Consider the following 113,947-nt stretch of genomic DNA (forward strand, 5'->3'; position numbering starts at 1 on the left):
TGTGTTTGCTCGCACGAACATCATCAATCAAATCGGCGTTCTTGTTTCTGTGTTTCCCGGGATTCCGTGAAGAACCAAACTTTTATCGGAGTTTTGCCTGGGGCGTGAACCACTCGTCAACGCTGACGAGTGGTCAAGAACGTGCCCGACCAGGACCGGTCGGGCGAGGGCGAATCAGTATTCCCAGAACATCCGTTGCAGTTCTTTGCTGTCGTTGGTCTTGGTCAGTGCAACCATGGCCAGGATGCGGGCTTTTTGCGGGTTCAAGTCGTGCGCAACCACCCAGTCGTATTTGTCGTCAGGCTGTTCGGCATTGCGCAGTACGAAACCGCCTGCGTTGACGTGGGACGAACGAATGATTTGCACGCCATCCTTGCGCAGGGCTTGCAAGGTCGGAACTACGCGCGAGGACACCGAGCCATTGCCGGTGCCGGCGTGGATGATCGCCTTGGCGCCGGACTGAGCCAGTGCCTTGTACGCCGTGTCGCTAACGTTGCCGTAGGAATAGGCGATTTCTACGTCAGGCAGGCTCTTGATGGTTTTGATGTCGAATTCCGAGTCCATGGTGTGGCGCTTGGCTGGCAGACGGAACCAGTAGGATTTACCTTCGACCACCATGCCCAGCGGGCCCCAGGCACTTTTAAACGCCTCGGTCTTGATGTTGATCATCTTGCTGACGTCGCGACCCGACTGGATCTCATCGTTCATGGTCACGAGGACGCCCTTGCCACGGGCTTCTTTGCTGCTGGCGACGGCGACGGCGTTGTACAGGTTGAGCATGCCGTCGGCTGACATCGCGGTGCCTGGGCGCATGGAACCGACAACGATGATCGGCTTGTCAGTCTTTTCCACCAGGTTCAGGAAGTAGGCGGTTTCTTCCAGGGTGTCGGTGCCGTGAGTGATTACGATGCCATCGACGTCTTTGCTGTCTGCCAGCTCGGCTACGCGACGGCCCAGCTGAAGCAGGTTGTCGTTGGTGATGCTTTCCGAGGCGATCTGCATGACCTGTTCGCCACGAACGTTAGCCAATTGGCTGAGTTCCGGAACGCCGGCAATCAATTGTTCGATGCCGACTTTTGCCGCTTGATACGTCGCGCTGTTGGCAGCGCTCGCACCCGCGCCGGCGATGGTGCCGCCGGTGGCCAGAATGACCACGTTCGCCAGTTTCTGTTGCGTTTCGACTTCTTTTGCCTGAAGGGCGGTAGGGAGTAGCAGCAGGAGGGCCAAAGCGCCCGGAATAAAAGTGTTGAAGGCAGATTTCATTATTTTCTCTCTAGTAGTCAGACGGTGCTGATGCAAGTTCATCTAGATACGCCCCCGGCAGATCTGAACGCCGGGGGTGTAGGTGAAGAGCAGGATCTGTACCAGCCAAACGTTGAATGAGAAAAACTTTTAACTATTTGATTTGTATCAATAATTTACTAGGCGTTGGTCGTGATTAAACATGAGGGTGTCCGGGTTTCCGAATAGGTTGAGCGTTTGCGTTCGGCTCTCCGAAAATGCCTACGACGTTTGTAGAGAAGGTCGTCTTGCCAAATCAAGAATCAATGCTAAAGAAACCCTCGCACAGGTCGATGCCTCGTTAAGGTTATTTTTCTTACAGGAGTTCCCATGTCGTTTTCTGTTGGTTTTCCAAATGCGGGCGCGGTCACCATTGGCGGCAAGTCCCCGTCGACGATCAATGCCTTGAGCGAAGCGACGGCCGACACCGCGACTCAAGTTTTTGGGAAGGAAGAGGGTAGCGACAACCAGGTTCGAACCGGTGGCGGTGCTCCGGATGAATCCAAGTCCAAGGGCGGCAGCACCCAAAGTATTGCGGTGCAGGTACTGCTCAAGCGCATGCAGGAATTGCAACAGCAGTTGCGCGAACAACAGCAACAATTGGCGGCCGCTCAGGCAGCTCCGTATCCGACTCCAGAAGCTAAAGCCACGGCGGTGATGTCGATCCAGGGGCAAATCGCCGACACCAACGGCGCGCTGTCACAAGTGGCGGGCAGTCTGGTGAAAGAACTGGCCAAGGACTCCAGCACCGGTGGCTTGATCAGCACCGTTGCATAACGTGGCGGGTCGGAGTTTGCCAACGGAGACACAAAACAGGCCGTTGACAAATAGCAGCAGGGTTCGCATAGTTCGGTCTACGCAAACGTTTGCGCGATCCTGTGGGTGGCTCGTTCCGTCGACGATCGGAGTGCAGGCATTACTCCAGCGCAAGCATTGCTCACAATAATCATAAGATCGGAGTGAACCCATGAAGCTGCCATTCGCTGGACGTCTTCTTGCTGTCGCTATGCTGGCTGTCGCATCCGCCGCGCTGCCCGTCTCATCGGCATTCGCCGAATCGCCTGAAAAACCCAAAGTCGCGCTGGTCATGAAATCCCTGGCCAATGAATTCTTCCTCACCATGGAAGACGGCGCCAAGGCTTATCAAAAAGACCACTCCGGCGAATTCGACCTGATCTCCAATGGCATCAAGGACGAAACGGACACGGCTGGCCAGACGCGCATCGTCGAGCAAATGATCCTCGCCAAGGTCAATGCCCTGGTCATCGCCCCGGCGGATTCCAAGGCCATGGTTCCGGTGATCAAGAAAGCCATCGATGCCGGCATCACCGTAATCAACATCGACAACCAACTGGACCCGACAGTCCTCAAAAGCAAGAATATGTCGGTGCCATTCGTAGGCCCGGATAACCGCAAGGGCGCGCGTCTGGTCGGCGAGTACCTGGCCAAGCAACTGAAGGCCGGTGACGAAGTCGGCATCATCGAAGGTGTGTCCACCACCACCAATGCCCAGGCCCGCACTGCGGGTTTCAAAGACGCAATGGAAGCGGCGCAGATCAAAGTCGTTTCGTTGCAGTCCGGTGATTGGGAGATCGACAAGGGCAACAAGGTTGCTGCCTCGATCCTCAGCGAATACCCGGATGTCAAAGCCCTGCTGGCCGGCAACGACAGCATGGCCGTCGGTGCCGTTTCCGCAGTGCGTGCAGCGGGCAAGGCCGGCAAGGTGCAAGTGGTCGGTTACGACAACATCAATGCGATCAAGCCGATGCTCAAGGATGGTCGCGTGCTGGCCACCGCCGACCAGTTTGCAGCCCGACAAGCCGTGTTCGGTATCGAGACTGCGCTGAAAATCATCAAGGGCGAGAAGGTCGACAGCGGCACCAACGGCGTGATCGAAACCCCGGTAGAACTGGTCACCAAGTAAGCCTTCTGGCGACACACTGGTGCTCGCCCGTCCGGGCGAGCACAGGGAGAGTTTTATGTCCGTTTGCGCTCCGAACGCTGTCCTCACGGTCAGTGGTATCGGTAAGACCTACGCCCAGCCGGTGCTGACCGGCATCGACCTGACGCTGATCCGCGGTGAAGTGTTGGCGCTGACCGGTGAGAATGGCGCCGGCAAAAGCACGCTGTCGAAGATCATCGGCGGGTTGGTCACGCCGACCACTGGCCAGATGCAATTCCAGGGTCAGGATTACCGTCCCGGCAGCCGGACCCAGGCCGAAGACCTGGGCATTCGCATGGTCATGCAAGAGCTTAATCTGTTGCCGACCCTGTCGGTGGCGGAAAATCTGTTTCTCGACAACTTGCCCAGCAACGGCGGCTGGATCAGTCGCAAGCAGTTGCGCAAAGCGGCGATCGAGGCCATGGCCCAGGTCGGTCTCGACGCGATTGACCCGGACACTCTGGTCGGTGACCTCGGTATTGGCCATCAGCAAATGGTCGAGATCGCCCGCAACCTTATTGGCGATTGCCATGTACTGATCCTCGATGAACCGACGGCCATGCTGACGGCTCGTGAAGTCGAGATGCTGTTCGAGCAGATCACCCGCCTGCAATCCCGCGGCGTGTCGATCATCTATATCTCTCACCGTCTCGAAGAACTGGCGCGGGTTGCCCAGCGCATTGCGGTGTTGCGCGACGGCAACCTGGTCTGCGTCGAACCGATGGCCAATTACAACAGCGAGCAACTGGTCACGTTGATGGTCGGTCGTGAGCTCGGTGAACACATGGACATGGGGCCGCGCAAGATTGGCGCTCCGGCGTTGACGGTCAAAGGCCTGACCCGTTCGGACAAGGTTCGCGATGTGTCCTTCGAAGTGCGTGCCGGCGAAATCTACGGGATCTCCGGATTGATCGGGGCAGGGCGCACCGAGTTGCTGCGCCTGATCTTCGGTGCCGACATTCCGGACAGTGGCACGGTCGCGCTCGGGTCTCCGGCTCAGGTGGTGAGTATCCGCTCGCCGGCCGATGCAGTGGGTCACGGCATCGCCCTGATCACGGAAGACCGCAAGGGCGAAGGCTTGCTGCTGACCCAGTCGATCAGCGCCAACATTGCGTTGGGCAACATGCCGGTGATTTCCAGTGGCGGATTCGTCAACAACGGCGACGAGATGTCCCTGGCCCAGCGTCAGATCGACGCTATGCGCATCCGCAGTTCGAGCCCGACACAATTGGTCTCCGAACTGTCCGGCGGCAACCAGCAAAAGGTCGTGATCGGCCGCTGGCTCGAGCGTGATTGCTCGGTGATGTTGTTTGACGAGCCCACCCGCGGCATCGATGTCGGTGCCAAATTCGACATTTATGCGTTACTCGGCGAGCTGACCCGACAGGGCAAGGCGCTGGTGGTGGTGTCCAGTGATCTGCGCGAGCTGATGCTGATCTGCGACCGGATCGGCGTGCTGTCGGCGGGACGCCTGATCGAGACGTTCGAGCGCGACAGCTGGACCCAGGATGACTTGCTTGCCGCCGCTTTTGCCGGCTACCAAAAACGTGATGCGTTGCTCAATGAAGCAGCGCCTAGGGACCTTCCATGAAAACTGCATCTTCTGCCGGCAAACGTAGTAGCAACTTCTACGGCCTGGGCACCTATCTGGGCCTGGCCGGTGCCTTGCTGGCGATGATTGCGCTGTTCTCGGTATTGAGCAGCCACTTTCTTTCTTATGACACGTTCAGCACCCTGGCCAACCAGATTCCCGATCTGATGGTGCTGGCGGTCGGCATGACGTTCGTGTTGATTATCGGCGGTATCGACCTCTCGGTCGGTTCGGTGTTGGCGCTGGCGGCATCAACGGTCAGCGTGGCGATTCTCGGCTGGGGCTGGAGCGTTCTGCCCGCCGCGTTGCTCGGCATGGCGGCGGCGGCATTGGCCGGGACCATCACCGGTTCGATCACCGTGGCCTGGCGGATTCCGTCGTTCATCGTGTCGCTGGGCGTGCTGGAAATGGCCCGTGGCGTGGCGTATCAGATGACCGGATCGCGCACCGCTTATATCGGTGATGCCTTCGCCTGGTTGTCCAACCCGATTGCCTTCGGCATCTCGCCTTCGTTCATCATTGCCTTGCTGATTATCATCATTGCCCAGGCCGTGCTGACCCGTACGGTGTTCGGTCGCTACCTGATCGGCATCGGCACCAATGAAGAAGCGGTGCGTCTGGCAGGGATCAATCCAAAGCCCTACAAGATTCTGGTGTTCAGCCTGATGGGGCTGCTGGCCGGTATTGCCGCGTTGTTTCAGATTTCCAGGCTCGAGGCTGCGGATCCGAATGCCGGCTCCGGGCTGGAGTTGCAGGTCATCGCCGCTGTCGTCATCGGTGGTACAAGCTTGATGGGTGGTCGTGGTTCGGTGATCAGCACCTTCTTCGGCGTCCTGATCATTTCCGTGTTGGCCGCGGGCCTCGCGCAGATTGGCGCGACCGAGCCCACCAAACGCATCATCACCGGCGCGGTGATCGTGGTGGCGGTGGTGCTTGATACTTATCGCAGTCAGCGCGCAAGCCGGCGGACCTGAATCATGGCAACGATCAAGGATGTAGCCGCACTCGCGGGCATTTCCTACACCACGGTGTCCCATGTGGTGAACAAGACCCGGCCGGTCAGTCAGGAGGTGCGGATCAAGGTCGAAGAGGCGATCAAGACCCTGGACTACGTGCCGAGCGCCGTAGCCCGTTCATTGAAAGCCAAAACCACCGCGACCATCGGATTGCTGGTGCCTAACAGCCTCAACCCGTACTTCGCCGAATTGGCCCGAGGCATCGAGGATTACTGCGAGCGCAAGGGGTATTGCGTCATTCTCTGCAACTCCGACGACAACCCGGACAAGCAGCGCAGCTATCTTCGCGTATTGCTCGAAAAACGCATCGACGGTTTGATCGTGGCATCGGCCGGCGGCGATGCGGGGCTGGCGGAAGGTCTGGCCGGTGTCCGCACACCGATGGTCATCGTCGACCGCGGGCTGGACGGCGTGAATGCCGATCTGGTACGCATCGATCACGAATACGGCGCCTATCTGGCCACTCGGCATCTGCTGGAACTGGGGCATCGGGACATCGCCATGATCGGCGGTCCGGCGGGTACCAGCGTGGCACAGATGCGTTTGGCCGGTTATTGCAGTGCCTTGCAAGAGGCGGGCGTCGAGGTGAATCGCGAGCGCATGCTGGAAAGCGACTTCACCAGCACCGGCGGTTATAGCGCGGCAGCGATTTTGCTGGAGCGCAATCCACCCAGTGCGATCTTTGCCGGTAACGACATGATCGGCATCGGCGTGTTGCGCGCAGCCGCTGAACGCAATGTTCGCGTACCGAGCGAGCTGTCGGTGATTGGTTTCGACGATATCCAGATGAGCCGTTATGTCTACCCGGCGCTGACCACGGTGGGGCAGTCGATCCTGCAGCTCGGTGAGATGGCGGCTGAAGTGCTTTTGCGCAGGATCGCCAAGCCGGACATGGCCACCGATCAGCGCATCGTGACGCCCAGCATTGTGCTGCGAGAGTCGACCGCGCCGCTCGCCGGCGTGTTCGCCCAGTTTCGTTGAAACACTGCGCCGCTAAACAAGAAGCACTGCAGACACAGAATTAATGAGTAGCAATGTATGCCAGCAAAAGTAGTGGTGATAGGCAGTCTGAACATGGACCTGGTAACCCGGGCCCCAAGGCTGCCGCGTGGCGGTGAAACGCTGATCGGACAGTCGTTTGCCACGGTATCCGGTGGCAAGGGCGCCAATCAGGCCGTCGCGGCAGCCCGTTTGGGTGCCGAGGTGTCGATGGTCGGTTGCGTGGGCAACGATGCGTATGGCGCCGAGCTGCGCGGGGCCTTGTTGGTCGAGGGCATCGATTGTCAGGCCGTCAGTACGGTTGAAGATTCCAGCGGTGTCGCATTGATCGTGGTCGATGACAACAGTCAGAACGCCATTGTCATTGTCGCGGGTGCCAACGGATCGCTGACGCCGCAAGTCATCGACCGTTTTGACGCCGTGGTGCAGGCGGCGGATGTGATTATTTGTCAGCTGGAAGTACCGGATGCAACGGTGGGCCATGCCCTCAAGCGGGGGCGTGAGCTGGGCAAGACCGTCATTCTCAACCCTGCGCCCGCCAGCCGCCCATTGCCGGCGGACTGGTTTGCCGCCATCGATTACCTGATCCCCAACGAAAGCGAAGCCTCAGCCCTGACGGGGTTGACGGTGGATTCCCTGGTGTCGGCAGAAACCGCCGCAACCCGATTGATCGCCCTGGGCGTGGGTAAAGTGATTATCACCTTGGGCGCCCAAGGCTCGCTGTTCGCCGACGGCTCGCGTCTGGAGCATTTCCCGGCACCGAAGGTCAAAGCCGTCGATACCACCGCCGCAGGGGACACCTTTGTCGGTGGCTTTGCCGCCGCATTAGCGTCTGGCAGCAGCGAAGCGGATGCGATCCGCTTCGGTCAGGTTGCCGCAGCCTTGTCGGTCACCCGGGCTGGCGCGCAACCCTCGATTCCCACCTTGTCCGACGTACAGGCGTTTAAAGCACCATGAAAAAAACACCGCTGCTTAATGTCGCGTTGTCGCGGCTGATTGCCTCGCTGGGTCATGGCGACCTGGTCGTGATCGGTGATGCCGGTCTGCCGGTACCGCCAGGTGTCGAACTGATTGATCTGGCGCTGACCCAGGGGATTCCGGACTTCATCAGTACCTTGAAAGTTGTGCTAAGCGAAATGCAGGTCGAAAGCCATGTGCTGGCCCGCGAGATTCTCGACAAGCAGCCGCCGGCATTGAGTGTTCTGGACGAGTTGAATGTTGACGGCGCTCTGGGTACGCGCGAGTTGCTCAGTCACGACCAGTTCAAGGTCCTGAGCCGGCAGGCGCGGGCGATTGTTCGTACCGGCGAATGTGCGCCGTACTGCAACATCGTGCTGGTGTCGGGGGTGACGTTCTAGCGCTGTATCCATTCGTTTTTCCCCACGCACAAGGAGTGCGATATGCCCCGCTATGCTATGAAGTTGCATCATCTGCTTCGGAGTCTGCTGCTTTTGTCCCTGATTACTGCAACGAGCGCCCACGCGGCGGAAAAGATCGACTTGATCATCGACACGGATCCGGGTACCGACGACGTGGTCGCCTTGCTGTTTGCCCTGGCATCGCCCGAAGAGCTGAACATTCGTGCGCTGACCACCGTGGCCGGCAACGTGCGTCTGGACAAGACATCGCGTAACGCGCGTCTGGCCCGTGAATGGGCGGGGCGTGAAGACGTACCGGTTTATGCCGGTGCGCCGAAGCCGCTGATGCGCACGCCGATCTATGCCGAGAACATTCATGGCAAGGAAGGGCTGTCAGGCGTCACCGTGCACGAGCCCAAGAAGGCGCTGGCTGAAGGCAGCGCGGTCAATTACCTGATCGACACCTTGAAAACGGCCAAACCCCACAGCATCACCATCGCCATGCTCGGCCCGCAAACCAACCTGGCCCTGGCATTGATCCAGGAACCTGAAATCGTTCAGGGCATCAAGGAAGTGGTGATCATGGGCGGTGCGCACTTCAACGGCGGCAACATTACGCCGGTCGCCGAGTTCAACTTGTTCGCCGATCCGCAGGCCGCCGAAGTAGTGTTGAAAAGTGGCGTTAAGCTGACTTATCTACCTCTGGACGTGACCCACAAGATCCTCACCAGCGAATCGCGCCTGAAACAGATCGCGGCGATCAACAACAACGCCAGCAAGCTGGTGGGCGATATTCTTAATGCATACATCAAGGATGACATGGAGCACTACGGCATTCCGGGTGGCCCGGTGCATGACGCCACCGTCATCGCCTACCTGCTCAAGCCTGAGCTGTTTAGCGGTCGCTCGGTCAACGTGGTCGTAGACAGCCGCGAAGGCCCGACCTTTGGTCAAACCATCGTTGACTGGTATGACGGCCTGAAAGCGCCAAAGAACGCTTTCTGGGTTGAGAGTGGCGATGCCCAGGGCTTCTTCGACTTGCTGACGCAGCGTCTGGCCCGTTTGAAGTAAGCCGCATGCCCGCAGGTGCCAGCCTGCGGGTTTTACACCCGTCCTGCCTCCAGTGCTGCTTTTTGGTCTGCCAGGTGTTTTTCGAAGATCTGCCCGATGAACGACTGGGCGGCCTCGGTCCCAAGGTCCCGGACCAATAGATCGATACCGATAATGGCAAGCTCTTCCGTACTGCTTGGGCTGTAAGAGCTGTGTCCGTCCTGCCATTTGGCTTTGATGTCGGCGTCGATGCTTACGGTGGTCATGATGGCGCTCGTGAAGTCGGGGAAGTCTGAGTATCGAGTTAACCATTTTGCGCGGCGTTTGGCACTCCGACTTAGGCATGGGAGGAGGGCTATGCGACACTTGGTCTTTGACGAATTTTCAAGGACCGCGCTGTGCAGATCGATTTGAACACTCCCGACGGTTTGACCCTTGAGGCAGTGCGCCAGCTGTTGGCCTCCGCCAGTGACGATGAACACACTCAGCTGCGGGTCACCCAAAGCGGCATTGCCTATATCTCCTCAGGGGTCGTAGGCGGCACTGACATCGGCGGGCTGCGTTTTCGGCTAGAGACGTGGGCCAAAGGCTCGGGCTATGTAGGATTGGTCGCTGCCAGCGACGAAGTCTGGGTCATGCAGATTTTCAACGCGCTGAAAGAGAACTGGCCGAACCCGCCGTACGACTACATCGACGTTTATTGAGCGCTGTTCATATTCAGTCACGATTGAGTGCTGAAGGGCAGGGCGATGCTCAGGCAAACTCTGCGCTTGTGCGGGTCGAGGGCAGGGTGAGGGCATTCACCTTGAAACCTAACGCCGAAATGGCGGTCGCACGATCTCTGCTTAATTATTGAAAAGGAGGCTTCATGCCTTGGAAGCTCGCGTCATTGGGTGCTGTGCTGGTCGTCACTCTGCTCGCAGGTTGCAGCAGCACGTCATCCGAGCCAGCAACTGACCCTGTAACGACGACTGACACGGGTCATAGCCGCTGCGAATCAAAGGCTGCGCAATTCACTGTTGGCAAAGCGGCTTCGCCCGAACTGCTGGAACAGGCGCGCACTCGCGCAGGCGCACAGAACGCACGGTTCCTGTCGCCCAACGACATGGTGACCCTGGAGTATCGCTCTGATCGCCTGAACCTGAACACCGATGCCAATCGGGTAGTCACTCGCGTCAACTGCGGCTGATCGCACCAGACTTTTGTTTCGCCCATAAAAAACCCCGTCACATGGACGGGGTTTTTTTAGTGCGGCTGAAAATTACTCAGCGCGGACTTGTGCAGCTTGCATACCCTTTTGGCCTTTCTCAGCCACGAAGGAAACGGTTTGGCCTTCTTTCAGGCTTTTGAAACCGTCGCTTTCGATAGCTTTGAAGTGTACGAACAGGTCGTCACCGCCACCTTGAGGAGTGATGAAGCCGAAGCCTTTTTCATCGTTGAACCATTTAACGGTGCCGGTTTGGCGATTAGACATGGTGTATCTCCAAGAAACATATATTTTCAGTAGTGCTGTGCTGCTCAGGCCAACTGGGCACACCGGAGTATCATAGTCGAAATGTTCGCTTTGGGAGCCCCCCGGACGTGCTGTTTGCCCTCATATAGCATGCTTTTCGTCGCGTCGAATGGCTGGAGGCCCCGGTTTAAGCGGCTTTGCGCTAAAAAACAGGGCAGTAAAAAAAGCCATAAAACCTGCGTAAATTATGTAAATCAGCCCTTTTTTGGCTGATTTTGACCTGCCAATGCTTCAAAATCCGAGCTATGCACCCTTATTTTTGAACTCGGCACACCGCGATTTCTTTCAGTGCGCGCTGGCTCAAATCGGCACCAGGTGGATTCTGTTTATCCATCAAAAGCGCGATCTCTTGGGTGGTGAATTTCTTCTCGAGTACGTCGGCACCACATGCACAGTGCTTCTGCGCTTCGGCCGGATTGACGCTTTGGCTGGCAGCTTTGGTGCAATCGCTCATGTACTGGGCTTTCACACCGGTTGGCCAGGCAGCGTGTGCGCTCAGTGGCAGCAGCAGGGCTAACGGGGCGGCGAAGGCAAAAAGACGGGTAAGACGCATGTCAGGAACTCCTTGGGGTCGATAATCTGTAGCGATTCTCAGCCTATTTGAGGTGGCCCGTACATCTCAAGTTCACTCTGCGCGGTAAAAGTGTGGAAATCTTCATTGTCTGGGTACGCAGGCGTCGACGACCGTTCATCTGTGCTAGCATGGCCCGCTCGGGCATTTGCAAGCTCCGGATGACCTTCAGTCCCGGTGGCGGCAATTGCGCGAATAACCCTGATTTGAATCCCAGTCACTCTGGTTCGGTTTTCCGGTTGGCCGCAAGGCTCCTGCCGCTGTAAGGCAGGCGTTCGTCATTGAATGGCCTGGATCGGATCTTGTACTGGCTCATCCCAACCCACGTGACCTTTGGTAGGGGTCACCACTAGGAGAGGAGGCGCCATGCCAACTATTACTCTTCCCGACGGCAGTCAACGTTCATTCGATCACCCGGTTTCCGTAGCCGAGGTCGCCGCATCCATTGGTGCTGGCTTGGCCAAAGCTACCGTGGCTGGCAAGGTCAATGGCAAGCTGGTCGACGCCAGCGACATCATCGACAGCGATTCCACGCTGCAAATCATTACGCCAAAGGATGAAGAGGGGCTGGAGATCATTCGCCACTCTTGCGCCCACCTGGTTGGCCACGCGGTCAAGCAGTTGTACCCGACCGCCAAAATGGTGATCGGGCCGGTCATTGACGAAGGCTTCTATTACGACATCGCCTTCGAGCGTCCTTTTACTCCGGACGACCTGGCCGCCATCGAACAGCGCATGCAACAGCTGATCGAAAAAGATTACGACGTGATCAAGAAAGTCACTCCGCGCGCCGAAGTGATCGAAGTGTTCAAGGCCCGCGGAGAAGACTACAAGCTGCGCCTGGTCGAGGACATGCCGAACGAACAGGCCATGGGCCTGTACTATCACGAAGAATACGTCGACATGTGCCGCGGCCCGCACGTGCCGAACACGCGTTTCCTGAAATCCTTCAAGCTGACCAAGTTGTCCGGCGCCTACTGGCGTGGCGATGCCAAGAACGAGCAATTGCAGCGCGTTTACGGCACTGCATGGGCAGACAAGAAGCAGCTGGCGGCTTACATCCAGCGCATCGAAGAAGCTGAAAAACGCGATCACCGCAAGATCGGCAAGCGCCTGGGCTTGTTCCACACCCAGGAAGAGTCGCCGGGCATGGTGTTCTGGCACCCGAACGGCTGGACTCTGTACCAGGTTCTCGAGCAGTACATGCGCAAGGTTCAGCGCGACAACGGCTACCTGGAGATCAAGACTCCTCAGGTCGTTGACCGCAGCCTGTGGGAGAAATCCGGGCACTGGGCCAACTACGCCGACAACATGTTCACCACTCAGTCGGAAAACCGCGACTACGCCATCAAGCCAATGAACTGCCCTTGCCACGTGCAAGTGTTCAATCAGGGCCTGAAAAGCTATCGCGAGTTGCCGATGCGTCTGGCCGAATTCGGTGCTTGCCACCGTAACGAGCCATCGGGTGCGCTGCACGGCATCATGCGTGTGCGTGCGTTCACTCAGGATGACGCCCACATCTTCTGCACTGAAGAGCAGATGCAGGCTGAATCCGCAGCGTTCATCAAGCTGACCATGGACGTTTATGCCGATTTCGGCTTCAAGGACGTCGAGATGAAGCTGTCCACTCGTCCGGAAAAACGCGTGGGTTCCGACGAATTGTGGGATCGCGCCGAAGCGGCATTGGCTGCAGCCCTTGATAGCGCGGGCCTGCCGTACGATCTGCAGCCGGGCGAAGGTGCGTTCTACGGTCCGAAGATCGAGTTCTCGCTGAAAGATTGCCTCGGTCGTGTCTGGCAGTGTGGTACCCTTCAGCTCGATTTTAACCTGCCTGTCCGTCTGGGAGCCGAATACGTCTCCGAAGACAACAGTCGCAAGCACCCGGTAATGTTGCACCGGGCGATCCTGGGCTCCTTCGAACGTTTCGTCGGAATCCTGATCGAGCACTACGAGGGTGCATTCCCTGCGTGGCTGGCTCCGACCCAGGCAGTGATTATGAATATCACTGATAAACAAGCCGATTTTGCTGCTGAAGTTGAAAAAACCCTCAACGAAAGCGGATTTCGTGCCAAGTCTGACTTGAGAAATGAAAAGATCGGCTTTAAAATCCGCGAGCATACTTTGCTCAAGGTTCCCTATCTCTTGGTTATCGGAGATCGGGAAGTCGAGATGCAGACTGTCGCTGTGCGTACTCGTGAAGGTGCTGACCTGGGCTCGATGCCCGTCGCCCAGTTCGCTGAGTTTCTCGCGCAAGCGGTTTCCCGGCGTGGTCGCCCAGATTCGGAGTAATTATTATTAAGCGTGAAATGAGACAAGATAAACGAGCTGCACCGAAGGCCCCGATCAACGAGAATATCTCGGCACGCGAGGTTCGGTTAATTGGGGCTGAAGGCGAGCAGCTTGGGATTGTGTCAATTGAAGACGCGCTTCTTAAGGCTGAAGAAGCCAAGCTCGATTTGGTGGAAATTTCCGCCGATGCAGTACCCCCTGTTTGCAAGCTGATGGACTACGGCAAGTCGATCTTCGAGAAGAAGAAGCAGATTGCTGCGGCCAAGAAAAACCAGAAGCAGATCCAGGTTAAAGAAATCAAGTTTCGTCCAGGGACGGAGGAAGGGGATTACCAGGTAAAACTGCGCAACCTGGTACGTTTCCTGAGTGATGGGGACAGGGCCAAGGTATCCTTGCGATTCCGCGGCCGTGAGATGGCCCACCAGGAGCTGGGGATGGAACTCCTCAAGCGAGTTGAAGGTGACTTGCTCGAGTACGGTTCGGTCGAACAGCATCCTAAGATGGAAGGACGCCAGCTGATCATGGTCATCGCCCCGAAAAAGAAGAAGTAATCAACAGGGCACGGCAGGCCTTCTGATTATGTTTATCAACTGAATGCGGAGTATCCGAACATGCCAAAAATGAAAACTAAAAGTGGTGCTGCTAAGCGGTTTCTGAAAACTGCTAACGGTATCAAGCACAAGCACGCTTTCAAGAGCCACATCCTGACTAAAATGTCGACCAAGCGTAAGCGTCAACTGCGCGGTAGCAGCTTGCTGGCACCGTGTGACGTGGCAAAAGTCGAGCGCATGCTGCGCCTTCGTTAATTTAGTCAAGAATAGAGGAAGTAACTCATGGCTCGTGTAAAGCGTGGCGTCATTGCCCGTAAACGTCACAAAAAAATTCTGAAACTTGCTAAAGGCTACTACGGCGCTCGCTCGCGCGTATTCCGTGTTGCCAAGCAAGCGGTAATCAAGGCAGGCCAATACGCCTACCGTGACCGTCGTCAGAAAAAACGTCAGTTCCGCGCTCTGTGGATCGCTCGTATCAACGCTGGTGCACGTATCAACGGTCTGTCCTACAGCCGTTTCATCGCCGGCCTGAAAAAAGCGTCCATCGAGATCGACCGTAAGGTTCTGGCTGATCTGGCAGTGAACGAAAAAGCGGCGTTTGCTGCGATTGTCGAGAAAGCTAAAGCCACCTTGGCTTAAGTACCCCCGACAGTCACCCGGCCTCACCTCTGTGGGGTCAGGTGTTAAACGTCATAAATAGGGGAAGAGCCTTCAAGCTCTTCCCCTATTTTGTATCTGGAGTCTGTACATGGAAAACCTGGACGCGCTCGTCTCTCAAGCACTAGAGGCTGTGCAAAGCGCTGAAGATATCAATGCCCTGGAGCAAATCCGGGTTCACTACCTTGGCAAAAAGGGTGAATTGACTCAGGTGATGAAGACCCTGGGGAATTTGCCGGCAGAAGAGCGGCCGCAAGTCGGCGCCCTGATCAACGTTGCCAAGGAGCGTGTCACAGAGGTTCTCAATGCCCGCAAGGCACTGTTTGAAGAGGCCGACCTGGCCGCCAAACTGTCTGCCGAGTCCATTGACGTGACCCTGCCTGGCCGCGGCCAGACCTCCGGTGGTCTGCATCCGGTTACCCGGACTCTGGAACGTATCGAACAGTTCTTCACTCACATCGGCTACGGCATTGCCGAAGGCCCTGAGGTCGAAGACGACTATCACAACTTCGAAGCGCTCAACATCCCAGGCCACCACCCGGCCCGGTCGATGCACGACACCTTCTATTTCAATGCCAACATGTTGCTACGCACCCATACCTCGCCGGTACAGGTCCGCACCATGGAGTCAAAACAGCCGCCGATCCGCATCGTCTGCCCAGGCCGTGTGTACCGTAGCGACTCGGATATCACCCACTCGCCGATGTTCCACCAGGTCGAAGGCCTGCTGGTCGATCGCGATATCAACTTCGCCGACCTGAAAGGGACCATCGAAGAATTCCTGCGCGTGTTCTTCGAAAAAGAACTGGCCGTGCGTTTCCGTCCTTCGTACTTCCCGTTCACCGAGCCATCCGCCGAAGTCGACATGGAATGCGTGATGTGCAGCGGTAAAGGCTGCCGCGTCTGCAAGCAGACGGGTTGGCTGGAAGTGATGGGCTGCGGCATGGTTCACCCGAACGTGTTGCGCATGTCCGGGATCGACCCGGAAGAGTTTTCGGGCTTTGCCTTCGGCATGGGCGTTGAACGTCTGGCCATGCTGCGTTACGGCGTGAACGACTTGCGTCTGTTCTTCGACAACGACTTGCGGTTCCTCGCGCAATTTCGCTAGTCGTAACGAATTCTTAGGAGAGCAGGATGAAATTCAGTGAACAATGGCTGCGTGGCTGGGTAAGCCCGCAGGTAAGTCGCGACGAGCTGGTTGCTCGTCTGTCGATGGCCGGTCTTGAGGTCGATAGCGTTACGCTGGCCGCCGGCGAATTCACCGGTGTGGTGGTGGGCGAGGTGCTGAGCACCGAGCAGCACCCGGACGCTGACAAGCTGCGTGTGTGCCAGGTCAGTAATGGCTCGGAGACTTTCCAGGTCGTCTGCGGCGCGCCAAACGTGCGCCCGGGCCTGAAGATCCCGTTCGCCATGATCGGTGCCGAGCTGCCGGGCGACTTCAAAATCAAGAAAGCCAAGCTGCGGGGCGTTGAGTCCAACGGCATGCTGTGCTCGCAAGCCGAGCTGCAAGTGGGCGAAGGCAACGATGGCCTGATGGAATTGCCGGTCGATGCACCGGTCGGTCAGGACATTCGTGAATACCTGAGCCTGGACGACGCCAGCATCGAGGTCGACCTGACCCCGAACCGCGGCGATTGCCTGTCCCTCGCTGGTCTGGCTCGTGAAGTCGGTGCGCTGTACGCCGCCACCGTCACCCGCCCGGTCGTTGCCACCGTTCCAGCCGTGCACGACGAAGTGCGTTCGGTTGAAGTGCTGGCGCCAGCCGCTTGCCCGCGTTACCTGGGTCGTGTGATCCGTAACGTCGACCTGTCCAAGCCTACGCCGCTGTGGATGGTTGAGCGTCTGCGTCGTTCCGAAGTGCGCAGCATCGACGCGGCTGTCGACATCACCAACTACGTGATGCTGGAGCTGGGTCAACCGCTGCACGCCTTCGATCTCGCCGAAATCAATGGCGGCATCCGCGTGCGCATGGCCGAAGAAGGCGAGAAGCTGGTGCTGCTCGACGGCCAGGAAGTCACCCTGCGTAGCGATACCCTGGTGATTGCCGACCACACCCGCGCCTTGGCTATCGCCGGCGTCATGGGTGGCGAGCACAGTGGTGTGAACACCGCGACCACTCGCGATATTTTCCTTGAAAGCGCGTTCTTCGATCAGATCGCCGTCGCTGGCAAGGCCCGTTCCTACGGCCTACACACCGACGCCTCGCACCGCTACGAGCGTGGCGTGGACTGGCAACTGGCCCGTGAAGCCATGGAGCGCGCCACTGGCCTGCTGCTGGAGATCACTGGCGGTGAAGCCGGTCCGATCATCGAAACCGTCAGCGAACAGCATCTGCCGAAGATTGCTCCAGTGACCTTGCGCGCACAGCGCATCACCCAAATGCTGGGCATGGAAATGGATTCGGTCGAAGTCGAGCGTCTGCTCAACGCTTTGGGCCTGACCGTTTCCGCCGATGGGGCAGGGCAGTGGCGCGTCGAAGTGCCAAGCCATCGCTTCGACATCAGCCTGGAAGTCGATCTGATCGAAGAGCTGGCCCGGCTGTACGGTTACAACCGTCTGCCGGTTCGCTACCCGCAAGCTCGCCTGGCGCCACAAGCCAAGGCCGAAGCGCGCAGCGAGCTGCCTGAGCTGCGTCGCCTGCTGGTCGCTCGTGGTTATCAGGAAGCGATCACCTACAGCTTCATCGATCCGAAACAATTCGAACTGTTTAATCCGGGTGTGGAACCGCTGCTGCTGGCCAACCCGATTTCGAACGACATGGCGGCCATGCGCTCGTCCTTGTGGCCAGGTCTGGTGAAGGCGCTTCAGCACAACCTGAACCGTCAACAGGATCGCGTCCGTCTGTTCGAAAGCGGCCTGCGTTTCGTCGGTCAACTCGAAGGCCTGAAGCAAGAGCCAATGCTGGCCGGTGTGGTCTGCGGTAGCCGTCTGCCGGAAGGCTGGGCACAGGGTCGCGATGTCGTGGACTTCTTCGACGTCAAGGCTGACGTGGAAGCGGTGCTGGGCTTTGCCGGTGCGTTGAACTCGTTCACTTTCGTGCCGGGCAAACACCCGGCGCTGCACCCGGGTCAAACCGCGCGCATCGAACGTGAAGGCCGTCTGGTAGGTTTTGTCGGCGCCATCCACCCTGAATTGTCGAAAACCCTCGGTCTCGACCGTCCGGTCTTCGTTTTCGAGCTGGTTCTGGCGGAAGTGGCGTTGGGCAAAATGCCTAAATTCCAGGAGTTATCGCGCTTTCCTGAAGTGCGTCGTGACCTTGCACTGATCGCCGAAAAAGACGTCGCAGCCAGCGCTGTACTGGACGTAATCCGTGAAAATGCAGGGGAATGGCTGACGGACCTCAGGCTATTTGACGTGTATCAGGGTAAAGGCATTGATCCTGATAGAAAAAGCCTCGCAGTCGGCTTGACCTGGCAGCATCCATCGCGCACTCTTAATGACGATGAGGTGAATACCACGACGCAAAATATCCTCACCTCGCTCGAACAAAGGTTGAACGCCACGTTAAGGAAGTGACGTATGGGGGCTCTGACGAAAGCTGAGATGGCGGAACGTCTGTATGAAGAGCTGGGCCTGAATAAACGGGAGGCCAAGGAATTGGTCGAACTGTTTTTTGAAGAAATCAGGCACGCTCTTGAAGACAACGAACAAGTCAAATTGTCCGGTTTCGGCAATTTCGACCTTCGGGACAAACGCCAGCGGCCTGGCCGCAATCCGAAAACGGGGGAAGAAATCCCGATCACGGCTCGCCGTGTGGTCACCTTTCGTCCAGGGCAGAAGTTGAAGGCCCGAGTTGAGGCTTATGCTGGAACCAAGTCATAACGACGAGCTCCCCGTCATCCCAGGCAAACGCTACTTCACCATTGGTGAAGTCAGCGAGCTGTGTGCGGTAAAACCGCACGTGCTGCGCTATTGGGAGCAGGAGTTTCCTCAACTCAACCCCGTCAAACGCCGCGGGAACCGCCGGTATTATCAGCGACAAGATGTGCTGATGATCCGGCAGATCCGTGCGCTCCTTTACGACCAAGGGTTCACCATCGGCGGCGCACGCTTGCGCTTGTCCGGCGATGAAGCCAAAGACGACACTACCCAATACAAACAAATGATTCGGCAGATGATTGCCGAGCTGGAAGATGTGTTGGTGGTTCTCAAGAAATAATTTCCTGCGTTTGAATACTTCCAGTTTTCAAAAGCTTGCGATATATTCTTGAGCGTCCTTCGAGAAGAGGGGCGAGTTTCACGCCTAGTCGGGGCGTAGCGCAGTCCGGTAGCGCACTAGCATGGGGTGCTAGGGGTCGAGTGTTCGAATCACTCCGTCCCGACCATATTTTTCAATGACTTAGCCCAATCTGAAAAGATTGGGCTTTTTCATTTATGGCTTAGGGAAAAACAACAGGATAAACATGCGCCCCCTTGCTGGGCGAAGCGCGCAGATGTTCGCTTTGTCTGCTGAGGAAGTAGTTCGGCTATTAAGTGGCATGCGCAGTGTTCAGTGAACTTACGTACGCCGCGCACTCAAGAGCTAGCCTGGCGAAGCTCCTCAATAATCCGGCGCGCCCGATTCGCACCAACATCAACATGTATATCAATCATCGGCCGCATGCCGAACCGGCACATATTCTTGTATTGAGCTTCAATAATCACCTTGTCTTCATCAAACGTCATAACCGTTTGCTCAACAACCTTGGCCTTGATGGCTTCAGGATCGCTCTCAGGGTTGGTGGCAATGGTCCAGAAGTAGTGACTGCTGGTTTCGGTTTCCGGCGTTACCCCATGGAATCCGCGCATATGGAAGCCACCGCGATCGGGGTCGTCCAGGGCATCGGTTCCGGCATCTACTGCACCGGTCCAGATACGCAGATGACTGACGTGAAATTCGATTTCCTGCCAACGGTCCACGGTGCCTTTGAAAGGGTAGGCGGCCGTGTAGGTGGGAGGTGGAACCGAACCCGGCATGTGGCGCACGACCCGCACTACGTTGCCTTCACTCTCCACACTCATCCGCGCATTCATATGGATGCTGGCGTTACCACCGATGGTGCGCAGGTGGACATAACCCAGATGACTCAGGTCCATGAGGTTGTCGTGGATTAGCTGATAAGGCGCGTCGTAGTGGTACACGTCGCCGTCGAACAAGTACTTGCCATTGCTGTGAACTGGGTAGGTCGGTGGCTCGCAGTTCGGCTCCGGTTGAGCCTCGCTGCCAAACCAGATCCAGACAATCTGGTCCTGCTCACGTACGTGATACGCGGGCACTTTGGCTTTGCTCGGTATCTTGTCCTGGCCCGGGATTTCGACACATTTTCCGCGTTCATCGAACAGCAGGCCGTGGTAGCCGCAACGTATGCCAGTGGCTTCGAGCGTGCCGTTCGACAGTGGCAGCGCTCTATGGCAGCAGCGGTCTTCCAGCGCGGCGACCTCGCCGTTGGCTCTGCGAAACAGTACGACAGGCTTGTTGAGCAGTGTGCGGCCGACGGGTTTGTCCTTCAACTCCCATCCCAGGGCTGCGACGTACCACTGGTTGAGGGGAAAGCGGGGTAAGGCCGGCGCCGGAATTTCTTCGGCAAGCGTTTGGAGAGTGGATGTGTTCATGGTGTTCTCCGTGTTGATGGTGTTGATGGTGTTGTTTGAGTTCACAGATCAAGAACGAGGCGTGATGATTTGGCGCGCGAACAGCAGGGGGTAAAGCGGTCGTTTTTGGCGTGTTCGGCCACGGTCAGGAACTGGTCCCGATGTTCCGGGATGCCTTCTAGTACACGGGTTACGCAGGTGCCGCAGACGCCTTGCTCGCAGGATGACTCGATTGCGATGCCGGCCTCGTCGAGCACTTCGAATACGGTGCGTTCGGCCGGAATCTGAAACACCTGTCCAGTGCTTGCCAGCTCAACTTCGAAGGGCGCATTGGTGCTTTGATCGATAGGGGCTGCGGCGAAGAACTCTTTGTGTACCTGGTGCTGCGACCAGCCAGCGTTCTGCGCCGAATCGAGGATGTAATTCATGAAACCGGCCGGCCCGCAGACATAGAGATGGGTTCCAGCGTCTGGGGTTGCCAGCAAGGCCGACGCATCCAGCTTCTGGCGTTGTGCGCCGCTGTCGTCATGAAACTTGATGCGTCCGGCGAACGGTGTTTGCGCAAGCATCGCCACGAACGCTGCGCGTTCACTGGAACGGAAGCAGTAGTGCAACTCGAAGTCGGCCCCTTGATGTGAAAGCTCATAGGCCATGGCCAGCATGGGCGTGATGCCGATACCACCGCCGAACAGCAGGTGGCGGTTGGCTGAGCGATCGAGCGGGAAAAGGTTGCGCGGTGTGCTGATGATGAGCGTTTGTCCTGACCGTACCTGCTCGTGCATGGCTTTAGAGCCGCCACGGGAGCTCGGGTCCTTGAGCACGCTGATCAAGTAGCGATGGCGCTCCTTGGGATCGTTGCACAAGGAGTATTGCCGAGTGAGGCCCTCGGCAATGTGGATGTCGATGTGGGCGCCTGCCTCGAACGCCGGTAGCGCACTGCCGTCCGCTGCACATAGTTCGAAACTGCAGATGCCTTCGGCTTCATCTGCTTTGCGGGTGACGTTGACTTGAAGCATGACCTGTCCCTCCACACTGAAGTGGCTGCTGAAAAAAAAATGAGTTGGCGCGTTAGCTGAGGACGGGTCAGCCGGTCGCTGGCACGTGGGGGACAACCCTGTGCTTGAGCAAGGCGAAGGGAATGAAATTGAAAGTGTTCATGACCACGACCTGATAATTATTTTTATGCGGTAGGGCGACGGCCTATCATGCAGGCCATCACCCGTGACGTTCGGTAGAGAAATCCTCCGGTCATTTAGTTGCGGTGTCAACCAATATTCAACGACCCACCGATCCAAGGTGTTTGCTCAATGCCCGCAGAATCCCATCTGAATCTGACTCGTTACGTCCCGGCACTCCTGAATTTTTTGTCCAATAAACTCTCTGCCGGGGCCTCACAGTGCTATCGCAAGCATTTCGGCATAGGTGTCGTGGAGTGGCGAATGCTCTCGATGCTCGCCGTGGAAAACGACATCACCGCCAATCGAATTTGCCAGACGATCGGCCTCGACAAGAGCGCGGTCAGCCGTTCACTGCAGTCCCTGGAAGTGGCAGGGCACATTTGCAGCCAGGTTGATTCAAAGGATGCGCGGCGTTACACCGTCAGCCTGACTGACAGCGGAAAAGCCTTGCATGACCGAGTGTTGACGGTTGCGCTGGAACGAGAGCGGCGGCTGCTCAGCGGGCTCTCTGCCAAGGAAGTGGACACCCTTATCGAGTTGTTGGGGCGAATGCATGCCCAGGTCTCCAACGTGAACGATTACGATCCGGTAGACGCTTGACCCTGCGCTTGGCAAATTCTCGCCTACGTTTCAGATATCGCGATTGCCGATAGGTCGCATCCCGACAAGCGATTAGTCATCGCCCCCTGTCTCACGGCATCCTGTGCCCGTTGCTCTTTCAATCTGCAATGGACACTGCATGCGTTATCGACGTCTTGACCTGAACCTGCTGGTAGCCCTGGATGCCTTGTTGAGCGAATGCAGCGTCAGCAGGGCCGCCGAACGTTTGTGCCTGGGCCAGTCGGCAGCCAGTTCGGCGCTCGGGCGTTTGCGTGAGCATTTCAATGACCCGTTGCTGGTTCAGGTAGGACGACGCCTGGAACCCACGGCATTGGGTCTGGAGTTGCTGCCCAAAGTGCGTGTAGCGCTGGCACTGACACGGGAGATTGTCGATGCGCCGGTCAATTTTGAACCTGCCAATTGCACTCGGCATTTCACGTTGGTGGCCTCCGACTACGTAGCTGGCGTGCTGCTGCCGGCGGTCAGTCTTGAATTGGCCCGCACCGCGCCTGGCGTGCGTTTGAGCCTTCGGGACATGCCTGTACCGCGTGATGGTGATGTGGTCAGCGAAGCGCTCGATTATCGTCGCAGTGATTGCGTGATAGTGCCTCAACGACGGTTGAATCCGGCTTACCCTCATCTTCCGTTAATGAGTGACCAGCTCTGTTGCATCGTCTGCGCTCGGCAACCGCAGTTCGCCGGCGGTCTGAGCCTTGCCGATTATTGCGAGGCGGAGCACGTAGTCCGCGAGTTTGCCGATGGCCGAAACCTGGCGATGGATGCCGTGCACCTGCATGAACTGGGTGTTCAACGGCGAGTGGCGGTGGCCCTTGAAAGCTTCGTGCTGATGCCGGAATTTATCGTGGGTACTGCGCGGATCGCCACCATATTTCGTCGTCAGGCGCAGCGTTTCGCTCAGCATTATCCTCTGCGTATTCACCCGACACCGTTGGCTTTTCCCGAGGCTGTCCAAGTACTGCAATGGCATCCCTATCAGGACCATGACCCGGCCATGTTGTGGTTTCGCGGCCTCTTGCTGGAACAGGCCGCGTTGCTTGATCAGCCGGGCAACTGATCACCGTTATCCGCCACCAACCCAACCTGATCGATAGCCTGTAAAGCACAGCGTTCGTCATTGTCCGAGGTGTCGCCGCTGATGCCGATGGCCCCGAGAAGCAGCCCCTCGGCGTTGCGAATCAACACTCCGCCGGCGACGGGAATAACCTCGCCGCCGGTCAAGCTGTTGATGGCGTCGAAAAATGCCGGCATCGCTTGAGCGCGCCGGGCCAGTTCACGTCCACCAAAACCCATGCCGAGACAGCCTCGGGCCTTGCCGGTGGCGATTTGTGGTCGAAGAAAACTGGCCAGTTCATCGCGCAAGACGGCCAGCGGATGACCGGCGGCATCCAGCACGGCGACGGCCAAGGGTTTAACCGCCGTTTCTCGGGCAATGCGGATAGCGCTGCTGGCGATGTGGGTGGCGGTCAACAGGTCGAGTTGCTGCATGGCGTTGGTCCTCATTGAACCCACTTGCCCAATTGGGCAACGCGGTCGCGGGTGTAAAGGTCCGTCCATTTCAGCGAGTTGAAGTCAGACACCTGTTTTGGGTTGTAGGGGCTGCGCTCCATGGGCACGGGTCGGCCGGCCTTGTACACGGCTTTAAGGCGCGAGCGGTCTTGCAGAATCCGGATGTCGTGCAACGGTGAACCGTCGAGTAACAGGAAGTCCGCTTGCTTGCCCACTTCCAGGGAACCAAGGGTCTCGCCACGCGGCATGCAGCGTGCGCCGACTGCCGTGGCGGCATACAACGCTTCTGCCGGTGTGAAGCCCAGACGGGTGACCAACAGTTCCAACTCCCGAGCGTGCCACTCGCCGTAAGGCGTCACCGCAAAACCGCTGTCGCTGCCACAAGCGAAAGGCACGCCGGCGGCCTTGGCCCGTTTGAGCACGGCCGAACCCACGTCCAGGGTGCGGGCGCAGTAGCCGGCGTAACCGGTACTGATGGCCGGATCGTGGGGTTGGCAGAAGTCCACCGTGTTTTGAGGGAACGTCATGGTCGGCGCGAGGATGCTGCCGGCTTCGAGCAAGGCTTCGATGCACGCGTCGTCCATATAAAAGGCATGAAACACCAGATCAACACCGGCGCGCGCGGCGTACATCACGGCTTCGCGGCCATAGGCGTGAGTCGCCACTTTGCAGCCCAAGCGATGCGCTTCTTCGACCATTTCGTAGGTTTCTTCAGCGGTGAAGGCGGCGATGATTTCGCCATTCGGGCGCCGGTGGGTGCCGTCCATGGCGATCTTGATCAGGTCGACGCCATCCTTGGCCTGTTTGCGGATTTCCGCCAATGCTTCGCTGCGGCTGGTGACGAGGCGCGCGGTGAAATACTCCGGTGCGCCGACGCGGCTCGGGAACCAGTCATTGAGGCTCTGCCGATTAGTAATGACCCGACTGCTGGCGGCAATGCGCGGGCCCTCGAACAAACCGGCGCCGATTGCATTGCGCACAGCGATGCTGAGCTGGCCGCTATCCCCGGGGCAGACCATGCTGGTCACACCGGCGGCCAGCACATGTTGGGCGAAGAACATGCCACGCAACGCGCGGAACTCGTCACTGGTCCAGATATCGATGTCTTCTTCGCTCTGCGCGTTACCGAAGGCCAGATGGGTATGCACATCCACCAGACCCGGCATGACAAAGTTATCCCCGGCGTCCAGAACGGCGTCTCCCGGTTGCGGCAGCGGCGCCAGGGCGGTCGGGCCGACATACGACAGCAGGCCGTTTTCCACGACCAGGGTTTGCTGTTGACGGGTTTCCAGGCCAGTACCGTCGAACAAGGTCTGGCATTTCAGGTGCAGGGCGTTCATGGCGTTTTCACTTTGCTGATTGTTATGCAAAGCGAGGCTAGGGCGCGGCCATGGACACCACCAGCCACTTGCATCAATGCGCGCGTATTGATGGCGTCAATAGCGGCTGCACATCAACAGTGCCGGGGCTTTGCGGCGATGAGTGAGCTCAAGGGGCGAGTATCGAGAGTCACGATGGCTGGCATCGTGATCGGCGATTTTTTATCAGCCGGGTCGGGCGTCTATGGTGCGCGCTCGTCATCCACAGAGATCCCTTTATATGACCATCGCGACTGTAAAAACCCAACTCCTGGCACTTGAGCAAGAACGCCGTCGGGCCCTGGTTGAGGAAGATTATTCGCGCGTCGCCGAACTGTTCGCCGATGACCTTGTGTACGTGCACACCACCGGATTGGTGCAAGGCAAGGCGGACTATCTGGAGTACGCCAAAAGCGCCGTGCAGTATCTGGACATCGAGCGTGGCGAACTGTTGATTCGCTTCTACGGCGAGCGCCTGGCGGTCATGACCGGTACGCAGTGCAACACCTTGCGTAAACGCGGTGGTGACCAGTCGATTCGCGGTGAAGGTTTTGCCACGCAGGTCTGGGCACTCGGTGCCGAAGGCTGGCAGATCAGCTCGTTCCATGGCACGCGTGCGCCAAACTGAGTTCGTTTGTTAAACAATAAAAAACGCCGGAAACCCTAGGGTTGTCCGGCGTTTTTTATGCTTGGCGAAACCAGTTAAGCGGTGTGGCCACCCAGTGTTTCGGCAATCCAGTCAGCGATGTAGTGACCGGCGTTGATGCTGTTATCGAAGCTGGAATGCTGCACGCCACCTTCGCGTTCGGTGAAGATCTTCAGCTCGCGTTTAGGGCTGTTGACCAGTTGCTCGTAAGTGCGCTGTGCCCACTTGAGCGGGATTTGCGAGTCCTTTTCGCCGTGGGTCACCAGGAACGGCACCTTGATGCGATCGAGTACGCCATCCAGGTGCACGTTTTCGGCGATGGACATGAATTCATCCATGTCTTTTGCCCCCCACACCCAGCACACGTGCGCCCAATAGTGCGGTACGGGGAAGCTGCCTTCTTTTTCCAGTCGACGTTTTTGCACATCACGCCAGTCATGGTTCGCGCCCCACACCACGCCGCAGGCAAACCGTGGTTCAAACGCCACCGCACGCGGGCAGTAATAACCGCCGAGAGAGACGCCCTCCAGACCAATACGCTTGGCATCCACGTCGCTTCGGGTTTCCAGCCAGTCAACCACACGGCTGGCCCAATGTTCGCTGTCGAAACGCGCAATCAGGTTATGCAGGCGCAGCGCTTCACCTGTGCCGGGCTGATCGATGATCAACGATGAGATGCCGCGTTTTGCCAGCCACGCAGGCAGGCCGACGCGGTATTTCATTTCCTTGGTTGAATCCAGTCCGTTGACCTGCACCAGGATCGGTGCCGGACCGGTCACGCCTTCGGCGCGCACCAGCAAGCCGGAAATATGTTTACCCTCGTAGGGGATTTCTACGCGCTCACAGTTCTCGCGTGACAACTCGATGCCGCGTTTGAACGTCTGCAAAAAGCGTTGGTACAACTCAGTCCGGCCCGGCGCGCCATGGGCCTGCAAACGTTCGCAAGTGAGGTAATAAGTGGCGGCGCGGTTGTACTTTTCGCCTGCGGACAGCAGCCGGCCATTACCTTCATCTTCCTCAGCCAGGCCACACAGCTTGTCAGCCATCTTCGCCCAGGTTTCGCGGAACGCTTTGGTTCCCGCTGCGTCGGGCTGCTGGGCGGCTTCCTGCAATGGCGCGCACATCTCTTCGATTTCGCCCATGCGGGCGCCCATCTCGATGGCCAGGTCGACAGAAAGATTCCACACATAATTGGTTGGAAAGTAACGGAACATGATGGTTGTTGTCCTTGTGATTGTCTTGACGTTCACAAGGCACGTTAAGGACGCGCCGACTATTTGGCCAATCGTGCCTCGGGATGGGAGGTATCGCGACCGGCGATAGGAGGATTCTCCAGATACTGGATAAATTCGCTGATGCGTTCGCGCAGCCAGCGGTGCATGAGGTCGCCCTCGACGCTGCGATGCCAGAGCATGACCTCGCGCATGACAGGGATCTTCACCGGTGGATTGAGGATGCGCAGCGGCAGGTGCTCGGCGTACAACCGCGCCAGACGCTGGTGCATCGTGGCGATGCGCTGGGTGCCTACAACTAGTTGCGGCAGGGTGTTGAAGTCGTTGGTAATGACTTCGATACGGCGGTTGAAACCGTACTGGTTCATGAACCATTCTTCGATGCTCAAGTGCCGGCTGCGACCAAAACCGACGGACACATGGCCCATGTCCATGTACTGCTCAAGGGTCAGGCTGTCGCCGACCTGGGTATTGCCGTCCCACACCACGCAGACGTGTTCCTCCTCGAACAGCAGCTTGTGAGGATGGCCGTCGATGATGTAGCGCTCGGGCACGATCATCAGGTCAACCTCACCGCGAATCAACAACTCACCGGAATTGTCGCCGGGGCCAAGCATCTCGAAGGTGATGTTGGGCGCTTCCTGATGGATCTTTTGAATGACCTGGGCAAACAGCACGCTGATCAGGTAATCCGAGGTCACCAGGCGGAAGTGACGTTTGCTGGTGGTGGGGTCAAACACGGGCTTGGCAGTGATCGATGACTTGATCGTCAACAGCACCTCGCGGATGGGCGTGGCGAGCTCCCTGGCATAGGGCGTGAGTTGCATTTTTCGGCCGACCTGCACCAGCAGTTCGTCTTCGAAATAGGTACGCAGGCGTCCCAATACACCACTGGTGGCAGACTGCGTCATGTGCAGGCGTTCGGCGGCGCGGGTGATGTTCTGTTCTTCGAGCAGCACATCGAGTGCGACCAACAGGTTCAGATCCAGGTGGTTAAAACGCATCAGGCACGTCCGTTTTTTGTATTTATTTTGGCGATACATTCGGACGAATACATCAGCGCGTCAACCTCCCGCTGTTTCTTTTCCTCTCCGGCAAAGACTCGCGCATCGGGTTTTTCTGGTATCGCGTTTTCTGATAGGTCGCATCCCGACACACGATTAGTCAGTTGCCAAACCGCCCGGCAATCTTCGCGGCAGTCGGCGCCCTTGCCGACACCACCACCGGACGCCTTGCATCACTGATGGGCCTATCGAGCCTGCGGCCGCTTCGTCCGGATACTAATTTCAATGGAGTGGTAGCCATGAACATCCTTGGCCTTGATGCCCTGATCTTTGGCGTCGATGACATCCAAGCCTGTACCGATTGCCTGCGTGACTACGGCCTTGCCCCTGTCGCTGTCGACAGTAACGGCGGGCGTTTCGAAGCACTGGACGGTACCGCCGTGATCATTCGACGGTCGGACGATCCCGACTTGCCTGTCGCCATTGGCCCGGCACCCTCGATTCGCGAAACCGTTTATGGCGTCGCCAGCGCTGCTGATCTCGATGCCATCGCAGATGAGCTGGCGCGAGATCGTCAGGTCAGCCGTGACGGCAACGGCGTGTTGCACAGTGTCGACGACATGGGGTTTGCGATTGCCTTCCAGGTCACTGTCCGCAAGGCGTACAGCGCACCGGACGACCTGACCAACGCCGCCGGCCATGCGCCACAGCGTCCGCTTAATCAGCCCGGCATCACCCTCGAAATGAATGCCACGCCGCGCACCTTGTCGCACGTGGTGTATTTCGTCCCCGATGCGGCCAAGGCCGAAGCGTTCTATGCCGAACGCCTGGGCTTTCGAACCACAGACACCTTTATCGGCGCCGGGCCGTTCATGCGCCCGGCGGGTTCCGATGATCACCATTGCCTGTTCATGATCCAGACCCCACCGCACATGAAGGGCTGCGAACACTTCACCTTCCACATGGGCAGCGGCACCGAAGTGTTGTTGGCCGGTACGCGTTTCGAGCAAAAAGGCTGGACCAGTTTCTGGGGCCCAGGCCGCCACCTCTTTGGCTCCAACTGGTTCTGGTATTTCAACAGTCCGCTGGGCTGCCACATCGAATACGACGCCGACATGGACAAGCACGATGACGCCTGGGAGGCGCGCCGTGCGCCACTGTCGGCGGATAACTCGCAGCTGTTCCTGTTCAACTCGAAAGAAAAATGGGCACCGGGCGGCCCGCCGCCCAAGCACGGCTGAGTGCGGGTGTTGACCATGAGCCAGAGCGATTTTTTTCTGTGCCGGATGGACGAGTTGGCAGAAGGCCAGGCGCGCGGTTTCGACCCCTTGCAGCGTGGCAAGGACAGTGTTTTTGCCTTGGTGCACGAGGGGCGAGTGCGGATTTATCGCAACAGCTGCCCGCATCTGGACGTGCGTCTGGAGTACCGAAAAGACCGGTTTTTGTCGGCCGACGGCCAGTTGATCGTCTGTTACGCCCACGGTGCGCAGTTTCTCCCGAGCACCGGCGAATGCGTCTACGGCCCGTGTCTGGGCCAGCGTCTGGACGCGTTGCCATGGCGTTTGGAGGAGGGCTGGCTGGTGCTGGAAATGCCTGGATCTACCGCGCTGTCGGGGCCGGTTGAGGTATCGCGTTTGGCGATACATCGCATCCCTACTCGCGATTAGTCAAATCCCTGCTTTGACCGGAAGCTGGACCTAACGACGTAGCGCCCGGCGCTGCATCGAATCACAAGAATAAAAAGTGAGTAAACCATGAGTGCAGTGAACAAAGTTCTGATCGTGGGTGGTGGGATTGGTGGCTTGTGTGCGGCCATCGCACTGCGGCGCAAGGGCATTGAGGTCGACCTGATCGAGCTCAAGTCAGAGTGGACGGTTTACGGTGTCGGCATCATCCAGCAGAGCAATGTGGTTCGCGAGATGGCCAAGCTGGGCGTGCTCGATGGTTATCTCGATGCCGCGTATGCCTTTGAAGACGTCGCCATCTATGGCCCGGCCGGCCAGCAACTGGCGCGCATCCCGGGTCAGCGTCTGGCAGGGCCTGCCTATCCGGCGAACGTTGGCATCTCCCGTTTGGCGCTGCATAAAGTGCTCAGCGAAACCGCCCTCGAACTGGGCGCCAACGTACGCCTGGGACTTAGTGTCGAATCCCTGAAAGACCTTGGCGACAGCGTTGAAGTGCTGTTCACCGATGGCAGCCGCGGCGCTTACGACCTGGTGGTGGGTGCCGACGGTTTGTTCTCGAAAGTTCGCGACCTGCTGCTGGGCGATACGTACACACCCCGGTTCACCGGCCAATCGGTGTGGCGCTACAACTTTCCACGCGACCCGCACATCGATCACCTCGCCAACTACCAGAGCGCCGACGGCAACGCCGGGCTGGTGCCGTTGGCCGGTGACCTGATGTACCTGTTCCTCACCTCCCATGAACCGACCAATCCGTGGATGGACCCGGCCACCCTGGCCGAGCAAATGCGTCAGCGCTTGCAAGGGTTTACCGGCCTGATCGGCGAACTGCGTGAACAAATCACCGACAGCAGCCAGGTGGTTTACAAGCCGATGGAGGTGGTTTTCGTCGACGAGCCTTGGTATCGCGGCCGCGTTCTGTTGATCGGTGATGCGGCCCATGCCACCACGCCGCACCTCGGCCAGGGCGCCGGCATGGCGATCGAAGATGCCATCGTGCTCAGTGAGGAACTGACCGGTGAAGGCGATGTTGAGCAACAGCTCAAGCGCTTCATGGAGCGTCGTTTCGAGCGCTGCAAATACATCAGCGAAAGCTCGGTGTTGGCCGGCGACAAAGAGATGCAGCACGACCGCGACTTCGACCGCATCGGGCTGGTCAAGCAGATGCTCGCACGCACAGCCGAGCCTATCTGATTCAACGCATCCACAGCAGTTACCACTATAAAAACAAGAGGTTAACGCGATGGTCAATTCCACGACTGCGACGCTTGCGCGTCGCTCGGTCTGCACGTCTGCACCCTTTGGTTTCAGTTTGGCCGCGGCGTTGGTGCTGTGCAGCCAGGCGGCCCATGCCTTTCAAGTGGATACCGGCAATCCGGATTTCAACCTGCGTTGGGATAACACGGTCAAGTACAGCGCCGCGTGGCGCACCCAGAACCCCAGCAGCAAATTGACTGAAGGGCAGGTGGCGCTCAATCAGGACGACGGTGATCGGGCCTTCAAAAAGGGCCTGATCTCCAACCGCACGGACATCCTTTCCGAACTGGATATGTCCTTCAAAAACGTCGGCGCGCGCCTCAGTGGCGCCGCCTGGTACGACACCGAGTATCAGGAAGACAACGACAACACTGATCCGACACGCGCCAACGCCCGTTCCGTGGCCTATGACGAATTTACCGATGACACCCGCCACTTGCACGGCGGTGACGGCGAATTGCTTGATGCATTCGTGTACTGGAACGGCGAGCTGGCCGATCACGCCACGTCAGTGCGCGCCGGCCGCCACGGGTTGGTCTGGGGCGAGAGTCTGTTCTTCGGTGCCAACGGCATTGCCGGTGGCATGGGGCCGGTCGACGTGGTCAAAGCGCAGTCCGTTCCCAACACCCAGTTCAAGGAAATCACCCGTCCGGTCAATCAACTGTCGGGGACTTTTCAACTGACCGACGCCGTGTCGCTCGGCGCCTTCTACCAACTGGAATGGGAAGAGACGCGCCTGCCGGGTGCCGGCAGTTATTTCTCCACCAGCGACACCATCGGTGAAGGCAACGAACGCTTGATCGTCGGGGCACCGTTTCCGGCATTTCTCGGCGGTAATGCCAACAGCCCGGCGGCGTTCTTCCATGGCAAAGACAAGGACGCGAAAAGCTCAGGGCAGGGCGGCCTGCAGTTGAAATACAACGCGGAGACCGTCGAATACGGCCTTTACGCGATCCAGTACAACGACAAAACCCCCAAGCTGTATCTCAAACCTTCCGCGGGGGCGCCGAACTTCAGTACCGGACAAGTTGGTGAGTACTACTGGGTGTACCCGGAAGACATCCGCGCCCTGGGCGCGAGTTTTTCCACCACCGTGGATGAATACAGTTTCGCCGGTGAAGCGTCTATGCGCTGGAACATGCCGCTGGTTTCCAACGGTCAAACCGTGTTGCCCGGCGTAGACGCTGATAACGATAACAACCCGCTTTATGCCGTTGGCCGTACCGCCCACATCAACCTCAACGTCCTGGCTTCGTTCGGGCCGAACTTCATTGCCAATGAGTCGGGACTCGTTGCTGAGATGGCCTGGAATCGACTGCTGAGTGTCACAAAAAACCGTGCAGCGCTTGACCCCAATGCCACCGATGACGGTCTCGGTTTCAAGGTGGTGTACACCCCGACCTACCGCCAGTTTTTCTCGGGCGTCGATATCGGCATCCCGGTCGGCCTCAGCTACTTCCCCCTGGGCAAATCCGCGGTGGTCAGCTCGTTCGGCCCGGACAACGGTGGCGACATGAACATCGGCATTACCGCCACCTACCTGGACCGCGTGACCGCGGGCCTGACCTACACGCACTACTACGGCCCCGAGGACACCAACCTCAATGGCGCCAACGAGTTCAATTTCAAGCAATCGCTGAAGGACCGGGACTACCTGTCTTTCTCCGTCAAGACCACGTTTTAAGAGGACTTGCGCATGACCCACAACAAAAAGACCGGATCTTTCAAGCTCAAAGCCCTTTGCTTCGCGCTGCTCGGTAGCCTGGCTATTTGCAGTCAGATGACCGTGGCAGCGACGGCTGAAGACGCGGCGAAACTCTCGAAAAACCTGACGCCTTTCGGTGCCGAACGTGCCGGCAACGCTGACGGTTCGATTCCCGCCTGGGACGGTGGTTACACCAAGGTCGATCCCTCCTATAAGGAAGGCGGAAAACGCTACGATCCGTTTGCCGCGGACAAACCGCTGTTCAGCATCACCTCGAAAAATCTCGCGCAATACGCCGGCAAGCTCAGCGATGGCACCAAGGAAATGTTCAAGCGTTTCCCGGACACCTACCGCATCGATGTTTACCCGACCCGGCGCACGGCCGCCGCGCCGCAGTGGGTGTATGACAACACCCTGAAAAACGCTACTCGCGCCAAACTGGTCGACAGCAGCGCCGGTCCCGTGCCGCAAGGTGCGTTTGGCGGCATCCCGTTCCCGGTGCCAAGCAATGGCGCCGAAGCCATGTGGAACCACGTGCTGAACTGGCGCGGCACCTCGGTGGCGATGCATTTTCGCCACTACCTGATGACCGCCGATGGCAAACAGGTGATGACCACCGACGGCAAGGCCATTCAGGAAATGCCGTATTACTACCAGGATGGGTCGCCGGAGACGTTTGCCGGTGATTACTGGCTATTCCGTCTGCTCAACGTCGGGCCACCGTTGCGTGCCGGCGAGCAGATCATGGGCCGCACCAACATCAATGGCGACCTGTCCCAGGCGCATGTTTACCTGACCGGTCAACGCCGGGTGCGCAAGCTGCCGAATGCCTGCTGCGATACCCCGACACCCGCCACTGCCGGCGTGATGTCGTTCGACGAGTTGAGCGTTTTCCAGGGCCGCATGGACCGCTTCGACTGGAAACTGGTGGGCAAGCAGGAGATGTACATCCCCTACAACACCAACAAGGTGCAAACCGCCGCCAAACCTGAGGACCTGTTCCTCGCGCACCACATGAATCCGGATTACGTGCGTTGGGAATTGCACCGGGTCTGGGTCGTGGAGGCGGACTTGGCGCCGGGCAAACGCCACCAGTTGCCGAAGGGCCGCTACTACCTCGATGAAGACACCTGGCAAGCGATGCTGGGCGATCGCTGGGACGCCAACGGCCAACTGGCCAAGACCCTGTGGTCGTTGCCGGCAGTCATGCCGGACCTGCCGGCTCAAGCGCAATTGTCCTCGGGCTTTTATGACCTGACCTCCGGCGCCTGGTTTATCCAGAACGTCTACACCGGCCTGCCAGAGCAGTACGGCTTGGTCGATCGCTACAAGGCTTCGGAGTTTTCGCCTGCAGCGATGGCGGGTGCCGGGGTTCGTTGAGTCAGGCCGGATTGCGGCTTGCGGAGCGCGATCCGGTTTTTTACGGTTTTTCGAGGTCGGTAATGAACAGAATCTGTCAGGTGGTTGGTCGGCTGATGTGGCTTATGGCGATGCCTCTTGCGATGCCGTTGAGCCTGGCCCAAGCCGCAGCGGTGGGCGAAGTACTGAGCACCCCGGCGATGTTGGTGCCGCAAGCAACCTCCGCGGTGCTGCTGGATCTGGCCCGGGCGGGTTCACGCCTGGTGGCAGTAGGGGAGCGGGGCATCGTGCTGCTTTCCGATGACAACGGCGCAAGCTGGCGTCAGGTCGCCGTGCCGGTTTCGGTCAGCCTTACGGCGGTGCAGTTCGTCAACGCCAGCACGGGCTGGGCCGTGGGGCATGGCGGTGCAGTATTGGCCACTCACGACGGGGGCGAACACTGGATCGTGCAACTGGATGGCCTGCGAGCAGCGCAACTTGAGCTGGCGGCCGCCAGAGAGCAATTGCCTGCCGCCAACGACCAGGATGCAGCCGCCGCCCGTGTGCAAACAGCTGAACGCTATGTCGGGGAGGGCGCTGACAAGCCGTTTCTTGCCCTGCAGTTCGTGGATGACCAACACGGCGTGATTGTCGGGGCGTACGGCTTGGCCTTTCGCACCGATGATGGCGGTTCCACCTGGCAATCGATCATGGGGCAAATCGACAACCCGATGGGCGCGCACTTGTCGGCCATCGCTCAACAGGGAGAGCACTGGTTTTTGGCCGGCGAGCAGGGTTACCTCGCGCGCTCGGACGATGCCGGCCAGTCATTCACTCAACTGGAAAGCCCCTACGCGGGCAGCTTTTTCACCCTGCAATTGCGCAACGACGGCACCTTGTTGGTGGCCGGCCTGAAGGGCAATGCGTTTTCCTCCCGCGACCTGGGTGAGAGCTTCCAGCCTGCGCCCGTGTCGATGCCGGTGTCGTTCAGCGATGCGATCCGCACCGATGACGGTCAGTTGCTGCTGGTCAATCAAACCGGCGCCTTGTTTCGCACCAACAGCCAACCCGGCGCACTGCTCCAACCTTATGGCAAACCGCTCGGCAAGCCCGTTTCCAGTGTTGTTCAAGCCGCCGATGGCAGCCTGATACTGGCGGGTTTCACTGGGTTGACGCGCCTTTCGCCGTCAATCGTTACCGCTTCGGAGTGAGGTTATGAAGTCTTTCGACAACGCCAAGCAAAGCCTGGCGAATTTCGATCCACGCTCCGGTTCGGTGGTGGAACGCACGCTGTTCAATCACCGTCTGTGGGTGCTGCTGGTGTGTGTGCTGACAACCCTGGTATTGGGTTATCAAGCCACCCGCATTGAACTCAATGCCAGCTTCGAAAAAATGATCCCCACCCAACAGCCATACATTGCCAACTACCTTGAGCACCAGAAACAGCTCACCGGTCTGGGCAATGCCCTGCGCATTGTGGTGGCCAACCGGCAGGGCAGCATCTACGACGCCGAGTACCTGAAAACCCTGCAGGCCATGAGCGACCAACTCTACCTGCTGCCGGGTGTCGACCGGGCGTACATGAAGTCGTTATGGACACCCGCCACCCGTTGGGTCGCGGTGACCGAAGACGGCCTTGATGGCGGTCCGGTGATACCCGATGACTACAGCGGCACCGCCGCCAACCTCGATGCGCTGCGCCGCAATGTGCAACGCTCAAATGAACTCGGTCAGTTGGTGGCGTTCGATCAGACTTCCAGCATCATTTACGTGCCGTTATTGGCAAGCACCTCCGACGGCAAGGCGCTTGATTACGCGGTCCTGTCCGAACAGCTGGAGACGCTGCGCAGCACCCATCAAAGCGCAAAAATCGACATTCACATCACCGGCTTCGCGAAAAAAGTCGGAGACCTGATTGCCGGTCTGAAACAGATTCTGTTGTTCTTTGCCGTCGCGATCCTGATCACCACCGCGGTGCTGTTTTGGTACACCCGTTGCCTGCGCAGCACCGTGCTGGTGGTGTTGTGCTCGCTGGTCGCGGTGGTCTGGCAACTCGGTTTGCTGCCGTTGCTGGACTACCAACTGGACCCGTACTCCGTGCTGGTGCCGTTTCTGGTGTTTGCGATTGGCATGAGCCACGGCGCGCAGAAGATGAACGGCATCATGCAAGACATCGGTCGCGGCATGCATCGGGTCGTGGCTGCGCGCTTCACTTTTCGGCGTTTGTTCCTCGCCGGGCTGACGGCGCTGCTGTGTGATGCCGTGGGTTTTGCAGTGCTGATGTTGATCAAAATCCAGGTCATTCAAGACCTCGCGGTAATCGCCAGCATTGGCGTCGCGGTGCTGATCTTCACCAACCTGATCCTGCTGCCGGTGTTGCTCTCGTATGTCGGCGTTTCACCCCGTGCGGCACAACTGAGCCTGAAGAGCGAACAGGCCGAGCAATCCGGTCAGGCGCGCCATGGGTTCTGGCGCTTTCTGGACCTGTTCACCCATCGTCGTTGGGCCAGCCTGTGCATCGCCATCAGCCTTGCGTTGGCGGTTGTCGGTTTTCTGGTGGGCCTGCAATTGAAAATCGGCGACCTCGACGTCGGTGCGCCGGAGCTGCGTGCGGACTCGCGCTACAACCAGGATGATGCCTTTCTGACCCGTCACTACGGTGCCAGTAGTGACCTGTTTGCGGTGATGGTGAAAACGCCGGCCAGCAGTTGTGCGCGCTACGACATCCTCGCCAAGGTCGACGCCCTGGACTGGCAGTTGCGCGCTTTGCCGGGTGTGGATTCGACCAACTCACTGGCGTTGCTGAACCGTCGCATGCTGGTCGGGCTCAGTGAAGGCAACCCGAAGTGGTACGAGCTACAGAACAACCAGGCGATGCTCAACATGATCACCGCCAGTGCGCCGCGTGGGTTGTACAACGAAGACTGCAGCCTGTTGACCTTGTATGCCTACCTCACCGACCACAAGGCCGAGACGCTGACCCGCTTGGTCGACCACGTGGAAAAATTTGCCGCCGAGAACAACACCGACGAGGTGCAGTTCCTTCTGGCCGCCGGTAACGCCGGTATCGAAGCGGCGACCAATATCGTGGTCAAACAAGCCAACCGCGAGATGCTCGTCTGGGTCTACGGCGCGGTGATTGTGCTGTGCCTGATCACCTTCCGCTCCTGGCGCGCGACGCTGTGCGCGGTCATTCCGCTGATGCTGACGTCCATTCTCTGTGAAGCGTTGATGGTATGGCTGAACATGGGGGTGAAGGTCGCCACGCTGCCCGTCATCGCCTTGGGTGTCGGCATCGGTGTCGACTATGCGTTGTACGTGATGAGCATTCTGCTGGGACATTTGCGCCAGGGGGCGAGCCTGTCCGAAGCGTATTACCGCGCGCTGGTGTCCACCGGCAAGGTGGTGATGCTGACCGGGATTACCCTGGCCATCGGCGTGGCGACCTGGACGTTCTCACCCATCAAGTTCCAGGCCGACATGGGGGTGCTGCTGGCCTTCATGTTCATCTGGAACATGGTCGGTGCCTTGGTGTTGCTGCCGGCATTGGCGTACTTCCTGTTACCCGCACGCAGCGCTGCGGCTGGTGCGGTTGTAGCGGTGAATGGGATCAATGTGGCGGGTTCTGATCCGGCGGTTGTTGCGAACGTTCACTCACTGCGCATCAAGGATCACTGCCATGGTCGCTAATTCCTTCATAGACAACTCCACCAGACAAGCCGGGTTGCCGCAATCGTTGTTGCTGCTGCTGGGAAGCTGTTTGCCGGTGCTGGGCGCCGTATTGCTGGCCCCGGTATTGCCACGGATGCAGGCGCATTTTGCCGATGTCGCCGGCAGCGCCGTGCTGGTCCCCATCGTGTTGACCCTACCGGCATTGGTGATTGCGATGCTGGCGCCGTTCGCCGGGCTGATCGCCGATCGCCTGGGGCGCAAGCCATTGCTGCTCGCCAGTATGTTGCTGTACGTCCTCTGTGGCGTGCTGCCACTTTGGCTCGACTCGCTGCAGATGATCGTGCTCAGCCGCGCGGGCATCGGATTGGCCGAGGCGGGCATCATGACCTGCTGCACCACGCTGATGGGCGACTATTACAGCGGCGCCAAACGTGAACGTTTGTTCGCCTTGCAGATGGTCGCAACCTCGTTGTCCGCGGCGGTGTTTATCGCGCTGGGTGGCTTCCTCGGGCAAAACGACTGGCGCACGCCGTTCGCGCTGTACGCCGTGGGTTTGATTTTCTTGCCGCTGATGGCCTGGCAGTTGTGGGAACCGCAGGCTCGCCCACAGCCAGAGCAAGCCACGCAAGCGGTGCCCACAGGCAAGTTTCCATGGCGCGCGCTCACACCCATGTATGTGCTGGCGCTGTTGGCAGGTTTGAGCCTGTTTATCGTGCCGGTGCAGGCCGGTTACCTGCTCAATCTGCTGCAAGTGGACGCCCCGGAAAAAATCGGCCTGACCATGGGCGCCAATCAACTGGGGGTTCTGGTCGGCGCGCTGAGTTTTCGTTTGTTCAGCGGGATGCGCGGGCAGCACATGCTGCTGATCGCCTATGTGCTGGCGGGCATCGGCGGGTTGTTGATGGCTGATGCCTTGAGCCATGTGCAGGTCGTGGTCGCCGTACTGATCAACGGCCTGGGCATTGGCTTGATGCTGCCGACGCTGATCACCTGGATCATGGCGCAAGTCAATTTCCATCAGCGCGGGCGGGCGGCGGGGTGCTTTACCGCCGCCATCTTTGCCGGCGAATTTATCAGCCCCCTGGTCGTGCTGGGCATGACCCATGGCGCCACCAGGGCGCTACCGCAGGCGTTGGCCATTGTCGGTGGGCTGCAACTGTTAGTGGCGGTGTTGTGTCTGGCCGTGCCCCGGATCGCGGGACTGCTGGACGACGCGAACATTGTCGTCGGTGACACCACCATCGGCGACGGCAACTGAACGAGGATTTTCCATGCAAGCGCTTCCTGAATTCAAACGAGTGGTCACCGGTCACGATCAACAGGGTCAGGCCATCGTCGCCAGCAACGGACCGACGCCGAACGTGTTCCCGCTGCTGGCCGTGCCGGGCACGGTGTTTCATGAACTGTGGACCAGCAGCACCAGCCCGGCGTTGCTCGACAACGCCAGTGATCCGAGCAGCAAACCCCTGCAACTCAGCCCCGGGCCCCAAGGCAGCGTCATTCGGGTGGTGGACATTCCTCCGGACAGCGTTCAGAACCAGGTCAGCGATGAAAACGCCGCAGCGGTATTTGCTGAAATTGGCCAGGTCCACGCGGGCACCGGGCAGGGCAGCACCCGGCATAAATTGATGCACCGCACCGAAACCCTCGACTACGGCATCGTCACCGAGGGTGAAGTGTGGCTGGTGCTGGATGAGGAAGAAGTGCACCTCAAACGTGGTGACGTGGTGGTGCAACGCGGCACCAACCACGCCTGGAGCAACCGCACCGAAGCGATGGCACGCATGGTCTTCATCCTCCTCGACGGGCGCTTCGCTGACGAGTTGAACCGTGAACAAGGAGCCTGTGCATGAAACTCGCCACCCTGAAAAACGGCAGTCGCGATGGCAGGCTCGTGGTGGTTTCGCGGGATCTCGCGTGGGCAGTGGATGCCGGTTCCGTCGCGTCCACTTTGCAACAGGCGATAGAGAACTGGAGTAGCGTGGAGCCGCGTTTGCAGGCACTTGCCGGAAAACTGAACGCTGGCGAAGCGGCGGATGCCTTTGCCTTCGATTCCGCTCAGGCCATGGCGCCATTGCCGCGGGCTTACCAGTGGTGCGACGGCTCGGCATTCCTCAGCCATGGTGCGCTGATGCAGAAAGCGTTCAACCTCGACCCTATCGACGGCGTCGATCACACGCCGCTGATGTACCAGGGGGCCGGCGACGATTTCATGGGGGGGCGCGACGATATCGCGCTGCCAAGCGAAAGCCAGGGCATCGACTTCGAAGGCGAGTTTGTGGTGTTGGTGGATGACGTGCCCATGGGGTGCGCCGCCGAACAGGCGCTGCAACACATCAAGCTGATTCTGCAAATCAACGACGTCAGTTTGCGCGCCCTGGCCCCTCGGGAAATGCACACAGGCTTTGGATTTTTGCAGGCCAAACCCTCATCCAGCTTCGCCCCCGTGGCCATCACGCCGGACGAACTCGGTGATGCCTGGCGTGACGGGCGCGTGCATCTGCCCTTGCAGGTGCACTGGAATGGCCAATGGTTTGGTCATCCGCACGGCGGGCAGATGAATTTCAGTTTTGGCCAGTTGATCGCCCATGCCGCCCTGACTCGCCGGTTGGGCGCCGGCACGCTGATTGGCTCCGGCACGGTTTCCAATGCCGAACGTAGTGTGGGCTCCGCCTGCATCGCCGAGCGTCGAGCGATTGAAATGATCGAACAGGGTGCCGCGCAAACCGGCTTCATGCGCTTTGGTGATCGCGTGCACATGGATGTTCAGGGGAGCGACGGTCAGTCGTTGTTCGGTGCAATCGATCAACGTGTGGTTCAGGCTCAGGGCTGAGGAGCGGCACATGCGAGTATTGATTACCGGTGCCAACGGTTTTGTGGGGCGTGAATTGGTGCGTTGCCTGCTGGCGCGGGGCAGCTTGCGCGGTCGCGTCATCGACTCATTGTTGGTGCTGGATACCGACCTGCAAGGCGTGCCGGAAGACCCGCGGTTGCGCCGTCATTACGGCAGCATTACCGATGTGGCCTTGATGCGCCGGGTGTTGGCCGACGGCATCGATGTGGTGTTCCACCTGGTCAGCATCCCGGGTGGCGCCGCAGAAGAGCAGTATGAACTGGGTTATCAGGTCAACCTGTTGGCCAGCCTCGAGTTGCTTAACCAACTGCGCAATAAAGCGCTGCCACCGGTGCTGGTGTATGCCAGCAGCGTGGCGGTGTACGGCGCCCATTTGCCGGCCAAAATGAACGAGCAGGCTGAGCTGCGTCCGCAATTGTCTTATGGCACGCACAAAGCCATGGTCGAGAGCGCCATTATCGACCTCGGCCGGCGTGCGGAAGTGGACGGCCGCGTACTGCGCCTGCCGGGCATCGTTGCCCGTCCGCGTGAACCGAATGGCTTGCGCTCGGCATTCATGAGCGATTTGTTGCGCGCATTTGCCGAGGGCGATGCCTATCGTTGTCCTGTCTCTGCGCAAGCAACGGCATGGTGGATGTCGGCGCGTTGCTGTGTGAACAACCTGATTCATGCTGCCGAACTCGATAGCAACGAATGTGCGTCGCAACGGGTATGGCAGTTGCCGGTGCTGCATCTGTCCATTGCCCAGGTGGTGGACGCGTTGGCGGCGAGTTATGGGCAGGAACGTCGCAGCCTGATCAGCCATGACCCCGATACCCACCTGGAAGCGTTGTTCGGGCGCATGCCACCCCTGAAAACCCCGCAGGCGCGTGCCGCCGGTTTCAGCCATGACGGCAATGCTGCCACGCTGATTCGCAACGCCCTGAATCCCGCCACCCCACGCCACTTGTCGCTCACTGGAGACACGATTCATGTCGCAGCCAATCAAGCCTAAACGTCGTCTTGTCGATCTCTCGGTCACCCTCGACAACAACCCCTACACGGACCCACCTCCGTTGTTGCCAAAAATTGACTACATGGATCACCAGCAAGGCTGGCCCGAGATGGCGGCGATGTTCCCGGGGTTGCAACTCGATCAGATGCCCGGCAACGAATCCTGGGCGGCCGAGCGGCTGCACATCACCACTCACAGTGGAACGCACATGGATGCGCCGTGGCATTACGCCTCGACCACCAATGGCGGTGAGCCTGCGTTTGGCATCGACGAATTGCCGCTGGAGTGGTGCCTGCAACCGGGCGTGAAACTGGATTTCCGGCACATGGCGGACGGGCACGTGGTGACCGCCGATGAGATTGAAGCCGAACTGACGCGAATTGGCCATGCGTTGCAGCCGCTGGACATCGTACTGATCAACACCCGGGCCGGTGCGATATTTGGTCAACCGGGTTACCTCGATGCCGGCGTCGGAATTGGCCGTGAGGCCACCCTGTATCTGCTGGAGCGCGGTGTGCGTGTCGTCGGCACCGATGCCTGGAGTTGGGACGCTCCGTTCAAGTACACCCGCGAGCGTTTTGCCGCTGACGGTGATGCCTCGATTATTTGGGAGGGCCACAAAGCCGGGCGCGATATCGGTTATGGGCAAATGGAAAAGCTCGCCAACCTTGAAGCCCTGCCGGCCAGCGGGTTCGTGGTGTCGTGTTTCCCCTACAAGATCAAGCATGCGTCGGCGGGGTTTGTTCGCGCGGTGGCGATATTCGAAGAATAAGCACCGCACCGGGCTCGTAGCAGAATCCATGGTCTTCGATTGAACAGAATAAGAGAGAAAACATGCCTCTTTTGCGCATGCCCCTGACGTTACTGTTGGGTGCACTGACACTCAGTAGCAGCCTGGCCATGGCGGCCAGTGCTGATGTGAAGCAACCCAATATTTTGCTGATTCTGGCCGACGACCTGGGGTACTCCGACCTGGGTAGTTTTGGTGGAGAAATCAATACCCCCACGCTGGATGAACTCGCCCATCAAGGCTTGCAGCTCACCAGCATGTACGCGGCACCGACCTGTTCGATCACGCGCTCCATGCTGATGTCCGGCACCGACAACCACCTCGCCGGGCTTGGCACCATGGCGGAAGCCTTGCAGCCGTTTCAACGGGGTAAGCCGGGGTATGAGGGTTACCTGAATCAACGTTCCTACTCGATTGCCGAGTTGCTGAAGGAGGGCGGTTACAACACCCTCATGGTCGGTAAATGGCACCTGGGGCTGGAAGCGGATCAGGGGCCGGATCAACGCGGGTTCGAGCAGTCTTTTACCCTGCTGGAGGGCGGGGCTGCGCACTTCAAACCCTCGAGTATCGACCCGACAAAAATCGAACAGGTGCACTATCGCGAAAACGGCAAAGCGGTGGAGTTGCCGGAGAACTTCTACTCTACCGACTTCTACACCGACAAGCTGATCAGCTACCTGCAGAACAGCCAAAAGGACGGCAAGCCGTTTTTTGCCTACGCCGCTTTCACCTCGCCGCACTGGCCCTTGCAGGCACCCAAGGAATACCTCGATAAGTACAAAGGGCGGTTTGATCAGGGGTATGACAGCGTACGTCTGGCGCGTATCGAACGGATGAAAAGTCTTGGCCTTATGGCGAACGACGCCCAGCCTGCGAACCCGCTCCCGGTGAATCCGAAACTGCCAGGCTGGCAGCAACTGAGCCCGCAACAGCAACGTACTGAAGCGCGGAAGATGGAAATCTACGCGGCCATGGTCGATAACCTCGACCATAACATTGGCCGAGTGGTGGATTACCTGCGCCAGAGCGGCCAGTACGACAACACGTTGATTGTATTTATGTCGGACAACGGCGCGGCAGCAGAGAACCACGCCCAGTTCTATCCGCCAGGCCCGCGCACCGATAACAGTTACGCCAACCTCGGTCAGGCAGGGTCGCAAATCGACTACGGCCTGCGTTGGGCAGAGGTCAGCGCCGCACCGTTTCATTTGTTCAAAGGCACCACGGCCGAAGGCGGCATTAGCGTACCGGCAATCATCCAACTGCCCAAGACACTGCGTCGTCAGGGTGTGGAGCGCGGTATAGCGCGGGTTGATGACCTGGCGCCCACCTTCCTCGATGTGGCGGGTGTCGAGGCGCCAACCGAAGTGAGCAAACACCCGATCACAGGTCAATCACTGCGGCCAATGCTCGCTGGAGAGGGCAGCCCACACCGTCATGACAGCCTGGCCGGCGAACTGTTCGGCAATGCTTATTACCGGGAGGGAAACCTGAAACTGTTGGGCATCCGCCCGCAAACAGGGTTTGGCGGCGACGCGCAGCCTCCGCAATGGCAATTATTCGATGTGGCGCAGGATCGCGGCGAAACCACAGACCTGGCCGCCGCCCGACCAGAGACGGTGCAGCGGCTCAAGGACGCATGGTTGAAATATGCGAGGGAGGTCGGTGTGGTGTTTCCAACGAAATAATCAGCCTCCGCTTTAAATAGGCGTTCCGCTGGAATTACAGCAGCTGATAGAGGGTTCAAGTAAACCATCTGGTTTGCTTCTGAAGTGACAGCCATTCCAAGGAAAAATCGACAAATGCACGGGTGCGCAGAGGGACATGGCGGTGGCCTGGATAGACGATGTCCAGTACGAAACCGGGCATGATCCAGTCCGGGCAGAGTGGCTGTAATGTGTTGGCGTTCAGATCTTCATCCACCAGGTACAAGGGCAGTCGCGCCGCTCCGATGCCCAGCAGCGCCGCGCTGCGTACCGCCGAGTAACCGCCAAATCGGGAGCGTGCCGTGATGCTGACCTCGCACGAGTGTGCGCTGTTGGCGAATGACCATTGGTGAGCGTCGACTAAATGGTTATTCGTTACGCAAGGCACGCTGGCGAGTTCTGAGGGGTGGCCGATCCGACCATGGCGTGCAATGAAGTCCGTACTGGCGACAACAACTTGCTGCAACAGGCCTGCCCGGCGAGCCACCAGGTAACCATCGTGCTGTTGAACTGAGCGGAAACCGACGTCGAAACCATCAGCCAGAAGGTCCCTGGGTTGCAGGGTGAAATCCACGTCGAACTCAATTGCCGGGTGAACTTTTTGAAAGGCTTGAACCAGTGCAGGCATGACTCGATCAGCGAATGAGTTGGGCGCAGTGACACGCAAGCGTCCACTGACTTCAACGCGGGTAGCGCCGACGATTCGTTCGGCATTGGTCAGGACTTCGCGTAACTGCTGTGCATATTCCAGATAGTGGTTGCCCGCTTCGGTCAGCGTCAGGCGTCGAGTCGTTCGGAGCATGAGCTGAACGCCGAGCGCTTTCTCCAGTGCCATGACTTGCGCGCTGGCGTGGGCCTTCGAGCACCCCAGGCTATCGGCGGCCAGAGTGAAACTTCCGCAGCTCGCGACCGTTGCGAAAATGAGTGCCTGGTTGGGGCGTAGCAGGATTGTCTTCACGGTGAGACAGTCATTCCATGTAGCTCCATTTATCGTCTGAATTAGCCGGCTTACTCTAACAGTCGCTTTCCCTATGCCCCGTTTGTGTTTTGTCACAAGGGGTTAGGCTGCTGGTAAGTCCATCACTTCTGACATAAATGTTGATTCCTTCGAGGCATCTTTAATGAGTTTTCCAGCTCTCTCCATACTCCCGTGCGCGCTGTGTGCATTTGTGCTGATGCTCAGTGCGCCCGACGTAACGCAGGCCAAGACTGCGTTGAAAGACGCGGAGCCGCTGACCAGGGTATTGGTGGTGTTTCATACTGATAAAGGCGGCACCCTGAAAATGGCGCAGGCGATTGCCAAAGGCATCGAAAGCGTTCCTCGTGCTCAAGCGGTGTTACGCCGAGTGCCCGGATCCAGCGAGGTCGCGACATCCATTCCGGTCGTCAAGGTTGAAGAGATCAGCCAGTACGACGGAATTGCACTGGGTTCGCCTGTGCATTTTGCTGGCAGTACACCGCAGATGCGCAGTTTCATCGACTCCACGCTCGATCTTTGGTCGCGTCGGGCGTTGGAAGGCCTGCCGGCAACGGTATTTATGTCCGCTGGCAGCGGTGCAGGGCGGGAGGCGGCAGTTCAGTCGCTGTGGGGGGCTCTGGCCTCCCATGGGATGATTATTGTGACAACGGGCATTATGGGGAATGCCGAAGTCGACAAACGTATCCCTCAAGGCGTCAATCCTTTCGGTGCCGTAGCGCTGACTGGAATGCCAGGCGCATCACGTCCTTCGCCAGGTGAATTGCATGTGGCTGAGCTTCAAGGGCAGGCTTTGGCGCGTGCCGCTCGAGCAATGCAGCAGTTTGGGAATAGATCGCCCGTCGATCAAGCAAGCAGTTCCGGTAATGCCCCGGGGGCAAAAGTCAGCCCGATTGATCAGCGCATTGCCGCGCTGGGGCTGGATCTGAAGCTGCCGGCTCCGGCGGGCAGTTATCTTCCTTTCAAGCGTGTTGGCAATCTGGTGTTTATCAATCAGGTAGCCTTGCGTGATGGCAAGGTCCTGCATCCCGGTACCGTTGGCGCGAGGGTGTCCGAACCGCAGGCTCGTGAGGCAACCCGTTTAGCGATGATCAACGTATTAGCGGCGTTGCAGCAAGCGGCGGAGGGTGATCTCAGTCGGATCAAACAGGTGGTGCAACTGACCGGTTTCTTCCAGACAGACGCCCATTTCACCAGGCATGCGGACCTGATGAACGAAGCTTCCGCGCTGGCAATCGATGTATTCGGCGATGAAGTTGGGCGTCATACCCGTGGAACCGTGGGGGCGATCTCTTTGCCGCTGGATTCGGCGGTAGAGATTCAGGCAGTGTTCGAAATGCATCCCGAAGAATTCGGGTGAACCCGATGAGCTACCGCAAAGCTATACCCTCAACCCGACACCAACCCACATTGTTCTCAATTCGCAAACACTGAAGTCGCCGAGAATGGAATTGTTGGCGTAGTGGCTGGCTTGTAGCCTCCATTACGCCGAACACCACGATCCGCCAACGGTCGGGTGGAGCTCAAGCCAGGGCTCATCAAGACGTCATACCTTGCTTTCGGCCACATGCCCCTTCGGGGGATTGGCGCCTAATAAAAATAAGGAAGGCAGGTATGAGTATTCGTGCATGGGTTTGCGCAGCAACCCTGTTCGCTCCCGTTCTGGGGGCCGACGTTTTGTTTCCCTCTGTGGTCCTGGCGGCAGACGATCCCATGGGTTCGCTGGTGCGTAATGTCTTCGGCGACAGCCTTGAGCGTGAACACGGGATCAAGGTCTACGGCTGGGCTCAGGCCGGTGTGATCTACAACAATAACGGCACGGATGACGTCAGCAAGCAGAGCTTCTTCAACACCGACGAAGGCGTGAACCTCAACCAGTTCGCCCTCGCCGTGGAGAAGAAACCCAAGAGCAATGTGATCGGCCGTGTGGGTCCGTTTCCGGGTCCGATGCCGCAAGAGGCTGACTGGGGTTTCAACGTCACCACGGTGTACGGCAAAGATGCACGCTACTTCAAGACCTACGGCTGGGACGAAGACCTGAGCGCCAACCGCAGCAACAAGCCGGAAGATCCGGCGCTTACCTTCGCCCAGGCCTACGTCAATTTTTACTTCCCTGTACTCGGCGGTTCGGAGCTGATGGTCGGGATTTTCCACACGCCGCTGGAAAATGAAATCGGCTTCGCTTTGCCGTCACCCGCACCGACTGACTTCTACTCGCACACCTATTCCTTCATGCACGGCCCGGCCAAACATGCCGGGGCGCTGTACTCGTTCAAACTGCCGTCCGCGCCCGGCGAAAGCATGCTCGGCTTCGAACTGGGCGTGGTGCAGGGCTGGAACAACCTGCAGGACCCCAACCACGACCCGGATGTGATTGCCAACGTGCGCTGGCGCTCGGCGGACTTCAGCACCTGGATCGATTGGGAAAACATCTATGGCAACGGCGCTGGCGACAGTTTTGCCGAGTGCAGTTGCGGTTCGCCATTGCCCGCCGGGACCAAGGATGACGACTACAAACGCCTGGCGTCTTACCTGACCCTGTCGCAGGTGCTCGATCCGAACAATCGCGTAGCGTTGGAGTTGAACTACGGCAAGCAGGAGCAGGGCGCTTTCGCCGGGTTTGCCAACAAGAACGATGCCACCTGGTACGGCACGGACATCAACTGGTATCACAAACTCAGTGAAAACCTGATGTGGAACAGCCGCGCCGAGTGGTTCTACACCGACGCGCCGGTCCACGTGATGATGGCCAACATCGACCCGAACACCGGTATCCCGGACCCGACCTGGGGCAGTTTCTACGGCGTGACCACCAACGTGGCCTGGACGCCGACACCCAACGTGCGCCTGCGTCCGGAACTGCGCTACGACATTCATTCCGGTCCCGGTCGCGATGCCTACGCCGATGGGCAAAAAGACTCGCAGGTCGTGGCGTCCTTCGACGTCAGCTTCTTCTTTTAAACCGGCTTCTTCCGTTTACCCCTGATCCTGCGTGATGGCCCGGCCACACGTGGCGACCCCGTTCGTCCAGGCTTTTGGAGTACTGACATGACAGACAACAACGATAACAACCTGTTTGGCCGCAACTTCTCCCGCCGTGATTTCCTGCGCAGCACCGGCCTTGCTGCCGGTGGCGTGGCACTGGCGAGCATGCCGTTCACCTTTGCCATCGGCAGTGAGCGGGTGATCAAGCTCGGCTATGTCAGCCCGCAGACCGGGCCGTTGGCGCCGTTTGCGGCGGCCGACAACTACATCATCGAATCGCTCAAGCAAGTGCTGAAAAACACGATCAATGTCGGCGGCAAGGCCTATCGCCTGGAAGTCATCGTCAAGGACAGCCAATCCAATCCCAACCGCGCGGCGGAAGTGGCGAGCGAGCTGATTCTGTCGGATCAAGTCGACCTGATGCTGGTGTCGTCGACCCCGGAAACCACCAACCCGGTGTCCGACCAGTGCGAAATCAACGAGATTCCGTGCATTTCTACCGTCGCCCCGTGGCAGCCGTGGTTCTTCACCCGCGGCGGCAAGCCGGATCAAGGCTTTGAGTGGACTTACCACTTCTTCTGGGGCCTGGAAGATGTGATCGGCGCCTACAGCTCGATGTGGGGCGCGATGCCGTCGAACAAAGTGGTCGGTGGGCTCTTTCCCAATGATGGCGACGGCAATGCCTGGGGCGACCAGAAGCTCGGTTTCCCACCGGTCCTGGCGCAGAAGGGATTCCAGTTGGTCGACCCCGGTCGCTTTCAAAGCCTGACCGACGATTTCTCCGCGCAGATCGCTGCGTTCAAAAAGGCCGATGTCGAGATCGTCACCGGCGTGGTGATCCCACCGGACCTGAGCACGTTCTGGACCCAGGCTCGCCAACAGGGCTTCAAGCCCAAAGCGGTGTCGGTGGGCAAGGCGCTGCTGTTTCCCACCGCCGTCGAGGCGCTGGGCAAGGCCGGCAATAACCTGTCGACCGAAATCTGGTGGAGCCCGACACACCCGTTCAGCTCTTCATTGACCGGCGCCAGTGCCGGGCAACTGGCCCAGGGTTTCACCCAGGCCACCGGCAAACAATGGACGCAACCGCTGGGCTTCGTGCATGCCTTGTTCGAACTGGCGGTGGACATCCTCAAGCGCACCGAAGAAGTCGGTGATGCACACGCGGTTCGCGATGCCTTGCTCAAGACCAACCTCAACACGGTGGTCGGGCCGATCAACTGGAACGGCGGGCCGGTGAAGAACGTCGCCAAGACCCCGCTGGTCAGCGGTCAGTGGCGCCTGGGCAAGGACAACAAATACGACCTGATCGTGACCAGCAATGCCACCGCGCCAGCGATTCCGTTGGGCGGTGAGATGCAGGCCATTACGTATTGATCGCGCAACAGGACACGGGTGCACCATGCAACAACCACTTCTGCAAATGACTGATGTGCACAAAAGCTACGGCTCGGTGAAGGTCACGGATGCCATCGACCTGACCCTGCAACCGGGTGAAGCACTGGGCATCATCGGCCCCAACGGCGCGGGTAAAAGCACGCTGTTCAACCTGATCGCCGGTGGCGTGGCGGCGGACAAAGGCACGATTCATTTCGAGGGCCGCAATGTCACCCGTGAGCCGGTGTTCAAGCGCTGCCAGCAAGGTATCGGCCGCTCCCACCAGATACCGCACCCGTTCGTGAAAATGACCGTGTTCGAGAACCTGCTGGTGGGCGCGACCTTTGGTGCGCGGCTGCGGGACAAGGAGGCCAGCCAATGGTGTGCGCAGACGCTGGAACTCACCGGCCTGATGCACAAGGCCAACGTGCTGGCCGGTTCGCTGACCTTGCTCGACCGTAAACGCCTGGAAATGGCCCGGGCCTTGTCGACTCGACCGCGCTTGTTGTTGCTCGACGAAATCGCCGGTGGCCTGACGGAGCCGGAGTGCCTGGCGCTGGTGGAAACCATTCAGGGCATCCACAAGTCCGGTGTCGCGATTATCTGGATCGAACACATCGTGCACGCGTTGCTGGCGGTGGTCAGTCGCCTGACGGTGATCAACTTCGGCGCCAAACTCGCCGAAGGCGAGCCGCGCAGTGTCATGGCCGACCCTCGGGTCCAGGACATCTACATGGGCATCGGGAGCTGATCATGCTGACCATCGAAAAACTCTGCGCCGGCTACGGCGATTTTCAAGCGCTGTTCGACATCAGCCTGACCCTTGAGGCCGGTGAAACCGTGGCGATCATCGGCTCCAACGGCGCGGGCAAATCGACGTTCCTGCGTTCGCTGGCCGGGCTGATCAAGAACCAGCCCGGCGCCATTACGTTCAAGGGCCAGGCCATTGGCGACATGGCTGCCAATCAGGTGCTGGAGCGCGGCATCGCGTTGGTGCCGGAGGGCCGCAAGTTGTTTCCGTCACTGAGCGTCGAAGAAAACCTGCTGATCGGCGCCTACAGCAAACGCCCGGGACCGTGGACGCTGAAGCGCATCTATCAGCTGTTCCCGGTGCTGGAAAAACTGCGCAAGCGACCCGGCACGGCACTGTCCGGCGGCCAGCAGCAGATGGTTGCGATTGGCCGTGGCCTGATGGCCAACCCGCACCTGCTGTTGTGCGATGAAATCAGCCTGGGCCTGGCGCCGACGACGATCAAGGACATCTACGCCGCATTGCCCTCGATCAAGGCCGACGGCACCACGGTGATTCTCGTCGAGCAGGACATCAATCAGGCACTGAGTGTGTGCGACCGCTTCTATTGCTTCCAGGAAGGGCGCGTGTCCCTGACCGGGTGCCCTGGGGACGCGGACAAAGCGCAAATCAAAGCCGCGTATTTCGGGATCTAGTGATGGAATGGCTCAATACTTTGCTTCAAGGCGTGTTACTCGGTGGCCTGTACGCGATGTTCGCGGTGGGGCTGTCGCTGATGTTCGGCATCATGCGCCTGGTCAACATCGCCCACGGCGACTTCATCGTGCTGGCGTCGTACCTGGCGCTGATGGTGGTCAATCATCTGGGGTTCAGTCCGCTGGCCAGTTTGCTGATCGTGGTGCCGCTGATGTTCTGTTTCGGCTACCTGCTGCAACGGCTGCTGCTCAACCGCACGCTCGGCACGGACATCCTGCCGCCATTGCTGGTGACATTCGGCCTGTCGATCATCGTGCAAAACGTGCTGCTGGAATTTTTCAGTGCCGATAGCCAGAAGCTGTCCCAGGGCGATCTTGAGGTCGCCAGTGTCGGCATCGGCAGCCTGAGCGTCGGCGTGATGCCGCTGATCGTGTTTGGCAGCGCGTTGCTGATCATCGGCGGCCTGCAACTGCTGTTCTACAAAACTTCGCTGGGCCGGGCGTTTCGCGCCACTTCCGATGACCAGCACACCGCCCGGTTGATGGGCGTCAACAACGCACACATCTTCGGCCTGGCCATGGCGCTGGCGATGGCGGTGGTGTCGATTGCCGGCGTGTTCCTGGCGATCCGCACCAGTTTCGACCCCACCGTGGGACCTGCACGCCTGCTGTACGGTTTCGAAGCGGTGATCATCGGTGGCTTGGGCAGCCTGTGGGGCACGCTGGCGGGCGGGGTGATCCTGGGCGTTGCGCAAACACTGGGCGCCAAAATCGATCCCGGTTGGCAAATCCTCGCCGGGCATCTTGTGTTTCTGCTGATCCTGGTCGTGCGTCCGCGTGGCCTGTTTCCCCGGAGTGTCGACTGATGAATGCCTTGAACAATCCCGCGCCGGTTTACCGCGTACAACGCACCACCACCAGCAGCACCGTTGGCCTGGCCTTGCTCGGGCTCTGTGTGCTGGTGTTGTTCAGCGCGCCATGGTGGGCGGATCGCGCCAGCCTGCGGCTGGTGGTGGAATTCGCCTACTACCTGGCCCTGGCGCAAATGTGGAATTTGCTGGCGGGGTACGCCGGCATGGTGTCGGTGGGGCAGCAGGCGTTTGTCGGTCTCGGCGGGTATCTGTTGTTTATGCTGGCCACCCGGTTTGGCATTCCGCCGTTGTTCGCAGTCCTGCTCTCGGGCGTGCTGGTTGCACTGTTGGCGATTCCCACGGCGCTGATCGTCTTTCGCCTGCGTGGCGCCTATTTCGCCATCGGCACGTGGGTGGTCGCGGAGGTTTTCCGTTTAGGCCTGGCGCAGATGAGCAGCCTGGGCGGCGGATCGGGACAGAGTTTGCCGGCGGCGATCGTACGGCAAATCGGCAATGACCGTGACGGGCGCGAAACGTTGATTTACTTCACTGCCCTGGCGATTGCCATTGCCGCCGTGGCGGTGGTGTTCTTTTTGCTGCGCTCGCGGCAGGGGCTGGCCCTGGCGTCGATTCGTGATTCGGAACCGGCCTCTGGCAGCCTCGGTGTCGATACGTTCCGCACCAAACTGATGGTCTATGTACTGGCCGCCGGGTGGACGGGTGTGGTCGGGGCGTTGATCTTCCTGCAGAAGCTGCGGATTTCCCCGGACGCGGCGTTCAACCTGCAGGACTGGACCGCCGTGGTGATCTTCATCGTGATCATCGGTGGCATCGGCACACTGGAAGGCCCGTTGATCGGCACGCTGATCTACTTCGTGTTACGCGGCTGCCTGGCGCAGTACGGCGCCGTGTACATGATCATCCTCGGCGTGGTCGCGGTGGTGATGATGCTCAAGGCCCCGCAAGGGGTGTGGGGACTGATCAGCGAGCGCCTGGGCTGGCAGGTTTTCCCGATGCAGCGACGCTTGTCGATTCAGCCCCGGCCATGATCCACAGCATGGATCTGGAGTGCGAGGTGCCGACAGGCTAACCTCGCTGTTCCTATAAGAACAAAAACATCCAGAGAGCCTGCCCCATGGATCGTTTACTCAGTGTCGAAGCCTTTGTGCGGGTGGCCGAAACCGGCAACTTCGCCAAGGCTGCCCAGCAACTGGGCGTGACCCGCTCGGTGATCACCCACCGTATCCAGCAACTGGAACAGTTCATCAACGCGCCGCTGTTCCATCGCAGCACCCGGCATGTGCGGCTCTCCGACGTGGGCGAGACGTACTACAAGGAATGCGCCGACATGGTCGCGGGTTTCAACTCGCTGACCGAGCACATGCGTGAATTGCGGGCCAAACCCACGGGCAAACTTCGGGTGCAGATGCTGCCGGGGTTTGCCATTGGTCACTTCGGCCGGATGTTGGCCGAGTTCACCCGGCTGTACCCGGACATCGAAGTCGATGTGATCGTCAATGACCGCGTGGTGGACCCCATCGAAGAAGGCTTCGACGTGGCGTTCCAGATGTTCCCGCCGATGGCCGAGACGCTGATCGAGCGCAAGCTGTTCAGCGTGCGTCGCTTGTTCTGTATGTCACCCGACTACGCCAGCGAGTTCGGCGTGCCGACCCATCCCCAGGAATTGCTGCAACACAAAATTGCGTTGTACGAGGGCTATCCGTCGCGCAACCGCTGGATTTTCAGCCGCGAAGACGAGCAAGTAGAGCTGAGCTTGCCGGGGCAAGTACGTTCGAACTCGGTGCATTTGTTGCGCGATTACGCGCAAACCGGGGTGTGCATTGTCTGCCTGCCGACGCTGGTGGCCAGCGATGATTTGCTCAGTGGCCGGTTGATTCCGGTACTGCCGGAGTACGCCTTGTCCTCCTTCAATTTCTCGGCGGTGTATCCCGCGACCCAGCGCCGGGCCTTGAAAGTACGCACGTTGATCGACTTTCTGGTGGAGAACTTCGGCGATGAGCCATGCTGGGACAAGCCCTTGCTGGAGCGTGGCTGGGTGCGCTGAGCCAATACCCCAACCTGTGGCAGTGACCCCAATGTTTGCGTTTCGCGAACACTGTTGTCGCCGGTCCTCTAATTGTCCCAAGACCAGCTGCGACGTACTGTTGGCTCACTGTTACTACAACAACAAAACGGTGAAAACCATGAGTAGCGCGGCAATCGAAACAGTCTTCGGCTCGCTGGACAACTACAGCAAAGGCTCGGTTGAAATCATCAGCGGCCAGGCCAGCCACTACGCCTTTTCGAACATTTTCGAAGTGGCGGAAAAATCCCTTCCTTATGAAAAAGTCGTCGTCGGCCTGAACCTCGGCTACGTGATTGAAACCCTGCGCGCCGAAGGCCAGTCGCCTTGGTTCACCGCAGCGCACGACGAGTTCGCCATCGTCATGGACGGCGAAGTGCGGGTGGATTTCCTCAAGCTCGATGCGCCGCTCAAGACCGGCGAGGGCACGCAACTGGCCGGTGAGCTGCCGGCGGGCAAGCCAATGGGTTACGTGTTGCTCAAGCGCGGTCATCAATGCCTGTTGCCGGTGGGCACCGCGTATCGCTTCGAGGCCAGCCGCCCCGGTGTGATTCTGCAGCAGACCATCAAAGGCCCGTTGTCGGTCGAGAAGTGGGCAGACATCTGCTTCAAGTGATCTGCCGAACCCGACCGCCCATCCCACAACAACAAGAGGAAACCCGCCATGGCCATGCTTGAAACCGCTGCCGATACCGCCCTGTTTGCCGACGATGACGTCCAGGCCAGCGCGCCCCATGCCGTTACCGGCTACCGCTCATTCAAACTCGGCGCCTTCGAGCTGTCCCGCGACGAGTATTTCGCCCGCATCACCTGGCCCGCCAAAGGCCAGACCCGCTCGCACCTGATTCCGGTCGACGCGTTCCTGCGCGCCATGATGCGCGACGTGGCCTGGGGCTTTTTCTACGGCTGGGTCAACTTCGACCAGGTTATCGGCACCCGCAATTACTACGGCAAAGTCGACCTCTACGCCGGTACGTTCAACGGCACGCTGAAGGCGGCAGGCGTCAACTACACCGAAAACTTCGAAACGCCGCTGATCATGGCCACCTTCAAGGCCATCCTGCGCGACTGGACCAACGTCACGTTCGACCCGTTCGCTGCACCGGAAGAAACCGGCAGCGCGTTCGGCCGCAAGAACGGCGACAACATCGAAGCCATCGAACGCTTCCGCATCGCCACTAAACGCATGCCGGGCCTGCCGGACGATTCGCCGCTGCGCAACGATCTGCCGGTCAATCGCCAGTTCATCGACGTGCCGCAGGACGAGCCGGAAATTCACGCCGCCGAAGGTTTCGAAGGCGAACTGCATGCCTTCAACCTGCACAAGTACCTGTCGCGTTCCGACGTGACCTGGAACCCGTCGGTGACTTCGGTGTGCAAGGCCAGCCTGTTCTGCCCGACCACCGAAGAATTCATCCTGCCGGTGTTCCATGGCAATGATCGGGTCGAGTGGTTCCTGCAAATGTCCGACGAAATCATCTGGGACGTCGGCGACAAGGACGACGGCAATCCCCGCGCCCGGATCACCATGCGTGCGGGAGACATCTGCGCCATGCCCGCCGACATTCGCCATCAGGGCTACTCGACCAAACGCTCGATGCTGCTGGTCTGGGAAAACGCCACGCCGAACCTGCCGCAACGCTACGAAAGTGGCGAGCTCAAGCCGTACCCGATCGAGTTCTAAGACCCCGTGTCTTGCCCGGCATCACGTCGGGCCATGCTTCCAGCCCTTCAGTCAGACACTGCGCGACAGTCGCGGTGCGAGGAAACCATTATGCAAAATCAGCTCTATATCGATGGCCGCTTCGTCGATGCGGTCGCCGGCGGCACCATCGACGTGGTCTCGCCCCACGACGGTTCGTTGATCACCCGCATTGCCGCTGCCGAAGCCGCTGATATCGACCTCGCTGTCGCCGCGGCCAAACGCGCGTTCCCGGCCTGGTCGGCGCTGGGCGCGGCCGAACGTGGACGCCTGTTGCTCAAGCTCGCGGACAAGATCGAAGCGTGCAGCGAAGAGCTGGCGCAGCTCGAATCCCTGAACACCGGGCACCCGATTCGCGATTCCCGTGGCCTCGACGTGCCACGTACCGCCGCGTGCTTTCGCTACTTTGGCGGCATGGCCGACAAGATCGAAGGCGCGGTGATTCCGGTCGAAGCCGGGTTCCTCAATTACGTGCAGCGCAAGCCGATCGGTGTGGTCGGGCAGATCGTGCCGTGGAACTTTCCGCTGATGTTCACCAGTTGGAAAATGGGCCCGGCACTCGCGGCGGGCAACACCATCGTGATCAAGCCTTCGGAAATCACCCCGTTGTCGACCTTGCGCATCGTCGAGTTGATGACCGAAGTCGGTTTCCCCAAAGGCGTGGTCAACGTGGTGCCGGGGTACGGCCACACCGCCGGGCAAGCGCTGGCCGAACACCTCGACGTGGGCAAGATTGCCTTCACCGGTTCTACCGCCACCGGGCGGCGGATCGTTGAGGCATCGAAGAGCAACCTCAAGCGCATCCAGCTGGAATTGGGCGGGAAGGGGGCCAACATCGTTTTCGAAGACGCCAACCTCGACGCAGCGGTCAACGGCGCGGCCTGGGCGATCTTTCACAACCAGGGCCAGGCGTGCATCGCCGGTTCGCGTTTGATTCTGCACAAGGACATCGCTGACCAGTTTCTGGAACGCTTCATCGCCTTGGCCAAATCCATTCGCCTTGGCGACCCGATGGACCCGGAAACCGAAATGGGCCCGCTGACCTCGGCGCTGCACCGCGACCGCGTGATGGCCTATATCGATATTGCCATCGAGCAGGGCGGCAAGATTCTCGCCGGTGGCAAGGCGCCGGACGACAAGGCCCTGGCCAAGGGTTTTTATGTCGAACCGACGATCGTCGAGGCCAAGCCGGGTGATCGGGTGTGTCAGGAAGAAGTGTTCGGCCCGTTTGTCACCGTGGTGCGTTTCAGCACCGACGAAGAAGCCCTCGCCATCGCCAACAGCAGCGAGTACGGACTGGGCAGCGGCCTGTGGACGCAGAACCTGAGCCGCGCACACAAAATGGCTGACGCCATTCATGCCGGCATGTGCTGGATCAACTGCTACAAGCGCGTCAGCCCTGGCAGCCCGTTTGGCGGCGTCGGTCAGTCCGGTTACGGCCGTGAGATGGGGTTTGAAGCGATCCACGACTACACCGAAGCCCGTTCGGTGTGGGTCAACGTCGACGCGAAAATCCCGCCACACTTCAAACGCTGAGGCTTGTCATGAACCCTTTTATCTACCAAAGCCTGCCGACCCGCGTGGTGTTCGGCTGGGGCAAACTCTCGGCGCTGGCTGAAGAAATCGAACGGCTGGGTGCGCGGCGAGCACTGATCCTCACCACCCCTGAACAGCAAGGTCTGGGCGAACGTGTCGCTGCGTTGCTCGGTGACCGCGCGGCGGGCGTTTATGCCAAAGCGGTGATGCACGTTCCATTGGAAGTGGCGCAGGCGGCGCGGGTGGAAGCGGCGCGTCTGGATGCCGATTGCTGCGTGGCCATCGGCGGGGGTTCGACCATCGGCCTGGGCAAGGCGATCGCCATGGATTCCGGCCTGCCTATCGTCGCGGTGCCGACCACTTACGCCGGTTCGGAGATGACGCCGATCTACGGGCTGACCGAGAATCGCCTGAAGAAAACCGGGCGTGATCCGAGGGTTTTGCCGAAGACGGTGATCTACGATCCGCAATTGACCCTGACCCTGCCGGCGCACATTTCGGCCTGTTCGGGCATGAACGCCATGGCCCACGCGGTTGAGGCGTTGTATGCCGAGGACGCCAATCCGATTATCGGTTTCATGGCCGAAGAATCCATTCGCTCGCTGGCGCAGGCGTTGCCCGGCGTGGTCAAGGATCCCAATGACGCCGAGGCCCGCAGCCAGGCGTTGTACGGCGCGTGGCTGGCGGGCATTTGCCTGGGCTCGGTCGGCATGGCCTTGCACCACAAGCTTTGCCACACCTTGGGTGGGACCTTCAATCTGCCCCATGCCCAGGCCCACGCCATCGTTCTGCCGCACGCCGCGCATTACAACCGCGAAGCGGCGGCGGGGCCGTTGCAACGTGCCGCTCGCGCACTGGGTGGCAGCGATGCCAGCGAAGTCGGCGCCTTGCTGTATGCGCTGAACCAGAAGCTGGGCATTCCACTGGCATTGGCGGACATCGGCTTCCCCGCGAACGGCCCGCATGAAGCGGCGAAAATCGCCTGTGCCAGCCCTTATTACAATCCACGGCCGTTTGAACAAGCCCCGATCGAAGCGCTGTTGACCCGCGCCATGCAAGGGCTGGCACCCGCCTGACAGCCCAGCCATTTCAATTTTCATCGGAATAACAACAATGACCGATCAAGAGAAAATCACGGAATCGCTGATTTCCGCGCAAGCCGTGAGCAGTTTCAACGACGCGCCGAACCCGCGTTACAAACAGATCATGCAAAGCCTGACGCGGCATCTGCACGCCTTTGTCAGCGAGGTCGAATTGACCGAGCAGGAATGGTTCGAAGGCATCCGTTTCCTGACCGAGACCGGGCACAAATGCGACGGTCTGGTGCGCCAGGAATTCATTCTGCTGTCGGACACCCTTGGTGTGTCGATGCTGGTGGATGCGATCAACCACAGGCACAGCGCCACGGCGACCGAGACCACGGTATTCGGGCCGTTCTACATCGACGGCATGCCTGATCGAGCGTTCGGCGAAAACATGGCCTTCACCCAGGGCGAGACGGCGCTGGTGCGTGGCCGCGTGGTCGATGTTCACGGCAATGCCCTGGCCGGTGCGGTGCTCGATGTCTGGCAGACTGCCGAGAACGGCATGTATTCCGGCCAGGACACCGAGCAGCCGTTCGGTAATTTGCGCGGTCGCTACCGTACCGACTCGGACGGCTGTTTTGCGATTCGCACGATTGTCCCGGTGGCCTACCCGATACCGACCGATGGTCCGGTGGGGCGCATGCTCGACGCGGCCAACCGTCATGCGTGGCGGCCCGCGCACCTGCATTTCATGGTTGAGGTGCAAGGCTATCGCAAACTGGTCACGCACCTGTTCAATCACGATGACCCGTATCTGGCGTCCGATGCGGTGTTCGGCGTCAAACAGTCATTGCAGGTGATCTACGAAGACCGGATCAGCCACGACGATGTGTCGGCCATACTGGGTATGGACGTGCCGTTCAAGCGCGCGTGCTACGAATTTGTGATGGAAACCGAGTGAAGCATGGGCCAGTTTTTTGCAGTGTTCGCCACAGACCACCCGGATTCGTTGGCCTTGCGTCAGCGTTTGCGACCCAGCCATCAAGCGCATTTACGTGCGACCGAGCGCCATCGCGTGGTCGTGCGGTTCGGCGGCCCGACCCTCGATGAGGCCGGTGCGGCGATGAACGGCACGTTGCTGGTGATCGAGGCGCACAGCTTGCCGGAAGTGGAGGCCTTCGTTCAGGACGATCCGTACGTACAGGCCGGGTTGTTTGCGAGTATCCAGATCCGTCCGTGGTACTGGAGCCTCGGCAATCCGGAATTGCGTGGCTGAGCATGACCACGATCACGTTGTGCCAACTGGACGACATCGCCGACGGCGGCGCCCTCGGCCTGCCGCAGCACCAGCAACTGCATCCAGCGGGCCTGGTGGCGGTGCGCCAAGGCCGGCAAGTGTGGGTCTACATCAACCGCTGTCCGCATTTTTCGGTGCCACTGGATTATCGTCCGCAGGAGTTTTGCACCTATCGCGGCAAGGTCTTGATGTGCGCGCACCACAGCGCAATGTTTCTTTTTGAAAACGGGCACTGTATCGACGGGCCCTGCAAGGGCGCGCAGTTGGAGCCGGTGCCTGTGCGATGGGTCGACAGCCGATTGGTCATGGACCTCAACTGAGCGCTGCCGGTTTCCCTTCGTGCTCTTGCGTTACTCCCTCAGGCATCGCCAATGCCGTCGCGAAATTTAACGCCGACATGTACATCAACCCTCTGCCAGGCTCGGTCAGCCTGGCGTTTACACAGATGAAGTCGAACACCTCTTCTGCCTGAGCTACCTCTACCACCACGTTGACCACCCGGGTGAGCACCGCCTCTGGCACTTCGTTGCGGGGGGCTTTGGTGGCCTGCAGGATGGCCACGCCACGGCAACTGACGCTGTCCGCGCGGGTAATGCCATGTGTCTCTCGCAATAGCTGCAACAACCTGCGCTCGGTGCCATCGTCGGGCAACACGCAGGTAATGAGTTTGGCAGCCCCACCCGGTACTCCCGTGACCGCCAGGCTCACGAGGCATTCTCCTGCTTCAGCATCTCGCGGGGGATGTAGGTCGCCACTTTTTCCACGGGGGTCGCATAGATCATTCCAGCACCGGGAACATGCAGATTGGCCGCGTGATAGATCGCCTCGAGTACCGCATCCTGATAGTCGGCAGCGACCAGCAGGCTCACCACTTCCTTCTCCGCATCGATGGCGATGCTCAGCAGACCGAGTCGCTCACGGGGACCAATTCCGTTGGCGTGGTAGACAATGGCACCTGGCGCGCCCATGCCCTGGGCCGCGCGGATCACCAGATCGGCGCGCCCGACGGGGACAATGCAGGTGATCAGTGCAACGTCAGTGAGGTAGGTAATGCCTTCTGCTTTCATCCTGCTTCTCCCGTGTCCAATAATTGCTTCGCAGGTTGTTCCGCGGCGGCCTTTGTCTGTCTCCACAACTGGAAACGCGCCCAGTGTCCGAGGAGCATGACGCTGATGACCGGGCCGACGGAGGCCATGCAAAGAATGCCGAAACCTTCGACGGCGTTGGTCGCATTGCCCAGTCCCAGGCCCATGGCCAGAACCAGCGGAACGGTGATTGGCCCGGTGGTGACGCCCGCGCTATCCCAGGCCACATTGACGAATTCTTCGGTCGAAAAAATCGTCAGTACCACCGCGAACAGGTAGGGCGGCACCACCAGCCAGACCAGAGGCAGGCCGAACACCAACTTGGCCACACCCACGGCAATGCCGCAGGCGACACCTATCGATACCGCGCGGATAAGGCCGCGCTTGCGGATAAACCCGTTGGTCAGCGTCTCGGCGGTGACGCCGAGCGCATTCAGCGCGGGCTCGGCGACGGTTGCCCCGTAGCCGAGTACCCAGGCGAACACCAGGGCCAGGACCAACCCCACCTCATACCGGTAGAGTGGGGAGTCATCCGCACCCGGCGTCTGCATGAAGGCTGCCGGAATCAGCGAACCGGCACTGCCTCCCAGCTTGGACAGACCATAGGTCAGGCCGAGATTGAACAGGCACATGCCCACCACGGTCAGGGCGATGCCGAGGAAGATCTCGCCGCGCCGTGGCAGGCTTTGGCGCAGCAGCAGTCTCAGTACGATCAGCAGAAATATCACCAGCGGCACGATGGCCCGCAGCCCGGAAACAATCTCCAGTCCGGGGCTGACCGTGTGCCAGTCAGCCGCCTGTTGTCCGGCGCTGGCCGCGACCTGCGCCGCGGCAATGATGTCTGCTGGCGAGGATATGGCCGCCACGTACAGGCCCAGCAGCATGACGCCGATGACGGGAAACAGTGAGGCGAGGGTGACAATGCCGAACCCGGACAGCCCGGAACCGCCCTTGCCGGCAGCCGCCGCGATGCCGATGCCCAACGCCAGTACCAGCGGGACAGTGACCGGTCCGGTGGTGACCGCGCCGGCATCCCAGGCCAGGCCGATAATCTTTGCCAGCTCGGGATCACTGCTCATGTACACGGTCAGCAGCAGAACGGGCGCCAGTGATAAATAGATCAGCGGCTTCAGGCTCCAGCCGTAGAGGAAGCGCAGCGTGCCGATGACAGCGGCCAGGCCGACGCTGGCCCCCACCACCAGCACCAGTGCGCTGGTCCACTGATTGAGGATCGCCCAGAGGTAGGGCGCGCGCTCTGCAGAAACGTTTTGCCCGGCGGCGCGCAGTGCGCCAATGGCGGGTTCGGCGAACGTCACTCCGATGCCCAGCAGCAGGGTCACCAGCAACACTACGGGCAGGGATAACTTGCGGGGAAGGTTGCTGCCGATGATTTCACCGAATGGCATCAGGCCAAGTTTCAGGCCTTCCATGAACAGCATCAGTCCGACGATGACGGCGAACAGGCCTGCCGTGACCAGCATCGAGTCCTCAACCAATTGGCGCAGGATGATGATCTGAAACAGCACCAGGTACAGGGCCAGCGGCACCACGGCGCGAAGCTGCTCCATAAACCGGACATTGAGATAGGGCTTGAGGATGGCGGCGATCTCGCCGCCACGTAATTTCACCGCTTTGTGAGGGGCGGCCTGCCAGTGGCCATCGGCATCGCGGACCGGTGCGCGGACCAGCTCACGCATGGGAATTTCGCGGCGACCCGCTCCGATCCTGTGCAAGTATTCGGCGTAGCGAATGGTGTCTTTCATAGAGTCATCTGTTGAGGTTGATCTACGGGTGTTCGACCATCAGGCGGTCTCGTCTTTGTTGCGGCGTTCCCTGACATCCGTTGAGTCATCAGCGTAGCAGGGGAGATGAGGAGTGACTCGATGTGAACCCGTTCCCTTGAAGCCCAGTTCGAACTGAACCAGGTTGATCAGCTCATAGGCATCAATCGGCTTCAACAGAAAGTCGACCACATTCAAATGCATGGCCTCGATGGCATCCCGAACCTCTGCATCTCCAGACACGATCACAATGGGCAGATCCGCCCACTCGGAGTTTCGGATCTTGCGGATCAACGCCAGGCCATTCAGCGGATGCATGTGCAAGTCCGTTATGACCAACCCGATTGAACTGTCGATTTCCAACAAACACAAAGCCTCGGCGACACTGCCAGCCGTCACACAGGCGACGCCATTAACTTGAAGGATTTCGGCCAGCAACTCGCGTGTAGCGTCGTCGTCATCAACGATCAAGGCTGTTTGAAGTGGCAATCCCGGGCCCTGGAGGGCGGCGTTGATTGCCTCTCGCTCGGCGTCACTTAAAAGGTCGTAGTCGATCATCGGCTTCTTGGTCGGGAAGAAGGTTTCGAGGGGTTGAATCGAGCGACCCGCAGGGCCGCTCAATTCAACTGCGCATTACCAGAGAATGTAAGCAGACGCCGTTGTTTGATTCAGATCGATTTCGCCAACTTCCAGTACTTCATATTCGGCACGGATGCCGATGTTGCGAAATACATCAAACTCAACGCCGGCACCGTAAGTCAGGTCCACGCCAGTGTCGTCATCGCTGGCATTACCGTCCGCATCCCAGGCATGAGCACCGACACTACCGAATACTCGTATGCGGTCGCCTATCGGAAAGCCGATATGGGCCGCGGCTTGAACTGATTTACCATCGAAATCAAGATCCTTGTCCTCGAATTGGCCAAGATCAACAAAAGCGCCTTCGAACGCGAGATAACTGTTGAGACGATAACCTGCAAAAACCTTATAGCTGGTGTCGTCATCGCTCAGCTGGGATTTGTCGGTTTCAATGCTGCTGACGCCAGCGCCAAGATACAAACCTTTGTCATCCGCGAGTGCCTGAAAAGACAGTAACGAAAGCAGCGAAACGAAGCCAAGGTTTCGAAATAACATGTGAGGTGAAGTCCTTCTACAGGTTGTCGGTGGTGAGGTGAACGCTTAGAAATTTGAGTGATCGCGAAGGTTGAGAGAAATCAATGATTGATATTTTGTGTGCGTTATAAGCCGTCAATCAGCCAGGCTAATGCGACGCCACATAAATAGGCGGCCAGGCAAAAGAAGATCTTTTGTTTGAGCGGCAATGAATTCAATCGATAGCGCATGCTGGTCCCTTCGGCTGAGAAATAAGCAATATTGGCCATTCGGGGCGACGGAGGAAAATTAATGATTGTTATTTATGGAATGGATGCTTATCGAAGTTGCAGTTTTGATGAGTGGCGCCGGGCAGTTTCCGAGGGCACTTCCCCATAAGCATCGTGATACGCCTTGGAAAACCTGCTCAGGTGATGGAAGTTCCAATACATCGCCGTTTCGGTGACGGTTGGCCAGGTGTTGCGGATCAAGTCTCGACGAACATTGGCGAGCCTTACATTTCTAATGTAGGCAATCGGCGTCACGCCGAACGTTTCGACGAAACCATGATGCAAAGTGCGAGTCGTCGTTCTGAGTTGTTTGACCAACGCTTTCATGCACAGCGCTTTTTTTGCATTGGCGTGGATGTATTCGATGGCTTCTATCGCGACCCTTCTTCTGGTCGGGGTTTTAAGTGCGGAGCGCCCAACCGGCGTCAGTGCCCGCAGCAGTGAAGTCAGCAGTGCACTTTCAACGCCTGAAGCTTTCGAGCTGTCACGCTGTTTTAAAGAAGGGGTCTTGACGTCGATCGCATAAGCGCTGATGGCTTGAATGGCAGATTGTATTAACTTGAAGTTGGCCACCTGAAAGCGCTGTTCCTTTCGATTGGCCAGAACGTCGATCGCGGGGTGATTTTCCAGGCACTGGGCATAGTGTTCCAGCGTCGTGGTCAGGGTGAACAGCGTTTCGTTCGGCTCGCAGGTGTAATGCACGGGTTCATCGCTGTGCAACGCGATGATTTCGTTGGGGCGCAATTCATGATCATTGACGATGGGGCGGCCAACGGAAGTCTGTGAAATGGCAAAGCTGACACAGCCATGAGGCACAGAGCTGATCATCGTGACAGCCGAATCAAACTCCAGTCGACTGCATTGCACTCTAGGGCTATGCATGAGCTTGTGCTGGCGAATGTTCGCCTGATGTTCCGATGTGATGAGGTTCATCTCCCATCGGCCAATGGTTCTATTGGCGTTGTCCGCAGGCGCAGCGGTTACATGAAAGACTTCATCAGGGATGCTCATGGAATTGAAGGCTCTTTAGCTGAATGGACGGTGCCAGGCAATGCCGGCATAAGCTCCAGCGACGCTGAAAAGGCGTATGCGTCGCTCAGGGGTGAATCCACCAGGCTCTGAAGTTTACACGGCGCTATCTTCGACCCAAAAATGGTCGATGTTTCACTGGCCGGGCCGATTGCGGCGGCATCAAAGGCAAAAAAATCTTCGACTCGATAGTCTGTGCAAATCTTGTAACGAGACTGTTCATCGTCCAGCGTCTTCTTGTTGCTTTCAACACGCGTCATGTCGGTACGATAAACTTCCTTGTCATAGGCCATGGCCTTGAGAGAAAGCATTACACCAAACGAAACGGTTGCGATGTTTTTTAGCTGCATTGACGTGCTTTCCTTGTTAGTGATTTTTCAGTCAGAGCCTGGTGTCAGCCGTACTAAACTCACGGCTTGGTCTGTGGATAATCACGCGCCGGCGATGCTGATTGAAGTCAAAAACTCATATTGCCCAGGGTCAGGCAGTCAAGCGAAAAACAATGACTAGAGCGGGATCAGGGAAGGGTCGTCATTGATAACGTATTGTGGCGGGGGCGGTAGGGAGTTGTCGTTTGCCCCTTTGTCGTCATGAGATTCGCTCTCGGAGTAAATCTGCAGATGCGACAATTTCAATTTTTCATTCGGACTCAATTCTATTGAGTAGAAATCGATCTCGGTGCTGCCGTTGGAGTATTCATCGTGCGCCACTGAATGGAAGGGCAATGCCGCTAGAGACAGGACTGCCAGCATCTTGGTCATCATCGGTATGACGGCTCGCAAAAATGTATGTTTCGGGATTAGCCTGGAGCCGTTCTTGTGCTGAATGACAGCAGCTACGGCTCCGAGAATGGTAGAGGCGGGACTTTGAAGGGGGAGAGCGCTTGATACAAATCAGCAATTATTATTTTTGTTATTCGACCCGGTTTCAGCAAGCTCAGTGATTCATGCAGCGCAGACGGCCGAGATCGTGCACATAAAAACACACGGTGCTTTTGTCATTGGTAGGGATCAATTCGTAGTTCAGAACGGCGCCTTCTTGCAGAACATACTGGCGTCTGAAAAAAAGATCAGGCGTCTTTTCAATGGCAAACAACTCGGTGTCCTGGCTAAGTTTGACGTTGCTTATTTTTATCTGAACGTGATGTTTGCTTTCGCGAATGACGTCCGCCGTAATCGTAGCGTTACGAATTTTTCCGTTCAGACTTTCCAGCGTGGTCTGCGTCAGTCGACCGTGCCCGATGGTCAGGTACTCTTCGGTATTAAGCTGGTTCAGATCTTCCAGCCATTGACGGGTAATGGTTTGATAACTGATATTTTCCATGTAATAGGATGGCGAATAAACCAGCGAGAAAATGCAGACGGCGTTGATGATAGCCAGCGCTATCCAGTGAGCAATGGGCGGTATTGACTTCATAGGGTTGTCTCCAGGCATTGTCGAATCATCAATGCGAGGTCTTTTTGATCGCTATTCAACTGCAGATTTACAGTGCTTTCATCCGGGCGAACGCACGAAACGGAATAATTTGATTTAAACAGGTTCAGCCAGACCTGACCTTTCAAGTTGAGCGAAGCCTGTTGCACCTGTTTAGCCGAAAGATCCCTCAGTGATTCAGCTTCAGCGACGCTATCGCCTACTGCATGGATCGTCAGGTCGTTCTGTTGGAGGCTGGAAACTTCTACTTTTCGTGTGTCGAAATCAGAGTGGAAACCAGCAAATACGCAGACGCCCAAGGTCAGGACATAAGCGACTGACAGAGCCTTGGTCATGTAAGTCGATTGCGTGATGTTGCCAGAAGGTAGCGGGACAGGCTCAACTTCGGCTGGCGCAACAAGCTCTTCAATAACGGGCGCAGAAGGTTGCGCGGCTTCCTCTGTAGGCACCGGCAAGTCTGTCTGTGCTTCGACGACATACTGACGGTTGAAACAATAACCTCGTCGAGGAACCGTCATCAGAATCTCATGATCCCGACTGTCATTAAGCAGGTTTCTAAGGGAAAAAACGGCCTGATTCAAACTGCCGGAGGCAACAACGCGGTCATTCCAGGTGTAGTCGATGATCTCATCACGGCTTTTGGTCTGGCCGGGTTCCATCAGCAGCAGGTCGAGTAAACGGGATTCAGCTCGGCCTATCGTGGAACTTTGGACATCACCATGGGGCGTCGTGATGGAAAGCAAGGCGGTATCTGGGTCGAAAAGGGCCATGGCACCATTTTTCAACTTGAAGGCGTAGCGCATGGGAGTCCTCCGTTCGGCGGTTCTGGCTGAGTATACAGACGGCTTGGATGGGCTGGATTTGACGCGATCCATACGGGTCAGGGAGCTGAACGACTACAGGCGGACAAGCGCGGAAGGTGCGGAGGGAGCCATCAGAGAAGGCTGGGATAGCGCAAAAAAAGTATCACTGGAATCAAGCAAGGGTAACCCACGGAGTTTCTATCGAGGGCAGTGATGATGCTCGATAAGGGCCATCGGCGCTATCCGAAAACTGCGAGGCAGGTTTTTCAGGCAGGCCAGCGCTCCCTCAAGGAGCGCCTGGATCAAGGCAAAACGTTGTAGCCGCGCTGTTGCAGGCAGCTGCTGTACACGGAGTTGTTGGCGGTGATGCTTTGGTCGGTGGCGGCAGCGTCTTGACGGCGCTCCTGGCGTTGTCTTGAGCCCCCGATCACCACGCCGGCCGCGGCGGCACTGCGCGCATTGTTCTGGCGATAGTCTTGCTTGATATCGTCGTCGACCTGGTCGTAGAGGTTGTCATGTTGGCGGCCCCGAACCTCCGCGGCAGTGGCTCCGACGACCGCCGCTTTGGTCGCGCCTTTCACCCGACCACCAGATGGGGTTGTGTTTTGTATCGGGAATTGTGCATTGGCCTGTGATTGGCAGGCGCTGGTGTCCTGCTGGATCGTCTGGGAAGTTTGGCTTTTCAATGGCACCACCGTCACCGCCAATGCCTGCGCACTGGCGAGCAATACCAGGATCGATAAGGTAAACATCAGTATTTTCATCACGCCGCACTCTTGTAAAACGTCGTTTCGTGACCTGACGGTGTGTTCAGGCCGGAGGCTGAAACCCCACGCACGCCTACTCGCAATGGGGTACTCCGCAGGGGTTACTGCTTGGAAAGCAGCGCATGCATGTCATTCGTCACGTCTTTAAGTGCGACCTTGAAGTCATTGGCAGCGATAGGCTGGCTGGCGTTTTTCAACGTCGCGCCGAACACCTTGCGTACCACTTTGGCGACTGCCAAACCGGTGTTGGCATCGACCAGGTCGGCTTCAATAAACATCTCCGCGGTCTGATCGCGATGACCGGTAGCGGCTTGAGTGGCGCCGATAATCCCGCCGATCGGAACGGCTTCATACCAATGCATGCCCTCGTTGTTGGCGCTGACATGGGTAATTGCTGCCTGCAAGATCAAGGTCCGCGAAGCGGTCGGTGCCTGTTTTGCATTCGAGACAATGGTGTAGGAGGGTGCAAGGGCAGTCTTGATGCTGTTGCTGGCCATCGTCTGTACGTCTTGCAGGGTTTTCAGGTTGGCGCGTTCGGTCGGTTTCGGGGCGGGGTACAGCTCTACTTCCTTGAACACGACGGTGGAATAGGCGCGAGGATCAAACCCGGGCGCCACCCAGCGCAGCACCTTCTGTTCACTCGGCGTCGTTTGCTCCTCCAGGCCTTGGTAATTGGCGAGGAAGCCCGAATACTGCTCTTGCTGCGCCACTTTCGAGACGCAGCCGACCTGAAACACGCAGCTCAAGGCGATACCCGCAATCCATTTATTCGACATGCTCATGTGTTCTGTTCTCAAGTGATGAAAGTTGTCATTCAGGTTCCGGCAAAGCGGGGCGGATGCTGCCCGCAGTGGCTGGATAATCCGAATCAATAACCCTCAAAAACTATTAAACGTGGTTGCCGGCGCATCTGCGGCCTAAACCCGAATCGTTCCCCCAAGGGCTGTGTCATGAAATGAAAAGCCATTGTCGTCTGATGAGAAGCGGCTCCCCAGGCGGCGTCCTACAGTCCAATCAGCGCAATTCGACGCAGCAAGCCAACAATGCAGATTGGAGAATAAGAAATCATGGCCAAAGCCGTCCGCTTCTATGAAACCGGTGGTCCCGAAGTCCTTCGCTATGAAGACGTGGAAGTCGGCGATCCCGGTCCAGGCCAGGTTCGTCTTCGTCATGTGGCGGTCGGCTTGAACTATGCCGACACGTACTTCCGCAATGGCACCTACCCGATCCCTATGCCCAACGGAATGGGGGTTGAGGCTTCCGGTGTGGTTCAGGCCGTCGGGGAGGGCGTGACCAATGTACAAGTGGGGGATCGCGTCACCTACACCGGTTTTCTCAATACCCTGGGTGCCTACAGCACCGAGCGTCTGATCGCGGCCGCACCGCTGATCAAGTTGCCGGAAACCATCAGCTTCGAAACTGCTGCCGCCATGACCATGCGCGGCCTGACCTCGTCGTACCTGATGCGCCGCATCTACGACTTCAAGGCCGGCGACAGTATTTTGCTGCACGCCGCTGCCGGTGGTGTCGGCCTGATCGTTTCGCAGTGGGCCAAGTTGCTCGGCGTGAACGTCATCGGCACCGTGTCCACCGACGCCAAGGGTGAAATCGCCCTGGCCCACGGTTGCAGCCAGGTCATCAACTACAGCCATGAAGACGTGGCCAAGCGCGTTCGTGAAATGACCGACGGCGTGGGTGTCAACGTGGTGTTCGACAGCGTGGGCAAAAACACCTTCGAGGGCTCGCTGGATTCGCTCAAGCGTCGTGGCCTGATGGTGTGTGTCGGGACTGCATCCGGTCCGATTCCGCCGTTCAATCCAGCGCTGCTGGCGATGAAAGGCTCGCTGTACATGACGCGCCCGGCCCTGGCCGACTATATCGCCGATCCGGCGGAAAAAGCCGAGCTGGCCGGCGAGTTGTTCGACCACGTCGGCAGCGGTCGGATCAAAATTGAAATCAACCAGCACTATGCCTTGCAAGACGCTGTCCAGGCCCATCGCGACCTGGAGTCACGCAAGACTACCGGCTCGTCGATTTTCGTCATTTAAGGAGCTACCAGCCATGAAAGTCGAACAATTGACCTGCAGCATTGGCGCCGAGCTGATCGGCGTCAACCTCGCCGACGCGGTGCACGATGACGATCTGTTTGCCGAGATCCGTGCCCAGTTGCTCAAGCATCGGGTGGTGTTCCTGCGCGATCAGGACATCAGCCGCGCCGACCACGTGGCCTTCGCCCGTCGTTTCGGCGAGCTGGAAGACCATCCGGTGGCCGGCAGCGACCCTGATCATCCGGGGCTGGTGCGCATCTACAAGAATCCGGACCAGCCAATGGACCGCTACGAGAACGCCTGGCACACCGACGCCACCTGGCGCGAAATCCCGCCGATGGGTGCCGTGCTGCGTTGCGTAGAGTGCCCGCCCGTGGGCGGCGACACCATGTGGGCCAACATGGCCCTGGCCTATGCGAACCTGCCGGAAGACGTGAAGGTGAAGATCGCCGACCTGCGCGCCCGCCACAGCATCGAAGCGAGCTTCGGTGCGGCCATGCCGATCGAGAAGCGACTGGCATTGAGAGCGATGTACCCGGATGCCGAACACCCGGTGGTGCGCACCCACCCGGAAACCGGCGAGAAAGTACTGTTCGTCAACGCCTTCGCCACCCACCTCAGCAACTACCACACCCCTGAGCGGGTGCGCTTCGGCCAGGACGCCAACCCCGGTGCCGGCGAGTTGCTGCGCTACCTGATCAGCCAGGCGTACATCCCTGAGTACCAGGTTCGCTGGCGCTGGAAGCCAAACAGCATCGCCATCTGGGACAACCGCAGCACCCAGCATTACGCGGTCATGGATTACCCGCCGTGCCATCGCAAGATGGAACGCGCCGGGATCATTGGCGACAAGACGTTCTGATCGACGCCCTCTGAATTCGAACTCGTAGACGCGCCTGCCAGGCATGACCGGCAGGCGGACAATCATAAAAACTGGAGTAACTCATGCAATTCTTCGACGATTCCCTGCACCCGGAAACCATGGAAAAAGTGGTCATCACCGTGGCCCCGTACGGCCCTGAGTGGATGCCGGAAGATTTCCCGGAAGACATCCCGCTGACCATGGACGAGCAAGTCCAGAAGGCTGTCGAGTGCTATGAAGCCGGCGCGACCGTGCTGCACTTGCACGTACGTGAGCTGGACGGCAAGGGTTCCAAGCGCCTGTCCAAATTCAACGAATTGATTGCCGGCGTGCGTGAAGCGGTGCCGGACATGATTATCCAGGTCGGCGGTTCGATTTCCTTCGCACCGGAAAGCGATGGCGAAGCCGCGCTGTGGTTGTCCGACGATACCCGCCACATGCTGGCCGAGCTGACGCCAAAACCGGATCAGGTCACGGTGGCGATCAACACCACCCAGATGAACATCATGGAATTGCTGTATCCGGAATACCTGGAAGGCACTTCCCTGGCCAACCCTGCCTTTCAGGCTGCCTACAGCGAAATGACCGTACCGGCCGGCCCGTCCTGGGTGATCGAGCACCTCAAGCGCCTGATGGACAATGACATCCAGCCGCACTTCCAGCTGACCGGCATGCACGCCTTGGAAACGCTGCAGCGCATGGTGCGCAAGGGTCTCTACAAAGGTCCATTGAACCTGACCTGGATCGGCATCGGTGGCGGTTTCGACGGTCCTAATCCGTTCAACTTCTTCAACTTCATCCACCGCGTACCGGACGGCTGCACCCTGACGTCCGAGTCGCTGCTCAAGAACGTGCTGCCGTTCAACACCATGGCGATGGCCATGGGTCTGCACCCGCGCGTGGGCAACGAAGACACTATTATTGATCACAAGGGCGAGCGTTTTGGTTCGGTTGCTCAGATCAGGCAAACCGTGCGCATCGCTCATGAACTGGGTCGCGAAATCGCTACCGGCAAAGAAGCCCGCGAGATTTATCGCATCGGTGTGAAGTACGACACCATCGAAGAAACACTGTTGGCTAACGGAATGGCCCCCAACCGCAAGGCTGGGCAAAAAGGTGTGCCGCAACGCGGCTGACCGACAGCGGGAGCGAGGGGGGTAGACCCCTCGCTCGCTGCAGTGAAACACGCTCGATAACAACAATAAAATAATGTTTCGAGGAGGCTGCATGGCCTTTCACCCTATCGCCGCCGACGATGACGACACCAGTGGTGTCGGCGTTGCGCGCAAATATGCCTGGATCGTCTTCGCACTGACGTTCGGCCTGTTGATTTCCGATTACATGTCCCGCCAGGTGCTGAACGCAGTATTCCCGATGCTCAAGGGCGAGTGGGCGCTGACGGACGGCCAGCTGGGTTTGCTCAGCGGCGTGGTGGCCTTGATGGTCGGCCTGCTGACGTTTCCGCTGTCGTTGATGGCTGACCGCTTCGGTCGGGTTAAAAGCCTGGCGCTGATGGCGCTGCTGTGGAGTCTCGCCACGCTGGGTTGTGCGCTGGCGCAGGACTACCAACAAATGTTTATCGCCCGCTTCATGGTGGGTGTTGGTGAGGCTGCCTATGGCAGCGTCGGTATTGCCGTGGTGATTTCGGTGTTCCCGAAACACATGCGGGCCACCCTGGCCAGTGCCTTTATGGCGGGCGGGATGTTCGGTTCGGTGTTGGGCATGGCCCTGGGCGGCGCGATCGCGGCCAAGCTCGGCTGGCGCTGGTCGTTTGCCGGCATGGCCCTGTTTGGTCTGCTGCTGGCGGTGCTGTACCCGATCATCGTCAAGGAAGCGCGCATTGCCCCGCAACGCGCCGCCGAGGCGGGCAAAAAAGTCGCTGCGGTGGTCAAGCGTCCACTGCGCACGTTGTGCTCCAGCCCTTCGGTGATCGCGGCTTACATCGGCAGTGGCTTGCAACTGTTCGTGGGCGGCACCGTGATTGTGTGGATGCCCAGCTACCTCAACCGCTATTACGACATGGCGCCGGACAAGGCTGGCGGTGTCGCGGCGATCATCGTCCTGTGCAGCGGTGCCGGGATGATCCTGTGCGGCATGCTCAGTGATCGCATGTGTCGTCAGTCGGCCGAACGCAAGGTCGCTTTGGCCATCGCTTATTGCCTGGGCAGTTGCCTGTTGCTGTCGGCGGCGTTCGCCTTGCCGCCGGGACCTGCGCAATTGCTGTTGATTTGCCTGGGCATGTTGATTGCCGCCGGCACAACCGGCCCGGCCGGTGCGATGGTTGCCAACCTGACCCACTATTCGGTGCACGGTACGGCGTTTGCCACGCTGACGCTGGCCAACAACTTGCTCGGCCTGGCGCCGGGGCCGTTCATCACCGGCAAGGTGTCGGACATGATCGGTTTGCAGGCGGCCTTCCAGCTGGTACCGCTGGTGAGCATCGCGGCAGCGGCGGTGTTCTTTTTTGCCAAGTGCCATTACCACAAGGATATCGCCCGGTTGGCGGGTGAACGTGTCAACGATTCTGTAAGTGAAGCTGCGGTAGAGGTGAAGGTGTGAGTGTTCGTTTACGTATCGATGTGTTTTTCGATTTCATCTGCCCATGGTGCTTGATCGGTAAACGCCAACTGGAACGCGCACAAGCGTTGCTGCACTCGCAGCAACCGGATGTGCTGGTTACCACGGTGTGGCACGGGGTGCAGTTGTTGCCCCACCTGCCGGTACAGGGTGAACCGTTCGCCGAGTTCTACCTCAATCGTCTGGGCAGTGCCGAAGCGGTCGCCATGCGTCAGGCCCAGGTGCAGCAGGCGGCAAAAGCGGTCGGGGTAGACGTCGACTTGAGTCGCATCACCACCATGCCCAACACCGCGGACGCCCATCGTCTGTTGGCGCACGCCAACTCGCGGGGGAGCACGGCTCAGCGCGACCAGTTGCTTGAGCGTCTGTTCGCCGCGTACTTCCAGAACGGCGAGGACATCGGTCGCCGCGAGACGTTGATCACCATCGCCCAATCGTGCGGTTACGACGCTGACGCGGTGAGGGACTACCTGAAAGATGAATCCGGTCCCTTTGTCGGTAACGAAGTCGGGGCCTCCAGCGGTGTGCCGAGCTTTCTGTTCGACAGCCAGTTAACGCTGGTCGGCGCGCAGCCTGCCGAGGTGATGCTGGGTGTCATGTACGAAGCCATGGAACGCCAGCGCGTGCGGATCCCGTCATGACCCGTCGTGTCCCCGTGCCTGCGGGCAAACTCCCGCAGGCGGGTGGGCGTGCGCTGTTCGAATTCGAGAACAAAAGCCTGGCGTTGTTCAACGTCGAAGGCGACGTGTTTGCCATCGATGACAGTTGCCCGCACCAAGGCGCTTCGCTGTGCGGCGGGCGCCTGGACGGCAAGGTGATTCAATGCTGTGCCCATGGCCTGCGCTTCGATCTGCGCAGTGGTTACCTGCTCAATTCCACCGCGCTCAAGGTCAACAACTACCCGGTCGAAGTCATCGACGGCCAGGCTTTTATCGTTATTGCTTCTGAGGAGTCCGCGCCATGAGCGCCATTGCTCTCACCCGTATCCATAGCCGAACACGCGAACTGGCCCCGGGTTTTATCGTCAGTCTGATCGTGGCGGCAGCCGCTTCGTTTTTGTCCGAACACTACGGCGCACCGGTGATGCTGTTTGCCTTGCTGCTGGGCATGGCGCTGAACTTCCTGGCCGGGGAGGGCGTGTGCAAGGCCGGCATCGAATTTACTGCGCGCACCGTGTTGCGCCTCGGCGTAGCCCTGCTGGGCATGCGCATTACCCTTGAGCAGATTGCCGGTCTGGGCTGGAAGCCAGTCGCGCTGGTGGTGACGCTGGTGGTGGTGACCATTGGCGTTTCGGTGATTGCGGCCAAGATGCTGGGGTTCCAGCGTTTGTTCGGCATGCTCACCGGTGGCGCGACGGCGATCTGTGGCGCTTCGGCGGCGCTGGCGCTGGCGGCAGCCTTGCCCAATCATCCGCAGAAAGAACGCGCCACACTGTTCACCGTCATTGGCGTGTCGGCCCTGTCGACGATGGCGATGATTGTTTATCCGATGATTGCCAACTGGTTGTCATTGTCACCGCAAATGGCGGGTATTTTCCTCGGCGCCACTATCCACGATGTGGCCCAAGTGGTCGGTGCCGGTTACAGCATGTCGACTGAAACGGGCGACACGGCCACGGTGGTCAAGCTGATGCGAGTCGCCATGCTCCTGCCGGTGATCGTCTGTGCGGCCATGGTCACGCGCATGCAAGGCGCCGAAACCGGCGGCAAGCGACCGCCGCTGCTGCCGTGGTTCGCCGTCGGTTTTCTGCTGCTGGCGTGCATCAACAGCACGGGATGGATAGCGCCCGTCGTGCAAGGCACGGTCAATGACCTGTCGCGTTGGTGCCTGGTGGTGTCCATCAGTGCCCTGGGCATGAAGACTCAGCTCAAGGAGCTGGCCTCCGTCGGCATCAAGCCCATCCTCCTGATGGTGGGGGAGACGGTGTTCCTCGTCGTCCTGGTGCTGCTGTTGCTGCGCTGGGGATTCTGAACCTGATCGACTTCCGTTTTATGGCAGGGCCGCACCGGGTTTGACTCCTCAGCACGGTGCGGCTCTCGGTCGGTGTCACAAACATCGGCTTTTCGCGGCGACTGTATAAGCAGTCGCCGCTTTTTTCGTTGGTTCGAAAACACTTTGTGATGAAGGCGCTATTGTGGCGAGGGAGCTTGCTCCCGCTGGGCTGCGCGCAGCCCCAAAAAACGACGGCTGCTGCGCAACCGAGCGGGAGCAAGCTCCCTCGCCACAGGACAGTGGTTAAACAGCGGGCTCGATTTTATCCAGCACCCGGATCGCCGTGATCTCCGCCACCATGATGCTGTTGGAAATTCCCAGCAGGGCGTGGCGCGACTCGCCCTCCAGATGATCGACCAAGTGATGGACCATCACATCGATCGCCGCCAGTGTCTCGACCAAAAACACGCCCAGGGTTTCTGCCGTCGCCTCCGGGTTCACGGCAAACAGCTTGCTGGGTTTGCGCGCGGTGGCTTTGATGTCGGCATTTGACGGGAAGTGGAAGTTGAGCGCGCGCTCGGCGGCTTCGTTGAGTTTTTTTGAATCGGGTTCGTATGGGGAAGCCGGATCGGTGTCTGGCGGATTGGGCGTTACCTTGAACATGGTGAAACTCCTTGATGATTGGAGCCTTCACCCATCGCTGCTAAACGAGAAGGGTGACGGCTGTACGCGGGTTAGCAGACCAGGGCATCAAGGAACCCGGCGCACCGAAGTGCCCCACGCATAGCCGCCATAACGCAGACCAACAGACGAAACTGTCGATTGATCAGTGGCGATACTGATGCACCTTGATGTTTCCGAGCTGCTAAACCCGATCGCTGATGTGTCAGCGACCGGGAAACAATAGAGCCCGGCCAATAGGCGCACAAGCCGGCGGATTCTGGCGTAGCCGTAGGCAACGGCGCAAGGTTTTGTGGCTTTCAGGACGTTACCCGGACGGGTTTTAAACAAGCCCTTTCGGGAGGTGTTTAAAATCCCGAGCTCCCACAGCGGGAACTCGAAGGGTGGGGCGGGTTCAGGATTCGTGCTGACCCGGGGCCGCTTTTGCGCTGCCTTGCTTTTGTGCGCGCCACGCCGCCGGCGGCATGCCGAACTGGGTGATGAACCAGCGCGTGAAAGAGCTCGCCATCGAGTACCCGAGCATGTCGGCGATGCGCCCCAGCGAATAATTCGGATTCTCCAGGTAACGCAGCACCAGGTCGCGGCGCACGTCGTTGATCAGGTCGTTGAAGGCGCAGCCGTCGTCTTTGAGGCGTCGTTGCAGTGTCCGTACGTTCATGCCCTGGGTCTGGGCGATTTGCTCGATGGTGGCGCGTCCCATCGGTAGCAGCAGGTAAATGGCCTTGCGCACCTCGAACAACAACGACTCGCCTTCATGGCTCAGCAACGAGTCGAGGTAACCCTGGGCGTAACGAGCCATGGCCGGGTCGGCGTGGGGGTTGGTCACGTCCAGGCTGGCATTGGGGCAGACAATGCCGTTGAACTCGCTGCCGAACTCCACCGTGCAGCCAAACAGGCGGCGATGCAGTTGCAGGTTGTCCGGAGGCTGGTGCGTGAAGTTGACGCTGTAGGGGTGCCAGTGCGCGCCGAGCAGCGCTGCGCACAAACGGAACATGACACCGATGGCCAGTTCGTTGGCTTGCCGGGAGGGCATCGGTGTGTCGGTCACGACCTCTTCGCGAATGATCACCATCTTGCCGGCCTCTTCAATGAAGATGGCCAGCGAATCATTCATCAAGTGACGGTAATGCACCACCACCTGCAAGGCTTCGCGCAGTGTGCGCTGGTGCGTGAGCAGCAGGCTGACCACGCCGAAATCCGAGAGCTGGCGCGACTCGGCCATGCTCAGGCCGAAGCTCTGGCAGCCACTGGCGACGGCGGAATCTTCCAGCACGCGCACGGCGCAATCGATAGGGATCCGGTGTTCCGGCGCCAGCAACTGAGCCCTGCTCAAGCCATTGGCAGCCAATACATCACGCGGGTTGAAACCCAGGTAATTAGTGACCTCCAGGTAGTTGGTCAAGACGGCGGCGCGAACAAGCTTGGTCATGCGTGGGTCTTCCCTGGGCCGGTAAGGGTGGAAATGAGCGTGGCGACTATATCCAGCACGTCATGAAATGGAAAGTTGTTGCTTGAGTGTAGTCAGGCGCCCGGCTCTCCCTCTAAACGTAGCCGGCTGATCGCGATAAATCCGTCCGCGTATTGATTACAGTGGCCTTGGGCAAACCTGCCGTGATTTTCGACCAGCGGGCACCTCACGTCGCCACCCCCGAATTTGTCATGAAAAGAAAAGCGACTGACGTCTAATGTAAAGCGTCCGGGGTGGGCGCTCTTTAATGTCAGCACTACAAAAACGTCTGACCAATGAGTCAGTCGAGTCATCGAGAAAGCGTAGGTGCTGACGTGGACAAACTGCAAACTGCTGCAACCGTTTTAATCGTACCGGGCTTGCGTGAGCACGTGGCCGAGCATTGGCAGACATTGCTTGAAGCCAGGCTCGCCAAGGTACGCAGCGTCCCACCGCTTGAAACCGACAAACTCGACTGCGCTGCACGGGTCCGTGCGATCCAGCACGAGCTGGAGCAGATCGACGGGCCGGTGATTCTGGTCGCCCACAGCGCCGGCGTGTTGATGGTCGCGCACTGGGCCGCGTTGCACAGCCGTCCGATCAAGGGCGCTCTGCTGGCCGCGCCACCGGACCTCGATGCCACCTGGCCGCAAGGCTACCCTTCTTCCGAATCGCTGCGGTCCCATGGCTGGAATCCGCTACCCGAAAGTCCGCTGCCGTTCCCAAGCCTGGTGATTGGCAGCACCAACGATCACCTGGCCAGTCTCGAAGCCGTCAATCGCATGGCTCGAGGCTGGGGTGCAGAACTGCGCAATCTGGGTGCAGTAGGTCATCTGAATCCGGCTGCAGGATTTGGCCACTGGCCAGAAGCCGAAGCTTTCATCCTCGAGCTGGATCGCTAATTCAGGCGCCGACTGGCCGCAAGCCAACCGGCATTTGCCCTCACTCCTGATCAACGCAAAACCCTGGAACAAGGGAATGCGTGAGGGCGGCTGCGCTTAAAACAAATACAAAAGGCGGAGACAACGCAATGCACAACAATAAGAGTCACGGGTTCACGGTTTCACGCTACACATTGCTGGCCTCAGCCATTCTGGCCGCGTCCATGCCGACCGCCCACGCGGTTGAACTGGATACCGGTAATCCGGACTGGACCGCGCGCATCGATAACACCATCAAGTACAACTACGGTGTGCGTACCGAAAGCGCCGACAAGCGCATGTTGGGGACGCCAAACAACAACGATGGCGACTACAACTTCCGCAAGGCTGGCACCAACATCACCAACCGTATCGACCTGTTGACCGAGATGGACGTGGTCTACAAGAACGCCATGGGTTTTCGTGTCAGTGCCGCCAGTTGGTACGACAAGGCGTATGAGAACACCGGCTCCAATTCCAACCCGTTCGTCAACGGCAACGATGCGCGCTCCGGCCTGGTCGCCAACGATCCACGCCTGGCCGCCGTCACCAACGACAACGTCGGTTTTGGCAGCCCGCACTTGAGCAATTATGCCCAGCGTTACTACACCGGCCCGTCCGGCGAAATCCTCGATGCGTTCGTGTTCTACAGCACCGAAGTGGGTGAGGAATCCTTGCTGAGTATGAAGGCCGGTCAGCACAACGTGTTCTGGGGCGAGACCATTCTCAACCCGGTGCATTCGATCAGCTACGGCCAGTCCGGCCTCGACCTCGCCAAGCTGGCGGCGTCGCCTGGCACTGAAGCCAAGGAACTGTTCGTACCGCGTAACCAACTGTCGACGACCTTCACCGTTAACCCTGAGTTGACCATCGGCGCCCAGTACTTCCTGGATTGGGACGCGGCTCGCTTGCCTGAAGCCGGCACCTACTACGGTGGTTCCGATCTGGTGGGCTTCGGCGCGCAATCGTTCTTGCTGGGCAACACCAACGGCGTGGTTCCGGGCAGCCCGCTGGGTTGCGGCCTGGCGCCGTGCAACGGTTTGACCAACGTGGTGCGTGGGCATGACCTGACGCCGCACAGCAGCGGTGACTGGGGCGTCATGGCCAAGTGGTCGCCGGCCTGGCTGGACGGGACGCTCGGCGTCTACTACCGCGAGACGTCGGAAATCCTGCCGCAAGCCTGGCTGGATGCCCGCGGCCTGTCCTCGGCCAACCCGAACGGCACCCGACCAGCCGGGCAAGTGCCAGCCGTGGTCAACACGCTCAACTCGTTGAACACCGCCACCTATCAACTGGCCTATGCCGACGACATCAAGATTTTCGGCCTGAGCCTGTCCAAGGACGTCGGCGGCGTGAGTGTGGGTTCCGACCTGAACATCCGTCACAACATGCCGCTGGCCAGTATCCCGGCCATCGTCAGCTCCACCAGCCCGCTGGGCCTGGGCAAAGGCCTCGGCCTGTTGCCGGCGCGCACCGATGCCACGGGTGTGATCTACGACACCCCGAGCCGCGGCGACAGCATGAGCGCCACTGGTGAGACGTTGCACTGGACGTTGAACGGTCTGATGACCCTGCCGAAAACGCCGGTGTTCGATCAGGCGACTGTGCTTGCCGAACTGTATTACAGCAACCTGTTGAGCATCGATGACAAAAACAAGGCGCTCTACAAGGGCGAGGACAGCTATCGCGGTATCGACAAACCGACCCGTGACAACTGGGGTCTTGCGGTCAACTTCACACCGACCTGGTACCAGGTATTCCCGGGCGTTGACCTTAACGCGCCAATGTCCGTCAACGTCGGCCTCGACGGCGTGTCACCGGTGTCCGGTGGCGGTGCCAAGGACACCGGCAACTATGCCTTCGGCGTGGGTGCCGTTGTGTACAACAAATACTTTGTCGACCTGAAGTATGTGGACTCTTTCGGCCAGACCGACAAGTGCAACAAAAGCGGCGTGAGTACCGGCCCGACGGGGGGCGACGGCTCTACTCCAAACGCCTTTAGCGGTAACGAAAACTATGCGTGCTACGCCGGTGGCTACTCGTCCTTTTCCGGTGGCGGAGCCACGACTGAGGATCGTGGTGCTGTTTACCTGACAATGAAAACCACCTTTTGATTCATCACTCGCTTACTCGAAGTAAGCAGGAGAACCTCAACATGAAATTTGTACAAACCGTGTTGGCTGCCTCGCTGGCGATGGTTGTTGCCGCCCAGGCACACGCCGCTGTAACTGCTCAGGATGCCGCCAAACTGGGCAGCAGCCTGACCCTGGTCGGCGCTGAAAAAGCCGGGAATGCCGATGGCTCCATTCCGGCCTATGACGGCGGCCTGACCACGCCACCCGCCAGCTTCAAGGCCGGTGACAGCATGCGCCCGGACCCGTTTGCCAATGAAAAACCGCTGCTGGTGATCGACGGTAAAAACGTCGATCAGTACAAGGGTCAGCTCACTGCAACCACCGCAGAACTGGCCAAGCGCTTCCCGACGTTCAAAGTCGAGGTGTACCCGACTCACCGTACCGTTTCGCTGCCTAAAGCGATCCTCGACAACGGCGTGAAAAACGCCACCGGCGCCAAGTCCCTTGAAGGTGGCCTGGCCATCGACAACGTGCTGCCGGGCATACCGTTCCCGATTCCGCAATCGGGTAACGAGGCGATGTGGAACTTCCTGTTGCGCTATCAGGGCGTGAGCATCAGCTCCAAGTACGACTCCTGGAACGTCGACTCGGCTGGCGTGGCGAGCCTGGCGACCACCGGGCAGGCGTCCATCTCCTACCCGATCTACGAAAACCTGTCGCAGCCGATCACCAGCTCCGACGTGTATTACCAGATGAAGCTGGCCTACACCGGTCCTGCGCGCCGGGCTGGCGAAGCGATCATGCTCAAGGACGCCGCCAACCCATTGCAGCAACCGCGTCGTGCCTGGCAGTACTTGCCTGGTCAGCGTCGTGTGAAGCTGGCTCCAAACCTGGCCTACGACACGCCTAACCCAGGCACCGCCGGCGCCGGTACTTACGATGACGTGTTCGTGTTCAACGGTGCGCTGGATCGCTACGACTGGAAGCTGGTCGGCAAGCAGGAAATGATCGTGCCGTACAACACCTACAAGCTGACCTACGTGCAGGATCCGAAGTCGATCACCACGCCTAACCACCTGGCACCGGACTTTGTGCGCTGGGAAAAACACCGCGTGTGGGTCGTCGAAGGCACCCTCAAGGCCGGTGCTCGTCACATCTACGCCAAACGTCGCTTCTACCTCGACGAAGACAGCTGGACAGCTTTGGCCTCGGACCAATATGACGCCCGTGGTCAGCTGTACCGTGGTTCCTTTGCCTTCCTCAGCCAGAGCTATGACAAGCAGGTGCCTGACTCCACGCCGTTCATGATTTATGACCTGGTGGGCGGTTCCTACAACATCAACGGTGTAGTCGGCCCTTACGGCGGCATCAAGTACGTCGATCCGCTCTCCAAGGCACAGTGGTCGTCGGAGTCCCTGGCGGGCGCCGGCATTCGCTAAGCAAACCGCAACAAGGCGTTCATCGGTCCACGGCCCGCAAGCCGTGTGACCGCGCGACGGTCGGTGCACGCCGATCGTCGCGGCGCCGGTTTTCAACGTCGGGCTGCACGCTTGCAGTCCCTGACGCGGTTTTCCCAAGAGGACGCGGTATGTGTTCGTACAAAAAGTACCTGCAGTTAACGCTCGGCGCCCTGCTTGTCATGTCGCAGGGCGTCACCCAGGCGGCCGATTACATCGATGTGCTGGACCTGCCCGCCAAAGTCAGTCCGCTCGCGGTCAACAGCCCGTTGACCGGCATGACCCGCGCGGGCGACCGATTGGTTGCCGTCGGGCAGCGTGGGCACATTCTCTATTCCGATGACATCGGTAAACACTGGCAGCAGGCTGTCGTGCCAGTGAGTGCCGATCTCAGTGCGGTGAATTTTCCATCGGCCAGGGAAGGCTGGGCGGTCGGGAACGATGGTGTGGTGTTGCACAGCAACGATGCTGGCGCGACCTGGACCAAGCAGCTCGATGGCCGCCAAATTGGTGAGTTGTTGGTCAAGCATTACGGTGCATTGGCCAGTGCCCAACCGGACAACGAACAATGGTCACACTGGGCCGCCGAAGGCCAGCGACTGGCAGAGCAGGGCGCCGATAAACCCTTGCTCGACGTCTGGTTCGCCAACGAGCAGGTCGGCTATGTGGTCGGCGTGTTCAACCTGATTCTGCGCACTGAAGACGGCGGCCAGACCTGGACCCCGTTTCAGGACCGCACCGATAACCCGCAAAGCTTTCACCTGAACGCCATCGCCTCGACCGGCGACGCGTTGTACATCGCCGGCGAGCAGGGCCTGTTGCTCAAATGGGATGAAGCCAGCCAGCGTTTCACCGAAGTGCCGACGCCTTATCAGGGCAGCTTTTTCGGCGTGCTCGGCAAGCCCGGCGAAGTGCTGGTCTACGGCTTGCGCGGCAACGTATTGCGCAGCACCGATGGCGGCCAGAACTGGACCGCGCTGGACACCGGCCTGCACATCAGCGTCACCGCCGGCCTGATCGATGACCGTGGCGACTACCGCTTGTTCACCCAGGGTGGGCAGATGCTGGTCAGCCAGGGTTCTGGCGCACAACTGCACCTGGTTCAGCAGCCTGTACCGACGCCGATTGCTGGCGCCACCGAGGCCTCCGACGGCTCGTTGGTCGTGGCTGGCAGCCGTGGCGCACTGGCGCTGTCCGTCGTTAAGACCTCGAACCCTTAAAGCGAGAACCCAGACATGGGCAACATAAAACAACAAGAAGCCATGCCGGTGATCCGCGACGTGCGCGATTTCGACCGTCGCTCCGGCAACCTGCTGGAACGCCTGGTCTTCAACTACCGCCCGCTGTTCATGCTGCTGATGGCGCTCGCCACCGTGGTACTGGGCTACATGGCGGCGACCCGTCTGGAGCTGCGTCCCAGCTTCGAAAAAATGATTCCGCAGAGCCAGCCGTACATCCAGAATTTCCTGGAAAACCGCGCGTCCCTGCGCGGCTTGGGTAACTCGGTGCGGGTGGTGGTGGAAAACACCCAGGGCGACATTTTCGACCCTGAATACCTGGACGTGCTCAAGCAGGTCAACGATCAGTTGTTCCTCACCGAGGGCGTCGACCGCGCCTGGATGAAGTCGTTGTGGAGCCCGGCTGTACGCTGGACCGAAGTCACCGAAGAAGGCTTCCAGGGTGGCCCGGTGATGCCCGACACCTACCAGGGCAAACCTGAGCAAATCGAACAGCTGCGCCAGAACATTTCCCGCGCCGGTATCGTCGGCAGCCTGGTCGCCAGCGATTTCAAATCGAGCATGCTGATCGTACCGCTGATGGACAAGGCCGCCGCCGGTGGCCAGCGCATCAACTATCACGACTTCTCGCAGATGCTCGAAGAGCAGTTGCGCGACAAGATCGAATACGCCGGCGACAGCGCCGCACGCAAGTCCGGTGTAGAAGGCAAGGGTCACTACAAGGTCCGGGTGATCGGCTTCGCCAAACTGATGGGCGACCTGATCGACGGCCTGATCCAGGTGATGATGTTTTTCGGCCTGGCGGTCGTGACGTCGCTGATCATTATTTACGCCTACACCCGTTGCGTGCGCAGCACCTTGCTGGTGGTCGGCTGCTCGCTGATCGCGGTGGTCTGGCAGCTGGGCATCGTCGCCTGGCTGGGCTACGCCATCGATCCATACTCGGTGCTGGTGCCGTTCCTGATCTTCGCCATCGGCGTGTCCCACGCCGCGCAGAAGATGAACGGCATCATGCAGGACATCGCCCGCGGCACCCATAAACTGATCGCCGCACGCTACACCTTCCGCCGTCTGTTCATTGCCGGTGTCACCGCATTGCTGGCCGACGCCGTGGGTTTCGCGGTGCTGATGCTGATCGACATTCCAGTGATCCAGGACCTGGCGATCACCGCCAGCATCGGTGTCGCGGTGTTGATCTTCACCTCGCTGCTGCTGATGCCGGTGGCGCTGTCGTACGTCGGCGTCGGGGCCAAGGCCGCCGAGCGCGCGCTGAAAATCGACACCCGCGCGGAAAAGAACAAAGGCTTCGGCCGACTCTGGGATTTGCTCGACCGTTTCACCACCCGCAAGTGGGCGACCGGAGCGGTTGTGGTCGCGGTGTTGATGGGTGTCGGCGGCTTCATGGTCAGCCTGCACCTGAAAATCGGCGACCTGGAAAGCGGAGCCCCGGAGCTACGCGCCGACTCGCGCTACAACCGTGACAACGCCTACATCACCCAGCATTACGCGCTGTCCAGCGACCTGTTCGCGGTGATGATCAAGACCGCGCCGGAAGGCTGCCTGAACTACAAGACCCTGGTACTGGCCGACCGTCTGGCCTGGGAGCTGCAACAGAATCCAGGCGTACGCGCGACCACCTCGCTGGTCAACGCCGTGCGCCAGATCACCGCCGGCACCTACGAGGGCAACCCCAAACTCAACAGCATCCAGCGCAACCAGGACGTGCTCAACTACGCCGCGCAACAGGCCTCGGTGAACTCGCCGGAACTGTTCAACAACAACTGCTCGCTGATGCCGGTGATTGCTTTCCTCAAGGACCACAAGGCCGAAACCCTCGATGAGGTGGTCGCCATCGCCGATAAGTTTGCCAAGGAAAACAGCACCGACGATCGCCAGTTCCTGCTCGCTGCCGGCAGCGCCGGGATTGAAGCGGCGACCAACATCGTCGTGCGTGAGGCCAATCACACCATGCTGCTGTACGTGTACGCGGCGGTGACCTTGTTCTGCCTGATCACCTTCCGCAGCTGGCGCGCGACGCTGGTGGCGCTGTTGCCGCTGGTGCTGACCTCGATCCTCTGCGAAGCCTTGATGGTGGCGATGGGCATCGGCGTGAAAGTCGCGACCCTGCCGGTGATCGCGTTGGGCGTCGGCATCGGCGTCGACTACGCGTTGTACCTGCTGAGTGTGCAGCTGCACTTCCAGCGTCAGGGCCTGTCGTTGTCCCAGTCGTACCGCAACGCGGTGTCGTTTACCGGCCGCGTGGTCGGTCTGGTCGGCATCACACTCGCGGCGGGCGTGGTGTGCTGGGTCTGGTCACCGATCAAGTTCCAGGCTGACATGGGCATCCTGCTGACCTTCATGTTCCTGTGGAACATGCTCGGCGCGCTGATCCTGATTCCGGCGCTGTCGTATTTCCTGCTGCGCGAAAAAACGCTGGAGACTCGTCCTGTCGAGGACGCTCCGCTGGCGCCGGCCGAAGAAGCCGGCACCTCGCACACTTCACCTGTTCCTCATGCTTTGAGCACACCTGAGTAAGTCACTATGTCCGAATACAAAGCTCCCTTGCGCGACATGCGCTTCGTCCTCAATGAAGTCTTTGAGGTGTCCAGCCTGTGGGCGACATTGCCTGGCCTGGCCGAGGTGATTGATGAAGAGACGGCTGCCGCGATCCTGGAAGAGGCCGGCAAGATCGCCGGTGAAGTGATCGCACCGTTGAACCGCGCCACCGACGAACAGGGCTGCACCTGGAACAACGGCGAAGTCATCGCGCCGGACGGTTTTGTTGCCGCGTACCAGGCATTCGCCGAGGGCGGTTGGGTCGGTGTCGGCGGTGATCCGCAGTACGGTGGCATGGGCATGCCCAAGGCGATTTCGGCGCAGGTCGAAGAGATGGTCAACTCGGCCGGCCTGTCGTTCGGCCTGTACCCGATGCTGACCGCCGGCGCGTGCCTGTCGATCAAGGCTCACGCCAGCGAAGAACTCAAGCAGCGTTACCTGCCGAACATGTACGCCGGCACCTGGACCGGTTCGATGTGCCTGACCGAAGCCCACGCCGGGACCGACCTGGGCATGATCCGCACCCGCGCCGAGCCGCAGGCCGACGGCAGCTACAAGGTCAGCGGCAGCAAGATCTTCATCACCGGCGGTGAGCACGACCTGACCGAAAACATCATTCACCTGGTACTGGCCCGTCTGCCGGATGCACCGGCCGGTCCTAAAGGCATTTCCCTGTTCCTGGTGCCCAAGGTGCTGGTCAACGACGACGGTTCCCTGGGCGAGCGCAACGCGCTGTCCTGCGGCTCCATCGAACACAAGATGGGTATCAAGGCCTCCGCCACCTGCGTGATGAACTTTGACGGCGCCACCGGCTGGATCGTCGATGCGCCGAACAAGGGCCTGGCGGCGATGTTCACCATGATGAATTACGAGCGTCTGGGCGTCGGCATTCAGGGCCTGTCGCTGGGCGAGCGCTCGTACCAGAACGCGGTCGAGTACGCCCGTGACCGTTTGCAAAGCCGTTCGCCAACCGGCGCGCAGAACAAAGACAAGGCCGCCGACCCGATCATCGTCCACCCGGACGTGCGACGCATGTTGTTGACCATGAAAGCCTTGAACGAAGGCGGCCGTGCGTTCTCCAGCTACGTGGCCCTGCAACTGGACACCGCCAAGTACAGCGAAGACCCGACCACGCGCAATCGCGCACAGGAATTGGTGTCGCTGTTGACCCCGGTGGCCAAGGCGTTTCTCACCGACATGGGCCTCGAAACCACATTGCACGGTCAGATGATTTTCGGCGGCCACGGCTACATCCGCGAGTGGGGCCAGGAACAATTGGTGCGTGACGTGCGCATCACCCAGATCTACGAAGGCACCAACGGCATCCAGTCGCTGGACCTGGTCGGGCGCAAGATCGTCGGCAGCGGCGGGGCGCTTTACCGCTTGTTCGCCTCCGAGGTTCGCCACTTCGCGGCCAACGCCAGCGCCGAGCTCGGCGAGTTTAGCAAGCCGTTGAACGCCGCCGTGGACGTCCTCGACGATTTGACCGCGTGGGTCCTCGACCGGGCGCAAAACAACCCGAATGAAATCGGCGCCGCCTCGGTCGAGTACCTGCAAGCCTTCGGCTACGTCGCGTACGCCTACATGTGGGCATTGATGGCCAAGACCGCCATCGGCAAGCAGGCCGAGGACGACTTCTACGTCAGCAAACTGGCCACCGCACGTTTCTACTTTGCCCGCCTGCTACCGCGTATCCATTCATTGAGCGCTTCGGTCAAGGCCGGCAGCGAGTGCCTCTACGAATTGGACGCAGCGCAGTTCTGATTGCCAGGCCCCCGCGACTCCCGACACGCGTCGGGAGTCGATTGCAACCGACTGCATCGAGGGGCTCTGAGCCAATAACATAAGGACCAGGAACCCAAACATGATGGCGACAAAAATAATTCCGCCCGCCGATGGCGCCTATGCCTATCCATTGCTGATCAAGCAATTGTTGCTGTCCGGTGTGCGCTACGAGCCGGGTCGCGAAATCGTCTACGCCGACAAACTGCGCTACGACTACCAGACGCTCAACAAACGCATCCGCAAACTGGCCAACGCCTTGACGGCCGCCGGCGTGAAAGCCGGGGACACCGTGGCACTGCTGGACTGGGACAGCCATCGCTACCTGGAATGCTTCTTTGCCGTGCCGATGATTGGCGCGGTGCTGCACACGGTGAACATTCGTCTGTCGCCGGATCAGGTGCTGTTCACCATGAACCACGCCGAAGACGATCTGGTGCTGGTGCATGATGATTTCCTGCCGTTGCTCGAGCAGGTCCAGGATCGGTTGACCACCGTCAAAGGCTATCTCCAACTCACCGATGACAACGCCGCCAGCACCTCGTTGCCGGTGTTGGGTGAATATGAGCATTTGCTGTCCCTGGCGTCAGACCAGTACGACTTCCCCGATTTCGACGAGAACTCGGTGGCGACCCTGTTCTACACCACCGGCACCACCGGCGACCCGAAAGGCGTGTATTTCACCCACCGCCAATTGGTCCTGCACACTCTGAATGCCGTTGGCACTCTGGGCGTGTATCAAGGCCAGCCGCTGCTGCGTTCCGATGACGTGTACATGCCGATCACGCCGATGTTTCACGTGCATGCGTGGGGTGTGCCGTATGTCGCCACGCTGATGGGCCTGAAACAGGTTTATCCGGGCCGCTACGAACCCAACAGCCTGGTCCGGTTGTACCGTGAGGAGAAGGTCACCTTTTCCCACTGCGTACCGACCATTCTGCAAATGATCCTGAACTGCGAAGCCGGCAAACAGACCCGTTTCGAGGGCTGGAAAATGCTCCTCGGCGGCAGCGCGCTGACCCTCGGTATCGCTAGCGAAGCCAGCGCCAAAGGCATGGTGGTACACAGCGGTTACGGCATGTCGGAAACCTGCCCGTTGCTGTGCCTGAGTTACCTGCGTGATGACGTGCTCAAGCAACCCATGCAAGAACAATTGGCGACCCGCATCAAGACCGGCACACCGGTGCCCATGGTTGACCTGAAAATCGTCGATGCCAGCGGCAACGATGTGGTGCATGACGGTGAGTCTCTCGGCGAAATCGTGGTCCGCGCGCCTTGGCTGACCCAGGGTTATTTGAAAGAACCCGAAAAGGGCGCCGAGCTCTGGCTCGACGGCTGGATGCACACCGGCGACATGGCTTCCATCGACTCGATGGGCGGCGTGGAAATCAAGGACCGCATCAAGGACGTGATCAAGACCGGGGGCGAGTGGATCAGCTCGCTGGAACTGGAAAGCCTGATCAGCGAACACGCGGGGGTGATGTCTGTCGCGGTCGTCGGCATTGTCGATGAACAGTGGGGCGAACGGCCCATGGCGATGGTGGTGTGCGAGCCAGGGCAGTATCTGGACAAGCAGATTCTTGAGACGCACCTGCAGACGTTTGTCGAGTGTGGGCGCATTAACAAATGGGCGATTCCGAAGCAGTTCAAGTTCGTGGCTGAGATTCCCAAGACCAGTGTCGGGAAGATCAACAAGAAGCTGATTCGGGAGAGTGAGGCGGGCTGACTTCTTGAAGAAGTTGTCAGAGTCGTTGGGTAGATAAGAGAGCGTGGCGTGGGGGGAGACCTCACGCCACGTTTTCGTTTGGGGTTGCTTGTTGTTTTTTGGGAGTTATTTAAGGATTTGGCCTACGCCGTTTTCCTACTTTCCTGACTTCTTTCCTGACTGATCCCGCGCAAAGTCTCGCGCGCTCAAAACGCTGCGCGAGAGCGAAATTTCTGGGCAAGGTCGTCGGAAGTTTCCTTCAAGTTGTAGCGGCTTTGATGAACTGGTGCGAAGTGAGATGCATGGATAGTCTTTGGCTGTCGCTGCAAATTCAGTGACAGGGCGTGGAAGCCCTTCTATCGTTAGGCGCATCAAGCGCCACCAGTTCGGCGTTTTTTATCGTCTGTGTTTTTTGGTGGCTGTGCGCGGGGCGCTTTCGAGTGCGCCGGGTGCCTAACGTCCCGGTCTTCCACACCTGCGTACAGCCGCCACCTATTTGCGTGGAAGTGATGTCTGGCGGCTTCAATCCATACGTTAGGACTCAATTCGATGAAAACACTTCACCCCGATCCACCCTACGAAAAACCAATCCCCCACCCCAAAAACCGCTTCATGGCCCTCACCAGCAACTGCACCGACATGCCCACGCTGTTCGTCGATACCCACGCACCGCTCGATGTTTTATACGAAGCCGCCAACTACCGAATTCGTGCCGTCACGCAGGTATTGGAAAACATGTCGATGCGCGGTTCGGTCGAGTGCGAATCCTTCATCCTCAGCGACTTCGCATTGCTCTGTGCCATCCCATTGCGCGATGGCTGTGATGTGCTGGATGTAGTGGGCCGGCGATTGCGGGCGATGCCTTCGCAGTAGCGACCAGTTACCTTTGTGGCGAGGGAGCTTGCTCCCGCTCGGTTGCGCAGCAGTCGCCAGGTGTGCCTGATAAATCGGAGTTGCCGGTTTTTGGGGCCGCTTCGCAGCCCAGCGGGAGCAAGCTCCCTCGCCACAGGGTTTCTGTTGGGCTGGGATATTTTGTGTAGTGCTCAAGAATGGTGTTATCTGAGTGGGCCTCTTCGCGAGCAGGCTCGCTCCCACATTGGAATGCGATCCTCTGTGGGAGCGAGCTTGCTCGCGATGGCGCTGGAAAATTCAGCGATGCCCTGCAAGCAATGGATCCTCTTTTTCTGGAGCCGGCGCAGCCCAGGCACTCACAACCGACTGCAAAAACTGCTCGGACAACTCAGGTTTATCCAGCGCCCGGGCAATGAGCATCGCACCCGCTATCGACGACAGGATTCGCAGCGATTCCTGGTACTTCTGGTCATGGTTTTCGCCTTCGACCAGCGCCATCAACGTATCAATCAGACGCTCAACGCCTTTGGTAAACGAACTGCTGACGGCGCCGCCGTTTCGGGCAACGTCGGCGCCCAGTGCCGGAATCGGGCAGCCTTCGGTCCAGTTGTCCATGTGGCGTAGCGTCAGGTAGCCCTTGATCAGCTCCGGGATGGATTTGGCGTTTTGCCAATCCTGGATGTTGGACTCGAACGTCCGGCTGACCGCTTCTGAAGCCAGTTGCTCCTTGCCTCCCGGAAACTGTCCGTAGAAGCCGCCATGCGTCAGGCCGACCGAGCGCGACAGTTCGCCGATGCCAATCCCGTCGATGCCTTTTTGCCGGTACAACCGCGACGCGGCCGTGAGGACCGCCTCTTTGTTGGCGGCGGCCTGGTCTTTCGTCACTCTCATGAACTTCTCCTTTTCGCCAGACGGGCCTTGCCAAGGCCGGATTTCGTTGAGATGCTGTTATTTATTATGTGCGTCATATAAAGTTGTCGCAATGGCTTTGTCGGTGTCGGCAGATGACTGGCGACTCCCGAGCCTGCGGCTCAAGCCTGAACACTCTACGTGGGCCTGACCTATGAAGCGTAATGATCTGCGCTGTATCGATTTGAATCTACTGGTGGTTTTCGAGGCGCTCATGCAGGAGCGCAGCGTCAGCCGCGCCGCCGAGAAACTGTCGCTGGGTCAGCCGGCGGTCAGCGGGGCCTTGGTGCGGTTGCGAAGGCTGTTCAACGACCCATTATTCGAGCGCAATGGCCGCACCATGGTGCCCACCGCGCGGGCGTTAAGTGCGGCGCAGACGCTGGGGCCGGCACTCGATTGTGTGTGCAGTGCCCTGGCGAATACCAAGGCTTGACCGTGCCTGTGTTTTTTTTTGCTCTTATACATGACAGTCATCATTAATGTTGATACCCAACTTCACTCCGTTCAATTCGTCGATGCCTCGCGCGACGTCGAGAATCCGGAAATTCCTGAACCGTCTGGCGGACACCCCCATGGAACAATCACTGAAACCTTTGCGTTATCCCCTCGCTGCAGTGGCTCTGGCGGTCCTCGCCGCGTGCAATCAAACGCCCAATGCCGCTCAGGCGCCAGGGGCGCCGCACGTCACAGTCGCCAAAGTGCTCGAGCAGCCCATCACCGAATGGGATGAAGTCACTGCCCGGTTGGAAGCGCCGGAAACCGTCGTAGTCCGCCCACGGGTTTCAGGTCAGATCGAACGCGTTGCGTTCACCGACGGCGTGCTGGTGAAGAAGGGGGATTTGCTGTTCCAGATTGACCCACGTCCGTTCGAACACGAAGTTCATCGCCTCGAAGCGCAGTTGCAACAAGCCCGCGCCACGCTGGTTCGCACCGGCAATGAAGCACAGCGTGGCCAACGCTTGCTGAGCAGCAACGCGATTTCTGCTGAGCTGGCAGACACCCGCACCACCACCGCTCAGGAAGCCAAGGCCGGTGTTGATTCCGTGCAGGCGCAACTGGATCTGGCGCGTTTGAACCTGAGCTTCACCCGCGTCACCGCGCCGATTTCCGGACGGGTCAGCCGTGCTGAAATCACCGCCGGCAACATCGTCACTGCCGACACCACGCCGCTCACCAGCGTGGTGTCCACCGACAAGGTCTACGCCTATTTCGACGCTGACGAGCGCCTGTTCCTCAAGTACGGCCAACTCTCTCGCCAAGGCCAGCGCAGCCAGACCACGCCGGTGTACATGGGCTTGTCGAACGAGGAGGGCAACAGTCACCTGGGGCGGATGAACTTTGTCGACAACCAGGTCAATCCGAAAACCGGCACCATCCGTGGCCGCGCCGAGTTCGACAACAGCGACGGGAAGTACACACCTGGCTTGTATGCCCGACTGAAACTGGTGGGCAGCGCCGCTTATGCCGGCCTGCTGATCAAGGACGAAGCGGTGGGCACCGATCTGGGCAAGAAATTCGTGCTGGTGATCGATCAGGACAACAAAGCCGTGTACCGCAGCGTCGAACTGGGCCCCAAGCTTGAAGGCCTGCGCATCGTGCGCAGCGGTTTGCAGAAGGAAGACCGGATCGTCATCAACGGCCTGCAACGGGTTCGCCCCGGAGCGGTAGTCGCCCCGCAAGATGCGCCGATGGCCGATGCGGAAACCGTCGCGACCCTGACCCGTCAACGCCAGGCCATCGAGGCGGGTAATCAACCGGCCGCGCCGACATCGTCCTCAGACACATCACCGGCGCTGGTGAAAACGGATGCGTCCGTTTCCCCTCGCGGATAAGAGAGCATCGCCATGAAATTCTCTCAGTTCTTTATCACGCGGCCGATCTTCGCAGCCGTGCTGTCGCTGCTGATCCTGATCGCCGGCGCCATCTCGCTGTTCCAGTTGCCGATCAGCGAATACCCCGAGGTGGTTCCGCCCACCGTCGTGGTCCACGCCAACTACCCTGGTGCCAACCCGAAGGTCATTGGTGAAACGGTAGCGGCGCCTCTGGAGCAAGCCATCACCGGCGTCGAGAACATGCTGTACATGTCCTCGCAATCCACCGCGGATGGCCGACTCACCCTCACCGTGACATTCGCCCTGGGCACCGATCTGGACAACGCTCAGGTGCAGGTGCAGAACCGCGTGACCCGCACCGAACCCAAGCTGCCCGAGGAAGTGACGCGCATCGGCATCACCGTCGACAAGGCTTCTCCCGAGCTGACCTTGTTGGTGCACTTGGTGTCGCCGGACAAACGCTACGACATGCTCTACCTGTCCAACTACGCGATCCTCAACGTCAAGGATGAGCTGTCGCGCCTGGACGGTATTGGCGATGTGAAGATGTTCGGTATCGGCGATTACTCGCTGCGTATCTGGCTCGACCCGAACAAAACCGCTTCGCGCAATCTGACGGCGACCGATGTGGTCAACGCGGTGCGCGAGCAGAATCGTCAGGTCGCTGCCGGGCAACTGGGCTCGCCGCCGGCACCGAATGCCACGAGCTTCCAGATGTCGATCAACTCCCAGGGGCGTCTGGTCAGCGAAGAAGAGTTCGAGAACGTCATCGTTCGAGCCGGCCCCGACGGCGAAATCACCCGTCTCAAGGACATCGCCCGGGTCGAGTTGGGTTCCAATCAGTACGCCTTGCGCGCCTTGCTCAATAACGAGGAAGCGGTGGCGATGCCGATCTTCCAGCGTCCCGGGTCGAACGCAATCGACATCTCCAACCAGGTGCGGGCGAAGATGGCCGAGCTGAAGAAGAACTTCCCGGAAGGCATGGATTACGAGATCGTCTACGACCCGACGATCTTCGTCCGCAGCTCGATTGAAGCGGTGGTCCATACGCTGTTCGAAGCGTTGATCCTGGTGGTGCTGGTGGTGATTCTGTTCCTGCAAACCTGGCGCGCCTCGATCATTCCGCTGGTCGCGGTGCCGGTGTCGCTGATCGGCACATTTGCCGTGATGCACCTGTTCGGGTTTTCGCTGAATGCGCTGTCGCTGTTCGGCCTGGTGTTGGCGATCGGGATTGTGGTCGATGATGCGATCGTGGTGGTGGAGAACGTCGAACGCAACATCGAGTCGGGGCTTGAACCGGCCGAGGCGACCAAAAAAGCCATGGGCGAGGTGACTGGTCCGATCATCGCCACGGCGCTGGTGCTGTGTGCGGTGTTCGTGCCCGCTGCCTTTATCTCGGGCTTGACCGGGCAGTTCTACAAACAGTTCGCCCTGACCATTGCCATCTCCACCGTGATCTCGGCGTTCAACTCCCTGACCTTGTCGCCGGCATTGGCGGCGGTGTTGCTCAAGGCACACGGCGCACCGAAAGACCGTTTCTCCAAAGTGCTGGATCGCCTGCTGGGTGGCTGGCTGTTCAAGCCCTTCAACCGCTTCTTCGACAAGGCCAGCCATGGCTACGTCATTGCCGTGGCCAAGGTCATTCGGGGTAGCAGCGTGGCCTTGCTGGTCTATGCCGGCCTGATCGCGATGACGTACCTGGGTTTCAGCACCACGCCAACCGGCTTCGTGCCGACCCAGGACAAAAAGTACCTGGTGACCTTTGCGCAGTTGCCGGATGCCGCCAGCCTCGATCGCACCGAGTCGGTGATCCGGCGCATGAGCACCATCGCCATGAACGAGCCGGGTTTCGACAGCGCCGTGGCGTTCCCGGGCCTGTCGATCAATGGCTTCACCAACAGCCCGAACGCCGGTATCGCCTTCATCGGCTTGCGGCCCTTCGATGAGCGTAAAGACCCGAGCCTGTCAGCCGGCGCGATTTCCGCCTCACTGAATGCCAAGTTCGGTGGCATCCAGGACGCTTACATCGCGGTGTTCCCGCCGCCGCCGGTTCAAGGGTTGGGCACCATTGGCGGTTTCCGTCTGCAGATCGAAGACCGGGGCAACCTGGGTTACGAAGAACTGTACAAAGAGACCATGAACATCATCGGCAAGAGCCGCAGTGTTCCGGAGCTGGCCAATTTGTTCACCAGCTATACCGTCAACGTGCCGCAGGTAGACGCCGCCATTGACCGCGAAAAAGCCAAGATTCATGGCGTGGCCATCAACGACATCTTCGACACGTTGCAGGTGTACCTGGGCTCACTGTATGCCAACGACTTCAACCGTTTCGGGCGGACCTATCAGGTCAATGTGCAGGCCGAACAGCAGTTCCGCCAGGAACCGGAGCAGATCGGTCAGCTGAAAGTGCGCAACAACAAAGGCGAAATGATCCCGCTGGCCACCTTCGTCAAGGTCAGCCCGACGTCGGGGCCTGATCGCGTCTCGCACTACAACGGTTTCGTTACCGCGGAAATCAACGGCAGCGCGGCGCCCGGCTACAGTTCCGGCCAGGCGCAGGCAGCGATTGAAAAACTGCTCAGAGAAGAGCTGCCCAACGGCATGACCTATGAATGGACCGACCTGACCTATCAACAGATCCTTTCGGGCAACACCGCGCTGCTGGTCTTCCCGCTCTGCGTGCTGTTGGCATTCCTGGTCCTGGCGGCGCTGTACGAGAGCTGGAGCCTGCCGCTGGCGGTGATCCTGATTGTGCCGATGACCCTGCTGTCGGCCATTGCCGGCGTCATCCTTTCCAAGGGCGACAACAACATCTTTACCCAGATCGGCCTGATCGTGCTGGTGGGCCTGGCGTGCAAGAACGCGATTCTGATCGTCGAGTTTGCTAAGGACAAACAGGCGCAAGGCCTGTCGCCACTGGACGCGGTGCTGGACGCTTGCCGCATGCGACTGCGGCCGATCCTGATGACGTCCTTCGCTTTCATCATGGGGGTAATTCCGCTGGTGACGTCCACCGGTGCCGGCTCGGAAATGCGCCGTGCCATGGGTGTCGCGGTGTTCTCCGGGATGCTCGGGGTGACGTTCTTTGGCTTGCTGCTGACCCCGGTGTTCTTTGTCCTCATCCGTCGCTACATCGAGCGCAAAAACGCGCGCCAATCCACCCCGGTCCATCCGGCAAACGCTTTGAATTCGGAGGCTCACTCATGACAGCGATAAAGCTCTTTTTACCCAGCCTTCTGGTCGCCGCACTCGCTGCCTGCACGGTGGGCCCCGATTACAAAACACCTGACACGGCGCCTGCGCATGTCGTGTCGGCCCAGACTGGCCATTACGATCAAACCCGTTTCGAAACCATTTGGTGGCAACAGTTTGACGACCCCACGCTCAACCAGTTAGTGAGCAAGTCCCTGGAGGGCAACCGCGACCTGCGCGTCGCGTTTGCACGCTGGAAAGCGGCGCGGGCGATTCGCGATGACATCAGCAATGACAACCTGCCGGTCGTCACCAGCAGCGTCAGCAGTCACCAAGGCAAGTCACAAGTGCCGGGCTTGAGCGAAAAACGCGTCAACACAGAGCGCTACGACCTCGGTCTGGACATGGCCTGGGAAATCGACTTGTTTGGCCGGATCCAGCGTGAACTGGAATCCAGCAATGCTCAGGAAGACGCGGCAGCGGCGGACCTGTATCAGCTTCGCGTGACCATGATCGCCGAGCTGGTCGATGCCTATGGCCAACTACGGGGCGCGCAACTGCGGGAAAAAATTGCCTTGGCCAACCTGAAAAACCAGCAGGACTCACGCACCGTCACAGTCAGCCTGCGCGATGCGGGTGTGGGCAATGAACTGGACGTGGTGCGTGCCGATGCCCGACTGGCCGCGGTCGAAGCGACGGTGCCGCAACTTCAGGCGGAGCAGGTGCGGGAGAAAAACCGCATCGCCACGCTGTTGGGTGAGCGCCCGGATAAATTGAGCGTGTCGCTCAATCCCGCCGACTTGCCCGCCATCGCCAAGGCCCTGCCGATCGGTGATCCCGGTGAACTGTTGCGCCGGCGTCCCGATGTCCTCGCTGCCGAGCGCAGGCTGGCGTCCGCCACGGCGGATATCGGCGTCGCCACGGCCGATTTGTTTCCTCGGGTCAGCTTGAGCGGGTTCCTCGGTTTCACCGCGGGGCGCGGTTCGCAAATCGGTTCCAGCGCCGCCAGAGCGTGGGGATTGGGCCCGAGCATTACCTGGGCGGCGTTTGATCTGGGCAGCGTGCGGGCGCGTATTCGCGGTGCCAACGCCAACGCCGAAGGGGCCTTGGCCACCTATGAACAGCAAGTCTTGCTGGCGCTGGAAGAGTCGGAAAATGCGTTCAGTGACTATGGCAAACGCCAACAACGCTTGCTGTCGCTGATCAAGCAAAGCGAGTCGAGCCGTGCCGCGGCGGACCTGGCGGCAATCCAGTATCAGGAAGGGACGGCGGACTACCTGGTGTTGCTCGACGCACAGCGCGAGCGACTGAACGCCGAGGATGAGCAGGCGCTCGGTGAGATTGATCAGTACCGAGGGATCGTCGCCATCTACAAGTCGCTGGGAGGTGGTTGGGACAGTGGTGAAACCAAGTTGGCGAAGCTTGACTGAAATGAGTGCAAGGAGTGGTCACCAACCGGTTGGTGCCACTCTTTGGTGCAACACTCACTCAGAGCAAATAACCCGCAGCCTGGGCGAGGTGATTGTCCTGCGCGCCAGCGATCAAGTGCAAGGGGATGTGCTGTTGTTCTTCCATGACGGGCACTTCGAAGCACCCCACAATTTGAACGTGCCGCTCACTCAATCCGGTCGACTCTTGTGCCTGTAATTTAACCATTCTCGCGTGGTTCGCTGCGATTTCACTGAGGGTTGACACGTTAAATCTCCGGTGACTCACCAGGCGTTTCGCCGGGGTCCTTAAATGTTGAGTTGATTGTTGCTGCGTCAGAATAACGTCGTTTCCGGGCGGCTACGACCGGCCTTTGCAATCCCCACGCCAGACACTTTGAGCCAGGCGTCAAAGATTTGCCTATGCGACGAATGGTGCAAGCGTCCTCGTATACCGGACAACGATTCGAGGTTTAATATTCAAAAAAGGAATAAATAGATAATTATTTATTCCTTTTGTTGTTTGTGCAGGTGGTGCACTTTGAGGGCCTGCGCATCCGCACGGATGCGTCCGCCACCAGACAGGAAGCCTCATCATGACCATCAAAGCGATCAACGTCCGGAACCAGTTCAAGGGCGTCATCAAGGAAATCGTCCAAGGCGAAGTGGTGTCCGAAATCGACGTGCAAACCGCCTCCGGCATCGTCACCTCCGTGATTACCACACGCTCGGTGCGCGATCTTGAACTGAAAGTGGGTAGCGAAGTAATTGCCTTCGTTAAATCCACCGAGGTCTCGATCGCCAAGCTCTGAATCTGCCGGTTTGAAATCAACGATCAGGAGTTCAGGTCAGTTGAGGCGCTGAACGCCGCAATCCTTGTGGGAGCGAGCCTGCTCGCGAAGGGGGCTTGTCAGTCAACACTTGCGTTGGCTGAAAGGCTGCCTTCGCGAGCAGGCTCGCTCCCACAGGTGTTACTTCTTGGCTGATCGACATTGGCGGCTTCGGCCGCTTTTTTTCGGCATCCTCCGTTACCTTGAGGTTTTCATGACGACACCTTTCAAGCGCTCCGCATTAACCCTGTTGGCCACCTCCGTGGTGGCGCTGAGCGCATTACTCAGCCCGGTGGTTCAGGCCGAAGGCAACATCAGCATTGCCCAGCAATTTGGCATCGGCTACCTGATTCTGGATGTGGTGCGCGACCAGCAGCTCATCGAAAAACACGGCAAGGAGCAGGGCCTCGACATCAAGGTCGACTGGAACAGCATTTCAGGGGCCACCGCCATGAACGAGGCACTATTGGCCGGTGCACTGGATGTGGTGTCGGCCGGCGTGCCGCCGATGCTGACGATCTGGGACCGGACCAAGGGCAAGCAAAACGTCAAGGCCATCGCCTCGCTGGGGTCGATGCCCAATTACCTGCTGACCAATAATCCGAATGTGAAAAGCCTCAAGGACTTCACCGAAAAGGACCGAATCGCGGTGCCGGCGGCGGGGGTGGGTTTCCAGTCGCGCACGTTGCAGATTGAAACGGCCAAGCAGTTTGGCGCGGAAAATTTCAAGAAGTTTGATGATATCTCGATCAGCCTGTCCCACCCCGACGCGACATCGGCGCTGATTGCCGGCGGTTCAGAGATCAACTCACACTTCTCCAGCCCGCCGTTCCAGTATCAGGAACTGCAAAGCCCTAACGTCCACAAAGTGCTGAGTTCCTACGACGTACTGGGTGGCCAGGCCACGTTCAACGTGCTGTACACCACGGAAAAATTCCACGACGAAAACCCGAAAACCTATAAGGCGTTCTACGCAGCGCTGGCTGAAGCCGAGCAGATTATCAAGGCCGACAAGCCCGCAGCCGCCCAGACCTATATCCGCGTGGAGCAATCGAAACTATCCTTGCCATTGGTTGAGAAAATCGTCGCCGACCCGGAAATCGACTTCACCGTGGTGCCACAGCGAACCTATATCTATGCCGAGCAACTGCAGACGTTAGGTGTGCTGAAAAACAAGGCAGACAGCTGGAAAGACTATTTCTTTGAGGAAGCACATGGCGGTGCAGGCAGTTGAGACACGATCGAACATCATGCAAACCCCGACCTACCAACGGCTGGACGTCGCCAACGGCAAACCGATCAAGCTCTGGACCGAAGGCGTCCCGGTCGAAAACGAAGCCCGGCAGCAACTGATCAACACCGCGAAGATGCCGTTCATTTTCAAGCATCTGGCGGTGATGCCTGACGTGCACCTGGGCAAGGGCTCGACCATCGGCAGCGTGATTCCGACCGTGGGCGCGATCATCCCGGCGGCTGTCGGCGTCGACATCGGCTGCGGCATGATCGCTGCTTGCACCACGCTGACCGCTGCGGATTTACCCGACAACCTGCACGGTTTGCGCAGCGCCATCGAGAAAGCGGTGCCCCATGGCCGCACCCTGGGGCGCGGCGTCCGGGACAAAGGCGCCTGGGACAGTGTTCCGAAACAGGCCGATCATGCCTGGTCGGCGTTGGCCTCACGGTTCAAGGCAATCACCGACAAGTACCCGAAACTCGCCCACACCAACAATCGCGCGCACTTGGGCACATTGGGCAGTGGCAACCATTTCATCGAAGTGTGCCTCGATGAGACCGACCGGGTCTGGTTCATGCTGCACAGTGGTTCTCGCGGGGTCGGCAACGCCATCGGAAACCTGTTCATTCAACTGGCCCAGGCCGACATGCGCCATCACCTCGCCAATTTGCCGGACCGTGACCTGGCCTATTTCAAGGAAGGCAGCCGGCACTTTGACGATTACGTCGAAGCCGTCGACTGGGCGCAGGATTTTGCCAGGCAGAACCGTGCGCTGATGATGCAATCGGTGATTCAAGCGGCCCGGCAAGTGATCAGGAAACCCTTCGAGGCGGCGCTGGAAGCGGTGAACTGTCACCACAACTATGTGCAAAAAGAGCGGCACTTCGACGAGGACATCCTGGTCACCCGTAAAGGCGCGGTGTCGGCGAAGAAGGGCGAGTTGGGGATCATTCCTGGATCAATGGGCGCGAAAAGCTTCATCGTCCGTGGGCTCGGCAATGAACAGTCGTTCTGCTCATGCAGCCACGGCGCCGGCCGCATCATGAGCCGTACCCAGGCGAAAAGCCTGTTCACGGTCCAGGACCAGGTCCGCGCCACCGCCCACGTGGAATGTCGCAAGGACGCAGCGGTGATCGACGAAATCCCGATGGCCTACAAAAACATCGACGACGTCATGCACGCCCAGCGCGAACTGGTGGAAGTGCTGCACACCTTGCGCCAGGTGGTGTGCGTCAAGGGCTGAGCACTTTCAGTCACCGAACGGTCATTTGTACTTGATCACGATGCCTTTGAGCTTGCGGCCCTGAATCGTTTCGATGTCGCGGCTCCACAGCGGCCCGCTGACATACGCGCCGACGGTGCCGATATGGTCGTAAACCACCACCACGGCATCGCCGCCAAGCTTGGCGGATTCCTCACGCAGTTTTTCTTCAACCTGGGTAATCGGCGGGGCAGGGTCGACGCTGGCATCGATCAGCACTTCACCCAACCGAACATGCGGGCGAGTGGGTTCGGTGCGCAGCACCACCACCTCACTGGCCAGCGTTGGCGCCGGATGTTCCACGCCCACGTACGCAGTGGTCTGGGCATCGACGGTGGCGCAACCATTGAGCGCGAGCAGGGCGGCGACGAGCCCTCCGGCTAGCAGCGACATTTTGCAGCGGGTGGACCAAGGGGCATGAGCAGGCATAGCGGGTGTCCTCCGAACAATCCGTTGCCACGCGGGTGGCTTGTTGACGGTAGCAGACGGTCCGGGAGTTGCCAGAAAGCCCAACGTTCACAGGTTGGGCTTTTTCATGCCTGACGCAAACGCGTGTTACTGATCCTTCTCGCAGTTGACCATCCACGACACACCAAAGCGGTCCACCAGCATGCCGAAACGCGCCGCCCAAAACGTCTGTTCCAGCGGCATTTGCACGGTGCCGTCTTCCGACAAGGCGTTAAAGACCCGTTCCGCTTCAGCGATGCTGTCGACATTCAGCGAAACCGAAAAACCGGCCATGTCATCGACGGGACGGTCCGGTGTGGTGTCGGACCCCATGATGGCCTGATCGCCCACCACCAGGCGGGTGTGAATGATCAGGTTATGAAGATCTGTCGGCACGTGCTCGCCGGCCGGGGTTTCGCCGAAGGTCATCATGGCTTCGATCTTGCCGGGCAGGCTTCTCTCATAGAAGGTGAACGCGGCTTTGCAGTCGCCGTTGAAGATCAGGTAGGGATTGATTTTCATGTTGTGCTCCCGGTAACGCAGGAGGCCGGGCTAGGTTGCGTCAACCCCCGGCTCCGCAGTGATTGGACGCCATTAGCAAAGCGTTAGAGGGAGGGTTTGGCAAAATTCGTTTAGATGATTTTTCTATTGAAACGGGGTGTTTTATCGCCTGAGCACGCGTGCACCTGACCTCGCATCAGGTGCTCACGCCACCGCACGTGGCGCCGAAGGCCGCAGCAGACGCTCAATGGCCCCGCTCACCATATTTTCCAGCAGTTCATCGCGCTCATGGTCATTCAGCTCATGTTGCATCAACCAACTGGGGGCGCTGTTGAGCAAGTTGGCGATGGCGTGCGCAGTGGCGCGTTGCGCGTGTTCACCGACCCGCGGTTTGGTGCCGAGCATCAGCAGCAGGCGCTGTTCGTATTGCTCGCGCAATTGCCGCACGCGCGCCTGTTGCTCGTCATTGAGGCAACCGCTGTCGCGTTCCGCCAGACGAAAATGCCAGGGCATTTCCCGGTGCAGATTCAAATGCGCACGGATCAGGTTTTGCAGCTTGTCGCGTTTCGCCGGACCCTTTTGATCGAGGCGGCCGAGGGTCGCCAGCAGCTCTTCGTAGAACTCCTCGATCAGGTCGAGCAGCAAGTGCTGCTTGCTCGGGTAATGGTGATACAACGAGCCCGAGGAAAGCCCCAGGCACGTCGCCAGCTCACGCATGCCGACCTGACCGAAACCCTTGCTGGCAAACAACTCCAGCACTTTGTCCCGGTACTCGGTGAAGCGCGAGCATCGCTCAGGCATAGGCATGGAAGCCACGTCCTGTTTTACGACCCAGATAACCGGCGGCGACCATTTCCTTGAGCAGCGGAGCCGGGCGGTATTTGCTGTCGTTGAAGCCGTCGTAGAAGGCTTCCATGATGGCCAGCAGGGTGTCCAGACCGATCAGGTCGGCCAGGGCCAGCGGGCCGATCGGCTGGTTGCAGCCCAGACGCATGCCGGCGTCGATGTCTTCGGCACTGGCCAGGCCTTCCTGGAACACCAGAATGGCTTCGTTGATCATCGGCACCAGAATCCGGTTGACCACGAAACCCGGACGGTTGCCGGCGGTGATCGCGGTTTTGCCCAGGGTGGTCGCCATGTCCAGGGCGAGAGCGTGCGTGGCGTCGCTGGTTTGCAGGCCGCGAATCACTTCAATCAGGCCCATCACTGGCACCGGGTTGAAGAAGTGCAGGCCGATGAAACGCTCAGGCTGGCTGACACTGGCGGCGAGTTGGGTAATCGACAGCGACGAGGTGTTGGAGGCAATCACACACTCGGCACTGACCTGCGCGGCGATTTGTTGCAGCACGCGCAGTTTCAGGTCGAGGTTTTCGGTGGCCGCTTCGATCACCAGTTGCGCGTTTTTCAGGCTGTCGTATTGGGTGCTGGTGCGAATCCTGTCGAGGGCGACGTGCTTCTGCTCCTCGGTCAGCGTTTCTTTGGCGACCTGGCGATCGAGGTTTTTGCTGACGCTGGCCAGCGCCTTTTGCAGGGCACTCTCGGAGATGTCGATCAGGGTCACGGTGAAGCCGGCCAGCGCACAGACCTGCGCAATCCCGTTGCCCATGGTGCCCGCACCGATCACGCCGATGTTTTGCAAATTCATGTTGCCGTCCTTCCACTCATACCTTGCGATACCTTGGCCGTCATAACGGTCGAAGGCGTACTATTGGCCGCGAGTCTAGAACCGGCCGCTCAGTTGTCCTATGCCGCAACTGTTCAACGGTGCTGGTGTTTTTTGCCATTCAAGTGTCAGGGAGCGAAACGTTCACATGCGGGAAAACGACTCGGTTGCCGTTTATTTCGTGCAGGCCATGATCCACGCACTGGGAGGAGATTCGCCGCGCCTGACGGCGGTGCTGGAACAGGCCGGTATCGACCCGGCGTTGATGGATCAGCCCACGGCGCGGGTGCCGGCCAGTGCGTTTGCCGAGCTGTGGCTGATTCAGATCCGCGAGTTGAACGACGAGTTTTTCCGGCTCGACTCCCACGGCATGCCGCCGGGCAGCTTCGCCTTGATCTGCCGCGCGTTGATTCAGGAACCCGACCTGCACAAAGCCATGCGCCAGTGCCTGGTCAATTTCGGCCTGTTCTTGCGCGACTTTCGCGGCACCCTGACCGTGCGCGGCAAGCGCGCAATCATCAGCCTCGACACCCACGCGCAAAATGACGACGTCAGCCGTTTTGGCGAAGAGACGTTCCTCGTGCTGATGATCAGCCTGCTGTGCTGGCTCGGCGGACGACGCATTCCCATCGACCGCGCGGACTTCCGCCATCAGCGCGTGTCCCTCAGCGACGACCGCCTGCTGTGGGGCCCCAACCTGACCTTCGGCGCCGAGCGCACCGAAATCGAATTCGCCAGCCACTACCTGCGCCTGCCGGTGGTGCAAGACCTGGCCACACTCAAGGTATTCCTGCGCACGGCCCCGCAATGGCTGGTGATCCGCTTCCGCAACCAGCACGGCCTGGCCTCGCAAGTCCACCAGCGCCTGCGCAACAGCGACTACAGCGAATGGCCGACCCTGCAGGATTTCGCCCTGGAACAACACCTGAGCCCCAGCACCTTCCGCCGCAAGCTGGAGCGCGAAGGCTGCTCGTATCAGGAGATCAAGGACGAAGTACGGCGCGGCGTGGCCTTTGAGCAACTGCGCCAGAGCAAGGCGAGCATCAGTGACATCGCCGAACGGCTGGGCTTTCAGGAACCGAGTGCGTTCCATCGGGCGTTCAAGAAATGGACGGGGGAGAGCCCGGGGCGGTATCGGGCGCGGTTTCAGGGTACCCAGTGAGCGTTTTGAGCGGGCACTTTGTGGGCAATCTTGCTCGAGTGGTTAGATATAATAGAGAGTTTGTTTAAGTGTCATACGTGGTTGCGATATCCACGTAGTCGGCACCGAACCAAGAGCAAAAGTCCAGTGAGGGGGCGATAAATCCCGGCCTAACTCACTGGCTAACACCAATGCGGTATAAGGGTGTGCCGTGCGCGGTAGTAGGAAACTGAGGAGTCCACCCTCCCATCGATAGACCAAAGCGGCTTGAAGGGAGCTTCCTCGCAAATGCGTCGAGGAGTCTCCCTATCGGATATATTTAAAGTAACGGCGACTGCGGTCATAATTCAAAAGCGAAGTGCTCGTTATTTTTTAGTAATGGACTTCCTGATAATCAGATAATTATTGCTGCATGAAGCCGAGAAAAATATTCACCGTAAAAATTCAATTTCCATTGTGCGTAGTCACTTATCATTGATGAAAAATAAATCCTGGATGAACAACAGATTTGTACCATATACCCTCAACCATTACGAGAGTTGAACTTATAGGAGAAATGAGAGAGTCAGGGCCGTTGTGGCCACGCTCAATAGAACTTGTTTTCGATATTTCCACTGCCTCGGAAGACAAATAAAAACACGTTCCATCTTGGCTTATTCCGCCAAAGTTACCCTGGATACACCGTAAACTCATAGCGCCAGGATAATTGCCCCAAGCCCGTAGGTATTCTCCTGGCGGGATATCATTAAGTGGATTTTCTAGTTGTGATATATTGTTGTCCAGTTCTATTTTCCACGCAGCTAATAGATCCTCCAGTAAATCTTCCTCTGTTGGATTTAATGCTGTACAAAATTTTAACCACTCCGTGTTCTCATTGTTGAGTGGCTCCTTTGAAGTGTTTGTCATAAACTTCAGTCTTACTAGTTCAAATAGTCTCGAACATTCTAAATTCTCTGATGCGTCCAGGTTTCTATGGGGCTGACTTAGCTCTATTAGTCGTCTGAACTCTGCAATGGTAAACATATTAAATTCCCCTGTGCGATTCACGGAGTTGCTGGTGGGTGTCCAATAAAACGTACCACTGTGCTACCCGAAATCAACCTGTTAGTTTTGACAGTTTTTTATGATAAAAACGATTGAAAAGTTAATTGTGTCAATGTAAAAAGTATAAGTGATCGACAAACACACATCCTGCAAACCCATCATGGTAGAGATTCATCATGATAGAGCCCCTATAGGATCCCAAAGCGGGACGGATTTATTTACCCGACGCGGCCTTTGAGCAATTGCGCCAAAGCACAGTGAGCATCAGCGAATTCGCTGAACAGTTGGGCTTTCAGGAGCCGAGCGCGTTTCATCGAGTGTTCAAGAAATGGATGGGGGAAAGTCCAGGGCGGTATCGGGCACCGTTTCAGGTGGGGGTGGAGTGAAGTAGGCTTTCTTACTCTGTATCGAGAGTACCTGAAAAGGGGGAGCCAAGTTACGTAACGACGAGCTTTGCAGGTTGGTCCGTGTTCTGAGTACTCACTTCAAGAGATGATTTTGCTCGCGCAATTCGAGAGCGAATAGACATTGCAGATAGCTTGCTAAGCCCAGGTTTGGCTAGCTGCTTCTCCAGGAAAAGGAGCTCTGCTGATAGGTGCAGATATTCGTTTTTTATTCATGCGCGACCTCTGAAAGTCGGACGATCCTCATCCTGACGTCCTCTCGCGTCAAGCGAACAAACGTTACAGTTGATTCGCATCACGCTCATTCCCCGGCTGAAGTACCCTGTCACCTTGTTTGCCCTCTGCGAGCTTGACCAATGCCAGCGGCCCTTAACCGCCTCACCGCCCTGTTCGACCAGGCCCGACGCGCCTTGCTTCTGGTCTGGGGCACCTCCCGTGGATTGTTCCTTGGCCTGGTCCTGGCAACCCTGATTGCCGGTGTACTCCCAGCACTCGCGGCCTGGATCGGTCAACGCATCGTCGACGCGGTGGTCAGCGCCATGCAGTTGCATGCGCAGCAGGGCAGTGCGCCGTTGTGGCCGGTGGTGCGTTATGTGTTGATGGAGGCGGGGGTGCTGGCGTTGTTGTCCGGTACGCAGCGGGCACTGTCGGTTCAGCAGTCGCTGTTGCGCGTGCAGTTGGGGCAGAAGGTCAACACGATGATTCTGGAGAAGGCCCAGACGTTGTCGTTGGTGCAGTTCGAGAATTCCGAGTTTTACGACAAGCTGGTGCGGGTACGGCGCGAGGCGTCGACCCGGCCGCTGGCGCTGGTGATGAAGTCGTTGGGGCTGATTCAGAACCTGATTGTGCTGATCAGCTTCGGCGTGTTGCTGGTGCACTTTTCGCCGTGGGCGCTGGTGCTGCTGGTGGTCGGTGCGTTGCCGGTGTTTTTCGCCGAGGCGCATTTTTCCGGGGATGCGTTTCGGTTGTTCACCCGCCGGGCGCCGGAGAGCCGGCAGCAGACTTACATCGAGACGCTGCTGTCCCACGAGGGGTACATCAAAGAGGTCAAGTTGTTCGGTTTCGCGCCGCTGTTGTTGAAGCGCTATCGCGAGACGTTTGCGCGTCTCTACGCCGAAGACCGTCGGTTGACATTGCGTCGCGATGGCTGGGGTTTTGTCCTCGGCCTGCTCGGCACGGCGGCGTTTTACCTGGCGTATGCGTGGGTGGTGGTCGATGCCGTTCACGGCCATATCACCCTGGGGCAAATGACCATGTACCTGGTGTTGTTCAAGCAGGGGCAAACTGCAGTCAGCAGCAGCTTGAGCGCTATCAGCGGGCTCTATGAAGATGGTCTTTATCTGTCGAACCTCTATGAGTACCTGGCCGAACCGGTGGTGGCCGATACCGGGACGCTCACGGAGGGCGCGGTGCCCGGCGATGGCCTGCGCTTCGAGAACGTCGGCTTCACGTATCCGGGGGCGAGTCGTGCGGCGCTGGAGCGTATCGACCTGCACCTGGTGCCGGGGTGCAGCCTGGCGCTGGTGGGGGAGAACGGCTCGGGCAAGACCACACTGATCAAGTTGCTGACTCGCCTGTACCGCCCCGATCAAGGTCGCATTTTGCTCGATGGCAGCGATTTGCAGGTTTGGCAGGAAGTCGCGCTGCGGCAGCGCATCGGCGTGATTTTTCAGGATTACATCCGCTACCAATTCTCGGTGGGCGAAAACATCGGCGTCGGCGACACGTTGGCGTTCAACGATGAACAGCGCTGGCAGGACGCGGCGGCCCAAGGCATGGCTGCGCCGTTTATCGAGCGTCTGGATCGCGGGTATGCCACGCAACTGGGGCGATGGTTTGCCGGTGGGCAAGAGTTGTCCGGCGGGCAGTGGCAGAAGATCGCGCTATCGCGTGCCTACATGCGCCGCGACGCCGATATCCTGATTCTCGATGAGCCAACGTCCGCCCTCGATCCGGCGGCGGAAGCAGCGGTGTTCGAGCATTTCAGCGAGCACACCGAAGGCCGCATGACGTTGCTGATTTCCCATCGATTTTCCAGCGTGCGCAATGCCGATCACATCATCGTGCTGGACCAGGGCACGATCCTCGAGCGTGGCGATCACGACAGCCTGGTGGAGGCGGGCGGGCGTTACGCGCAGCTGTTCAACCTGCAAGCCCGGGGTTACCGCTAGGTTTGGCTTTCATCAAGCCATCGATTGCCTGGCGATACTGACTGCCACCCAGCATCATGCTGTTGTTATGCGTCCCACCGGGCACCAGCAGCAGGCGCTTGGGTTCATTGGCGGCATTGAACAACTGTTGGCTGAAGCGTGAAGGCATGAACGGGTCGGCCAGACCGTGGACCACCAGCAACGGCATGTCGATGTCGACGATCTTGTCGATGGAATCGAATTTCTGTGACACCAACCAACGCACCGGCAGCCATTTCACCGGCAGGTTGCTGTCGGCCACTTGCGCCACGGCATCGCCCAGCGAAGTGAACGTGGACTCGATCACCAGGCCGCGCACCGGCACCGGGTCATGTTGCTTTTTCGCTTGTGCGGCGAGGTCCGCCGCGAGGTCGATGGCCACCGCGCCGCCCAGGGAATGGCCGTAGATCAGGCGCTTGTTGGCGTCCGGTTGCATCTGGGTGAAACGCTCCCAGGCGGCTCGGGCGTCTTCGTAAACACTGGCTTCCGAAGGCAGGTCACCTTTGCTTTGGCCGAAGCCACGGTAGTCGATGGCCAGCACCGAGTAACCCATGGCGCGCAATTGCTCGATGCGAAACGCTTGGCCCGTGAGATTCCAGCGCACACCGTGCAGGTAGAGGATCGACGGCGCATCCCGGCGCGCCGCCGGCCACCACCAGGCATGCAGGTTTTGCCCGGCCTTGAAACTGGCGGGCTTGATGTCGAATTCCTGCACATCGCTCGGCAAGCCGCGGTACCAACCGGCGGTGCCCGGTTCGATGCGAAACAGCAGCTCGCGCTCTTTGTATTTGAGCACTCCACAACTGACCGGCAGGCCGACGATCAGCACGGCCATGCACAGCAGCGGTAGCCAGCGACGGCCCAAGCGGCTCAACAAATTCGACGACATGTGGCGGTCCGGAAGATCAGCGGGAAAGGACGGTTTTTAACAGATGCGTGGTGGGGGCGGGAACAATTTCGACAGCCGTATGAATATGCAGTAAATCATCGGGCCCCTTCGCGAGGGGGCTCGCTCCCACATTTGACCGAGTTCTTCCAAAAGAAATGCGATCCACAGTGGGAGCGAGCCTGCTCGCGAAGGGGCCGGTACTGTCAAAGCCAATCCAGCTGGAGCCCGATCAATCCACCTTCAACACAATCTTCCCAACATGATCCCCTGCCTCCATCCGCGCATGGGCCTGTGACGCGTCGTTGAGCGCAAACACCTTGTCGATCATCGGCAGGCAGCGCCCGGCGGCGAGCACGGGCCAGACGTACTCTCGCAACTGTTCGGCAATCGAGGCCTTTTCTTCGCGGGTGCGTGAGCGCAACAGGGAACCGGTGATGATTGCGCGCTTGGCCATGATCGCCAGCAGGTCGACATCCTTGGCGTGAGCGCCGCCGAGAAAGCCCAGCATCACCAGTCGACCCTCCATGCCCAGCGCCGCGATGTTCGGATTCAGGTACGAACCGCCCATGATGTCGAGGATCACGTTCACGCCTTTGCCAGCGGTTTTTTGCGCGATGACCTCGGCGAAATCCTGCTCACGGTAGTTGATCGGCTCGGCGCCCAACTGGCGGATCACCGCACACTTGTCCTCACTGCCCGCCGTAGCGAATGCCTTGACCCCGAATTCGCGGCACAGCATCAACGCGGTGGTGCCGATGCCGCTGGTGCCGCCGTGGATCAGGGCGCGCTGGCCTTTGCTGGCGCCGCCCATGTCGAACAGATTGGCCCATACCGTGAAGAAGGTTTCCGGGATCGCCGCCGCGTGTACCCAATCCATACCATCAGGGATCGGCAGTGTCTGGCCGGCCGGTGCCACGCAATACTGCGCATAGCCGCCGCCGTTGGTCAGCGCGCAGACCTTGTCGCCGACAATGAACTCGCTGACGCCTGCGCCGATGGCCACCACTTCACCGGCCACTTCCAGCCCCGGGAACGGACTCATGCCGGGTTTCAGCGGGTACTTGCCTGCACGTTGAAGCGCATCAGGGCGGTTGATTCCGGCAGCGTGCACGCGAATCAACACTTCGCCCGCCGCCGGGGTCGGCACCGGCTCCTGGCGCGGCTTCAACACCTCGGGGCCGCCGGGCTCGGTGATTTCAATCAAGGTCATGGTTTGAGGCAAGGTCATGTCGAAGTCCTGGGATAGAGAAGTCATAACAGTGGGACCGCATTCACGGAGCGGTGATTCAGTTCAAAACAGGCAACAAATCATCACGACGGTTGAGCAAACGCATGCCCTGTTCCAGCAGCAGTGCAACCACAATCGCACCGGCCGCGATGACAAACAACAAGGCGTGATGACCGCCGCTGGCATTGAACAGCGCCGAATAGGCAAAGCCTGCGATGGCCTGAAAGGTGGCGAACGAAACCGTCGCGCGGCTCCAGGCCACTTGCTGCTGGTGATGCTGCGGGATCAGTTCGTGAACCCGTGCCAGCGCCAACGGGACGATGCCCGGTGGGAACGAGCCGAGAATCACCGCCAGCAAGGCCAGCGCCGTAAAAGAACTCGATATCGCCAGTAGGCTAACGGCAATCGCTTGCACTACCAGCACCACGCGAATACTGACTTTCGCGCCGAACTGATCCGCCAGAAAGCCGTAACTCACGGGCCCGATAATTGCGCCAAGGCCATACATCACCCAAATCAGCGCGCCGACGTGCGGCCCTGCACCGAGGCCACGGGCGACGTAATCCACCAGGAACACCATGGCGGGCACCAGCCCGGCGGCCATGAACGCGTATTGAGCAAACAGCAGGTAAACCCGTGGATCAGTGGCAGTCTTGGGTTCGTTGATTGATGGCGTGACGGCTGCGTGATGCGCCTCCGACGGCCAGCCGAACCAACTGGCAGCGGTGAGCACCAGGGACAACACGCCAAGGCCAAACCAGGTCTGCTGCAAGCCAAGGCTCAGCAACGGCGGAACAATCGTCCCCGAACCGGCAATGCCCAGGCCAATCCCTAGAAAAATCGCACCGCTGGCCAACCCTCGGCGTGATGCCGGCACGTGGGGCAACACGGTCGCGGCCACCAGCACCATGATCGCGCCACCGGCAACGCCCGACAGCAGGCGCCAGCCAAAGAACCAGCTCACCGACAAGGGAAAGCCACAGGCGAAGAACGATAACGTCACCGCAAACATCATCAGCCGCAGCGCGGTTTTGTTGGAGGTACGTTGCGCGACAGGGCGGCCGATCAGGGCGCCAATCAGATAGCCGACGAGGTTCGCGGCGCCGAGGTAAACCACGTCGCTGGCGGAAAACCAGTGGGCCTGGATCAATGATGGAATCAACGGTGTGTACGCAAACCGCGCCAGGCCAATGCTGACCAGGCTGGCGCTGAGGCCGGCGAAGATCGGCAGCCACAGGGCGCTGCGCGAGGGGGGCGATGAGCTGTGCATGAGCAGGATCCTGAGAGGTGTTTGCTGGCCTTCAGCCTATCGCGATTATCTGATGCAATAACGCAGCGATTTTGCGCTATGGTGATGCGTATATGCATCAGCAGGAGAGCCGTATGAATTGGGATGATGCACGGGTATTTCTCGCGGTGTGCCGAGAGTCGACACTGCGCGGCGCTGCGCGGGTGCTGGGGGTTGATCAAGCCACGGTGGGCCGGCGGATTACGGCGCTGGAAAAGTCATTGAGTGCCACGCTGTTCCTGCGCACCTCCGAAGGTTACGCACTGACCGCCGTCGGCGAGGCGGCGTTGGCGGCGGTGGAAAAGATGGAGCGCTCGGCGCTGGAGCTGCAGCGGCAGATCCAGGGGCTGGATGACCGCTTGACCGGGCTCGTTCGGGTCAGCACCACGGATTCCATGGCCATCGATTTCCTGATCCCGGCCATTGCGCGCCTGCATCAGCAGCACCCCGACGTGCGCGTGCAACTGGACGCCTCGACGCAGATTCTCAGCCTGGCCAAACGCGAAGCCGACATCGCCGTGCGCAATACCCGGCCGGATAATCCGGACCTGATCGCGCGACGCATCGCCCGCTGGCCGGTGGGCCTTTTCGCGTCCCAGGCGTATGTGGACGCCAACGGCGTGCCGGCGCCGGGCTCGGCGTTCGAGGGGCATGATCTGGTGGTGTATCAGCCGTACCTGCAAAACCAGAAGGACATGACGCTGGTGTCGGAGCCGTTGCATCGCGGGCGGATCGTGTCGAGCCTGAGCTCCAGCCTGCTGGTGCGTCGATCCATTGCGGCGGGTATCGGGCTGGGGGAAATTCCGGTGTACATGGGGGAGAGGGACGGGCTGGTCAGGCTGTGGCCGGAGCGCACACGACCGCTGCCATATGACGTCTGGCTGGTGACCCACGCCGACTTGCGGCACACCGCGCGGGTGCGGGTGGTGATCGAAGAAATTGTCGCGGTGTTTTCAGGGACGGGCGAGTGAAGCCCAAAAGATCGCAGCCTCGCTTCACTCGTCAGCTCCCACAGGTGTAAGCCAAACCCTGTGGGAGCTGAGGAGTGAAACGAGGCTGCGATTTCTTCCTTATGGCATTTCAGGCAGCTCTTGCGGGCGCAGGTCGAACACCAGCACTTCGGCATCTACACCGTTGCTCAACGTCAGCACCTGCTCATCACGCACCCGCACGCCATCACCTTCCTGCAACTGCACGCCGTTGAGTTCAACGCTGCCACGGGCCACATGCACATAGGCATAACGATTCGCGGCCAGTTCCAGCGCAGCGCTTTCCTTGCCGTCGATCAGCGCGGCGTACACCCGTGCATCCTGCCGCACCTTCAGCGAGCCTTTGTCGCCGTCGGGGGAGATGATCAGTTGCAGACGTCCACGTTTCTTTTGCGTGCTGAAATGCTCTTGCTGATAACGCGGTTTGGCGCCGCTCACTTCCGGCACGATCCAGATTTGCAGGAAGTGCACGGGCCGTGTCGCCGAGTGGTTGTACTCGCTGTGGGCCACGCCACTGCCGGCGCTCATCAACTGCACGTCACCCGGGCGGATCACCGAACCGGTGCCCAGCGTGTCCTTGTGTTCCAGTGCGCCTTCGAGCACGTAGGAAAAAATCTCCATGTCGCGGTGAGGGTGCTGGCCGAAGCCTTTGCCGGCCGCCACGCGGTCATCGTTGATCACCAACAGGTCCGAAAAACCCTGTTCTTTCGGGTTGCGGTAGTTGGCGAAGGAAAAGGTATGGAACGACTTCAACCAACCGTGATTGGCCGCGCCGCGATCAGAAGCTTTGCGAAGGGTCAGCATGATGAAATCTCCTGTTGGGACGTTGATTCGTCCGAGTGAGGAGAAGGTTAATGGTTACTGGTGGATGCAATAAGTAGATGGAAATTGAAACACTGTCCTGATGAGGTTGACAGTTGTGTGCGGTCGATCACGCATTCTTTCCCGACGCTGCCGCCACGATTGGCCATAATGCACAGCACCCTTTTAATGCCAAACACATAACCCCTGTGGAACTGGTGTTTAGCCGATGGATCTTCCTTTGACTTCAGTGACTCTCAGCCCATGAAAACCGTAGCCGTTGTGTTATTCCCGGGCTTCCTCCTGCTCGACATGGCCGGTCCCATGGAGGTGTTTTCCATCGCCAATCGCTACCTGGCCCCGGCGGACCACTACGACCTCACGACCATCGGCACCGAGGCCGGCGCATTGCGTGCATCCAACGGCGTCAACGTCCAGGCCGATCTGCACATGGATCAAGCGACTCAAGGTTACGACCTGCTGCTGATACCGGGCGGCCCCGGTGCCTATAACGAGAAACACCTGCCGTTGCTCAACTGGCTCAAGGGCGCGGCGAATCGCGCCGGGCGATACGGTTCGATTTGTACGGGCGCCTTCGTGTTGGGGTTCGCCGGTTTGCTCGACGGATACCGCGTGACCACTCACTGGCACTACACCGAACGGCTGATCAAAGGCTTCCCCAAGGCCACCGTGGAGACCGATCAGATTTACGTGCTCGACCGTAACCTCATCACCTCCGGCGGTGTGACCGCCGGCATCGACCTGGCGCTGGCGGTGGTCGCCGAAGACCATGGCAAAAAAGTCGCGCAGGACGTGGCAAAAGTGCTGTTGGTGGTGATGAAACGTCAGGGCGGACAGGCGCAATTCAGCCCGTTGATGGCCACGGTTGCCCCGCACGAAACGCCGATCACCCGAGTGCAAAACTTTGTCCTGGAACACCTGGATGAAGCGTTCTGCATCGAACGCATGGCCGGTCTTGCGACCATGAGTGCGCGGCACTTCACCCGGGTTTTTGCCCGGGAAGTGAACATGACACCGATGGAGTTTTTGCAAAA

Annotated in this window: 109 protein-coding genes, 1 tRNA gene and 2 pseudogenes (1 of these 112 cut by a window edge); 77 read left to right on the plus strand and 35 right to left on the minus strand. The window is 59.2% G+C overall.

The features are described 5' to 3' along the window. Positions 1–174: 174 nt before the first annotated feature. Complete coding sequence (locus tag AC07N8_RS09640) at positions 175–1,263, minus strand: asparaginase (protein WP_123434415.1); 1,089 nt, start codon at positions 1,261–1,263, stop codon at positions 175–177. A gap of 348 nt (positions 1,264–1,611) precedes the next feature. Between AC07N8_RS09640 and AC07N8_RS09645 the strand changes: the two genes are divergently transcribed. The 8 genes from AC07N8_RS09645 to AC07N8_RS09680 all read left to right on the plus strand — a co-directional run bounded on the left by AC07N8_RS09645 (position 1,612) and on the right by AC07N8_RS09680 (position 9,258). After that, complete coding sequence (locus tag AC07N8_RS09645) at positions 1,612–2,058, plus strand: hypothetical protein (protein WP_483840102.1); 447 nt, start codon at positions 1,612–1,614, stop codon at positions 2,056–2,058. A 190-nt stretch (positions 2,059–2,248) separates the two neighbouring features. Continuing rightward, the gene (locus AC07N8_RS09650) at positions 2,249–3,205 is read left to right on the plus strand and encodes a sugar ABC transporter substrate-binding protein (protein WP_493143258.1); all 957 of its coding nucleotides are present in this window, start codon (positions 2,249–2,251) and stop codon (positions 3,203–3,205) included. 55 nt (positions 3,206–3,260) lie between these two features. Further along, positions 3,261–4,814: a sugar ABC transporter ATP-binding protein gene (locus AC07N8_RS09655; protein WP_493143259.1), complete on the plus strand. Its 1,554-nt coding sequence runs from the start codon at positions 3,261–3,263 to the stop codon at positions 4,812–4,814. Next, positions 4,811–5,788, plus strand: coding sequence for an ABC transporter permease (locus AC07N8_RS09660; protein ID WP_493143260.1), 978 nt, complete (start codon positions 4,811–4,813; stop codon positions 5,786–5,788). The genes AC07N8_RS09655 and AC07N8_RS09660 overlap by 4 nt, the downstream gene beginning before the upstream one ends. A gap of 3 nt (positions 5,789–5,791) precedes the next feature. Next, positions 5,792–6,811 carry a LacI family DNA-binding transcriptional regulator gene (locus tag AC07N8_RS09665; RefSeq protein WP_493143262.1) on the plus strand — a complete coding sequence of 340 codons (1,020 nt, stop codon included), beginning with the start codon at positions 5,792–5,794 and terminating at the stop codon, positions 6,809–6,811. A gap of 57 nt (positions 6,812–6,868) precedes the next feature. Then, positions 6,869–7,786: a ribokinase gene (rbsK, locus tag AC07N8_RS09670; protein ID WP_493143264.1), complete on the plus strand. Its 918-nt coding sequence runs from the start codon at positions 6,869–6,871 to the stop codon at positions 7,784–7,786. After that, positions 7,783–8,187, plus strand: a complete 405-nt coding sequence (rbsD, locus tag AC07N8_RS09675; RefSeq protein WP_483840097.1) for a D-ribose pyranase — start codon at positions 7,783–7,785, stop codon at positions 8,185–8,187. Before rbsK ends, rbsD begins: the two co-directional genes overlap by 4 nt. 42 nt (positions 8,188–8,229) lie before the next feature. Continuing rightward, positions 8,230–9,258 carry a nucleoside hydrolase gene (locus AC07N8_RS09680; RefSeq protein WP_493143266.1) on the plus strand — a complete coding sequence of 343 codons (1,029 nt, stop codon included), beginning with the start codon at positions 8,230–8,232 and terminating at the stop codon, positions 9,256–9,258. A gap of 32 nt (positions 9,259–9,290) precedes the next feature. Here the strand turns inward: AC07N8_RS09680 and AC07N8_RS09685 are convergent, their stop codons facing one another. After that, complete coding sequence (locus AC07N8_RS09685) at positions 9,291–9,503, minus strand: hypothetical protein (RefSeq protein ID WP_483840095.1); 213 nt, start codon at positions 9,501–9,503, stop codon at positions 9,291–9,293. 132 nt (positions 9,504–9,635) lie between these two features. Here AC07N8_RS09685 and AC07N8_RS09690 point away from each other — a divergent pair, with 132 nt between their 5' ends. Both AC07N8_RS09690 and AC07N8_RS09695 read left to right on the plus strand, forming a co-directional pair. After that, a complete protein-coding gene (locus tag AC07N8_RS09690) occupies positions 9,636–9,941 on the plus strand; it encodes a hypothetical protein (RefSeq protein ID WP_140666988.1) in 306 nt (101 codons plus the stop codon). Positions 9,942–10,105: 164 nt separating this feature from the next. Further along, positions 10,106–10,426 carry an I78 family peptidase inhibitor gene (locus AC07N8_RS09695; RefSeq protein WP_483840094.1) on the plus strand — a complete coding sequence of 107 codons (321 nt, stop codon included), beginning with the start codon at positions 10,106–10,108 and terminating at the stop codon, positions 10,424–10,426. 72 nt (positions 10,427–10,498) lie between these two features. Here the strand turns inward: AC07N8_RS09695 and AC07N8_RS09700 are convergent, their stop codons facing one another. Beyond that, a complete protein-coding gene (locus AC07N8_RS09700; protein WP_007905882.1) occupies positions 10,499–10,711 on the minus strand; it encodes a cold-shock protein in 213 nt (70 codons plus the stop codon). Between the two features lie 292 nt (positions 10,712–11,003). Further along, positions 11,004–11,303, minus strand: coding sequence for a hypothetical protein (locus AC07N8_RS09705; protein ID WP_493143269.1), 300 nt, complete (start codon positions 11,301–11,303; stop codon positions 11,004–11,006). Positions 11,304–11,687: 384 nt separating this feature from the next. Between AC07N8_RS09705 and thrS the strand changes: the two genes are divergently transcribed. From thrS to AC07N8_RS09750, 9 genes are all read left to right on the plus strand, one after another. Then, positions 11,688–13,610, plus strand: coding sequence for a threonine--tRNA ligase (thrS, locus tag AC07N8_RS09710; RefSeq protein WP_010455934.1), 1,923 nt, complete (start codon positions 11,688–11,690; stop codon positions 13,608–13,610). Further along, a complete protein-coding gene (infC, locus tag AC07N8_RS09715) occupies positions 13,610–14,161 on the plus strand; it encodes a translation initiation factor IF-3 (protein WP_172435341.1) in 552 nt (183 codons plus the stop codon). Before thrS ends, infC begins: the two co-directional genes overlap by 1 nt. A 60-nt stretch (positions 14,162–14,221) precedes the next feature. Further along, entirely contained in the window at positions 14,222–14,416 is a 195-nt protein-coding gene (rpmI, locus tag AC07N8_RS09720) for a 50S ribosomal protein L35 (protein WP_008145659.1), read from the plus strand. Between the two features lie 27 nt (positions 14,417–14,443). Further along, entirely contained in the window at positions 14,444–14,800 is a 357-nt protein-coding gene (gene rplT / locus AC07N8_RS09725; RefSeq protein WP_007905879.1) for a 50S ribosomal protein L20, read from the plus strand. Positions 14,801–14,909: 109 nt separating this feature from the next. After that, positions 14,910–15,926 carry a phenylalanine--tRNA ligase subunit alpha gene (gene pheS / locus AC07N8_RS09730; protein WP_007905876.1) on the plus strand — a complete coding sequence of 339 codons (1,017 nt, stop codon included), beginning with the start codon at positions 14,910–14,912 and terminating at the stop codon, positions 15,924–15,926. Between the two features lie 26 nt (positions 15,927–15,952). Then, positions 15,953–18,334 (plus strand): phenylalanine--tRNA ligase subunit beta, encoded by a 2,382-nt coding sequence (gene pheT, locus AC07N8_RS09735; protein ID WP_483840092.1) that lies wholly within the window; start codon positions 15,953–15,955, stop codon positions 18,332–18,334. A gap of 3 nt (positions 18,335–18,337) precedes the next feature. Beyond that, complete coding sequence (gene ihfA, locus AC07N8_RS09740) at positions 18,338–18,640, plus strand: integration host factor subunit alpha (RefSeq protein WP_002553164.1); 303 nt, start codon at positions 18,338–18,340, stop codon at positions 18,638–18,640. Further along, a complete protein-coding gene (locus AC07N8_RS09745) occupies positions 18,621–18,977 on the plus strand; it encodes a MerR family transcriptional regulator (protein WP_003179985.1) in 357 nt (118 codons plus the stop codon). Before ihfA ends, AC07N8_RS09745 begins: the two co-directional genes overlap by 20 nt. A gap of 89 nt (positions 18,978–19,066) precedes the next feature. Beyond that, positions 19,067–19,143 (plus strand) — tRNA-Pro (locus tag AC07N8_RS09750). Between the two features lie 190 nt (positions 19,144–19,333). Here AC07N8_RS09750 and AC07N8_RS09755 read toward each other — a convergent pair. Together AC07N8_RS09755 and AC07N8_RS09760 are read right to left on the minus strand one after the other, a co-directional pair. Beyond that, positions 19,334–20,410 (minus strand): Rieske 2Fe-2S domain-containing protein, encoded by a 1,077-nt coding sequence (locus tag AC07N8_RS09755; RefSeq protein WP_483840314.1) that lies wholly within the window; start codon positions 20,408–20,410, stop codon positions 19,334–19,336. Between the two features lie 41 nt (positions 20,411–20,451). Further along, the gene (locus AC07N8_RS09760; RefSeq protein ID WP_483840091.1) at positions 20,452–21,405 is read right to left on the minus strand and encodes a PDR/VanB family oxidoreductase; all 954 of its coding nucleotides are present in this window, start codon (positions 21,403–21,405) and stop codon (positions 20,452–20,454) included. Between the two features lie 291 nt (positions 21,406–21,696). Here AC07N8_RS09760 and AC07N8_RS09765 point away from each other — a divergent pair, with 291 nt between their 5' ends. Then, entirely contained in the window at positions 21,697–22,167 is a 471-nt protein-coding gene (locus AC07N8_RS09765; RefSeq protein ID WP_493143272.1) for a MarR family winged helix-turn-helix transcriptional regulator, read from the plus strand. Between the two features lie 139 nt (positions 22,168–22,306). Next, entirely contained in the window at positions 22,307–23,242 is a 936-nt protein-coding gene (locus tag AC07N8_RS09770; RefSeq protein ID WP_493143274.1) for a LysR family transcriptional regulator, read from the plus strand. Here the strand turns inward: AC07N8_RS09770 and AC07N8_RS09775 are convergent. After that, complete coding sequence (locus tag AC07N8_RS09775) at positions 23,227–23,673, minus strand: GlcG/HbpS family heme-binding protein (protein ID WP_493143488.1); 447 nt, start codon at positions 23,671–23,673, stop codon at positions 23,227–23,229. The genes AC07N8_RS09770 and AC07N8_RS09775 overlap by 16 nt on opposite strands. An 11-nt stretch (positions 23,674–23,684) precedes the next feature. Further along, entirely contained in the window at positions 23,685–25,034 is a 1,350-nt protein-coding gene (locus tag AC07N8_RS09780; protein ID WP_493143276.1) for a metal-dependent hydrolase family protein, read from the minus strand. 259 nt (positions 25,035–25,293) lie between these two features. Between AC07N8_RS09780 and AC07N8_RS09785 the strand changes: the two genes are divergently transcribed. Then, the gene (locus AC07N8_RS09785; RefSeq protein WP_493143279.1) at positions 25,294–25,680 is read left to right on the plus strand and encodes a nuclear transport factor 2 family protein; all 387 of its coding nucleotides are present in this window, start codon (positions 25,294–25,296) and stop codon (positions 25,678–25,680) included. 74 nt (positions 25,681–25,754) lie between these two features. Here AC07N8_RS09785 and AC07N8_RS09790 read toward each other — a convergent pair whose 3' ends face one another. Both AC07N8_RS09790 and AC07N8_RS09795 read right to left on the minus strand, forming a co-directional pair. Next, on the minus strand, positions 25,755–26,912 hold the full coding sequence (locus AC07N8_RS09790) for an alpha/beta hydrolase family protein (protein ID WP_493143280.1): 1,158 nt from the start codon (positions 26,910–26,912) through the stop codon (positions 25,755–25,757). Between the two features lie 59 nt (positions 26,913–26,971). After that, the gene (locus AC07N8_RS09795; RefSeq protein ID WP_483840085.1) at positions 26,972–27,934 is read right to left on the minus strand and encodes a LysR substrate-binding domain-containing protein; all 963 of its coding nucleotides are present in this window, start codon (positions 27,932–27,934) and stop codon (positions 26,972–26,974) included. A 299-nt stretch (positions 27,935–28,233) separates the two neighbouring features. Here AC07N8_RS09795 and AC07N8_RS09800 point away from each other — a divergent pair, with 299 nt between their 5' ends. The 13 genes from AC07N8_RS09800 (at position 28,234) to AC07N8_RS09860 (ending at position 43,917) form a co-directional block, all read left to right on the plus strand. Then, positions 28,234–29,175 (plus strand): VOC family protein, encoded by a 942-nt coding sequence (locus tag AC07N8_RS09800; RefSeq protein WP_483840084.1) that lies wholly within the window; start codon positions 28,234–28,236, stop codon positions 29,173–29,175. A gap of 15 nt (positions 29,176–29,190) precedes the next feature. After that, entirely contained in the window at positions 29,191–29,601 is a 411-nt protein-coding gene (locus AC07N8_RS09805; RefSeq protein WP_493143283.1) for a Rieske (2Fe-2S) protein, read from the plus strand. An 87-nt stretch (positions 29,602–29,688) separates the two neighbouring features. Further along, positions 29,689–30,813, plus strand: coding sequence for an FAD-dependent oxidoreductase (locus tag AC07N8_RS09810; RefSeq protein WP_493143285.1), 1,125 nt, complete (start codon positions 29,689–29,691; stop codon positions 30,811–30,813). Between the two features lie 49 nt (positions 30,814–30,862). Then, entirely contained in the window at positions 30,863–32,560 is a 1,698-nt protein-coding gene (locus tag AC07N8_RS09815; RefSeq protein ID WP_483840081.1) for a DUF1302 domain-containing protein, read from the plus strand. 12 nt (positions 32,561–32,572) lie between these two features. Then, a complete protein-coding gene (locus AC07N8_RS09820; RefSeq protein WP_493143286.1) occupies positions 32,573–33,961 on the plus strand; it encodes a DUF1329 domain-containing protein in 1,389 nt (462 codons plus the stop codon). A gap of 62 nt (positions 33,962–34,023) precedes the next feature. Then, a complete protein-coding gene (locus AC07N8_RS09825; protein ID WP_493143288.1) occupies positions 34,024–35,130 on the plus strand; it encodes a WD40/YVTN/BNR-like repeat-containing protein in 1,107 nt (368 codons plus the stop codon). Between the two features lie 4 nt (positions 35,131–35,134). Beyond that, entirely contained in the window at positions 35,135–37,609 is a 2,475-nt protein-coding gene (locus AC07N8_RS09830) for an efflux RND transporter permease subunit (RefSeq protein ID WP_493143289.1), read from the plus strand. After that, complete coding sequence (locus tag AC07N8_RS09835) at positions 37,599–38,849, plus strand: MFS transporter (protein WP_483840077.1); 1,251 nt, start codon at positions 37,599–37,601, stop codon at positions 38,847–38,849. Before AC07N8_RS09830 ends, AC07N8_RS09835 begins: the two co-directional genes overlap by 11 nt. Positions 38,850–38,862: 13 nt before the next feature. Continuing rightward, positions 38,863–39,444, plus strand: a complete 582-nt coding sequence (locus tag AC07N8_RS09840; protein ID WP_483840076.1) for a cupin domain-containing protein — start codon at positions 38,863–38,865, stop codon at positions 39,442–39,444. Beyond that, positions 39,441–40,424 carry a fumarylacetoacetate hydrolase family protein gene (locus AC07N8_RS09845; RefSeq protein WP_493143292.1) on the plus strand — a complete coding sequence of 328 codons (984 nt, stop codon included), beginning with the start codon at positions 39,441–39,443 and terminating at the stop codon, positions 40,422–40,424. Before AC07N8_RS09840 ends, AC07N8_RS09845 begins: the two co-directional genes overlap by 4 nt. 10 nt (positions 40,425–40,434) lie before the next feature. Beyond that, the gene (locus tag AC07N8_RS09850; protein WP_493143294.1) at positions 40,435–41,439 is read left to right on the plus strand and encodes an NAD-dependent epimerase/dehydratase family protein; all 1,005 of its coding nucleotides are present in this window, start codon (positions 40,435–40,437) and stop codon (positions 41,437–41,439) included. After that, complete coding sequence (locus AC07N8_RS09855) at positions 41,417–42,211, plus strand: cyclase family protein (RefSeq protein WP_483840073.1); 795 nt, start codon at positions 41,417–41,419, stop codon at positions 42,209–42,211. Before AC07N8_RS09850 ends, AC07N8_RS09855 begins: the two co-directional genes overlap by 23 nt. Positions 42,212–42,273: 62 nt before the next feature. Beyond that, entirely contained in the window at positions 42,274–43,917 is a 1,644-nt protein-coding gene (locus AC07N8_RS09860; protein WP_493143295.1) for an arylsulfatase, read from the plus strand. A gap of 55 nt (positions 43,918–43,972) precedes the next feature. On the opposite strand, the gene AC07N8_RS09865 is transcribed toward AC07N8_RS09860, so the two are convergent. Continuing rightward, positions 43,973–44,893 carry a LysR family transcriptional regulator gene (locus AC07N8_RS09865; RefSeq protein ID WP_483840071.1) on the minus strand — a complete coding sequence of 307 codons (921 nt, stop codon included), beginning with the start codon at positions 44,891–44,893 and terminating at the stop codon, positions 43,973–43,975. Between the two features lie 163 nt (positions 44,894–45,056). Here AC07N8_RS09865 and AC07N8_RS09870 point away from each other — a divergent pair, with 163 nt between their 5' ends. The 15 genes from AC07N8_RS09870 (at position 45,057) to AC07N8_RS09940 (ending at position 59,530) form a co-directional block, all read left to right on the plus strand. Beyond that, complete coding sequence (locus AC07N8_RS09870; protein ID WP_493143296.1) at positions 45,057–46,271, plus strand: Atu1372/SO_1960 family protein; 1,215 nt, start codon at positions 45,057–45,059, stop codon at positions 46,269–46,271. 254 nt (positions 46,272–46,525) lie between these two features. After that, entirely contained in the window at positions 46,526–47,872 is a 1,347-nt protein-coding gene (locus AC07N8_RS09875; RefSeq protein WP_483840069.1) for an outer membrane beta-barrel protein, read from the plus strand. Positions 47,873–47,959: 87 nt separating this feature from the next. Further along, a complete protein-coding gene (locus tag AC07N8_RS09880; protein ID WP_483840068.1) occupies positions 47,960–49,270 on the plus strand; it encodes an ABC transporter substrate-binding protein in 1,311 nt (436 codons plus the stop codon). A gap of 25 nt (positions 49,271–49,295) precedes the next feature. Then, complete coding sequence (locus tag AC07N8_RS09885; protein ID WP_493143297.1) at positions 49,296–50,021, plus strand: ABC transporter ATP-binding protein; 726 nt, start codon at positions 49,296–49,298, stop codon at positions 50,019–50,021. A 2-nt stretch (positions 50,022–50,023) separates the two neighbouring features. Further along, positions 50,024–50,716, plus strand: a complete 693-nt coding sequence (locus AC07N8_RS09890; protein WP_483840066.1) for an ABC transporter ATP-binding protein — start codon at positions 50,024–50,026, stop codon at positions 50,714–50,716. A 2-nt stretch (positions 50,717–50,718) separates the two neighbouring features. Further along, positions 50,719–51,582 (plus strand): branched-chain amino acid ABC transporter permease, encoded by an 864-nt coding sequence (locus tag AC07N8_RS09895; RefSeq protein ID WP_493143299.1) that lies wholly within the window; start codon positions 50,719–50,721, stop codon positions 51,580–51,582. Further along, on the plus strand, positions 51,582–52,616 hold the full coding sequence (locus tag AC07N8_RS09900; RefSeq protein WP_483840064.1) for a branched-chain amino acid ABC transporter permease: 1,035 nt from the start codon (positions 51,582–51,584) through the stop codon (positions 52,614–52,616). Before AC07N8_RS09895 ends, AC07N8_RS09900 begins: the two co-directional genes overlap by 1 nt. 86 nt (positions 52,617–52,702) lie before the next feature. Next, complete coding sequence (locus AC07N8_RS09905; protein ID WP_483840063.1) at positions 52,703–53,632, plus strand: LysR family transcriptional regulator; 930 nt, start codon at positions 52,703–52,705, stop codon at positions 53,630–53,632. Positions 53,633–53,771: 139 nt separating this feature from the next. After that, on the plus strand, positions 53,772–54,266 hold the full coding sequence (locus AC07N8_RS09910) for a cupin domain-containing protein (protein ID WP_483840062.1): 495 nt from the start codon (positions 53,772–53,774) through the stop codon (positions 54,264–54,266). Between the two features lie 48 nt (positions 54,267–54,314). Then, positions 54,315–55,334: a hydroxyquinol 1,2-dioxygenase gene (locus tag AC07N8_RS09915; protein ID WP_483840061.1), complete on the plus strand. Its 1,020-nt coding sequence runs from the start codon at positions 54,315–54,317 to the stop codon at positions 55,332–55,334. Positions 55,335–55,424: 90 nt separating this feature from the next. Further along, on the plus strand, positions 55,425–56,888 hold the full coding sequence (locus AC07N8_RS09920) for an aldehyde dehydrogenase family protein (protein ID WP_483840060.1): 1,464 nt from the start codon (positions 55,425–55,427) through the stop codon (positions 56,886–56,888). 8 nt (positions 56,889–56,896) lie between these two features. Further along, complete coding sequence (locus AC07N8_RS09925; RefSeq protein WP_493143303.1) at positions 56,897–57,964, plus strand: maleylacetate reductase; 1,068 nt, start codon at positions 56,897–56,899, stop codon at positions 57,962–57,964. Positions 57,965–58,001: 37 nt separating this feature from the next. Then, a complete protein-coding gene (locus AC07N8_RS09930) occupies positions 58,002–58,874 on the plus strand; it encodes a dioxygenase family protein (protein WP_493143305.1) in 873 nt (290 codons plus the stop codon). A 3-nt stretch (positions 58,875–58,877) separates the two neighbouring features. Beyond that, entirely contained in the window at positions 58,878–59,189 is a 312-nt protein-coding gene (locus AC07N8_RS09935; protein ID WP_483840057.1) for a YciI family protein, read from the plus strand. Positions 59,190–59,191: 2 nt separating this feature from the next. Then, entirely contained in the window at positions 59,192–59,530 is a 339-nt protein-coding gene (locus AC07N8_RS09940) for a Rieske (2Fe-2S) protein (RefSeq protein WP_493143307.1), read from the plus strand. On the opposite strand, the gene AC07N8_RS09945 is transcribed toward AC07N8_RS09940, so the two are convergent. The 11 genes and pseudogenes from AC07N8_RS09945 to AC07N8_RS09995 all read right to left on the minus strand — a co-directional run bounded on the left by AC07N8_RS09945 (position 59,523) and on the right by AC07N8_RS09995 (position 68,273). Further along, the gene (locus tag AC07N8_RS09945) at positions 59,523–59,918 is read right to left on the minus strand and encodes a hypothetical protein (RefSeq protein ID WP_483840055.1); all 396 of its coding nucleotides are present in this window, start codon (positions 59,916–59,918) and stop codon (positions 59,523–59,525) included. The genes AC07N8_RS09940 and AC07N8_RS09945 overlap by 8 nt on opposite strands. Beyond that, positions 59,915–60,277 (minus strand): P-II family nitrogen regulator, encoded by a 363-nt coding sequence (locus tag AC07N8_RS09950; RefSeq protein WP_483840054.1) that lies wholly within the window; start codon positions 60,275–60,277, stop codon positions 59,915–59,917. The genes AC07N8_RS09945 and AC07N8_RS09950 overlap by 4 nt, the downstream gene beginning before the upstream one ends. Further along, a complete protein-coding gene (locus tag AC07N8_RS09955; RefSeq protein WP_483840053.1) occupies positions 60,274–62,058 on the minus strand; it encodes a DUF1538 domain-containing protein in 1,785 nt (594 codons plus the stop codon). The genes AC07N8_RS09950 and AC07N8_RS09955 overlap by 4 nt, the downstream gene beginning before the upstream one ends. A gap of 141 nt (positions 62,059–62,199) precedes the next feature. After that, positions 62,200–62,634: pseudogene (locus tag AC07N8_RS09960) on the minus strand (response regulator); the annotation flags it as partial. 75 nt (positions 62,635–62,709) lie between these two features. Next, positions 62,710–63,210 carry an outer membrane beta-barrel protein gene (locus AC07N8_RS09965; RefSeq protein WP_483840052.1) on the minus strand — a complete coding sequence of 167 codons (501 nt, stop codon included), beginning with the start codon at positions 63,208–63,210 and terminating at the stop codon, positions 62,710–62,712. Between the two features lie 296 nt (positions 63,211–63,506). Further along, the gene (locus AC07N8_RS09970; RefSeq protein WP_483840051.1) at positions 63,507–64,469 is read right to left on the minus strand and encodes a helix-turn-helix domain-containing protein; all 963 of its coding nucleotides are present in this window, start codon (positions 64,467–64,469) and stop codon (positions 63,507–63,509) included. Beyond that, positions 64,466–64,837, minus strand: coding sequence for a hypothetical protein (locus tag AC07N8_RS09975; RefSeq protein WP_483840050.1), 372 nt, complete (start codon positions 64,835–64,837; stop codon positions 64,466–64,468). The genes AC07N8_RS09970 and AC07N8_RS09975 overlap by 4 nt, the downstream gene beginning before the upstream one ends. Before the next feature lie 586 nt (positions 64,838–65,423). Then, positions 65,424–65,903: a hypothetical protein gene (locus AC07N8_RS09980; RefSeq protein ID WP_493143309.1), complete on the minus strand. Its 480-nt coding sequence runs from the start codon at positions 65,901–65,903 to the stop codon at positions 65,424–65,426. Then, the gene (locus AC07N8_RS09985) at positions 65,900–66,724 is read right to left on the minus strand and encodes a winged helix-turn-helix domain-containing protein (RefSeq protein ID WP_493143311.1); all 825 of its coding nucleotides are present in this window, start codon (positions 66,722–66,724) and stop codon (positions 65,900–65,902) included. Before AC07N8_RS09985 ends, AC07N8_RS09980 begins: the two co-directional genes overlap by 4 nt. Before the next feature lie 302 nt (positions 66,725–67,026). Next, a complete protein-coding gene (locus AC07N8_RS09990; RefSeq protein WP_483840047.1) occupies positions 67,027–67,488 on the minus strand; it encodes a hypothetical protein in 462 nt (153 codons plus the stop codon). 104 nt (positions 67,489–67,592) lie between these two features. Next, a complete protein-coding gene (locus AC07N8_RS09995; RefSeq protein WP_493143313.1) occupies positions 67,593–68,273 on the minus strand; it encodes a DUF3313 domain-containing protein in 681 nt (226 codons plus the stop codon). 285 nt (positions 68,274–68,558) lie between these two features. On the opposite strand from AC07N8_RS09995, the gene AC07N8_RS10000 reads away from it, so the two are divergent. From AC07N8_RS10000 to AC07N8_RS10030, 7 genes are all read left to right on the plus strand, one after another. Continuing rightward, on the plus strand, positions 68,559–69,539 hold the full coding sequence (locus AC07N8_RS10000) for a quinone oxidoreductase family protein (RefSeq protein ID WP_483840045.1): 981 nt from the start codon (positions 68,559–68,561) through the stop codon (positions 69,537–69,539). A gap of 13 nt (positions 69,540–69,552) precedes the next feature. Further along, entirely contained in the window at positions 69,553–70,401 is an 849-nt protein-coding gene (locus AC07N8_RS10005; protein WP_483840044.1) for a TauD/TfdA dioxygenase family protein, read from the plus strand. Positions 70,402–70,484: 83 nt separating this feature from the next. Next, positions 70,485–71,537, plus strand: a complete 1,053-nt coding sequence (locus tag AC07N8_RS10010) for a beta-keto acid cleavage family enzyme (protein WP_483840043.1) — start codon at positions 70,485–70,487, stop codon at positions 71,535–71,537. Between the two features lie 91 nt (positions 71,538–71,628). Next, positions 71,629–72,960, plus strand: a complete 1,332-nt coding sequence (locus AC07N8_RS10015; RefSeq protein WP_123434481.1) for an MFS transporter — start codon at positions 71,629–71,631, stop codon at positions 72,958–72,960. After that, positions 72,957–73,619, plus strand: a complete 663-nt coding sequence (locus AC07N8_RS10020; protein WP_493143317.1) for a DsbA family oxidoreductase — start codon at positions 72,957–72,959, stop codon at positions 73,617–73,619. Before AC07N8_RS10015 ends, AC07N8_RS10020 begins: the two co-directional genes overlap by 4 nt. Further along, positions 73,616–73,942: a Rieske (2Fe-2S) protein gene (locus AC07N8_RS10025; protein WP_493143319.1), complete on the plus strand. Its 327-nt coding sequence runs from the start codon at positions 73,616–73,618 to the stop codon at positions 73,940–73,942. Before AC07N8_RS10020 ends, AC07N8_RS10025 begins: the two co-directional genes overlap by 4 nt. Continuing rightward, entirely contained in the window at positions 73,939–74,949 is a 1,011-nt protein-coding gene (locus tag AC07N8_RS10030) for a YeiH family protein (RefSeq protein WP_027921447.1), read from the plus strand. The genes AC07N8_RS10025 and AC07N8_RS10030 overlap by 4 nt, the downstream gene beginning before the upstream one ends. Positions 74,950–75,213: 264 nt before the next feature. Here AC07N8_RS10030 and AC07N8_RS10035 read toward each other — a convergent pair whose 3' ends face one another. Together AC07N8_RS10035 and AC07N8_RS10040 are read right to left on the minus strand one after the other, a co-directional pair. After that, entirely contained in the window at positions 75,214–75,573 is a 360-nt protein-coding gene (locus AC07N8_RS10035) for a DUF6124 family protein (RefSeq protein ID WP_483840040.1), read from the minus strand. Between the two features lie 412 nt (positions 75,574–75,985). Further along, entirely contained in the window at positions 75,986–77,020 is a 1,035-nt protein-coding gene (locus tag AC07N8_RS10040; protein WP_493143322.1) for an AraC family transcriptional regulator, read from the minus strand. A 353-nt stretch (positions 77,021–77,373) separates the two neighbouring features. Between AC07N8_RS10040 and AC07N8_RS10045 the strand changes: the two genes are divergently transcribed. The 8 genes from AC07N8_RS10045 (at position 77,374) to AC07N8_RS10080 (ending at position 89,644) form a co-directional block, all read left to right on the plus strand. After that, positions 77,374–77,940, plus strand: a complete 567-nt coding sequence (locus tag AC07N8_RS10045) for an RBBP9/YdeN family alpha/beta hydrolase (RefSeq protein WP_493143324.1) — start codon at positions 77,374–77,376, stop codon at positions 77,938–77,940. A 128-nt stretch (positions 77,941–78,068) separates the two neighbouring features. Further along, the gene (locus AC07N8_RS10050) at positions 78,069–80,072 is read left to right on the plus strand and encodes a DUF1302 domain-containing protein (protein ID WP_493143326.1); all 2,004 of its coding nucleotides are present in this window, start codon (positions 78,069–78,071) and stop codon (positions 80,070–80,072) included. A gap of 41 nt (positions 80,073–80,113) precedes the next feature. Next, on the plus strand, positions 80,114–81,472 hold the full coding sequence (locus AC07N8_RS10055) for a DUF1329 domain-containing protein (protein ID WP_483840036.1): 1,359 nt from the start codon (positions 80,114–80,116) through the stop codon (positions 81,470–81,472). Between the two features lie 149 nt (positions 81,473–81,621). Then, on the plus strand, positions 81,622–82,710 hold the full coding sequence (locus AC07N8_RS10060; protein ID WP_483840035.1) for a WD40/YVTN/BNR-like repeat-containing protein: 1,089 nt from the start codon (positions 81,622–81,624) through the stop codon (positions 82,708–82,710). Between the two features lie 15 nt (positions 82,711–82,725). Beyond that, a complete protein-coding gene (locus AC07N8_RS10065; RefSeq protein WP_493143328.1) occupies positions 82,726–85,263 on the plus strand; it encodes an efflux RND transporter permease subunit in 2,538 nt (845 codons plus the stop codon). Positions 85,264–85,269: 6 nt separating this feature from the next. Then, complete coding sequence (locus AC07N8_RS10070) at positions 85,270–87,048, plus strand: acyl-CoA dehydrogenase C-terminal domain-containing protein (RefSeq protein WP_483840033.1); 1,779 nt, start codon at positions 85,270–85,272, stop codon at positions 87,046–87,048. Positions 87,049–87,148: 100 nt separating this feature from the next. After that, on the plus strand, positions 87,149–88,792 hold the full coding sequence (locus AC07N8_RS10075; protein ID WP_483840032.1) for a fatty acid--CoA ligase: 1,644 nt from the start codon (positions 87,149–87,151) through the stop codon (positions 88,790–88,792). A gap of 528 nt (positions 88,793–89,320) precedes the next feature. Further along, complete coding sequence (locus AC07N8_RS10080) at positions 89,321–89,644, plus strand: hypothetical protein (RefSeq protein ID WP_483840031.1); 324 nt, start codon at positions 89,321–89,323, stop codon at positions 89,642–89,644. A gap of 276 nt (positions 89,645–89,920) precedes the next feature. On the opposite strand, the gene AC07N8_RS10085 is transcribed toward AC07N8_RS10080, so the two are convergent. Then, the gene (locus AC07N8_RS10085; protein ID WP_493143331.1) at positions 89,921–90,514 is read right to left on the minus strand and encodes a TetR/AcrR family transcriptional regulator; all 594 of its coding nucleotides are present in this window, start codon (positions 90,512–90,514) and stop codon (positions 89,921–89,923) included. A 172-nt stretch (positions 90,515–90,686) separates the two neighbouring features. Here AC07N8_RS10085 and AC07N8_RS10090 point away from each other — a divergent pair, with 172 nt between their 5' ends. From AC07N8_RS10090 to AC07N8_RS10105, 4 genes are all read left to right on the plus strand, one after another. After that, on the plus strand, positions 90,687–90,965 hold the full coding sequence (locus tag AC07N8_RS10090; RefSeq protein WP_483840029.1) for a LysR family transcriptional regulator: 279 nt from the start codon (positions 90,687–90,689) through the stop codon (positions 90,963–90,965). A gap of 139 nt (positions 90,966–91,104) precedes the next feature. Further along, entirely contained in the window at positions 91,105–92,364 is a 1,260-nt protein-coding gene (mexE, locus tag AC07N8_RS10095; RefSeq protein ID WP_493143333.1) for a multidrug efflux RND transporter periplasmic adaptor subunit MexE, read from the plus strand. A 12-nt stretch (positions 92,365–92,376) separates the two neighbouring features. Beyond that, entirely contained in the window at positions 92,377–95,571 is a 3,195-nt protein-coding gene (locus tag AC07N8_RS10100; RefSeq protein WP_493143335.1) for an efflux RND transporter permease subunit, read from the plus strand. Continuing rightward, entirely contained in the window at positions 95,568–96,986 is a 1,419-nt protein-coding gene (locus AC07N8_RS10105; RefSeq protein ID WP_493143337.1) for an efflux transporter outer membrane subunit, read from the plus strand. Before AC07N8_RS10100 ends, AC07N8_RS10105 begins: the two co-directional genes overlap by 4 nt. Before the next feature lie 58 nt (positions 96,987–97,044). Here AC07N8_RS10105 and AC07N8_RS10110 read toward each other — a convergent pair whose 3' ends face one another. After that, positions 97,045–97,251 (minus strand): hypothetical protein, encoded by a 207-nt coding sequence (locus AC07N8_RS10110; protein ID WP_493143339.1) that lies wholly within the window; start codon positions 97,249–97,251, stop codon positions 97,045–97,047. A 328-nt stretch (positions 97,252–97,579) separates the two neighbouring features. On the opposite strand from AC07N8_RS10110, the gene AC07N8_RS10115 reads away from it, so the two are divergent. The 3 genes from AC07N8_RS10115 (at position 97,580) to AC07N8_RS10125 (ending at position 100,290) form a co-directional block, all read left to right on the plus strand. After that, a complete protein-coding gene (locus AC07N8_RS10115) occupies positions 97,580–97,795 on the plus strand; it encodes a TOBE domain-containing protein (protein ID WP_027921432.1) in 216 nt (71 codons plus the stop codon). Positions 97,796–98,027: 232 nt separating this feature from the next. Further along, a complete protein-coding gene (locus AC07N8_RS10120; RefSeq protein ID WP_493143341.1) occupies positions 98,028–99,047 on the plus strand; it encodes an ABC transporter substrate-binding protein in 1,020 nt (339 codons plus the stop codon). 16 nt (positions 99,048–99,063) lie between these two features. After that, positions 99,064–100,290 carry an RtcB family protein gene (locus AC07N8_RS10125; protein ID WP_493143343.1) on the plus strand — a complete coding sequence of 409 codons (1,227 nt, stop codon included), beginning with the start codon at positions 99,064–99,066 and terminating at the stop codon, positions 100,288–100,290. A 21-nt stretch (positions 100,291–100,311) separates the two neighbouring features. Here AC07N8_RS10125 and AC07N8_RS10130 read toward each other — a convergent pair whose 3' ends face one another. The 4 genes from AC07N8_RS10130 to AC07N8_RS10145 all read right to left on the minus strand — a co-directional run bounded on the left by AC07N8_RS10130 (position 100,312) and on the right by AC07N8_RS10145 (position 102,901). After that, positions 100,312–100,737 carry a hypothetical protein gene (locus AC07N8_RS10130; RefSeq protein WP_483840020.1) on the minus strand — a complete coding sequence of 142 codons (426 nt, stop codon included), beginning with the start codon at positions 100,735–100,737 and terminating at the stop codon, positions 100,312–100,314. 126 nt (positions 100,738–100,863) lie between these two features. Next, positions 100,864–101,277 (minus strand): VOC family protein, encoded by a 414-nt coding sequence (locus tag AC07N8_RS10135; RefSeq protein ID WP_483840019.1) that lies wholly within the window; start codon positions 101,275–101,277, stop codon positions 100,864–100,866. A 183-nt stretch (positions 101,278–101,460) separates the two neighbouring features. Further along, a complete protein-coding gene (locus AC07N8_RS10140; protein ID WP_483840018.1) occupies positions 101,461–102,063 on the minus strand; it encodes a TetR/AcrR family transcriptional regulator in 603 nt (200 codons plus the stop codon). Continuing rightward, on the minus strand, positions 102,050–102,901 hold the full coding sequence (locus AC07N8_RS10145; protein ID WP_493143346.1) for a 3-hydroxybutyryl-CoA dehydrogenase: 852 nt from the start codon (positions 102,899–102,901) through the stop codon (positions 102,050–102,052). The genes AC07N8_RS10140 and AC07N8_RS10145 overlap by 14 nt, the downstream gene beginning before the upstream one ends. A 166-nt stretch (positions 102,902–103,067) precedes the next feature. Between AC07N8_RS10145 and AC07N8_RS10150 the strand changes: the two genes are divergently transcribed. Continuing rightward, positions 103,068–104,081, plus strand: a complete 1,014-nt coding sequence (locus AC07N8_RS10150) for an AraC family transcriptional regulator (protein WP_493143348.1) — start codon at positions 103,068–103,070, stop codon at positions 104,079–104,081. Between the two features lie 450 nt (positions 104,082–104,531). Here AC07N8_RS10150 and AC07N8_RS10155 read toward each other — a convergent pair whose 3' ends face one another. Beyond that, on the minus strand, positions 104,532–104,966 hold the full coding sequence (locus AC07N8_RS10155) for a hypothetical protein (protein ID WP_493143349.1): 435 nt from the start codon (positions 104,964–104,966) through the stop codon (positions 104,532–104,534). 368 nt (positions 104,967–105,334) lie between these two features. On the opposite strand from AC07N8_RS10155, the pseudogene AC07N8_RS10160 reads away from it, so the two are divergent. Together AC07N8_RS10160 and AC07N8_RS10165 are read left to right on the plus strand one after the other, a co-directional pair. Beyond that, positions 105,335–105,490, plus strand: a pseudogene (locus AC07N8_RS10160) (helix-turn-helix domain-containing protein); the annotation flags it as partial. 374 nt (positions 105,491–105,864) lie between these two features. After that, the gene (locus AC07N8_RS10165) at positions 105,865–107,679 is read left to right on the plus strand and encodes an ABC transporter ATP-binding protein (RefSeq protein WP_483840014.1); all 1,815 of its coding nucleotides are present in this window, start codon (positions 105,865–105,867) and stop codon (positions 107,677–107,679) included. Here the strand turns inward: AC07N8_RS10165 and AC07N8_RS10170 are convergent. From AC07N8_RS10170 to AC07N8_RS10180, 3 genes are all read right to left on the minus strand, one after another. Continuing rightward, the gene (locus AC07N8_RS10170; RefSeq protein ID WP_483840013.1) at positions 107,651–108,586 is read right to left on the minus strand and encodes an alpha/beta hydrolase; all 936 of its coding nucleotides are present in this window, start codon (positions 108,584–108,586) and stop codon (positions 107,651–107,653) included. The genes AC07N8_RS10165 and AC07N8_RS10170 overlap by 29 nt on opposite strands. A gap of 229 nt (positions 108,587–108,815) precedes the next feature. Further along, on the minus strand, positions 108,816–109,814 hold the full coding sequence (locus AC07N8_RS10175; protein ID WP_493143351.1) for an NAD(P)H-quinone oxidoreductase: 999 nt from the start codon (positions 109,812–109,814) through the stop codon (positions 108,816–108,818). Positions 109,815–109,872: 58 nt separating this feature from the next. Then, positions 109,873–111,084, minus strand: a complete 1,212-nt coding sequence (locus tag AC07N8_RS10180; RefSeq protein WP_493143353.1) for a YbfB/YjiJ family MFS transporter — start codon at positions 111,082–111,084, stop codon at positions 109,873–109,875. A 113-nt stretch (positions 111,085–111,197) separates the two neighbouring features. Here AC07N8_RS10180 and AC07N8_RS10185 point away from each other — a divergent pair, with 113 nt between their 5' ends. Next, the gene (locus AC07N8_RS10185) at positions 111,198–112,073 is read left to right on the plus strand and encodes a LysR family transcriptional regulator (protein ID WP_483840010.1); all 876 of its coding nucleotides are present in this window, start codon (positions 111,198–111,200) and stop codon (positions 112,071–112,073) included. Between the two features lie 99 nt (positions 112,074–112,172). On the opposite strand, the gene AC07N8_RS10190 is transcribed toward AC07N8_RS10185, so the two are convergent. Next, positions 112,173–112,895, minus strand: coding sequence for a pirin family protein (locus AC07N8_RS10190; protein WP_140669349.1), 723 nt, complete (start codon positions 112,893–112,895; stop codon positions 112,173–112,175). A 261-nt stretch (positions 112,896–113,156) separates the two neighbouring features. On the opposite strand from AC07N8_RS10190, the gene AC07N8_RS10195 reads away from it, so the two are divergent. Beyond that, positions 113,157–113,947, plus strand: the 5' portion of a protein-coding gene (locus AC07N8_RS10195; protein WP_493143355.1) for a GlxA family transcriptional regulator. Its footprint extends 160 nt past the window's final position; the window shows 791 of its 951 coding nt (coding positions 1–791); it begins with the start codon at positions 113,157–113,159; its stop codon lies beyond the right edge, outside the window.

It is taken from the genome of Pseudomonas sp. GW821-FHT10C09, from assembly GCF_059415465.1.

Excerpts from the sequence above, each read along its gene's own strand:
- AC07N8_RS09965 (WP_483840052.1), bottom strand. The coding sequence starts at position 63,210 with ATGTTATTTCGAAACCTTGGCTTCGTTTCGCTGCTTTCGTTACTGTCT.
- AC07N8_RS09995 (WP_493143313.1), bottom strand. The coding sequence starts at position 68,273 with ATGAGCATGTCGAATAAATGGATTGCGGGTATCGCCTTGAGCTGCGTG.
- AC07N8_RS09650 (WP_493143258.1), top strand. The coding sequence starts at position 2,249 with ATGAAGCTGCCATTCGCTGGACGTCTTCTTGCTGTCGCTATGCTGGCT.
- AC07N8_RS09805 (WP_493143283.1), top strand. The coding sequence starts at position 29,191 with ATGAGCCAGAGCGATTTTTTTCTGTGCCGGATGGACGAGTTGGCAGAA.
- AC07N8_RS09655 (WP_493143259.1), top strand. The coding sequence starts at position 3,261 with ATGTCCGTTTGCGCTCCGAACGCTGTCCTCACGGTCAGTGGTATCGGT.
- AC07N8_RS09680 (WP_493143266.1), top strand. The coding sequence starts at position 8,230 with ATGCCCCGCTATGCTATGAAGTTGCATCATCTGCTTCGGAGTCTGCTG.
- AC07N8_RS10165 (WP_483840014.1), top strand. The coding sequence starts at position 105,865 with ATGCCAGCGGCCCTTAACCGCCTCACCGCCCTGTTCGACCAGGCCCGA.
- mexE (WP_493143333.1), top strand. The coding sequence starts at position 91,105 with ATGGAACAATCACTGAAACCTTTGCGTTATCCCCTCGCTGCAGTGGCT.
- AC07N8_RS09790 (WP_493143280.1), bottom strand. The coding sequence starts at position 26,912 with ATGTTCCGTTACTTTCCAACCAATTATGTGTGGAATCTTTCTGTCGAC.
- AC07N8_RS10065 (WP_493143328.1), top strand. The coding sequence starts at position 82,726 with ATGGGCAACATAAAACAACAAGAAGCCATGCCGGTGATCCGCGACGTG.
- AC07N8_RS10050 (WP_493143326.1), top strand. The coding sequence starts at position 78,069 with ATGCACAACAATAAGAGTCACGGGTTCACGGTTTCACGCTACACATTG.
- AC07N8_RS10060 (WP_483840035.1), top strand. The coding sequence starts at position 81,622 with ATGTGTTCGTACAAAAAGTACCTGCAGTTAACGCTCGGCGCCCTGCTT.
- AC07N8_RS09775 (WP_493143488.1), bottom strand. The coding sequence starts at position 23,673 with ATGCAGCAACTCGACCTGTTGACCGCCACCCACATCGCCAGCAGCGCT.
- AC07N8_RS09830 (WP_493143289.1), top strand. The coding sequence starts at position 35,135 with ATGAAGTCTTTCGACAACGCCAAGCAAAGCCTGGCGAATTTCGATCCA.
- AC07N8_RS10130 (WP_483840020.1), bottom strand. The coding sequence starts at position 100,737 with ATGCCTGCTCATGCCCCTTGGTCCACCCGCTGCAAAATGTCGCTGCTA.
- AC07N8_RS09885 (WP_493143297.1), top strand. The coding sequence starts at position 49,296 with ATGCAACAACCACTTCTGCAAATGACTGATGTGCACAAAAGCTACGGC.
- AC07N8_RS09980 (WP_493143309.1), bottom strand. The coding sequence starts at position 65,903 with ATGAAGTCAATACCGCCCATTGCTCACTGGATAGCGCTGGCTATCATC.
- AC07N8_RS09990 (WP_483840047.1), bottom strand. The coding sequence starts at position 67,488 with ATGAAAATACTGATGTTTACCTTATCGATCCTGGTATTGCTCGCCAGT.
- AC07N8_RS10090 (WP_483840029.1), top strand. The coding sequence starts at position 90,687 with ATGAAGCGTAATGATCTGCGCTGTATCGATTTGAATCTACTGGTGGTT.
- AC07N8_RS09700 (WP_007905882.1), bottom strand. The coding sequence starts at position 10,711 with ATGTCTAATCGCCAAACCGGCACCGTTAAATGGTTCAACGATGAAAAA.
- AC07N8_RS10120 (WP_493143341.1), top strand. The coding sequence starts at position 98,028 with ATGACGACACCTTTCAAGCGCTCCGCATTAACCCTGTTGGCCACCTCC.
- AC07N8_RS10035 (WP_483840040.1), bottom strand. The coding sequence starts at position 75,573 with ATGTTCAAGGTAACGCCCAATCCGCCAGACACCGATCCGGCTTCCCCA.
- AC07N8_RS09660 (WP_493143260.1), top strand. The coding sequence starts at position 4,811 with ATGAAAACTGCATCTTCTGCCGGCAAACGTAGTAGCAACTTCTACGGC.
- AC07N8_RS09905 (WP_483840063.1), top strand. The coding sequence starts at position 52,703 with ATGGATCGTTTACTCAGTGTCGAAGCCTTTGTGCGGGTGGCCGAAACC.
- AC07N8_RS09920 (WP_483840060.1), top strand. The coding sequence starts at position 55,425 with ATGCAAAATCAGCTCTATATCGATGGCCGCTTCGTCGATGCGGTCGCC.
- AC07N8_RS09985 (WP_493143311.1), bottom strand. The coding sequence starts at position 66,724 with ATGCGCTACGCCTTCAAGTTGAAAAATGGTGCCATGGCCCTTTTCGAC.
- AC07N8_RS09755 (WP_483840314.1), bottom strand. The coding sequence starts at position 20,410 with ATGAACACATCCACTCTCCAAACGCTTGCCGAAGAAATTCCGGCGCCG.
- AC07N8_RS10105 (WP_493143337.1), top strand. The coding sequence starts at position 95,568 with ATGACAGCGATAAAGCTCTTTTTACCCAGCCTTCTGGTCGCCGCACTC.
- AC07N8_RS09910 (WP_483840062.1), top strand. The coding sequence starts at position 53,772 with ATGAGTAGCGCGGCAATCGAAACAGTCTTCGGCTCGCTGGACAACTAC.
- AC07N8_RS09705 (WP_493143269.1), bottom strand. The coding sequence starts at position 11,303 with ATGCGTCTTACCCGTCTTTTTGCCTTCGCCGCCCCGTTAGCCCTGCTG.
- AC07N8_RS09820 (WP_493143286.1), top strand. The coding sequence starts at position 32,573 with ATGACCCACAACAAAAAGACCGGATCTTTCAAGCTCAAAGCCCTTTGC.
- AC07N8_RS09950 (WP_483840054.1), bottom strand. The coding sequence starts at position 60,277 with ATGAAAGCAGAAGGCATTACCTACCTCACTGACGTTGCACTGATCACC.
- AC07N8_RS09955 (WP_483840053.1), bottom strand. The coding sequence starts at position 62,058 with ATGAAAGACACCATTCGCTACGCCGAATACTTGCACAGGATCGGAGCG.
- AC07N8_RS09895 (WP_493143299.1), top strand. The coding sequence starts at position 50,719 with ATGGAATGGCTCAATACTTTGCTTCAAGGCGTGTTACTCGGTGGCCTG.
- AC07N8_RS09930 (WP_493143305.1), top strand. The coding sequence starts at position 58,002 with ATGACCGATCAAGAGAAAATCACGGAATCGCTGATTTCCGCGCAAGCC.
- AC07N8_RS09900 (WP_483840064.1), top strand. The coding sequence starts at position 51,582 with ATGAATGCCTTGAACAATCCCGCGCCGGTTTACCGCGTACAACGCACC.
- AC07N8_RS10145 (WP_493143346.1), bottom strand. The coding sequence starts at position 102,901 with ATGAATTTGCAAAACATCGGCGTGATCGGTGCGGGCACCATGGGCAAC.
- AC07N8_RS09825 (WP_493143288.1), top strand. The coding sequence starts at position 34,024 with ATGAACAGAATCTGTCAGGTGGTTGGTCGGCTGATGTGGCTTATGGCG.
- AC07N8_RS10000 (WP_483840045.1), top strand. The coding sequence starts at position 68,559 with ATGGCCAAAGCCGTCCGCTTCTATGAAACCGGTGGTCCCGAAGTCCTT.
- AC07N8_RS10075 (WP_483840032.1), top strand. The coding sequence starts at position 87,149 with ATGATGGCGACAAAAATAATTCCGCCCGCCGATGGCGCCTATGCCTAT.
- AC07N8_RS09745 (WP_003179985.1), top strand. The coding sequence starts at position 18,621 with ATGCTGGAACCAAGTCATAACGACGAGCTCCCCGTCATCCCAGGCAAA.
- AC07N8_RS10055 (WP_483840036.1), top strand. The coding sequence starts at position 80,114 with ATGAAATTTGTACAAACCGTGTTGGCTGCCTCGCTGGCGATGGTTGTT.
- AC07N8_RS10170 (WP_483840013.1), bottom strand. The coding sequence starts at position 108,586 with ATGTCGTCGAATTTGTTGAGCCGCTTGGGCCGTCGCTGGCTACCGCTG.
- AC07N8_RS09915 (WP_483840061.1), top strand. The coding sequence starts at position 54,315 with ATGGCCATGCTTGAAACCGCTGCCGATACCGCCCTGTTTGCCGACGAT.
- AC07N8_RS09970 (WP_483840051.1), bottom strand. The coding sequence starts at position 64,469 with ATGAGCATCCCTGATGAAGTCTTTCATGTAACCGCTGCGCCTGCGGAC.
- AC07N8_RS09835 (WP_483840077.1), top strand. The coding sequence starts at position 37,599 with ATGGTCGCTAATTCCTTCATAGACAACTCCACCAGACAAGCCGGGTTG.
- AC07N8_RS10115 (WP_027921432.1), top strand. The coding sequence starts at position 97,580 with ATGACCATCAAAGCGATCAACGTCCGGAACCAGTTCAAGGGCGTCATC.
- thrS (WP_010455934.1), top strand. The coding sequence starts at position 11,688 with ATGCCAACTATTACTCTTCCCGACGGCAGTCAACGTTCATTCGATCAC.
- AC07N8_RS09810 (WP_493143285.1), top strand. The coding sequence starts at position 29,689 with ATGAGTGCAGTGAACAAAGTTCTGATCGTGGGTGGTGGGATTGGTGGC.
- AC07N8_RS10080 (WP_483840031.1), top strand. The coding sequence starts at position 89,321 with ATGAAAACACTTCACCCCGATCCACCCTACGAAAAACCAATCCCCCAC.
- AC07N8_RS10155 (WP_493143349.1), bottom strand. The coding sequence starts at position 104,966 with ATGACAAACACTTCAAAGGAGCCACTCAACAATGAGAACACGGAGTGG.
- rplT (WP_007905879.1), top strand. The coding sequence starts at position 14,444 with ATGGCTCGTGTAAAGCGTGGCGTCATTGCCCGTAAACGTCACAAAAAA.
- AC07N8_RS09645 (WP_483840102.1), top strand. The coding sequence starts at position 1,612 with ATGTCGTTTTCTGTTGGTTTTCCAAATGCGGGCGCGGTCACCATTGGC.
- AC07N8_RS10190 (WP_140669349.1), bottom strand. The coding sequence starts at position 112,895 with ATGCTGACCCTTCGCAAAGCTTCTGATCGCGGCGCGGCCAATCACGGT.
- AC07N8_RS10180 (WP_493143353.1), bottom strand. The coding sequence starts at position 111,084 with ATGCACAGCTCATCGCCCCCCTCGCGCAGCGCCCTGTGGCTGCCGATC.
- AC07N8_RS10070 (WP_483840033.1), top strand. The coding sequence starts at position 85,270 with ATGTCCGAATACAAAGCTCCCTTGCGCGACATGCGCTTCGTCCTCAAT.
- AC07N8_RS09815 (WP_483840081.1), top strand. The coding sequence starts at position 30,863 with ATGGTCAATTCCACGACTGCGACGCTTGCGCGTCGCTCGGTCTGCACG.
- AC07N8_RS10040 (WP_493143322.1), bottom strand. The coding sequence starts at position 77,020 with ATGACCAAGCTTGTTCGCGCCGCCGTCTTGACCAACTACCTGGAGGTC.
- AC07N8_RS10030 (WP_027921447.1), top strand. The coding sequence starts at position 73,939 with ATGAGCGCCATTGCTCTCACCCGTATCCATAGCCGAACACGCGAACTG.
- AC07N8_RS09665 (WP_493143262.1), top strand. The coding sequence starts at position 5,792 with ATGGCAACGATCAAGGATGTAGCCGCACTCGCGGGCATTTCCTACACC.
- AC07N8_RS09760 (WP_483840091.1), bottom strand. The coding sequence starts at position 21,405 with ATGCTTCAAGTCAACGTCACCCGCAAAGCAGATGAAGCCGAAGGCATC.
- rpmI (WP_008145659.1), top strand. The coding sequence starts at position 14,222 with ATGCCAAAAATGAAAACTAAAAGTGGTGCTGCTAAGCGGTTTCTGAAA.
- rbsD (WP_483840097.1), top strand. The coding sequence starts at position 7,783 with ATGAAAAAAACACCGCTGCTTAATGTCGCGTTGTCGCGGCTGATTGCC.
- AC07N8_RS09935 (WP_483840057.1), top strand. The coding sequence starts at position 58,878 with ATGGGCCAGTTTTTTGCAGTGTTCGCCACAGACCACCCGGATTCGTTG.
- AC07N8_RS09870 (WP_493143296.1), top strand. The coding sequence starts at position 45,057 with ATGAGTTTTCCAGCTCTCTCCATACTCCCGTGCGCGCTGTGTGCATTT.
- AC07N8_RS09850 (WP_493143294.1), top strand. The coding sequence starts at position 40,435 with ATGCGAGTATTGATTACCGGTGCCAACGGTTTTGTGGGGCGTGAATTG.
- AC07N8_RS09880 (WP_483840068.1), top strand. The coding sequence starts at position 47,960 with ATGACAGACAACAACGATAACAACCTGTTTGGCCGCAACTTCTCCCGC.
- AC07N8_RS10085 (WP_493143331.1), bottom strand. The coding sequence starts at position 90,514 with ATGAGAGTGACGAAAGACCAGGCCGCCGCCAACAAAGAGGCGGTCCTC.
- AC07N8_RS09785 (WP_493143279.1), top strand. The coding sequence starts at position 25,294 with ATGACCATCGCGACTGTAAAAACCCAACTCCTGGCACTTGAGCAAGAA.
- AC07N8_RS09845 (WP_493143292.1), top strand. The coding sequence starts at position 39,441 with ATGAAACTCGCCACCCTGAAAAACGGCAGTCGCGATGGCAGGCTCGTG.
- AC07N8_RS09780 (WP_493143276.1), bottom strand. The coding sequence starts at position 25,034 with ATGAACGCCCTGCACCTGAAATGCCAGACCTTGTTCGACGGTACTGGC.
- AC07N8_RS10100 (WP_493143335.1), top strand. The coding sequence starts at position 92,377 with ATGAAATTCTCTCAGTTCTTTATCACGCGGCCGATCTTCGCAGCCGTG.
- AC07N8_RS09840 (WP_483840076.1), top strand. The coding sequence starts at position 38,863 with ATGCAAGCGCTTCCTGAATTCAAACGAGTGGTCACCGGTCACGATCAA.
- AC07N8_RS09925 (WP_493143303.1), top strand. The coding sequence starts at position 56,897 with ATGAACCCTTTTATCTACCAAAGCCTGCCGACCCGCGTGGTGTTCGGC.
- AC07N8_RS10175 (WP_493143351.1), bottom strand. The coding sequence starts at position 109,814 with ATGACCTTGCCTCAAACCATGACCTTGATTGAAATCACCGAGCCCGGC.
- rbsK (WP_493143264.1), top strand. The coding sequence starts at position 6,869 with ATGCCAGCAAAAGTAGTGGTGATAGGCAGTCTGAACATGGACCTGGTA.
- AC07N8_RS10185 (WP_483840010.1), top strand. The coding sequence starts at position 111,198 with ATGAATTGGGATGATGCACGGGTATTTCTCGCGGTGTGCCGAGAGTCG.
- ihfA (WP_002553164.1), top strand. The coding sequence starts at position 18,338 with ATGGGGGCTCTGACGAAAGCTGAGATGGCGGAACGTCTGTATGAAGAG.
- pheT (WP_483840092.1), top strand. The coding sequence starts at position 15,953 with ATGAAATTCAGTGAACAATGGCTGCGTGGCTGGGTAAGCCCGCAGGTA.
- AC07N8_RS09940 (WP_493143307.1), top strand. The coding sequence starts at position 59,192 with ATGACCACGATCACGTTGTGCCAACTGGACGACATCGCCGACGGCGGC.
- AC07N8_RS10135 (WP_483840019.1), bottom strand. The coding sequence starts at position 101,277 with ATGAAAATCAATCCCTACCTGATCTTCAACGGCGACTGCAAAGCCGCG.
- AC07N8_RS10140 (WP_483840018.1), bottom strand. The coding sequence starts at position 102,063 with ATGCCTATGCCTGAGCGATGCTCGCGCTTCACCGAGTACCGGGACAAA.
- AC07N8_RS09860 (WP_493143295.1), top strand. The coding sequence starts at position 42,274 with ATGCCTCTTTTGCGCATGCCCCTGACGTTACTGTTGGGTGCACTGACA.
- AC07N8_RS10150 (WP_493143348.1), top strand. The coding sequence starts at position 103,068 with ATGCGGGAAAACGACTCGGTTGCCGTTTATTTCGTGCAGGCCATGATC.
- AC07N8_RS10025 (WP_493143319.1), top strand. The coding sequence starts at position 73,616 with ATGACCCGTCGTGTCCCCGTGCCTGCGGGCAAACTCCCGCAGGCGGGT.
- AC07N8_RS10125 (WP_493143343.1), top strand. The coding sequence starts at position 99,064 with ATGCAAACCCCGACCTACCAACGGCTGGACGTCGCCAACGGCAAACCG.
- AC07N8_RS10005 (WP_483840044.1), top strand. The coding sequence starts at position 69,553 with ATGAAAGTCGAACAATTGACCTGCAGCATTGGCGCCGAGCTGATCGGC.
- AC07N8_RS10010 (WP_483840043.1), top strand. The coding sequence starts at position 70,485 with ATGCAATTCTTCGACGATTCCCTGCACCCGGAAACCATGGAAAAAGTG.
- AC07N8_RS09875 (WP_483840069.1), top strand. The coding sequence starts at position 46,526 with ATGAGTATTCGTGCATGGGTTTGCGCAGCAACCCTGTTCGCTCCCGTT.
- pheS (WP_007905876.1), top strand. The coding sequence starts at position 14,910 with ATGGAAAACCTGGACGCGCTCGTCTCTCAAGCACTAGAGGCTGTGCAA.
- AC07N8_RS09685 (WP_483840095.1), bottom strand. The coding sequence starts at position 9,503 with ATGACCACCGTAAGCATCGACGCCGACATCAAAGCCAAATGGCAGGAC.
- AC07N8_RS09695 (WP_483840094.1), top strand. The coding sequence starts at position 10,106 with ATGCCTTGGAAGCTCGCGTCATTGGGTGCTGTGCTGGTCGTCACTCTG.
- AC07N8_RS09640 (WP_123434415.1), bottom strand. The coding sequence starts at position 1,263 with ATGAAATCTGCCTTCAACACTTTTATTCCGGGCGCTTTGGCCCTCCTG.
- AC07N8_RS09765 (WP_493143272.1), top strand. The coding sequence starts at position 21,697 with ATGCCCGCAGAATCCCATCTGAATCTGACTCGTTACGTCCCGGCACTC.
- AC07N8_RS09770 (WP_493143274.1), top strand. The coding sequence starts at position 22,307 with ATGCGTTATCGACGTCTTGACCTGAACCTGCTGGTAGCCCTGGATGCC.
- AC07N8_RS09855 (WP_483840073.1), top strand. The coding sequence starts at position 41,417 with ATGTCGCAGCCAATCAAGCCTAAACGTCGTCTTGTCGATCTCTCGGTC.
- AC07N8_RS10015 (WP_123434481.1), top strand. The coding sequence starts at position 71,629 with ATGGCCTTTCACCCTATCGCCGCCGACGATGACGACACCAGTGGTGTC.
- AC07N8_RS09800 (WP_483840084.1), top strand. The coding sequence starts at position 28,234 with ATGAACATCCTTGGCCTTGATGCCCTGATCTTTGGCGTCGATGACATC.
- AC07N8_RS09890 (WP_483840066.1), top strand. The coding sequence starts at position 50,024 with ATGCTGACCATCGAAAAACTCTGCGCCGGCTACGGCGATTTTCAAGCG.
- AC07N8_RS09975 (WP_483840050.1), bottom strand. The coding sequence starts at position 64,837 with ATGCAGCTAAAAAACATCGCAACCGTTTCGTTTGGTGTAATGCTTTCT.
- AC07N8_RS09795 (WP_483840085.1), bottom strand. The coding sequence starts at position 27,934 with ATGCGTTTTAACCACCTGGATCTGAACCTGTTGGTCGCACTCGATGTG.